The 115,343-nt window shown below is 64.7% G+C and carries 96 protein-coding genes, 3 tRNA genes and 1 pseudogene (1 of these 100 running past the window's edge); 56 read left to right on the plus strand and 44 right to left on the minus strand.

Annotated elements, in window-relative coordinates; all coding sequences use genetic code 11:
* Positions 1 to 129: 129 nt before the first annotated feature.
* The 12 genes from NCR37_RS06285 to NCR37_RS06340 form a co-directional block, all read right to left on the minus strand.
* Positions 130 to 936 (minus strand): SDR family oxidoreductase, encoded by an 807-nt coding sequence (locus NCR37_RS06285; RefSeq protein ID WP_250472246.1) that lies wholly within the window; start codon positions 934 to 936, stop codon positions 130 to 132.
* 116 nt (positions 937 to 1,052) lie between these two features.
* Positions 1,053 to 2,573: a C40 family peptidase gene (locus tag NCR37_RS06290; protein ID WP_250472247.1), complete on the minus strand. Its 1,521-nt coding sequence runs from the start codon at positions 2,571 to 2,573 to the stop codon at positions 1,053 to 1,055.
* A gap of 192 nt (positions 2,574 to 2,765) precedes the next feature.
* Positions 2,766 to 4,655 carry a PhoH family protein gene (locus NCR37_RS06295; RefSeq protein ID WP_250472248.1) on the minus strand — a complete coding sequence of 630 codons (1,890 nt, stop codon included), beginning with the start codon at positions 4,653 to 4,655 and terminating at the stop codon, positions 2,766 to 2,768.
* A gap of 382 nt (positions 4,656 to 5,037) precedes the next feature.
* On the minus strand, positions 5,038 to 5,499 hold the full coding sequence (locus NCR37_RS06300; RefSeq protein ID WP_250472249.1) for a peroxiredoxin: 462 nt from the start codon (positions 5,497 to 5,499) through the stop codon (positions 5,038 to 5,040).
* A 62-nt stretch (positions 5,500 to 5,561) separates the two neighbouring features.
* The gene (locus NCR37_RS06305; RefSeq protein WP_250472250.1) at positions 5,562 to 6,458 is read right to left on the minus strand and encodes a polysaccharide deacetylase family protein; all 897 of its coding nucleotides are present in this window, start codon (positions 6,456 to 6,458) and stop codon (positions 5,562 to 5,564) included.
* Between the two features lie 9 nt (positions 6,459 to 6,467).
* Positions 6,468 to 7,514, minus strand: a complete 1,047-nt coding sequence (locus tag NCR37_RS06310; protein ID WP_250472251.1) for a bifunctional UDP-4-keto-pentose/UDP-xylose synthase — start codon at positions 7,512 to 7,514, stop codon at positions 6,468 to 6,470.
* Entirely contained in the window at positions 7,511 to 8,497 is a 987-nt protein-coding gene (locus tag NCR37_RS06315) for a formyltransferase (protein ID WP_250472252.1), read from the minus strand. Before NCR37_RS06315 ends, NCR37_RS06310 begins: the two co-directional genes overlap by 4 nt.
* Positions 8,494 to 9,537 carry a glycosyltransferase gene (locus tag NCR37_RS06320; RefSeq protein WP_250472253.1) on the minus strand — a complete coding sequence of 348 codons (1,044 nt, stop codon included), beginning with the start codon at positions 9,535 to 9,537 and terminating at the stop codon, positions 8,494 to 8,496. The genes NCR37_RS06315 and NCR37_RS06320 overlap by 4 nt, the downstream gene beginning before the upstream one ends.
* 16 nt (positions 9,538 to 9,553) lie before the next feature.
* A complete protein-coding gene (locus NCR37_RS06325; protein WP_250472254.1) occupies positions 9,554 to 10,711 on the minus strand; it encodes a DegT/DnrJ/EryC1/StrS family aminotransferase in 1,158 nt (385 codons plus the stop codon).
* 37 nt (positions 10,712 to 10,748) lie between these two features.
* Positions 10,749 to 11,120 (minus strand): DMT family transporter, encoded by a 372-nt coding sequence (locus NCR37_RS06330; protein ID WP_250472255.1) that lies wholly within the window; start codon positions 11,118 to 11,120, stop codon positions 10,749 to 10,751.
* 85 nt (positions 11,121 to 11,205) lie between these two features.
* Positions 11,206 to 12,879, minus strand: coding sequence for a glycosyltransferase family 39 protein (locus NCR37_RS06335; protein WP_250472256.1), 1,674 nt, complete (start codon positions 12,877 to 12,879; stop codon positions 11,206 to 11,208).
* Positions 12,880 to 13,190: 311 nt separating this feature from the next.
* A complete protein-coding gene (locus NCR37_RS06340; RefSeq protein WP_250472257.1) occupies positions 13,191 to 13,565 on the minus strand; it encodes an Mth938-like domain-containing protein in 375 nt (124 codons plus the stop codon).
* A 495-nt stretch (positions 13,566 to 14,060) separates the two neighbouring features.
* Here NCR37_RS06340 and NCR37_RS06345 point away from each other — a divergent pair, with 495 nt between their 5' ends.
* The 4 genes from NCR37_RS06345 (at position 14,061) to NCR37_RS06360 (ending at position 19,916) form a co-directional block, all read left to right on the plus strand.
* Positions 14,061 to 15,299 (plus strand): pyridoxal phosphate-dependent aminotransferase, encoded by a 1,239-nt coding sequence (locus NCR37_RS06345; RefSeq protein ID WP_250472258.1) that lies wholly within the window; start codon positions 14,061 to 14,063, stop codon positions 15,297 to 15,299.
* A 26-nt stretch (positions 15,300 to 15,325) separates the two neighbouring features.
* Positions 15,326 to 16,642: a homoserine dehydrogenase gene (locus tag NCR37_RS06350; RefSeq protein WP_250472259.1), complete on the plus strand. Its 1,317-nt coding sequence runs from the start codon at positions 15,326 to 15,328 to the stop codon at positions 16,640 to 16,642.
* A 15-nt stretch (positions 16,643 to 16,657) separates the two neighbouring features.
* Positions 16,658 to 18,103 (plus strand): threonine synthase, encoded by a 1,446-nt coding sequence (gene thrC, locus NCR37_RS06355; RefSeq protein ID WP_250472260.1) that lies wholly within the window; start codon positions 16,658 to 16,660, stop codon positions 18,101 to 18,103.
* 220 nt (positions 18,104 to 18,323) lie between these two features.
* Positions 18,324 to 19,916 carry an ABC-F family ATPase gene (locus NCR37_RS06360; protein WP_250472261.1) on the plus strand — a complete coding sequence of 531 codons (1,593 nt, stop codon included), beginning with the start codon at positions 18,324 to 18,326 and terminating at the stop codon, positions 19,914 to 19,916.
* A 213-nt stretch (positions 19,917 to 20,129) separates the two neighbouring features.
* Here NCR37_RS06360 and NCR37_RS06365 read toward each other — a convergent pair whose 3' ends face one another.
* From NCR37_RS06365 to NCR37_RS06375, 3 genes are all read right to left on the minus strand, one after another.
* Positions 20,130 to 20,333 (minus strand): DUF1289 domain-containing protein, encoded by a 204-nt coding sequence (locus NCR37_RS06365; protein ID WP_250472262.1) that lies wholly within the window; start codon positions 20,331 to 20,333, stop codon positions 20,130 to 20,132.
* 22 nt (positions 20,334 to 20,355) lie between these two features.
* Positions 20,356 to 21,636 carry a phospholipase A gene (locus tag NCR37_RS06370; protein ID WP_250472263.1) on the minus strand — a complete coding sequence of 427 codons (1,281 nt, stop codon included), beginning with the start codon at positions 21,634 to 21,636 and terminating at the stop codon, positions 20,356 to 20,358.
* Between the two features lie 165 nt (positions 21,637 to 21,801).
* The gene (locus tag NCR37_RS06375) at positions 21,802 to 23,133 is read right to left on the minus strand and encodes an Nramp family divalent metal transporter (protein WP_250472264.1); all 1,332 of its coding nucleotides are present in this window, start codon (positions 23,131 to 23,133) and stop codon (positions 21,802 to 21,804) included.
* A gap of 562 nt (positions 23,134 to 23,695) precedes the next feature.
* Between NCR37_RS06375 and NCR37_RS06380 the strand changes: the two genes are divergently transcribed.
* The 4 genes from NCR37_RS06380 to NCR37_RS06395 all read left to right on the plus strand — a co-directional run bounded on the left by NCR37_RS06380 (position 23,696) and on the right by NCR37_RS06395 (position 27,768).
* Positions 23,696 to 24,751, plus strand: coding sequence for a polyamine ABC transporter substrate-binding protein (locus tag NCR37_RS06380; RefSeq protein WP_250472350.1), 1,056 nt, complete (start codon positions 23,696 to 23,698; stop codon positions 24,749 to 24,751).
* A gap of 121 nt (positions 24,752 to 24,872) precedes the next feature.
* Positions 24,873 to 26,045 carry an ABC transporter ATP-binding protein gene (locus NCR37_RS06385; RefSeq protein ID WP_250472265.1) on the plus strand — a complete coding sequence of 391 codons (1,173 nt, stop codon included), beginning with the start codon at positions 24,873 to 24,875 and terminating at the stop codon, positions 26,043 to 26,045.
* Positions 26,042 to 26,950: an ABC transporter permease subunit gene (locus NCR37_RS06390; RefSeq protein WP_250472266.1), complete on the plus strand. Its 909-nt coding sequence runs from the start codon at positions 26,042 to 26,044 to the stop codon at positions 26,948 to 26,950. The genes NCR37_RS06385 and NCR37_RS06390 overlap by 4 nt, the downstream gene beginning before the upstream one ends.
* Positions 26,950 to 27,768: an ABC transporter permease subunit gene (locus tag NCR37_RS06395; protein WP_175940647.1), complete on the plus strand. Its 819-nt coding sequence runs from the start codon at positions 26,950 to 26,952 to the stop codon at positions 27,766 to 27,768. Before NCR37_RS06390 ends, NCR37_RS06395 begins: the two co-directional genes overlap by 1 nt.
* Positions 27,769 to 27,820: 52 nt before the next feature.
* Here the strand turns inward: NCR37_RS06395 and NCR37_RS06400 are convergent, their stop codons facing one another.
* The 3 genes from NCR37_RS06400 to mfd all read right to left on the minus strand — a co-directional run bounded on the left by NCR37_RS06400 (position 27,821) and on the right by mfd (position 33,820).
* Positions 27,821 to 28,825 (minus strand): threonine ammonia-lyase, encoded by a 1,005-nt coding sequence (locus NCR37_RS06400; RefSeq protein WP_250472267.1) that lies wholly within the window; start codon positions 28,823 to 28,825, stop codon positions 27,821 to 27,823.
* A gap of 31 nt (positions 28,826 to 28,856) precedes the next feature.
* Complete coding sequence (argE, locus tag NCR37_RS06405; protein WP_250472268.1) at positions 28,857 to 30,089, minus strand: acetylornithine deacetylase; 1,233 nt, start codon at positions 30,087 to 30,089, stop codon at positions 28,857 to 28,859.
* A 248-nt stretch (positions 30,090 to 30,337) separates the two neighbouring features.
* Entirely contained in the window at positions 30,338 to 33,820 is a 3,483-nt protein-coding gene (gene mfd / locus NCR37_RS06410; RefSeq protein WP_250472269.1) for a transcription-repair coupling factor, read from the minus strand.
* A 201-nt stretch (positions 33,821 to 34,021) separates the two neighbouring features.
* On the opposite strand from mfd, the gene ispD reads away from it, so the two are divergent.
* Complete coding sequence (gene ispD, locus NCR37_RS06415) at positions 34,022 to 34,681, plus strand: 2-C-methyl-D-erythritol 4-phosphate cytidylyltransferase (protein ID WP_250472270.1); 660 nt, start codon at positions 34,022 to 34,024, stop codon at positions 34,679 to 34,681.
* 34 nt (positions 34,682 to 34,715) lie between these two features.
* A complete protein-coding gene (ispF, locus tag NCR37_RS06420) occupies positions 34,716 to 35,207 on the plus strand; it encodes a 2-C-methyl-D-erythritol 2,4-cyclodiphosphate synthase (protein ID WP_250472271.1) in 492 nt (163 codons plus the stop codon).
* A gap of 43 nt (positions 35,208 to 35,250) precedes the next feature.
* Here ispF and NCR37_RS06425 read toward each other — a convergent pair whose 3' ends face one another.
* From NCR37_RS06425 to ompR, 4 genes are all read right to left on the minus strand, one after another.
* Positions 35,251 to 35,775, minus strand: a complete 525-nt coding sequence (locus NCR37_RS06425) for a carboxymuconolactone decarboxylase family protein (RefSeq protein ID WP_175940268.1) — start codon at positions 35,773 to 35,775, stop codon at positions 35,251 to 35,253.
* A 98-nt stretch (positions 35,776 to 35,873) separates the two neighbouring features.
* On the minus strand, positions 35,874 to 36,422 hold the full coding sequence (locus tag NCR37_RS06430; protein ID WP_250472272.1) for a peroxiredoxin: 549 nt from the start codon (positions 36,420 to 36,422) through the stop codon (positions 35,874 to 35,876).
* Between the two features lie 208 nt (positions 36,423 to 36,630).
* Positions 36,631 to 38,001 carry an ATP-binding protein gene (locus tag NCR37_RS06435; protein WP_250472273.1) on the minus strand — a complete coding sequence of 457 codons (1,371 nt, stop codon included), beginning with the start codon at positions 37,999 to 38,001 and terminating at the stop codon, positions 36,631 to 36,633.
* Between the two features lie 84 nt (positions 38,002 to 38,085).
* The gene (gene ompR, locus NCR37_RS06440) at positions 38,086 to 38,811 is read right to left on the minus strand and encodes an osmolarity response regulator transcription factor OmpR (RefSeq protein WP_008349770.1); all 726 of its coding nucleotides are present in this window, start codon (positions 38,809 to 38,811) and stop codon (positions 38,086 to 38,088) included.
* A 218-nt stretch (positions 38,812 to 39,029) separates the two neighbouring features.
* Between ompR and NCR37_RS06445 the strand changes: the two genes are divergently transcribed.
* A complete protein-coding gene (locus NCR37_RS06445) occupies positions 39,030 to 39,458 on the plus strand; it encodes a hypothetical protein (protein ID WP_250472274.1) in 429 nt (142 codons plus the stop codon).
* Between the two features lie 20 nt (positions 39,459 to 39,478).
* The gene (locus NCR37_RS06450; protein WP_250472275.1) at positions 39,479 to 40,429 is read left to right on the plus strand and encodes a DUF1501 domain-containing protein; all 951 of its coding nucleotides are present in this window, start codon (positions 39,479 to 39,481) and stop codon (positions 40,427 to 40,429) included.
* Positions 40,430 to 40,856: 427 nt separating this feature from the next.
* On the opposite strand, the gene NCR37_RS06455 is transcribed toward NCR37_RS06450, so the two are convergent.
* A complete protein-coding gene (locus tag NCR37_RS06455; RefSeq protein ID WP_250472276.1) occupies positions 40,857 to 41,687 on the minus strand; it encodes a squalene/phytoene synthase family protein in 831 nt (276 codons plus the stop codon).
* A gap of 219 nt (positions 41,688 to 41,906) precedes the next feature.
* Here NCR37_RS06455 and NCR37_RS06460 point away from each other — a divergent pair, with 219 nt between their 5' ends.
* Positions 41,907 to 42,293, plus strand: a complete 387-nt coding sequence (locus tag NCR37_RS06460; RefSeq protein ID WP_250472277.1) for a hypothetical protein — start codon at positions 41,907 to 41,909, stop codon at positions 42,291 to 42,293.
* A gap of 26 nt (positions 42,294 to 42,319) precedes the next feature.
* Here the strand turns inward: NCR37_RS06460 and NCR37_RS06465 are convergent.
* Positions 42,320 to 42,406, minus strand: a tRNA-Leu gene (locus NCR37_RS06465).
* Positions 42,407 to 42,659: 253 nt separating this feature from the next.
* Between NCR37_RS06465 and NCR37_RS06470 the strand changes: the two genes are divergently transcribed.
* The 3 genes from NCR37_RS06470 to NCR37_RS06480 all read left to right on the plus strand — a co-directional run bounded on the left by NCR37_RS06470 (position 42,660) and on the right by NCR37_RS06480 (position 46,994).
* Positions 42,660 to 43,085, plus strand: a complete 426-nt coding sequence (locus tag NCR37_RS06470; protein WP_250472278.1) for a DUF2946 domain-containing protein — start codon at positions 42,660 to 42,662, stop codon at positions 43,083 to 43,085.
* Positions 43,086 to 43,254: 169 nt separating this feature from the next.
* Positions 43,255 to 45,537: a TonB-dependent receptor gene (locus tag NCR37_RS06475; RefSeq protein WP_250472279.1), complete on the plus strand. Its 2,283-nt coding sequence runs from the start codon at positions 43,255 to 43,257 to the stop codon at positions 45,535 to 45,537.
* A 41-nt stretch (positions 45,538 to 45,578) separates the two neighbouring features.
* Entirely contained in the window at positions 45,579 to 46,994 is a 1,416-nt protein-coding gene (locus NCR37_RS06480) for a PepSY-associated TM helix domain-containing protein (RefSeq protein WP_250472280.1), read from the plus strand.
* A 594-nt stretch (positions 46,995 to 47,588) separates the two neighbouring features.
* Here the strand turns inward: NCR37_RS06480 and NCR37_RS06485 are convergent.
* Positions 47,589 to 48,731 carry a glycerate kinase gene (locus tag NCR37_RS06485; RefSeq protein ID WP_250472281.1) on the minus strand — a complete coding sequence of 381 codons (1,143 nt, stop codon included), beginning with the start codon at positions 48,729 to 48,731 and terminating at the stop codon, positions 47,589 to 47,591.
* 441 nt (positions 48,732 to 49,172) lie between these two features.
* Here NCR37_RS06485 and tig point away from each other — a divergent pair, with 441 nt between their 5' ends.
* The 8 genes from tig to NCR37_RS06525 all read left to right on the plus strand — a co-directional run bounded on the left by tig (position 49,173) and on the right by NCR37_RS06525 (position 58,280).
* Positions 49,173 to 50,519 carry a trigger factor gene (gene tig / locus NCR37_RS06490; protein ID WP_250472282.1) on the plus strand — a complete coding sequence of 449 codons (1,347 nt, stop codon included), beginning with the start codon at positions 49,173 to 49,175 and terminating at the stop codon, positions 50,517 to 50,519.
* A gap of 137 nt (positions 50,520 to 50,656) precedes the next feature.
* The gene (gene clpP, locus NCR37_RS06495) at positions 50,657 to 51,310 is read left to right on the plus strand and encodes an ATP-dependent Clp endopeptidase proteolytic subunit ClpP (RefSeq protein ID WP_014191278.1); all 654 of its coding nucleotides are present in this window, start codon (positions 50,657 to 50,659) and stop codon (positions 51,308 to 51,310) included.
* A gap of 170 nt (positions 51,311 to 51,480) precedes the next feature.
* On the plus strand, positions 51,481 to 52,752 hold the full coding sequence (clpX, locus tag NCR37_RS06500) for an ATP-dependent Clp protease ATP-binding subunit ClpX (RefSeq protein ID WP_106855990.1): 1,272 nt from the start codon (positions 51,481 to 51,483) through the stop codon (positions 52,750 to 52,752).
* A gap of 187 nt (positions 52,753 to 52,939) precedes the next feature.
* The gene (gene lon / locus NCR37_RS06505) at positions 52,940 to 55,363 is read left to right on the plus strand and encodes an endopeptidase La (RefSeq protein ID WP_175940279.1); all 2,424 of its coding nucleotides are present in this window, start codon (positions 52,940 to 52,942) and stop codon (positions 55,361 to 55,363) included.
* Positions 55,360 to 55,857 carry an HU family DNA-binding protein gene (locus NCR37_RS28365; RefSeq protein ID WP_284506808.1) on the plus strand — a complete coding sequence of 166 codons (498 nt, stop codon included), beginning with the start codon at positions 55,360 to 55,362 and terminating at the stop codon, positions 55,855 to 55,857. The genes lon and NCR37_RS28365 overlap by 4 nt, the downstream gene beginning before the upstream one ends.
* Before the next feature lie 59 nt (positions 55,858 to 55,916).
* A tRNA-Val gene (locus tag NCR37_RS06515) sits at positions 55,917 to 55,992 on the plus strand.
* Positions 55,993 to 56,034: 42 nt separating this feature from the next.
* A tRNA-Asp gene (locus tag NCR37_RS06520) sits at positions 56,035 to 56,111 on the plus strand.
* 243 nt (positions 56,112 to 56,354) lie between these two features.
* A complete protein-coding gene (locus NCR37_RS06525) occupies positions 56,355 to 58,280 on the plus strand; it encodes a SurA N-terminal domain-containing protein (protein ID WP_250472351.1) in 1,926 nt (641 codons plus the stop codon).
* A 123-nt stretch (positions 58,281 to 58,403) separates the two neighbouring features.
* Here the strand turns inward: NCR37_RS06525 and NCR37_RS06530 are convergent, their stop codons facing one another.
* Positions 58,404 to 58,745 (minus strand): hypothetical protein, encoded by a 342-nt coding sequence (locus tag NCR37_RS06530; protein ID WP_250472284.1) that lies wholly within the window; start codon positions 58,743 to 58,745, stop codon positions 58,404 to 58,406.
* 117 nt (positions 58,746 to 58,862) lie between these two features.
* Positions 58,863 to 59,540: an arylesterase gene (locus NCR37_RS06535; protein WP_502800488.1), complete on the minus strand. Its 678-nt coding sequence runs from the start codon at positions 59,538 to 59,540 to the stop codon at positions 58,863 to 58,865.
* Here NCR37_RS06535 and NCR37_RS06540 point away from each other — a divergent pair.
* Complete coding sequence (locus NCR37_RS06540) at positions 59,539 to 60,240, plus strand: ABC transporter ATP-binding protein (protein ID WP_250472285.1); 702 nt, start codon at positions 59,539 to 59,541, stop codon at positions 60,238 to 60,240. The genes NCR37_RS06535 and NCR37_RS06540 overlap by 2 nt on opposite strands.
* A 65-nt stretch (positions 60,241 to 60,305) precedes the next feature.
* Here the strand turns inward: NCR37_RS06540 and pgi are convergent, their stop codons facing one another.
* The 3 genes from pgi to NCR37_RS06555 form a co-directional block, all read right to left on the minus strand.
* Positions 60,306 to 61,928 carry a glucose-6-phosphate isomerase gene (gene pgi / locus NCR37_RS06545; RefSeq protein ID WP_250472286.1) on the minus strand — a complete coding sequence of 541 codons (1,623 nt, stop codon included), beginning with the start codon at positions 61,926 to 61,928 and terminating at the stop codon, positions 60,306 to 60,308.
* A gap of 196 nt (positions 61,929 to 62,124) precedes the next feature.
* Complete coding sequence (locus NCR37_RS06550) at positions 62,125 to 63,678, minus strand: NAD(P)H-hydrate dehydratase (protein ID WP_250472287.1); 1,554 nt, start codon at positions 63,676 to 63,678, stop codon at positions 62,125 to 62,127.
* Between the two features lie 134 nt (positions 63,679 to 63,812).
* A complete protein-coding gene (locus tag NCR37_RS06555) occupies positions 63,813 to 65,105 on the minus strand; it encodes an FAD-dependent oxidoreductase (RefSeq protein ID WP_250472288.1) in 1,293 nt (430 codons plus the stop codon).
* A gap of 390 nt (positions 65,106 to 65,495) precedes the next feature.
* Here NCR37_RS06555 and purL point away from each other — a divergent pair, with 390 nt between their 5' ends.
* Positions 65,496 to 69,533, plus strand: coding sequence for a phosphoribosylformylglycinamidine synthase (purL, locus tag NCR37_RS06560; RefSeq protein ID WP_250472289.1), 4,038 nt, complete (start codon positions 65,496 to 65,498; stop codon positions 69,531 to 69,533).
* A 142-nt stretch (positions 69,534 to 69,675) separates the two neighbouring features.
* Here the strand turns inward: purL and NCR37_RS06565 are convergent, their stop codons facing one another.
* The 5 genes from NCR37_RS06565 to NCR37_RS06585 all read right to left on the minus strand — a co-directional run bounded on the left by NCR37_RS06565 (position 69,676) and on the right by NCR37_RS06585 (position 73,586).
* On the minus strand, positions 69,676 to 70,458 hold the full coding sequence (locus NCR37_RS06565; RefSeq protein WP_250472290.1) for a peptidylprolyl isomerase: 783 nt from the start codon (positions 70,456 to 70,458) through the stop codon (positions 69,676 to 69,678).
* A gap of 69 nt (positions 70,459 to 70,527) precedes the next feature.
* The gene (locus tag NCR37_RS06570; RefSeq protein WP_250472291.1) at positions 70,528 to 70,842 is read right to left on the minus strand and encodes a BolA family protein; all 315 of its coding nucleotides are present in this window, start codon (positions 70,840 to 70,842) and stop codon (positions 70,528 to 70,530) included.
* On the minus strand, positions 70,839 to 71,375 hold the full coding sequence (locus NCR37_RS06575; protein ID WP_175940289.1) for a septation protein A: 537 nt from the start codon (positions 71,373 to 71,375) through the stop codon (positions 70,839 to 70,841). The genes NCR37_RS06570 and NCR37_RS06575 overlap by 4 nt, the downstream gene beginning before the upstream one ends.
* A 146-nt stretch (positions 71,376 to 71,521) precedes the next feature.
* Positions 71,522 to 71,944: a peptide-methionine (R)-S-oxide reductase MsrB gene (gene msrB / locus NCR37_RS06580; RefSeq protein ID WP_250472292.1), complete on the minus strand. Its 423-nt coding sequence runs from the start codon at positions 71,942 to 71,944 to the stop codon at positions 71,522 to 71,524.
* 43 nt (positions 71,945 to 71,987) lie between these two features.
* Positions 71,988 to 73,586 (minus strand): protein adenylyltransferase SelO, encoded by a 1,599-nt coding sequence (locus NCR37_RS06585; RefSeq protein ID WP_502800489.1) that lies wholly within the window; start codon positions 73,584 to 73,586, stop codon positions 71,988 to 71,990.
* 116 nt (positions 73,587 to 73,702) lie between these two features.
* On the opposite strand from NCR37_RS06585, the gene NCR37_RS06590 reads away from it, so the two are divergent.
* The 9 genes and pseudogenes from NCR37_RS06590 to NCR37_RS28690 all read left to right on the plus strand — a co-directional run.
* The gene (locus NCR37_RS06590; RefSeq protein WP_250472293.1) at positions 73,703 to 75,361 is read left to right on the plus strand and encodes a 3-(methylthio)propionyl-CoA ligase; all 1,659 of its coding nucleotides are present in this window, start codon (positions 73,703 to 73,705) and stop codon (positions 75,359 to 75,361) included.
* Between the two features lie 161 nt (positions 75,362 to 75,522).
* Positions 75,523 to 77,607 carry a 3-hydroxyacyl-CoA dehydrogenase NAD-binding domain-containing protein gene (locus NCR37_RS06595; RefSeq protein ID WP_250472294.1) on the plus strand — a complete coding sequence of 695 codons (2,085 nt, stop codon included), beginning with the start codon at positions 75,523 to 75,525 and terminating at the stop codon, positions 77,605 to 77,607.
* A gap of 7 nt (positions 77,608 to 77,614) precedes the next feature.
* On the plus strand, positions 77,615 to 78,241 hold the full coding sequence (gene pncA / locus NCR37_RS06600) for a bifunctional nicotinamidase/pyrazinamidase (protein ID WP_250472295.1): 627 nt from the start codon (positions 77,615 to 77,617) through the stop codon (positions 78,239 to 78,241).
* Between the two features lie 63 nt (positions 78,242 to 78,304).
* Complete coding sequence (locus NCR37_RS06605) at positions 78,305 to 78,607, plus strand: Dabb family protein (protein ID WP_175940295.1); 303 nt, start codon at positions 78,305 to 78,307, stop codon at positions 78,605 to 78,607.
* A 5-nt stretch (positions 78,608 to 78,612) separates the two neighbouring features.
* Positions 78,613 to 79,098: a PaaI family thioesterase gene (locus NCR37_RS06610; protein ID WP_250472296.1), complete on the plus strand. Its 486-nt coding sequence runs from the start codon at positions 78,613 to 78,615 to the stop codon at positions 79,096 to 79,098.
* Positions 79,099 to 79,112: 14 nt separating this feature from the next.
* Entirely contained in the window at positions 79,113 to 80,117 is a 1,005-nt protein-coding gene (locus NCR37_RS06615; protein ID WP_250472297.1) for an NADP-dependent oxidoreductase, read from the plus strand.
* A gap of 19 nt (positions 80,118 to 80,136) precedes the next feature.
* A complete protein-coding gene (locus tag NCR37_RS06620; protein WP_250472298.1) occupies positions 80,137 to 81,006 on the plus strand; it encodes an SDR family oxidoreductase in 870 nt (289 codons plus the stop codon).
* 2 nt (positions 81,007 to 81,008) lie between these two features.
* Positions 81,009 to 81,965 carry an alpha/beta hydrolase gene (locus tag NCR37_RS06625; RefSeq protein WP_250472299.1) on the plus strand — a complete coding sequence of 319 codons (957 nt, stop codon included), beginning with the start codon at positions 81,009 to 81,011 and terminating at the stop codon, positions 81,963 to 81,965.
* A gap of 357 nt (positions 81,966 to 82,322) precedes the next feature.
* Positions 82,323 to 82,432: pseudogene (locus NCR37_RS28690) on the plus strand (alpha/beta hydrolase); the annotation flags it as partial.
* A gap of 272 nt (positions 82,433 to 82,704) precedes the next feature.
* Here the strand turns inward: NCR37_RS28690 and NCR37_RS06630 are convergent.
* The 3 genes from NCR37_RS06630 to NCR37_RS06640 all read right to left on the minus strand — a co-directional run bounded on the left by NCR37_RS06630 (position 82,705) and on the right by NCR37_RS06640 (position 85,421).
* Positions 82,705 to 83,535 carry an NRDE family protein gene (locus NCR37_RS06630; RefSeq protein WP_250472300.1) on the minus strand — a complete coding sequence of 277 codons (831 nt, stop codon included), beginning with the start codon at positions 83,533 to 83,535 and terminating at the stop codon, positions 82,705 to 82,707.
* Positions 83,536 to 83,541: 6 nt separating this feature from the next.
* Complete coding sequence (ygfZ, locus tag NCR37_RS06635; protein ID WP_250472301.1) at positions 83,542 to 84,528, minus strand: CAF17-like 4Fe-4S cluster assembly/insertion protein YgfZ; 987 nt, start codon at positions 84,526 to 84,528, stop codon at positions 83,542 to 83,544.
* A 569-nt stretch (positions 84,529 to 85,097) separates the two neighbouring features.
* Positions 85,098 to 85,421 (minus strand): hypothetical protein, encoded by a 324-nt coding sequence (locus NCR37_RS06640; RefSeq protein ID WP_250472302.1) that lies wholly within the window; start codon positions 85,419 to 85,421, stop codon positions 85,098 to 85,100.
* Positions 85,422 to 85,673: 252 nt separating this feature from the next.
* Between NCR37_RS06640 and mltG the strand changes: the two genes are divergently transcribed.
* The 9 genes from mltG (at position 85,674) to NCR37_RS06685 (ending at position 93,810) form a co-directional block, all read left to right on the plus strand.
* Complete coding sequence (mltG, locus tag NCR37_RS06645; protein WP_206468128.1) at positions 85,674 to 86,684, plus strand: endolytic transglycosylase MltG; 1,011 nt, start codon at positions 85,674 to 85,676, stop codon at positions 86,682 to 86,684.
* Positions 86,684 to 87,304: a dTMP kinase gene (gene tmk / locus NCR37_RS06650; protein ID WP_250472303.1), complete on the plus strand. Its 621-nt coding sequence runs from the start codon at positions 86,684 to 86,686 to the stop codon at positions 87,302 to 87,304. Before mltG ends, tmk begins: the two co-directional genes overlap by 1 nt.
* A gap of 17 nt (positions 87,305 to 87,321) precedes the next feature.
* On the plus strand, positions 87,322 to 88,359 hold the full coding sequence (locus tag NCR37_RS06655; protein WP_250472304.1) for a DNA polymerase III subunit delta': 1,038 nt from the start codon (positions 87,322 to 87,324) through the stop codon (positions 88,357 to 88,359).
* Between the two features lie 29 nt (positions 88,360 to 88,388).
* Positions 88,389 to 88,910 carry a GNAT family N-acetyltransferase gene (locus tag NCR37_RS06660; protein ID WP_250472305.1) on the plus strand — a complete coding sequence of 174 codons (522 nt, stop codon included), beginning with the start codon at positions 88,389 to 88,391 and terminating at the stop codon, positions 88,908 to 88,910.
* A gap of 27 nt (positions 88,911 to 88,937) precedes the next feature.
* Positions 88,938 to 89,726 carry a TatD family hydrolase gene (locus NCR37_RS06665; RefSeq protein ID WP_250472306.1) on the plus strand — a complete coding sequence of 263 codons (789 nt, stop codon included), beginning with the start codon at positions 88,938 to 88,940 and terminating at the stop codon, positions 89,724 to 89,726.
* A 69-nt stretch (positions 89,727 to 89,795) separates the two neighbouring features.
* Positions 89,796 to 90,542, plus strand: a complete 747-nt coding sequence (locus tag NCR37_RS06670) for an ankyrin repeat domain-containing protein (protein WP_250472307.1) — start codon at positions 89,796 to 89,798, stop codon at positions 90,540 to 90,542.
* 85 nt (positions 90,543 to 90,627) lie between these two features.
* Positions 90,628 to 90,984, plus strand: a complete 357-nt coding sequence (locus NCR37_RS06675) for a Rap1a/Tai family immunity protein (protein WP_175940309.1) — start codon at positions 90,628 to 90,630, stop codon at positions 90,982 to 90,984.
* Positions 90,985 to 91,114: 130 nt separating this feature from the next.
* Complete coding sequence (gene otsA / locus NCR37_RS06680; protein WP_250472308.1) at positions 91,115 to 92,500, plus strand: alpha,alpha-trehalose-phosphate synthase (UDP-forming); 1,386 nt, start codon at positions 91,115 to 91,117, stop codon at positions 92,498 to 92,500.
* 242 nt (positions 92,501 to 92,742) lie between these two features.
* Positions 92,743 to 93,810: a glycosyltransferase family 4 protein gene (locus NCR37_RS06685; RefSeq protein WP_250472309.1), complete on the plus strand. Its 1,068-nt coding sequence runs from the start codon at positions 92,743 to 92,745 to the stop codon at positions 93,808 to 93,810.
* 112 nt (positions 93,811 to 93,922) lie between these two features.
* Here NCR37_RS06685 and NCR37_RS06690 read toward each other — a convergent pair whose 3' ends face one another.
* The 3 genes from NCR37_RS06690 to NCR37_RS06700 form a co-directional block, all read right to left on the minus strand.
* Positions 93,923 to 94,513: a BPSL1445 family SYLF domain-containing lipoprotein gene (locus NCR37_RS06690; RefSeq protein ID WP_248322294.1), complete on the minus strand. Its 591-nt coding sequence runs from the start codon at positions 94,511 to 94,513 to the stop codon at positions 93,923 to 93,925.
* A gap of 295 nt (positions 94,514 to 94,808) precedes the next feature.
* Complete coding sequence (locus NCR37_RS06695) at positions 94,809 to 95,279, minus strand: hypothetical protein (protein WP_250472310.1); 471 nt, start codon at positions 95,277 to 95,279, stop codon at positions 94,809 to 94,811.
* Between the two features lie 223 nt (positions 95,280 to 95,502).
* Complete coding sequence (locus NCR37_RS06700) at positions 95,503 to 95,808, minus strand: PsiF family protein (RefSeq protein WP_250472311.1); 306 nt, start codon at positions 95,806 to 95,808, stop codon at positions 95,503 to 95,505.
* A gap of 227 nt (positions 95,809 to 96,035) precedes the next feature.
* On the opposite strand from NCR37_RS06700, the gene NCR37_RS06705 reads away from it, so the two are divergent.
* The 11 genes from NCR37_RS06705 to NCR37_RS06755 all read left to right on the plus strand — a co-directional run bounded on the left by NCR37_RS06705 (position 96,036) and on the right by NCR37_RS06755 (position 110,674).
* Complete coding sequence (locus tag NCR37_RS06705) at positions 96,036 to 96,317, plus strand: hypothetical protein (protein ID WP_175940314.1); 282 nt, start codon at positions 96,036 to 96,038, stop codon at positions 96,315 to 96,317.
* Positions 96,318 to 96,514: 197 nt separating this feature from the next.
* Positions 96,515 to 97,477 carry a sugar ABC transporter substrate-binding protein gene (locus NCR37_RS06710; protein ID WP_250472312.1) on the plus strand — a complete coding sequence of 321 codons (963 nt, stop codon included), beginning with the start codon at positions 96,515 to 96,517 and terminating at the stop codon, positions 97,475 to 97,477.
* Between the two features lie 170 nt (positions 97,478 to 97,647).
* Positions 97,648 to 99,255 carry a sugar ABC transporter ATP-binding protein gene (locus NCR37_RS06715; RefSeq protein ID WP_502800490.1) on the plus strand — a complete coding sequence of 536 codons (1,608 nt, stop codon included), beginning with the start codon at positions 97,648 to 97,650 and terminating at the stop codon, positions 99,253 to 99,255.
* Positions 99,256 to 100,263 carry an ABC transporter permease gene (locus NCR37_RS06720; protein WP_175940316.1) on the plus strand — a complete coding sequence of 336 codons (1,008 nt, stop codon included), beginning with the start codon at positions 99,256 to 99,258 and terminating at the stop codon, positions 100,261 to 100,263.
* 217 nt (positions 100,264 to 100,480) lie between these two features.
* On the plus strand, positions 100,481 to 101,530 hold the full coding sequence (locus tag NCR37_RS06725) for a LacI family DNA-binding transcriptional regulator (RefSeq protein ID WP_250472313.1): 1,050 nt from the start codon (positions 100,481 to 100,483) through the stop codon (positions 101,528 to 101,530).
* Positions 101,531 to 101,584: 54 nt separating this feature from the next.
* Positions 101,585 to 102,529, plus strand: coding sequence for a ribokinase (gene rbsK / locus NCR37_RS06730; RefSeq protein ID WP_250472314.1), 945 nt, complete (start codon positions 101,585 to 101,587; stop codon positions 102,527 to 102,529).
* 190 nt (positions 102,530 to 102,719) lie between these two features.
* Positions 102,720 to 104,429 (plus strand): methyl-accepting chemotaxis protein, encoded by a 1,710-nt coding sequence (locus NCR37_RS06735; RefSeq protein ID WP_250472315.1) that lies wholly within the window; start codon positions 102,720 to 102,722, stop codon positions 104,427 to 104,429.
* Positions 104,430 to 104,579: 150 nt separating this feature from the next.
* On the plus strand, positions 104,580 to 105,341 hold the full coding sequence (locus NCR37_RS06740; protein WP_250472316.1) for a 2-keto-4-pentenoate hydratase: 762 nt from the start codon (positions 104,580 to 104,582) through the stop codon (positions 105,339 to 105,341).
* Positions 105,342 to 105,667: 326 nt separating this feature from the next.
* Positions 105,668 to 107,590, plus strand: coding sequence for a PrkA family serine protein kinase (locus NCR37_RS06745; protein WP_159836168.1), 1,923 nt, complete (start codon positions 105,668 to 105,670; stop codon positions 107,588 to 107,590).
* Between the two features lie 169 nt (positions 107,591 to 107,759).
* Positions 107,760 to 109,025 (plus strand): YeaH/YhbH family protein, encoded by a 1,266-nt coding sequence (locus tag NCR37_RS06750; protein ID WP_175940321.1) that lies wholly within the window; start codon positions 107,760 to 107,762, stop codon positions 109,023 to 109,025.
* Entirely contained in the window at positions 109,022 to 110,674 is a 1,653-nt protein-coding gene (locus NCR37_RS06755; RefSeq protein WP_250472317.1) for a SpoVR family protein, read from the plus strand. The genes NCR37_RS06750 and NCR37_RS06755 overlap by 4 nt, the downstream gene beginning before the upstream one ends.
* Positions 110,675 to 110,728: 54 nt before the next feature.
* Here NCR37_RS06755 and NCR37_RS06760 read toward each other — a convergent pair whose 3' ends face one another.
* Complete coding sequence (locus NCR37_RS06760) at positions 110,729 to 111,784, minus strand: AI-2E family transporter (RefSeq protein ID WP_250472318.1); 1,056 nt, start codon at positions 111,782 to 111,784, stop codon at positions 110,729 to 110,731.
* 216 nt (positions 111,785 to 112,000) lie between these two features.
* Here NCR37_RS06760 and rarD point away from each other — a divergent pair, with 216 nt between their 5' ends.
* Positions 112,001 to 112,879, plus strand: coding sequence for an EamA family transporter RarD (rarD, locus tag NCR37_RS06765; RefSeq protein ID WP_250472319.1), 879 nt, complete (start codon positions 112,001 to 112,003; stop codon positions 112,877 to 112,879).
* Between the two features lie 25 nt (positions 112,880 to 112,904).
* Here rarD and NCR37_RS06770 read toward each other — a convergent pair whose 3' ends face one another.
* Complete coding sequence (locus NCR37_RS06770) at positions 112,905 to 113,900, minus strand: aldo/keto reductase (protein WP_250472320.1); 996 nt, start codon at positions 113,898 to 113,900, stop codon at positions 112,905 to 112,907.
* Positions 113,901 to 113,981: 81 nt separating this feature from the next.
* Positions 113,982 to 115,343, minus strand: partial view of a DHA2 family efflux MFS transporter permease subunit gene (locus NCR37_RS06775; RefSeq protein ID WP_250472321.1) — the 3' portion only. The gene runs 24 nt beyond the window's last position; the window shows 1,362 of its 1,386 coding nt (coding positions 25–1,386); the start codon falls outside the window, past its right edge — the gene reads right to left on this strand; its stop codon occupies positions 113,982 to 113,984.

Consider the following 115,343-nt stretch of genomic DNA (forward strand, 5'->3'; position numbering starts at 1 on the left):
GGTGGGGGGTTTTTTTTTAACTTTCGCGGGTACGGCGGCGCGCCCCGGGGGGGGGTGGGGTATGGAACACGGGTACGTTTTCAAGACACGTGGCCCCGCGGCCCGGGTGAGAAAGCGGGCCGCGGCGCATCAGATGATCGGCGACGACACTCCGTCCATCGGAATGATCGCGCCCGACACATAGCTCGCGCGGCGGCTCGCCAGAAAGACGGCGACGTCGGCGATTTCTTCCGGTTTCGCGTAACGCCCGAGCGGCACCTTGGCCTGGCTTTCGGCGAGCACCTGATCGCGCGTGACGCCTTGTCGTTGCGCCTCCAGTTGCAGCGCTTCCTCGACGCGCTCGGTGAGCGTCGCGCCCGGATTGATCGCGTTGATGCGAATGCCGAGCTTCGCGTAGTGATGCGCGAGTCCGACCGTGTTGAGCATGAGCGCCGCGTTGGCCGCGCCGCCCGCGATATGAATGTCCGTCGCAATCTTGCCGCCCATGCCCACGATGTTGACGATCGCGCCCGGCTCCGCGCCGGGGTCGTTGCGCAGGCGCTCGGCCATGCGCTTGAGCACGACTTGCTGCGGGTAGACATACGAGAAGTATTTCGCGTCCATCGCGGCTTTGTAGGCGGCGGCGTCGAGCGTATCGGGGTCGTAGCGGCGGGCGGCGCCTGCGCTGTTGATCAGGATATCGATGGGACCGAGCGCCGCGCTCGCTTCTTCGACCACGTCTTCCGCGCTGTGCGCCTCGTGCAGATCGGCGCGCGCGAGGTGGACGTGATGGCCGTCGGCCGCCAGCTGCTCGCGCGCACGGGCGAGATTCGCGGCATCGCGCGAGACGATTGCGACTTTCGCGCCTTCGCTCGCGAACGCCTTCGCGCACGCAAAGCCGATTCCCTTGCTGCCGCCCGTGATCAACACGACCTTGCCGGCCAGTCCCAGATCCATGATCTTGCGCTCCTATCGGTTCTTTGATGCCGCTGTCGAGGAAGTATCGGACACGATAGCAGAGCAGGGCGCGGGGTGCGCGAACCGTGCGGCGGTCGGGTGCTTTCTGCTGGGCGTCAATCGGCGCCTGTTGCAAACCGGGCGATAGGATCGTCGTTCGATGCGGCGCGCGGCGGAGTGAGCGAGCCCGTCGACGCCCGCATCGCGCGCACGGGCGGTTCGGCAGCCTGCGACGCCATGGCCGCTTGCGCTTGCTGCCGGGCGGCGCGTGACAGCGGCGGCGGAGGCTCGTAGGCATCGGCGGCGGCCTGGATGGGATCCGGTGCCTGGCTCGCGGACGCGGTTGTTCTCGCGCTGGCATGCTGCGACTGACGCTGCGCCGCGCTCAACGATGCGGGCGGCGGTTCGAAAGCATCCGCGCTGGCTGATGCCGCAGGCGTTTGACGCGCGTAAGCCGAAGCCGCAGCAGACGACTGCCGCTGCGCCGCGCTCAACGATGCGGGCGGCGGTTCGAACGCGTCGGCGCTGGCTGATGCCGCAGGCGTTTGACGCGCGTAGGCCGAAGCGGCAGCAGACGATTGCCGCTGCGCCGCGCTCGACGATGCGAGCGGCGGTTCGAAGGCATCGGCGCTGCCGGCTGCCGCAGGCGTTTGACGCGCGTAGGCCGAAGCGGCAGCAGACGATTGCCGCTGCGCCGCGCTCAACGAAGCGGGCGGCGGTTCGAAAGGATCCGCGCTGGCTGATGCCGCAGGCGTTCGACGCGCGTAAGCCGAAGCCGCAGCAGACGACTGCCGCTGCGCGGCGTTCATCGACGCTGCCGGCGGCTCGAAAGGGTCCGCGCCAGTGGTGGCGGCCGGCTTTTGGCGGCCGTAGGCCGAGGCGACGGAAGCCCCGGTCGTCGTCGCCGAGACGGGCGTCCGGCCCGCATAAGCCGAAGCCGCAGACGTTTGTAGCTGCGCCGCGCCGATTGACGTCGACGGTCGCTCGACTGCAATCGCGCTGGCAGTTGCCGGCACCGGCTGACGCGGAGACGCGGCCTCCTCAGACCCAACTCCACGCCCCGCCACATACGTCGGCCCATCGAACGGCGTCGGCGCCGTCTTTGGCGGCGCGACGCGGCGAATGCCGTCGAACCGCTTCGCCCAGTAGGGGTTCGTCAGGTAATCGAGCCGCACGGTGCCGCCCGTCGACGGCGCATTCACGAAACGCAGCTTGCCGACATAAATGCCGACGTGCGAATGCGGTCGCCCGGTCGTGTTGAAGAAGATCAGATCGCCGGGCGCGACTTCGTCCGGCTCGATGGACTCTCCGCGCCCGCTCATCTCGGCGGTCGTGCGCGGCAGGTTCACGGACGCGGCGCGATCGACCACATAGCGCACGAGCCCGCTGCAATCGAAACCTGCCTCGGGCGTATTGCCGCCCCAGCGGTACGGCACGCCGACGAGCGACATCGCCTGAATGGAGATCTCCTCGCGCCCGACGCTGTGATCGACGAAGTTCGGGAAGCCTGACGGCGGCTTATACGCGCGCGGCGTCGTGCTGGCCGAGACCGCGGGCTTGTGCGCCGCTTGTTGCGGCGCGCTTCCGCACGCGGCAAGCACGACGGACACGAAAAGCGGTAGCCAGATTCGACGCATTGAAGCCGAGCAAGCGCGCTCGCCGAAGAGAAGACAGTCCGCCGATACTAGCCCGCCGCACGGCCGTGCGGCAAGACATCGTGAGGTTCCACTTTAACTTTGTGCGATAAGTGTTGCGGGAGCGGAACGCGCGGACAAAGAAAAAGCCCGGCGGATCGCTCCGCCGGGCCGTGTCATCCAACTGCACGTGCTTTACAGGATGTCCGACGCGTAGTCCGCGAGCCGCGAACGCTCGCCGCGCGCCAACGTCACATGGCCGCTGTGCGTCCAGCCCTTGAAGCGGTCAACGACATACGTCAGCCCCGAACTGCCCTCGGTCAGATACGGCGTGTCGATCTGCGCGATGTTGCCGAGGCACACGATCTTCGTACCCGGACCGGCGCGCGTGACGAGCGTTTTCATCTGCTTGGGCGTCAGGTTCTGCGCTTCGTCGATGATCACGTATTTATCGACGAACGTCCGCCCGCGCATGAAGTTCATGCTCTTCACCTTCAAGCGCGAGCGGATCAGTTCCTGCGTGGCTGCGCGGCCCCATTCGCCGGCGGCATCGTCGGTTTTCTGGAGGACTTCGAGGTTGTCGTCGAACGCGCCCATCCACGGCTGCATCTTCTCTTCCTCCGTGCCCGGCAAAAAGCCGATGTCCTCGCCGACCGGCACCGTCGCGCGCGTCACGATGATCTCGTTGTAGCGCTTGTCGTCGAGCACTTGCGCGAGGCCGGCTGCGAGCGCCATCAGCGTCTTGCCGGTGCCCGCCTGACCGAGCAGCGTGACGAAATCGACTTCCGGATTCATCAAGAGATTCAGCGCGAAGTTCTGCTCGCGATTGCGCGCCGTGATGCCCCACACATTGTTCTTGTGATGCCCGTAGTCGCGCAGCGTCTGAAGGAGCGCCGTCTTGCCGTTGAGTTCGCGCACGACCGCGTGGAACGACGGCTCGCCGTTCTGCGGCTCCAGATAGACGAACTCGTTCACGAGCATGGACGGGCAGAGCGGCCCGGTCACGCGGTAATACGTGGTGCCGGTCTTGGTGTCCTGCCAGCTTTCCATGCCCTTCGCGTGCTTCGTCCAGAAATCCTGGGGAAGCGCGCGCACGCCGGAATAGAGCAGGTCCTTGTCTTCCAGCACCTGATCGTTGAAGTAATCCTCGGCGGGCAGGCCGAGCGCGTGCGCCTTGATGCGCATGTTGATGTCTTTCGACACCAGCACGACCTGCCGATCCGGCCGCTCCTTCTGAAGCGCGCGCACAACGCCGAGAATCTGGTTGTCCGCCTTGCCGACGGGCAAGCCTTCGACAGGCTCGATATCGGTCAGCGTCGTCTGGAAGTACAGGCGGCCGAGCGCGTCGCGGTTGCCCTGCGCGGCAAGCGGAATGCCCTCCGACATCTGGCCCGCGTGCGCGACGAGCGCGTCGAGCGTGCGGCTCACCTGACGCGCATTGCGCGCCACTTCCGACATGCCCTTCTTGTGATTGTCGAGCTCTTCCAACGTCATCATCGGCAGATAGACGTCGTGTTCCTCGAAGCGGAAGAGCGAACTCGGGTCGTGCATCAGCACGTTGGTGTCGAGCACGAAGAGCTTGCGCAGTTCCTCCTCGACCGCGCCGCGCTGGCGGCGCTTGTTCTGCGTGCGCGCATCTTTGGCGGGCGCGGCGCTCGGAGCCGGCGTCGCGGCGGGCGCGTCCGCGCGCGCCTCGCGCCTCGCGGGACGGGCTTCGTCGCTCGTTTCTTCGTCTTTCTGGCGCGCAGCGGGCACCGGTTGCAAGAGAGCGGCAGTCTGCTTCGTGCGACGGCCGCGCGCAACGGGCGCAACCGGCGCAACCGGCGCGGCAGCGGATGTCTCGGCCGAGGCGTCTTGCGGCGCCTGCGCGAGCACGTCACTGGCGATGGAGCGCAGCGTGTTCGCGGCGTTTGCGGAATTGGCGGCTGCGGGACGCTCCGCGGCGACGGTCTCGACCGAGCCGATGGCGTCGTCGTCGCTCGCCGCAGCCGGTTTTTTGGGCTGCTTCGAAGGCCGGGCTTTGGCCTTGTACTCTTCGGCCGGAAGGAGATGGCCGAGCTTGGCCGGGGCGGTAGGCAAAGGCATGGTGTTCCCTCGAAAGGAATCGGGTCGTGTATCGTGCGCCGCCTGTCGCATCCTGCTCGTCCGCCCGTAAGCTACGTGTGCCGCAGTTTGCGCCCGGTGGCGCGCTTCGTTGTCGAAAACGCCGGTTCGCCTAGGTTTCGATCTGCTCCTTGAGGTTGCGTCGCGCCCTCGACAAAAAGCGAGGAAGCGCGCGACACCAATAAAAAAGCCGCCGTTCCGGCTACCGGAACCAGCGGCTGACTTCTCTTTCAGAGCGCCTGCGCCGTGCCCGTTCCACATAGCCCGGGTCCATGCCGACCGCGCCAGACGGCATGCGGCGGCTCGCGCAAAGGCTTGAGGAATGGGGTGGACAGGCGCTCATTGCGAATCAATATAACGTGCCTCAAATGGCTTGTACAGCCTCGACGATGGCCTCCACGTGCCCCGGCACCTTGATGCCGCGAAACTCGCGCCGCAGCACGCCCTGGGCGTCGAGCAGAAACGTCGAACGCTCGATGCCGCGCACTTCCTTGCCGTACATCTTCTTCATCTTGATGACGTCGAACAGCGAGCAAATGGCTTCGTCGGCGTCGGAGACGAGCGTGTAGGGCAGTTCCAGCTTGGCCTTGAAGTTTTCGTGCGACTTCACGCTGTCACGCGAGATGCCGACGATTTCCGCGCCGGCCGCCTTGAACTGGTCATAGTGGTCGCGAAATTGCAGACTCTCCGTGGTGCAGCCCGGCGTGTTGTCCTTCGGATAGAAGAAGAGCACGACTTTCTGGCCGCGCAGGCTGGACAGCGTGAACTCGCCGCCGGTGGCGGGCGCGGTGAAGTCGGGAACGGGCTGGTCGACTGCGACTGGCACGAAGGTTTCTCCTGTTGTTGGCTCTTGTGTTGTCCATGAATCGCCGATGCGCAAACGGCGTCTCAGCCCGGCTGCACGATCAGCTCGCCCGCGCGTCCCGGGATCTCGCCCCACGTCACGGGATAGGACGGCAAGCTCGCGCGGTCGAGCGTCGCATGATAGTCGCCCATCGTGGCGAAGCTGTGTCCCTGCGCGCGCCAGCCCGCGAGCAGCTGCTCGAATACCGGCGCGAGCTTTTGGCCTTCCAGTTCGGCGTGCAGCGTGAACACCTGATCGTGCGGATTATTCGCGGTATGACGCAAGACGTGCGCCGCGACGCTGCTCTCGTCGATGCCGTCCACGCCGAGCACTTCGTCGAGCGTGGGCAGCGTGGTCGGCATCTGGATGTGCGCGAGCGTGCGCCCATCGAGCACCGGAATGTACGGCGTGTGTCCGCGGCCGTCGGAGGCATAGCGCATGCCCCAGGCGTCGATCTGCTCGAACGCATGGCCGTTCATCTGCCAGCCGGCCGCGCCGTGCGTGACGGGCGGCGCGCCGAAAATCTCGACGAAGCGCGCGTGACTTTGCTCCATCTGCGCGACGGTCCACGCGCGGTCGCGCGAGCGCACGTTGTCCTGCCAGTAGACGTGATCCCACGTATGGATGCCGCACTCGAAGCCGGCTTCGTGAATCGCGCGCATCTCCGACACCGCGCGCCGGCCGATGTCCGGCCCCGGCAGCAGGACGCCGTACATGAGCGTCCTGATGCCGTAGTGTTCGACCACCGACGTGCGCGACACCTTTTGCAGAAAGCCGGGCCGAAACACGCGGCGCAGCGCCCAGCCGGTGTGATCCGGGCCGAGGCTGAAAAGGAACGTCGCGCGGGCGTTGTACTTGTCGAGCAGACGCCCGAGGTTCGGCACGCCTTCGCGCGTGCCGCGCAGCGTATCGACGTCGATCTTGAGGACGATGCGGGCCACGCTACTGTCTTACGCCTGTTCGACGAGCTTGCGGGCTTCGCCCACGTGTCCGCGATACGCCTCGAAAATCTTGCGCAGCGCGTCGTCCATGGTGGCTTGCGGCGCCCAGCCGAGTTCCTGCATCGTGTTGTCGATCTTCGGCACGCGGTTCTGCACGTCCTGATAGCCCGTGCCGTAGTACGCGCCCGACGACGTCTCGACCAATTGCACTTGCTTGGCCGTGTCCGCGTATTCGGGGAACTCGCCGGCGAGCGCGAGCATCTTGTGCGCCAGTTCGCGCACCGAGAAGTTGTTCTTCGGATTGCCGATGTTATAGATCTTGCCTGTCGCGACGCCGCCTTTGTTCTCGATGATCTTCATCAGCGCGCCGATGCCGTCGTCGATATCCGTGAACGCGCGCTTCTGCGCGCCGCCATCCACGAGACTGATGTTCTCGCCGCGCACGATATGGCCGAGGAACTGCGTCACCACGCGCGACGAACCTTCCTTCGGCGTGTAGATGGAGTCGAGACCCGGGCCGATCCAGTTGAACGGGCGGAAGAGGGTGAAATTGAGCCCTTCCATGCCGTAGCCCCAGATCACGCGGTCCATCAACTGCTTCGAGCACGCGTAGATCCAGCGCGGCTTGTTGATGGGGCCGTAGGAGAGCACGGATTCTTCCGGGTCGAACTGTTCGTCGGTGCACATGCCGTAGACCTCGGAGGTCGACGGAAACACCAGATGCTTGCCGTACTTCACGGCCGAACGCACGATCGGCAGGTTCGCCTCGAAGTCCAGTTCGAACACGCGCAACGGCTGCTTCACGTACGTCGCGGGCGTGGCGATGGCAACCAGCGGCAGGATCACGTCGCACTTCTTCACGTGATACTCGACCCACTCCTTGTTAATCGTGATGTCGCCTTCGAAGAAGTGCATCCGCTCGTGATTCGCGAGGTCGCCCAGACGATCGGTTTGCATGTCCATCCCGAAGACTTCCCAGTCGGTGGTTTCGAGGATGCGCTTGGACAGGTGATGGCCGATGAAGCCGTTGACGCCCAGGATGAGAACTTTTTTCATGAATGACGAGAGGATTGAATGAGTCGGCCGAATTCGGCGGAATCGACGGCGCGTTCTTCGCCCAAAGGTTGCGACGCGCTATCGAGCAGCCGGTGACGCAGCTCGTACACGGCGATCACGCGGCCATCGCCGCAGACGCCAAACAGCGCATTATCCGTCACCGTCAGGCCCGGCGGCAAACTGGCCATTGCCGCGAGGCGCGCGGGCGGCATGCCGGGCGCGCCGGTCGGGGGCACGAGCCGCGCGCGCGCGACGACGAAGCGATGCTCGCCGATATCGGTGAAGGCGCCCGGATAAGGCGGCGCGACCGCGCGAATCAGGTTGTAGACGCGCTCTCCCGGCTGCGTCCAGTCGATGCGGCCGTCTTCCGGCTTGCGCCCGCCGTAGTAGCTGCCGGCGGCGAGATCGTTCGGCAGATGCGGCGCTTCGCCCGCGAGCAGGGCGGGCAGCACGCGCCAAAGCGTCTGCTCGGCCGCGACCACCGTCTTGTCGAAGACCTGCGCGGCGGTGTCGTCCGGCAAGATCGGCACGGGCGTTTGGGCGAGAATCGCGCCGGCGTCGGGCTTTTCGGCCATTTCGTGCAGCGTCGCGCCGGTTTCGGTCTCGCCGTTGAGCACCGCCCAGTTGGTCGGCACGCGGCCGCGATACTTCGGCAAGAGCGAGCCGTGCATGTTGTACGCGCCGCGCTTCGCGAGCGCGAGCAGCGCGACGGGCAGCATGTGCCGGTAATAGAACGAGAAGATGAAATCGGGCGCGGCTTTCTGCACGGCTTCATGCACTTCAGGCGCTTTCGGATCGGCCGGCGTTATGACGTCGATGCCGCGCTCCGCCGCGACCTGCGCGACGCTGCCGAACCAGATGTTCTCGCTCGCGCTGTCCTCGTGCGTGACGACGAGCGCGACGTCCACGCCGCGCGCGAGCAGCACTTGCAGGCAGCGAACGCCGACATTGTGATACGCAAAGACGACGGCGCGCGGCTTCATCGACCCGGTTCCTCGCGGCCGATCACGGCAGCGGCGACCGGCTGCACCGGTTCCTGCATCGGCTTGCTCGCGATGGAAAGCCCGTCGCGTTGTTCGAGAATGGTCTGCACGAGATAACGCGGACGCGCGCGCACCTGCTGATAAATGCGGCCGATGTATTCGCCGAGCAGCCCGAGCGCGAAGATGATCACGCCGAGCATGAAGAACGTGATGGCGAAGAGCGTGAACACGCCCTGAACTTCCGCGCCGAACATGAAGCGGCGAATCAGCAGCAGCACGAAGAGGCCCGCGGAGCCGACCGACAGAATCACGCCGATGAACGACAGCCATTGCAGCGGCACCACCGAAAAGCCGGTGACGAGGTCGAAATTCAGGCGGATCAGGCTATAGAGCGAATACTTCGATTCGCCCGCGAAGCGTTCCTCGTGCGCGACGTCCACTTCGATTGGATTCTGCGCGAACGTGTACGCGAGCGCCGGAATGAACGTGTTGATCTCGCCGCAACGGTTGATCGTGTCGATGATGTGCCGGCTGTACGCGCGCAGCATGCAGCCCTGGTCGGTCATGCGAATCTTGGTGATGCGCTCGCGCAGGCGGTTCATCGCGCGCGACGCCTTCTTGCGCCACAGGCTGTCCTGCCGCTGCTGGCGGATGGTGCCGACGTAGTCGTAGCCCTCGCGCATCTTCGCCACGAGCTTGCCGATTTCCTCGGGCGGATTCTGCAGATCGGCGTCGAGCGTCACGACGATCTCGCCGCGCGACTGCTCGAAGCCCGCGAGAATCGCCATGTGCTGGCCGTAATTGCCGTTGAGCAGAATGACGCGCGTGGTGTCGGGGCGCGCGTGGAACTGCTGCGCGAGGAGCGCGGCCGATTTGTCGCGGCTGCCGTCGTTGATGAAGATGACTTCATACGACGCGCCGAGCGCATCCAGTGCCGGGTACAGGCGCTCGAAGAGGGCGGCGAGACCGTCCGCCTCGTTGTACACCGGAATGATGACCGAGACCTCGGGCGAACTCGCCGGAAAATCGGTATGACTCATGTGGCTGTGCGTTTCCTTAACGATTGTGTCCATACTGCTCGCAGATTTCGTCGACGGACTTCACGACATGCGCGACATCGTCCGCGCTCATGCCGGGAAAGAGCGGCAAGGTCACGGTGCTCGCGCCGAAGCGCTCCGCGTGCGGGAACATGCCTTCCTTGAACCCGCGCCCACGATATAGCGTGAACAGATGCAGCGCCGGATAGTGCACGCCGCTGCCGACGTTGCGCTCCTTCAGTTGTGCCATGAACTCCGCTCGCGTGAGGCTCAGGTTGTCGAGCGGCAGCGCGATCTGGAACATGTGCCAGTTGCTGTCGGCGAAGTTCTTCACCGGCAGGCCGACGCCGAGCCGCACCGCCGCGCCGCCTTCGAACGCGTCGAAGTAGAGACGCGCCAGTTCGCGGCGGCGATCGGTGATCGACTCGATCCGGCGCAGCGAACCGAGCCCGACGCGCGCCGCGACATCCGTGAGATTGTATTTGCCGCCCAGCACGTCGCAGTCCATGCCGTCGAAGCCCGTGCGCGTGATGCCTTGCAGCCGGTACTTGCGCGCGAGTTCGGCTTCGTCCTCGTTGTTCATCACGAGCGCGCCGCCTTCGATCGACGTCACGTTCTTGTTCGCGTGAAAGCTGATCGAAACCAGATCGCCGAACGACCCGATGCGCTTGCCGCGCCAGCTTGCGCCGACCGCCTGCGCGGCGTCCTCGATCACGCGCAGCTTGTGGGCGCGCGCAATCTCGTAAAGCCGATCCATGTCCACGGGCAAGCCCGCGAGATACACCGGCATCAGCGCCTTCGTGCGCGGCGTGATCGCGCGTTCCAGCAAGTTCAGGTCCATGTTGCGCGTGACCGGGTCGATATCGACGAAAACCGGCGTGGCGCCCACTTCCAGAATCACGTTCGCGGTCGAGACCCAGGTCATCGGCGTCGTGATGACTTCGTCGCCCGCGCCGACGCCCGCGATCCGCAACGCGATTTCCATCGTGCAGGTGCCGGAGTTGAACGCGCGCACCGGACGGCCGCCGAAATACTCGGACAGCTCCGCTTCGAATTGCTGATTCTGCGGGCCGGTGGTGATCCAGCCGGAGCGCAGCACGTCGACGACGCCCTGGATGGTCTCTTCGTCGATCTCGGGCTTGACAAAGGGCAGGAACGGCCGCGAGGTCTGAGTCATGGAGTGTGTGCTTAAAGAGAGTGGAGAGAATCCGGGGTCAGCCGCGCGCGAGCACGGCCACGCCGACGAGAATGATGCCGATGCCGACGAGCCGCTGCACCGACAGCACTTCGCCGAACAAATACCATGCCGCGAACGCGTTGACGACGTAGCCGAGCGAGAGCATCGGATAGGCGACCGATACGTCCACGCGCGACAGCCCGACGATCCACACGACGACGCTCACGACGTAGCACGCGAGGCCGCCGATGATAGGCCACTGCGTCGCGATCCTGAAACCGACCGGCAGAATGTTCGCCGGCGTCATGTCGAAATGGCCGACGGCATTCACGCCCGCCTTGAGCAGCAACTGGGCGCAAGCATTCAACAATACGCCGATGACGATGCAAGTGAAGGAAATCGGGTTCATCGATGAAAAGTAAGGATACTCGGTTCGCCGCCGGATGCCGGACGCTCGTGCGCCGGCGACACTTCGGCGGGGCGGGGCCGCGCCATCAGGGCTGCGGCTTCTCGACGATCACGCGGCGCGCGTCCCGGGCGATGACCTGCATCGGCACATGTCGCGCGAGCATTTCGTCATAGCGCGACGGCGGCAGCAGCGCAAGCGCGTAGCGGTGGGCGTCCCATTGTTTCACCCAGTCGTCGAGCGTCGGCAGCCACTTCTGCGGCTCGGCATGCACGCCGAAATTCAGCTCGTCGGCTTCCTTGACCATGATCATCGTATGGCCGAGGTAGAAGGGCATGGTGTGGTCGAGCTTCGCGACCGAATAGAACGGCGTGTCGGGTGGCAGCTTCGCCATCGCGGCCTTCACGGCGGGCACGAGCTTCACGCCCGAGCTGTCCGTGCCGAAGACGTCGTGGCCTGTGCCCGCGATAGTCCCAAGCAGCAGCCACGCCGCGCCGAGTCCCGCCGCGCCCGCAAGCACGCTGCGGCGGTTGAGCCACAACGCGACGATCGTCACGACGAACGCCACCGCGAGTCCCGCATAGACCCACACCTGGAACTCGCGATACAGCGCATTCGGCGTATTCGCGCTGCCCGCCCGGCCGATGAAAATCGCGCCGAACGCCGCGGCGATCAGAAACACCGCATAGCCAATCAGATGCCGGCGGTACTGCGTGCGCGTGAGCGACGGCAGATAGAGCGCGAGCACGAGCGCGATGGCCGGCGCGATGGGCAGCACGTACGAAATCAGCTTGGAGTGCGACGCGCTGAAGAACAGGAAAATGAACGCGGACCAGACGAGCAGCATCGTCACCGGCGCGAAGCCGTTTGGCTGGCGCGGCGTCTTGATGCCGTGGCGCACGCTCTGGAACGCGATGGACAGCCACGGCAGGAACCCGACGATCAGCACTGGCACGAAGTAATAGAACGCGCCGGGGCGGTTCTGCTCGGGCGTCAGATAGCGCTTGAACTGCTGGACGATGAAGAAGAAATCGAAGAATTCGGGATTCTTCATCTGCACGAGCACGAACCACGGCGCGGCGACGACAAGGAACACGATCAGCCCGCTGCCGATATAGAGCCGCTTCCACAGCGCCCAGTCGCGCGAAACCAGCGAATAGAGCACGAGCACCGCGCCCGGCAGAATCAGCCCGATTAGACCCTTCGAGAGCACGGCGGCGGCCATCGCGGCCCAGCAAACCCACATCCACAGGCGCACTTGCCGCGTGGGCAGGCCGGGGCGCTGCGCGAGCAGCAGCGCGCAGAGCGTCACCTCCATCCAGAACGACAGGCCCATGTCCAGCGTATTGAAGTGGCCCATCAGGTTCCAGTACGGGCACGTCGCGAGGATCACGGCCGCGGCGAAACCGGTCATCGCGTTGAACACGCGCGTGCCGGTGTAGCCGACGAGCAGCACGCCCGCGAAGCCGGCGAGCGCGGTATAGAGCCGCGCCTGCCATTCGCCGATGCCGAACCACGCGAACGTCAGCGCGTTCGCCCAGGTTTGCAGCGGCGGTTTCTCGAAATACTTGTAGCCGTTGTAGCGCGGCGTGATCCAGTCGCCGGTCACGAACATCTCGCGCGCCATTTCGGCGTAGCGGCCTTCGTCGCTCGGCACCAGATGACGCAGGCCGAGCGGCGCGAACCAGACGATCGCGAGCGCGAGTACGAGAAGAATGAGCGAAAGACGTGTGAGCGGTAGCCGCGAAGGCGTATCGTTCATGAAGTCGACCTGTCCGATGCCGCAATTGCGGCGCTAGTGATTCGAAATGGCTTGGCGAGGCGCGATGCCGGCGCTTCCATGCTCCCGGTGTTTTCGGTGCGCCCGGCATCCTGAGGCACGCATGCGCCGCGGAAGTTCGCACGCAGCGGCCATGACGTGCGGACGCGGTGGCGTGCGCGCCGGGCGGGAGTGTATCGCACGGGCGGCCGCGATTCGTCAATTTGGCGCACGCAAACCCCGCGCGGAGGCCGTGGGAGCCGCGAGTGTGCCCGACGCCGGCTTATCGGACGCTTATCCGCGCCCCGGCGACATCACCCTTCGATCAGGAGCGCAGCGGCCACGCGCCGCCCCTCGGACATCAGAATGTTGTAGGTGCGGCAGGCCGCGCCGAAATCCATTGTCTCGACGCCGATGTGATGCTTCGCCAGATTCGCGACGAGGCGCGGATGGGGAAAGCGCAGCTTCGAGCCGCTGCCGAAGATCACCACTTCGGGCGCGGCTTGTATGAGCGCGTCGAAGTCGGCGGGGGTGAGGGCGTCGAACGCGGTGACGGGCCAGTGCTGCACGGGCGCATCCGGCACGATGATGACGCTGCCTTCGTGGCGCTGAAGATTGACGGCCACGAAGCCTTCGCCGTAGCTCGTGATGGTGTTGAGCGCGCCGCTGGATTCCTGATGAAGTTTCAAAACGATGATCCGGCAAGGAAAGAGGGGGCGGGCCCGGTTCCGGCAGACGCGCGGCGCCCGATCCGGCGCGGCGCGGCGCTGCAACGGGGCGGAACACTCCCGCCGATGATGCACGATGGTGCATTGCGGAACTGAGCCATAATCAGTAAATTATAACTTTCCGGCCGCCGGGTTCGCTTGCGGCGCCCGTTGCGCTCGCGTGCCGCCACAAGCCGCCTTCGACACGCAATCCGGCCGGCAGCGCCCTTGCCCTATCTGGCCCGGCGTCAATCGCGGCGCCGGCCACGCGCATAGTCGAACGGCTGGGTCGGCCGCACAACTCCGTAACATCCCGCTTTGCCTGTCCGGCGCTGTTTCGTCGATACTCGTCGACACTTCGGCGATACTTCGAGCGGCGCCGCGCGTCCGGACGGCGCAGCGGCCGCCGAAATCGCCGCTTCAGCAGCCGCACAACAAGCGAACCCGACAGCCCGTTCAACAAAAGAGCCGCTAGCCGTGAAACCGATCCTTAAATCCAATAAGCTGCAAAACGTCTGCTACGACATCCGCGGACCCGTGCTCGAACACGCGAAGCGCCTCGAAGAGGAAGGGCATCGCATTATCAAGCTGAACATCGGGAATCTGGCGCCGTTCGGCTTCGAGGCGCCGGACGAGATCATTCAGGACATGATCCGCAATCTGCCCGGCTCGTCGGGCTATTCGGACTCGAAGGGCGTGTTCGCGGCGCGCAAGGCGATCATGCACTACACGCAGCAAAAGGGCGTGGCGGGCGTCGAACTGGACGACATCTTCATCGGCAATGGCGCGTCCGAGCTGATCGTGATGGCCATGCAGGCGCTCCTGAACGACGGCGACGAAGTGCTGCTGCCCGCGCCCGACTATCCGCTGTGGACCGCCGCCGTGAGCCTGTCGGCGGGCACGCCGCGCCATTACATGTGCGAGGAAGGCAACGGCTGGATGCCCGATCTCGACGATATCCGCGCGAAGATCACGCCGAATACGAAGGCGCTGGTCGTCATCAATCCGAACAACCCGACGGGCGCGCTGTATTCGGACGAACTGCTGCTGGAACTGATCGGCATTGCGCGCGAGCACGGTCTCATCATTTTTGCGGACGAGGTCTACGACAAGATCGTCTACGACGGCAAGACGCACACGTCGATGGCCGCGCTCTCAGAGGACGTCATCACGGTCACGTTCAATAGCCTCTCGAAGAGCTATCGCTCGTGCGGCTACCGCGCGGGCTGGATGGCGATTTCGGGGCTCATCGAAGAGAACCGTCGCCGCGCGAAAGACTATCTGGAAGGGCTCGGCATTCTCGCGTCGATGCGCCTGTGCCCGAACGTTCCGGGCCAGTACGCCATTCAGACGGCGCTCGGCGGCTATCAGAGCATCAACGACCTGATCGTGCCGGGCGGACGGCTTTTCAAGCAGCGCGATCTCGCCTACGACATGCTCACGGCCATTCCCGGCGTGAGCTGCGTGAAGCCGCAGGCCGCGCTCTACATGTTCCCGAAGCTCGATCCGAAGATGTACCCGATTGCCGACGACCAGCAGTTCATCACCGATCTGCTGCTCGAAGAACGGGTGCTGCTCGTGCAAGGCAGCGGCTTCAACTGGCCGACGCCGGACCATTTCCGCGTGGTCTTCCTGCCGAACATCGACGATCTGGCCGATTCGATCAACCGCATCGCGCGCTTTCTCGACGGCTATCGCAAACGGCACTCCGCTTAAATCTCCCTTTATAAGACTCGCGCAGTATGGAACCGATCAAAGTAGGACTCTTGGGCTTCGGCACGGTGGGCAGCGGCACCTTCACGGTGCTGCGGCGCAATCAGGAAGAAATCAAACGACGCGCGGGCCGCGGCATCGAGATCGCGCGCGTCGCGGTGCGCACGCCGGCCAAGGCGAAGGCTGCGGAGGGCGTCGCGGTAACCGACGACTTCCACGCGGTCGTCGATGATCCTGCCATCGATATCGTGTGCGAAATGATCGGCGGAACGGGCTTCGCGCGGGAGCTGGTGCTGCGCGCGATCGCCAACGGCAAGCATGTCGTGACCGCGAACAAGGCGCTGCTCGCGGTTCACGGCACCGAGATTTTCGAAGCGGCGCGCGCGAAGGGCGTGATGGTCGCGTTCGAGGCGGCCGTCGCGGGCGGCATTCCGATCATCAAGGCGCTGCGCGAGGGGCTGACCGCGAACCGCATCGAGGCCATCGCGGGCATCATCAACGGCACCACGAACTACATTCTTTCGGAGATGCGCGACCGCGGCATCGACTTCGCGACCGCGCTGTCGGCCGCGCAGGAGCTGGGCTACGCGGAAGCCGACCCGACCTTCGACATAGAAGGCGTCGACGCCGCGCACAAGATCACGATCATGAGCGCGATTGCGTTCGGCGTGCCGGTGCAGTTCGACCGCGCGTACGTGGAAGGCATCAGCAAGCTCGCGGCCATCGACATTCGCTACGCCGAAGATCTCGGCTATCGCATCAAGCTGCTGGGCATCGCGCGGCGCACGGAGAAGGGCATCGAGTTGCGCACGCATCCGACGCTCGTGCCGGAAAAGCGCCTGCTGGCGAACGTGGAAGGCGCGATGAACGCGGTCGTCGTGCACGGCGACGCGGTGGGCATGACGCTCTACTACGGCAAGGGCGCGGGCGCGGAGCCGACGGCCTCGGCCGTGGTCGCCGATCTTGTGGATGTGACGCGGCTGCATACCGCCGATCCGGAGCATCGCGTGCCGCATCTGGCTTTCCAGCCCGATAGTCTTTCGAACACGCCGATCCTGCCCATCGACGAGATCACGAGCGGCTACTACCTGCGGCTGCGCGTGGCGGACGTCACCGGCGTGCTTGCCGACATCACGCGCATTCTGGCGGACAAGGGCATTTCCATCGACGCGCTGTTGCAAAAGGAATCGCAGCAGGTCGACGGCGGCCACAAGGGCGAAACGGACATCATCCTCATCACGCACGAGACCGTGGAAAAGAACGCGAACGCGGCGATTGCCGAGATCGAAGCGCTCGCGACGGTGGTCTCGAAGGTGACGAAGCTGCGCATCGCAGCCCTCAATTAAGCGCAGGAAAGCGACATGAACTACATTTCGACGCGCGGCGCCGGCACCGGCGAGCGCCACACGTTTTCCGACATCCTGCTCGGCGGTCTCGCGAAGGACGGCGGCTTGTACCTGCCGGCGGAATATCCGCGCGTATCGGCCGATGAACTCGCGCGCTGGCGCGCGCTGTCGTACGCGGATCTCGCATTCGAAGTGCTCTCCAAGTTCTGCGACGACATTCCTGCCGACGACCTGCGCTCGCTCACGCGCAAGACGTACACGGCGCAGGTTTACAGCAACGTGCGCCACGAGGAGAGCGCGTCCCAGATTACGCCGCTCAAGACGCTCGGCGTGGAAAACGGCGCGCCGCTTTCGCTGCTGGAACTGTCGAACGGTCCGACGCTCGCGTTCAAGGACATGGCCATGCAACTGCTCGGCAATCTCTTCGAGTACGCATTGGCCAAGCACGGCGAGGAACTGAACATCCTCGGCGCGACGTCGGGCGATACGGGCAGCGCGGCCGAATACGCGATGCGCGGCAAGACGGGCGTGCGCGTCTTCATGCTGTCGCCGCACAGGAAGATGAGCGCGTTCCAGACCGCGCAGATGTTCTCGCTTCAGGACCCGAACATTTTCAATCTGGCCGTGGAAGGCAACTTCGACCACTGCCAGGACATCGTGAAAGCCGTGTCGAACGATCACGCGTTCAAGGCGAAGCACAAGATCGGCACGGTCAATTCGATCAACTGGGCGCGCGTGGTGGCGCAGGTCGTCTACTACTTCAAGGGCTATTTCGCCGCGACGAAGAGCAATGACGAGCGTGTGTCCTTCACCGTGCCGTCCGGCAACTTCGGCAACGTCTGCGCGGGACATATCGCGCGCATGATGGGCCTGCCGATCGACCAGCTCGTCGTCGCGACGAACGAAAACGACGTGCTAGACGAGTTCTTCAGAACAGGCGTGTATCGCGTGCGCGGCGCCGCGGAGACGTATCACACGACCTCGCCAAGCATGGACATTTCGAAGGCGTCGAACTTCGAGCGTTTCGTGTACGACCTGCTAGGCCGCGATCCGGCGCGCGTCGTGCAGCTTTTCCGCGATGTCGAGGAGAAGGGCGGGTTCGATCTCGCGGCGAGCGGCGACTACGCCCGCGTGAAGCAGTTCGGCTTCGTGTCGGGCAAGAGCGGCCACGACGACCGCGTGCAGACCATCCGCGATGTCTTCGAACGCTACGACACGATGATCGACACCCACACGGCGGACGGCGTGAAGGTGGCGCGCGAAAACCTGAAGCCCGGCGTGCCGATGATCGTCCTCGAAACGGCGCAGCCGATCAAATTCGGCGAAACCATCCGCGAGGCGCTCGATCGCGAGCCCGAGCGGCCGGCTGCGTTCGTGGGACTTGAAAAACTGCCACAAAGGTTCGATATCGTTCCTGCCGATGCGGCTGTCGTGAAGGCATACATCGCCGAGCGGACCTGAGTTTCGCGAGCCACACGACGCGCGGGGGCGCGGCCTGACGAGGGTCGCGCCCCCGCGGTGCTTTCAGCGCGCGCACCGCGCCCATCACGCAGATCGCGGGCATTTTTGCCGGACGCCGTGCCGGACAACCGCCCGCAGAACAGCCGCAGACGGCGAAAAAGCCGTCAAAAGCTGCTAAAATCTCAGGTTTTTCGCCGTACTCCATTCGAAAGGACGCGCCGTGCTGTCTACCGCCAATATCACCATGCAATTCGGGCCCAAGCCCCTCTTCGAGAACATCTCGGTCAAGTTCGGCGAAGGCAATCGCTATGGCCTGATCGGAGCGAACGGCTGCGGCAAGTCGACGTTCATGAAGATTCTGGGCGGCGATCTCGAACCGTCCTCCGGCAACGTCATGCTGGAACCGAACGTGCGTCTCGGCAAGTTGCGTCAGGACCAGTTCGCGTACGAAGACATGCGCGTGCTCGACGTCGTCATGATGGGCCACACCGAAATGTGGGCCGCGATGACCGAGCGCGACGCGATCTACGCGAACCCGGACGCCACCGACGACGACTACATGCGCGCCGCCGAACTGGAAGCGAAGTTCGCGGAATACGACGGCTACACCGCCGAAGCGCGCGCAGGCGAACTGCTGCTCGGCATCGGCATCAACATTGCCGATCACACCGGTCCGATGAGCAACATCGCGCCGGGCTGGAAACTGCGCGTGCTGCTCGCGCAGGCGCTGTTCTCGAAGCCCGACGTGCTGCTCCTGGACGAGCCGACCAACAACCTCGACATCAACTCGATCCGTTGGCTGGAAGACGTGCTCAACCAGTACAACTCGACGATGATCATCATCTCGCACGATCGGCACTTCCTGAACCAGGTCTGCACGCACATGGCGGACATGGACTACGGCACGCTGAAAATCTGGCCGGGCAACTACGACGACTACATGCTCGCGAGCACGCAGGCGCGCGAGCGTCAGCAGGCCGCGAACGCCAAGGCGAAGGAACGCGTGGCCGACCTGCAGGACTTCGTGCGCCGCTTCTCGGCGAACAAGTCGAAGGCGCGCCAGGCTACCAGCCGCCTGAAGATGATCGACAAGATCAAGATCGAGGAATTCAAGCCGTCGTCGCGGCAGAACCCGTTCATCCGCTTCGACTTCGAGAAGAAGCTGCATAACATTGCGGTGGTGGCCGAAAGCATTACGAAGAAGTACGACCGCACCATCTTCCAGAACTTCAGCGTAAGCGTGCAGCCGGGCGAACGCATCGCGATCATCGGCGAGAACGGCGCGGGCAAGACCACGCTGCTCAAGGCGCTGAAGGGCGCGCTGGAACTGGACGGCGGCACGGTCAAGTGGGCGGAAAACGCGAACGTAGGCTACATGCCGCAGGACACGTACGAAGAGTTTCCGAAGGACGAGACGCTGACCGAATGGGTCGACCAGTACCGTCAGGAAGGCGACGACGACCAGATGGTGCGCGGCACGCTCGGCCGTCTGCTGTTCAACGCCGACGACATCAAGAAGAACGTGAAGGTGCTGTCGGGCGGCGAGAAGGGCCGCATGATCTGGGGCAAGCTGATGCTCGGCCGCCACAACGTGCTCCTGATGGACGAGCCGACCAACCACATGGACATGGAGTCGATCGAGTCGCTGCAGATCGCGCTGGACAAGTACGAAGGCACGCTCATCTTCGTGTCGCACGACCGCGAATTCGTGAGCGGGCTGGCGAACCGGATCATCGAGGTGAAGACGGACGGCACGCTGCGGGACTTTGGCGGAAATTACGAGGATTTCCTGGCAAGCCAGGGAATTCAGTAAGTCGGCGAGTTCGGCCGCAGAAGAGAAAAAAGCCGCGTTCGCGGCTTTTTTCGTTTGCAGACGCCGGTTTTGTCGTGTCGGGCAACCGGCAACCCCGCATCGGCAGCCCATCCCAGGTTTCGCCATGGCGGAGGCGGATGCCGCTTTCTGGGTCCGCCAATCGCATGTTAAGCAGGGCCGGCCGCACGATCAACCAGTCCGACCGGCCAATTTTCACAGCTTGTCGTTGCGAAACCGCATCGCGGTTCCCTCGCGCGTGATCCGCTCCCAGATCACGCGCTTTTCCTTGTCGCTCAGGAACACCCAGTTCGAGACTTCGCCCGCCGTGCGGCCGCAGCCTTTGCAGACTTCGTCGAAAAGCGTGGAGCACACGCCGATGCAAGGGCTGTCGGGAAGGTCGTGGAGAATCGAAGACATGAGCGGGATCGTCGGAAATGAATCAGCGGGCAATACTGTAGCCTATACGCGCGATCCAGTGATGCCGCTGGTTGTAGTCCAGAATGTCCTCGCCGTAGCCGTTGAAATAGCTCACGAAGACATAGCCGCCCCACGCGCTGCCGATCAGCTTCGCGAGCGGATAGGTCAGTTGCGAATCGACGCTGCCGTACCAGTGCTTCGTGCCCTTGCGCAGCGTGGTCGCGAGCTGCCAGCTATCCGGGCTGCCGTATTTGACGAGGAAATCGACGTACCCGCGATAATCCGCGATATCTTCGTTGCCGCTCTTCGACAGGTAGTAGTAGAACTTCGGCGATAGCGTCAGGTGATTGCTGTTGATGTCGCCGAAGTCCCAGGTCGGTCGCACGAACGCGATGTTGATCGCGCGCGACTCGGGGCCGCTTCGCCCGTTCGACTCATGCCCGATACCCGCCGCCACGCCCATGCGCGTGAAAAGCGGGCTCTTCCAGCCGGTGTCCTGCACGTAGTAGAAAAGCTGCGGCTGATAGCTCGTGTCGCGAAAGGGCGCGGACGGCGCCGACAGGTTCCAGATCGACGTCTGCGTGTACGCGAAATACAGGTTGTCGAGAAAGCCGCGCGAGCGCGGATCGTCGGGCAGATGCAGCCGGTATTTGAAGCTGAACTGGAACTTGGCGAGATTGTCGCCGTTGCGGCCGTCGGCGAAATAGATCGGCTCGAAGGTCGAGAAGCGGCCTGAGAGCATGGTGTCGGTCGTCGTGGTCGGCACGTCGGACGTGTTTGCAACGGCGGCCGCGCTGGCGAGTTGCGTCGGCGTCGCCGCTTGCGTCTCGCGCTTCTCCGCGGCGACCACCTGCGTCTGATCCTCGCCTCGATTCAGCGTGACGAGCATCGGCGAGGCATCGAAGCCGACCGGATCGATCTTGATCGTGCCGCGCGCCGAGTCCGGCCAAGGCGCGGAATAACGCACGCGTCGATACTGTCCCGGCGCGAGCCGCAGGCGGTCGGGTGTCTTCGGATCGCGCGCGAGGGCGAGCGGGGCGGGCGGCAAATCGCCGTTGGTCAGGCGCACGGTGAGTTGCTTCGGCACGTCCACGGTGAGCGGCTTCTCGTCGTCGTCGGTATAAAGCAGCGTCAGTTCGAGCGGTTGCGCGGCCGCCGCTTCGCGCGCCGGCTGCAGCACGGCGACGGTCGCGTGGGCGCCGGCTCCGACGGAGAGACCCGACACAAGGAAAATGCACCGCAGCGCGCGGCGGGTTCGAAGGTTGATGAACGGAATCGCAAGCAAACGGGGGCCTGAGGCCATGTAGTCGGCATCCTGTTGGCAAAAGGGGGATCGTCGGATGGCGGTCGGACTGCGGCCGCACTGTGGTCTCACGGCGTCCGACGAAGAGCACGAACTTTCGATCCTAACCGGATGACGCCGACCTTGCCCGGACGCCCGCTCGCTCTCGTGAGCGACGAGGGGCGTTCAATGCCCCGTCGCCGCCTGCCAGAGCATCGCGGCATTGAGTGCGACGATCACGCTCGCGCATCCCCACGACAGCAGGAGCGGCACCCGCGCGATGCGCCAGCGGCCCATGAGGCCGGCGTCCGAAGCGAAGCGCACGAGCGGGATCACCGCGAGCGGCAGCTGCACGCTCAGGACGACCTGCGTGGCGACGAGCAGCGCGTTCGAGCCGTGCTGGCCGAAGCTCGCCACCGCCGCCAGCGCGGGGCCGATCGCGAGCCCGCGCGTGAGCAGCGCCCGCGCCCAGCGCGCCACTTTCAGATTCAGAAAGCCTTCCATCACGGCCTGGCCGGCAAGCGTGCCGGTCACCGTCGCGTTGAGTCCGCACGCAAGGAGCGCCGCCGCGAACGTAATGCCCGCCCAGTGACTGCCGACGAGCGGCGCGATGAGCCGATGCGCGTCCGCCAGATCGTCGACTTCGGCGTGGCCGCCCGCGTGGAAGACGGCGGCCGCCACGATCAGCAGCGACGCATTGACGATGAACGCAATCGCGAGCGACGCGAACGTGTCGATGTTCACGCCCTTGAGCGCGTCGCCGATCGCTTCGTCGTCGCGGTCCGCCGCATGGTCGCGCACGAGCGACGAGTGCAGATAGAGGTTGTGCGGCATCACGGTTGCGCCGAGCACGCCGGCCGCGAGCCAGAGCATGCCGGCGTCGCGGATCAGGGCGCGCGGCGGCGCGAAGCCTGCCAGCGCCTCATGCCACGCCGGATGCGCGAGCGCAAGCTGGATCACGAAGCAGAAGCTCACGAAGAGGATCAGCGCGGTCACGGCGCGCTGCAACGGCCGCTTGCCGCGGCTTTGCAGCGCGAGCATCGCGAACGTGCCGACCGCCGACATCAGCACGCCCACCGTGAGCGAGACGCCGAGCAGCATCTGCAAGGCGACCGCGCTGCCGACCACTTCCGCGACGTCGCACGCGATGATCGCGACTTCGCACGCGAGCCACAGCACGATGGTGGTGCGGCGGCTGTAGCGTTCGCGGCAAAGCTGCGCGAGATCGCGCCCGGTGACGACTCCCACGCGCGAGGCCACCCACTGGAGCAGCATGCCCATCAGGCTCGCAAGCAGCACGACGAAAAGGAGTTGATAGCCGTAACGCGCGCCGCTGGAAAGCGCCGTCGCCCAATTGCCGGGGTCCATGTAGCCGACGGCGATGAGCGCGCCGGCTCCGGCGAACGAGTACCAGCGGCCGCGCGGCCGCCGGGGCGGGACATCGCGCGTGCCGGGGCGGGACGGTGCGCCGGACTTCGAGGCGGAAAGTTGAGCAAGCGCGGACGGGTTGGTGTTCATGCAGACGGTGGCCTCGAGGTGCGGTGCGACGGCGCGCTCGGGCGGTTCCCGAGGCCGCCGTGGCAGCGTGCGTGACGGATAAGCGTGACGGATGCCACGACGGCGACGCTTTCCCGCGACGCACGCCGGTTGGTTAAGCAACGACTGTTCCGCTGATCGTTTCCAAGGCCCAGAAGCGCCGCGTGCCCTTTTCGCGGCGGGACGAAAAGGGCACGCGACGGGCGGCCGGATGACCACCACGAATATTGACATTACTGCCGGCTTTCGGCGCGGCGCGCGGTTTTATCCGGTGTCGCGCGGGGCGATTAGGGGCTAAAATGCGCGCACTTTTGCGGGCAACGGGCGTTGGCGCCGTCGCCCGTGTGCTTTGCGCGACAAGCGGCGCATTATTTTTTGTCGCACTTCGGTTTAGTGGTAGTTTTCGGGGTTTTACAGGCTGTCGCGGGCCGCTCGACCAGACCAGGCGGACCGCGTGCGCGATGCCATCGAGAAGTCGGAACAAGGGAGAATCGAGATGAACAACAAACTGGCGAAGCTCGCGGGCGCGCTCGGCTGCGCGGCGATGCTGCTTCCGCTCGGGGCATCGGCGAAAGATACGCAACTCAACGTGTACAACTGGTCGGACTACATCGCCAAGGACACGATCCCTAACTTCACCAAGCAGACGGGCGTCAAGGTGAAGTACGACAATTACGACAGCGACGACACCCTGCAGGCCAAGCTGCTCACGGGCAATTCGGGCTACGACATTGTCGTGCCGACAAGCAATTACGCCGGCAAGCAGATTGCCGCGAACATCTTCTCGCCGCTCGACAAGTCGAAGCTGCCGAACCTGAAGTATCTCGATCCCACGTTGATGCAACTCGTCGCGGGCGCGGACCCCGGCAACCAATACGCGGTGCCCTGGGCGTACGGCACGACCGGCCTCGGCTATAACGTCGACAAGGCGAAGCAGATTCTCGGTGCGAACGCCGAACTGAACAACTGGGACATCCTCTTCAAGCCCGAAAATATTTCGAAGCTGAAGGCGTGCGGCGTGTCCGTGCTGGATGCGCCCGACCAGATGTTCGCCGCCGCGCTGCATTACATCGGCAAAGACCCGATGAGCACGAACCCGGCGGACTATCGCGAAGCACTCGCAATGCTGAAGAAGATTCGCCCCTACATCACGCAGTTCAATTCGTCGGGCTATATCAACGACATGGTCGGCGGCGACGTCTGCTTCACGTACGGCTGGTCGGGCGACGTGGTGATTGCCAAGCACCGCGCCATCGAGGCGAAGAAGCCGTTCAAGATCGATTACTACATTCCGAAGGGCGGCGCGCCGATCTGGTTCGACGTGATGGCGATTCCGAAGGACGCGAAGAACAAGGAAGCCGCGCACGAGTGGATCAACTACATCGAGACGCCGCAGGTGCACGCAGCGATCACGAACGCGGTGTACTACCCGAGCGCGAATCTGGAAGCGCGCAAGTATGTGAGCAAGGACGTGGCGGACGACCCGGCGGTGTATCCGTCGCAGGACGTGCTCAAGACCCTGTTCCTGCTAAAGCCGCTGCCGCCCGAGATCCAGCGTCTGCAGACGCGGCTCTGGACGGAATTCAAGTCCGGCCGCTAAGTCGACGGAACCGGTTATTCATTGAAATGACGAAGCCCTCGGACCTCCGGGGGCTTTGTTCGTGATTCGTCGGCGCAGGTGAAAGCGGCGAACCACAGACGCAGGAGTCGAACACGCAATCATGAGTGAGCAGTCGAGCGCGTTGAAGGCAGCGCCACAATCGGGCCGGCCGCAGCCGGGCAGTGCGGCATCCGGTCCGGGCACGGACGACAACTTCGTGCAGGTCGTGAACGTCGTCAAGAAATTCGGCGAGACGGTGGCCGTTCGGGGCGTCGATCTGTCGGTGAAGAAGGGCGAGCTATTCGCGCTGCTCGGCAGTTCCGGATGCGGAAAGTCGACGCTGCTGCGCATGCTGGCGGGCCTCGAATCCGTGACGGAAGGGCAGATCCTGATCGACGGCGAAGACCTCGCGAAGATGCCGCCGTACCGCCGGCCGGTCAACATGATGTTCCAGTCGTACGCGCTCTTTCCGCACATGAGCGTGGAGTCGAACGTCGCGTTCGGGCTGAAGCAGGAAGGCGTGAAGGGCGGCGAGCTGAAAGACCGCGTGGAGAACGCGCTGCAACTCGTGCAGATGGCGCAGTACGCGAAGCGCAAGCCGCATCAACTTTCCGGCGGGCAGCAGCAGCGCGTGGCGCTCGCGCGCAGTCTCGTCAAGCGTCCGAAGCTGCTTTTGCTCGACGAGCCGATGTCCGCGCTCGACAAGCAGATTCGCCAGCGCACGCAGATGGAGCTCGTGAACATTCTCGACAAGGTCGGCGTCACCTGCATCATGGTCACGCACGACCAGGAAGAAGCGATGACCATGGCGAACCGCCTCGCCGTGATGAGCGAAGGGCGAATCGTGCAGCTCGGCACGCCGCATGAAGTCTACGAATATCCAAATACGCGCTTCTCGGCGCAGTTCATCGGCTCGACGAATCTCTTTGACGGCAATGTCGTCGAAGACGAGCCGGACCACATCTTCGTCGAGTCTTCCGAGCTGCCGGTGCGCCTGTACGTGAGTCACGGCATTACCGGGCCGCTCGGCATGCCGGTGACCATTTCCGTGCGTCCCGAACGCATCGCGCTCACGCGCAAGCCGCCGGAAGGCGCGTTCAACTGGGGCCGCGGCAAGATCACCAACATCGCGTACATGGGCGGCTACACGCTCTATCACGTGACGCTCGACAGCGGCAAAACCGTGGTCGCGAATCTGTCGAGCCTCGCGATCGGCGAGATCGAATCGCCGACGTTCGACGACGAAGTCTACGTGCGCTGGAGCGCGTCGGCGGGCGTGGTGCTGACGTCATGATGATGAACGTGCTCAAGCGCATTGGCGTGAGCGGGCGCACCGCGGTCATCGCCGGGCCGTATCTGTGGCTGTTGCTGCTGTTCTTCGTGCCGTTCCTGCTGGTCGTGAAGATCAGCTTCGCGGACAGCGAACTCGGCATTCCGCCGTACACGCAACTCGTGGCGATGAAAGACGGCGTGATGAACATCGCGCTGGATTTCTCGCACTACGCGTTCCTGTTGACGGACAGCCTGTACTTCGCGACCTACATGAATTCGCTGCTGGTCGCGGCGGTTTCGACGGTGCTGTGCCTCCTGATCGGCTATCCGATGGCGTATTACATCGCGCGTTCCAATCCGGCTACGCGCAATGTGCTGATGATGGCCGTGATGCTGCCGTTCTGGACGTCCTTCCTGATTCGCGTGTACGCGTGGATCGGCATTCTGAAGAACAACGGACTCCTGAATAATTTCCTGATGTCGATCGGCCTGATTCATACGCCGATCGAGCTGTATCACACGAATATCGCCGTCTATATCGGCATGGTGTATTCGTATCTGCCGTTCCTCGTGATGCCGCTCTACGCGCATCTCGTGAAGATGGACCTGACCTTGCTCGAAGCCGCTTACGACCTCGGCGCGAAGCCGTGGAAGGCGTTCGTGCACATCACGCTCCCGCTGTCGAAGAACGGCATTATCGCGGGATGCCTGCTCGTGTTCATTCCGGCGGTGGGCGAGTACGTGATTCCGGAACTGCTCGGCGGCGCGGATACCTTGATGATCGGCCGCGTCATGTGGAACGAGTTCTTCGATAACGCCGACTGGCCGATGGCTTCGGCCGTCACCTGCGCGATGGTCCTGCTGCTGCTCGTGCCGATGGCGCTTTTCCAGCACTTCCAGGCGAAGCAACTGGAGGAAAATCGATGATCAAGCCGAGCCGTTCGCTGCAAATCACCGCGTTGGGAATCGGGTTCGCCTTTCTGTATATCCCGATCATCAGCCTCGTCGTGTACTCGTTCAACGACTCGCCGCTCGTCACCGTGTGGACCGAGTTCTCGCTGAAGTGGTATCGCGCGCTGTGGTCCGACGACGAACTCATCAACGCCGCGTGGCTGTCGCTGCGCATCGCGTTTCTGACGGCGTGCGCGTCGGTCGTCATCGGGACATGGGCCGGCTTCGTGCTCGCGCGCATGGGGCGCTTTCGCGGCTTCACGCTGTACACCGGCATGATCAACGCGCCGCTCGTGATTCCCGAAGTCATTCAGGGCATCTCGCTGCTGCTGCTTTTCGTCGAAATGGCGAAGCTGATCGGCTGGCCGGCGGGGCGCGGAATCTTCACCATCTGGATCGGGCATGTGATGCTGTGCATCTCGTATGTCGCGATCATCGTGGAATCGCGCGTGCGGGAACTGAATCCGTCGCTCGAGGAAGCCGCGCTCGATCTCGGCGCGACGCCGCTGCGCGTGTTCTTCTCGATCACGCTGCCGCTCATCTCGCAGGCGCTCGTCGCGGGCTGGCTGCTGTCGTTCACGCTGTCCATCGACGACCTCGTGTTGTCCGCGTTCCTGTCCGGGCCAGGATCGACGACACTGCCGCTCGTCGTGTTTTCGCGCGTGCGTCTCGGCCTGAATCCGGAGATGAATGCGTTAGCGACGCTCTTTATCGCGCTGGTGACGGTGGGAGTGATCGCGGCGAACGTCTTCATGCAGCGCAGCGAGCGGCGGCGGCTCGCGGCGGTGAGTTGACGCGTTCACGCTCGCAAGCGAGAAAACGGCCCCGGAAGGGGCCGTTCGCACATCAGGGCGTGGCGATATGCTTCGCGAACGTGTCGGCGTCGGTGTTGGTCCCGCAGAGCAGCAGGCCGACGCGCTTGCCTTGCAAAGTCTCGCGCAACGGGCCGAGGAGGGCGGCGGTGGACGCCGCGCACGCCGGCTCGACCGCCAGCTTCAGTTCGCTGAACAACTGCCGCATGCCGTTGCGCAACTCGCTGTCCGACACAGTCACGACGGCGTCGATATGACGGCGGCACAGTTCGTAGCTGTACTGCTCGGTGTGCGGGGCCATCAGCGAATCGGCGATGCTGTGCATCGCGCCCATCTTCACCGTATGGTTGGCCGCGAAGCTGCGGCTCATTGCATCGGACCCTTCCGGCTCCACGCCGTACACGTGCAGCGCGGGATTCGCGAGACGCATCGCGGTCGAGACGCCCGCCGCGAGCCCGCCGCCGCCGATCGGCACGATGACCGCATCCAGATCGGGCGCTTGCGATGTCCACTCGTAGCCGAGCGTCGCGGTGCCGAGCACCGTGCGGTAGCCGTTGAACGGATGGATGAACACGCGTCCTTCTTCCGCTTCGACGCGCCGCACGACATCGAATGCTTCGGCGACGTTCTCCGCGAACACGATGTCCGCGCCGAAGCGCCGGCACAACTCGACGCGCGCCGGGTTCGCCGTCTTGATGATGACGACCTTTGCACCGACGCCCATGCGCTGCGCCGCGTACGCAACCGCGACCGCGTGATTGCCCGCCGACACGCAGGTGACGCCTGCGGCACGCTCGCTCTCGGTCAGCGCAAGGATGTTTGAGAACGCGCCGCGCGCCTTGAACGTGCCGCTCGCCTGCAACAGCTCGAACTTGAAGGTGACGGGCGTGCCCTCCAGCTTCGGAAAGTCGTGCCGCTCGAAAACCGGCGTGCGCGCGACCCACGGGGTCAGCGCCATATGCTGTTCGGCGATCTCGTCGAGCGTCGGGATCGGCGTGCCGTCGATCGTGTTGTCGGTAGGCTGTATCGCGCTGGACATGGCGTGCAATGCGGTTTCCGATGGACGCAGGTCAGCGCGATTGCGCGTCGACCGACATGCTGTGAATGAACTTGCCGAGGAACGCTTCGCAGGCGGCCAGCTGTTCGAGCGACACGTACTCGTTCGCCTTGTGCGCCTGCTCGATGTTGCCCGGCCCGCACACGATGCTCGGCACGCCCGCGAGCGCGAAGAGTCCCGCCTCGGTGCCGTACGCGACCTTGCGCTTCTCCTGGTTGCCGGTGAGCGCGCGCACGAGTTGCGTGATGGCGGCCTGCTCGGTGGCATCGAGCCCCGGCGCCGACGCGATCTTCGAGAACTCGATGGCGCCGTTCGCGTGTTCTTTCTGCATCTTCGGCACGAGCGTCTCGCGCGTGAACGACTCGATGCGCGCGAAGATGGCTTCGGGATCCATCGTCGGGAGATTGCGGAATTCGAAGTCGAACGTGCATTCGGCGGGCACGGTGTTGAGCGCGTTGCCGCCTTTGATGGTGCTCGTCTGCGCGGTCGTGAAGGGCACGTCGTACAGTTCGTCGAACGGGCCTTTCGCGCGGAATTCGTCGGCGACATCGCGGATAAAGCAGATGAGGCGAGCCGCATATTCGATAGCGTTCAGGCCCTTCGGCGTCAGCGACGAATGCGCCGCCGCGCCGCGCACGCAGCAGCGAAACGCGTTGATGCCCTTGTGCGCGATGATTGGGCGCATGGACGTCGGTTCGCCGACGATGCAGCCGTAGGGGCGCACGCCGCGCTTCTTGAGGTCTTCGATCATCAGCGGCGCGCCTGCGCAGCCGATTTCTTCGTCATACGAAAACGCGAAGTGGATGGGCTTGGCGAGCCTGGTCGACTGCATGACGGGCAGCATCGCGAGCGCCGCGCCGATGAAGCCTTTCATGTCGCACGCGCCGCGGCCGTAGAGCAGGCCGTCGCGCACTTCCGGCCTGAACGGATCGCTTGTCCAGTCCTGTCCGTCGACCGGCACGACATCCGTATGACCCGACAGCACGATGCCGCCGTTGGTCTCGCCGTCGTGCGCGGGCACGGTCGCGAAGAGATTCGCCCATTGGCCGCGCGGGTCGGTCGTGATGACGGCTTCGACGCCCGATTTGCGTAGTTCGTCGCGGACGGTTTCGATTAGCCCGAGGTTGGGATTGCGGCTTACCGTATCGAAGGAAATGAGCCGTTCGATCCACGGCAGGGATTTCGGAGTGCTCGAGCTTGTTGCGGCTTCTTGCTGCCGATGCGCCGGGTCAGCGACCTGTGACATTTTTTCTCTCCTGCGGGTAGGGTTCGATCATAGCTGAAAAGAATTAGTCGGGTCTTTGGGGGTTTTCTAGCTGCCGGTGCTCGTGTCGGGCGAGTTGTTTTCGCGGCGGTTGTTGGCGTTGTTCGTCCCCGGGGCGCGCCGCACTAATAGACCGCGACGAAAGCAAGTTTCACCAAACAAGCAGCAGAAGAAGCGTTACTGCTAGTTGTGGAAACTCACCTCCGGCAAGAAGCAAGAGAACCCTCTCATTACCGCTCGCCGGCAGCCGCAACCGTCTTCCGCACCGGCCCCCCCAACGCCCGCAACGTCTCCTTCACAGTAGCAATCCGCACCGCAAGATCCGGACTACGCGTCTCGATCCGCAACTTATCCTGCCCCGCGAGCTTGATGTGCTTGTTCTTCTGCACCATCTCGATGATCCTCATCGCATCCACAGGCGGATTCGGCACGAACTGCAGCGCGATGGAAAGCTCCGCCGCGTCGATCTTGGAAATCCCGAGCGGCTTCGCGGCCAATCGCAGCCGATGCGTCTCCACGAGCGCATGGGCCTGCGGCGGCAGCTTGCCGAAGCGATCGACCAACTCTTCGAGTATGCCGTCGATCGCATCGCTCGATTCGCAATTCGCAAGCCGCTTGTACAGCGACAGACGCTCCTGCACGTCGCCGCAGTAATCGGCGGGCAGAATGGCGGGCGCGTGCAGGTTGATTTCGGTCGTCGCGGCGAGCGGCGCGTTGAGGTCCGGCTCTCGACCGTCCTTCAGCGCGCGCACCGCGTCGTTGAGCATGTCGGTGTAAAGCTGGAAGCCGATCTCGTGAATCTCGCCCGATTGCTTGTCGCCGAGCACTTCGCCGGTACCGCGAATTTCGAGGTCGTGCATCGCGAGATAGAAGCCGGAGCCGAGTTCCTCCATCTGCTGAATGGCTTCAAGCCGGCGCTGCGCCTGCTTTGTCAGCGACTGCGGATCATGCACGAGCAGATACGCGTACGCCTGATGATGCGAGCGCCCGACGCGCCCGCGCAGCTGATGCAACTGCGCAAGCCCGAACTTGTCCGCGCGATGCATGATGATCGTGTTCGCGCTCGGCACGTCGATGCCCGTCTCGATGATCGTCGTGCACAGCAACACGTTCGCGCGCTGGCCGACGAAGTCGCGCATCACGCGTTCGAGCTCGCGCTCGTGCATCTGCCCGTGCGCAACCGCGATCCGCGCTTCAGGCACGAGCGCCTCCAGCATCGCGCGGCGGTTGTCGATCGTCTCCACTTCGTTGTGCAGGAAGTACACCTGGCCGCCGCGCTTGAGTTCGCGCAACATCGCTTCGCGGATCACGCCGTCTTCCTCGCGGCGCACGAAGGTCTTGATGGCGAGACGCTTCTGCGGCGCGGTCGCGATCACCGAGAAGTCGCGCAGTCCTTCGAGCGCCATGCCGAGCGTGCGCGGAATCGGCGTCGCAGTGAGCGTGAGGACGTCGACTTCGGCGCGCAGCGCCTTGAGCGCCTCTTTCTGCCGCACGCCGAAGCGGTGCTCCTCGTCGATGATGACGAGCCCGAGCCGCTTGAACTTCACATCGCTCGACAAGAGCTTGTGCGTGCCGATCACGATATCGACCGAGCCTTCGTTGATCTGCTGCACCGACTGCGACACTTCCTTCGTGCTCTTGAAGCGCGACAACTCCGCGATGCGCACCGGCCAGTCCGCGAAGCGGTCCGTGAAGGTCTGCGTGTGCTGTTCGGCGAGCAGCGTCGTGGGCGAGAGAATCGCCACCTGCTTGCCCGCCATCACTGCGATGAACGCGGCCCGCAGCGCGACTTCCGTCTTGCCGAAGCCGACATCGCCGCACACGAGGCGGTCCATCGGCTTGCCGCTCGTCATGTCCGCGATGACCGATGCGATCGCCGCCGCCTGATCCGGCGTCTCCTCGAAGCCGAAGCTCTCCGCGAACTTCGTGTAATTGCGCGGATCGAGCTTGAACGCAAAACCTTCGCGCGCGGCGCGGCGGGCGTAAAGGTTCAGCAACTCGGCGGCGGTATCGCGAATCTGCTGCGCGGCCTTGCGCTTGGCCTTCTCCCACTGGCCGGAGCCAAGCGTGTGCAGCGGCGCGCTTTCCGGGTCCGCGCCGCTGTAGCGCGAGATCACATGCAGCTGCGCGACCGGCACGTATAGCTTCGATTCGTTCTGGTATTCGAGGTGCAGAAACTCGGTCTCGCCTTCGCCGAGGTCCATCGACACCAGCCCCATGTATCGGCCGATGCCATGCTGGGCGTGCACGACCGGGTCGCCGACCTTCAGTTCGGCGAGGTCGCGCACCATCGAATCGACGTTGCTCGCCTGTTCCTGACGCCGCCGCCCGGCGCGACGCGCGAGCGGCCCGTACAGTTCGGTCTCCGTGATGATCGAAAGCTGCTCGGCGGGCAGCGCGAAGCCGTTGGCAAGCGGCGCGATGCCGAGCGTGAACTTCGCGTCGCTCGCGAGCCATTCCTGGAACGTGTCGTGAAGTTCCCCGCGCAAGCCGTTGTCCGCGAGCAATTGCTGAATGGTCTCACGCCGTCCCGCCGATTCCGCGACGAGCATCACGCGGTTCTGCGTCTGCTCCAGATAGTGACGCAGCGCGAGCAGCGGCTCGTCCGCGTGACGATCGATGGCGAGACCCGGCAGCGGCACGGCCCAGCCGCCTTCGGGCGTCGGCGGAAACTTCAGTTGCGCGAACGGTTTGGCGAACGTGAAGAAGTCGTCGTCGGTCAGGAATAGGCGGCGCGGCTCCAGCAGCGGACGCTCGCGGTCGTGCGAGAGAAATTCGTAACGCTGCTTCGTGTCGTGCGTGAAACGCTTGATCGCGGCGTCGAGATCGCCGATGAACGCGAGTTGCGAGCCTTGCGGCAAGTAGTGAAAGAGCGTCGCCGTTTCTTCGAAGAAGAGCGGCAGATAGTATTCGATACCCGCCGACGGCACGCCATTGCCGATGTCCTTGTATATCTGCGAGCGGCTCGGATCGCCCTCGAACACTTCGCGCCAGCGGCTGCGAAACGCGGTGCGCGCGGCCTCGTCGAACGGAAACTCGCGGCCCGGCAGCAGACGCACGTCGCGCACGGGATAGAGACTGCGCTGCGTGTCGGGATCGAACGCGCGGATCGAATCCACCTGATCGTCGAAGAGGTCGATGCGGTACGGCAGCGGCGAGCCCATCGGATACAGGTCGATCAGCGAACCGCGCACGCAGTATTCGCCCGGCCGCACGACCTGGCTCACGTGCTCGTAGCCCGCGAGCGTCAATTGCGCCTTGAGCTTGGCCTCGTCGAGACGCTCGCCTTGGGTGAAGGAGAACGTGTACGCCGCGAGAAACGACGCGGGCGGCATGCGATACAGCGCCGTTGTCGCCGGCACGATGAGAATGTCGCAGCGTCCTTCGCCGAGATCGTGCAGCGTCGCGAGCCGCTCGGAGACGAGATCCTGATGCGGCGAAAACGTGTCGTAGGGCAGCGTTTCCCAGTCGGGCAAGAGACGGACGCGGGCGTCCGGCGCGAAGTAGGGCAGTTCTGCCGCGAGGCGCTGCGCGTCGACGGCGCTCGCGCAAACCACCGTCAGAAGCGGCACCGCCTCGCGATGCGCCGTGAGATAACGCGCGATGGCGAGCGCATCGGCGGAGCCAGACGCGCCGTCGAAGACGAAACGCTGACCTGCCTTGACGAGCGCGATGGGAGAAGTGGACTGCGCGGTGACGGCTTTCGAAGACATAAGGTGTGCATTGAACCGCCCGCGCTGCGACTGAATAGCCGCGCGCTGGACGTGGTCGCGAAAGACCTATTATAAAATCCGGGCTTCACTTTGACTTGGCCACATGATTTTCTCGTGACTTCGCCCGCCGCCCCGTCTACCACTGCGCGTCTTTTCGCGCTCATTCCCTGCGCCGGAACCGGCAGCCGCTCCGGCGCGCCGATGCCCAAGCAATACCAGACAGTCGCGGGACGGCCGATGCTCGGCTATACGCTCGCCGCATTCGACGCGTGCCCTGAATTCTCGCAGACACTCGTCGTACTCGCACCGGACGATCATCACTTCGACGCGCGCCGCTTCGCCGGCCTGCGCTTCGTGGTGCAGCGCCGGGGCGGGGCGTCGCGGCAGGCGTCGGTGTATAACGGCCTCGTCGCGCTGGCGGAATTCGGCGCGCGCGACGACGACTGGGTGCTCGTGCACGACGCCGCGCGTCCCGGCATCACGCCCGAGTTGATTCGCAAGCTCGTCGCCGAAGTGCGCGACGATCCCGTCGGCGGCATTCTCGCGCTGCCGGTCGCGGATACGTTAAAGCGCGTCGCACCGACCATGCCCGATGCGCCGGCAGGCGGCGCGCGCATCGCGCGGACCGAATCGCGCGACGGCTTGTGGCAGGCGCAGACGCCGCAGATGTTCCGGCTCGGCATGTTGCGCGAAGCGATCGATCGTGCGCGCCGCGACGGCCACGATCTCACGGACGAAGCCAGCGCCATCGAATGGCTCGGCCACTCGCCGAAGCTCGTGCAGGGCAGCCTGCGCAACTTCAAGGTGACTTATCCGGAAGACTTCGGTCTCGCCAGCGCGATCCTCTCGGCGCGCGCCTGACGGACCGCTCACTCTCTACTGCTAGGTGGCATCGATGGATTTCAGAATCGGACAGGGGTACGACGTGCATCAGCTCGTCGAAGGGCGCGAGCTCATCATCGGCGGCGTGACGATTCCGTACGAACGCGGGCTGCTCGGCCATTCGGATGCCGACGTACTGCTGCACGCGATCACCGACGCGTTGTTCGGCGCGGCGGCGCTCGGCGATATCGGCCGGCATTTTCCGGATACGGCCACCGAGTTCGCCGGCGCGAACAGCCGCGTGCTGCTGCGCGAGGCGGTCAAGCGCGTGTCGGAAGCGGGCTTCGCGATTGCGAACGTCGATAGCACCGTGATCGCCCAGGCGCCGAAGCTGAGTCCGCATATCGAGGCGATGCGCAGGAACATTGCCGCCGATCTCGACTTGCCGGTCGATCGCGTCAACGTGAAGGCGAAGACCAACGAGAAGCTCGGCTATCTCGGCCGTAAGGAAGGCATCGAGGCGCAGGCGGCCGTGCTGTTGCGGCGCACGTCGATCGACCACTGAGCGAGCGACGCCACGTTCGAACGACGTGGCGTCTAAAAGCGCGTTACTTCCCTTCGGCTTCGATCGCGAGCGCCACCGCGCCGATCACCGCGGCGATGCGGCCGACATCGCGCAATTGAGTCGTCGACATGCCCTCGGTCACGAGATTCTCGTAGTGCGACTTCACGCAGAAGTGGCACTTGCCGATGATCGACGCGGCGAGCGCGTACATCTCGAAGCGCCGCTTGTCCACGCCGCCATGCGAAGCGTACGCGTTCATGCGCAGCCCGGCGGGCTGCGTTTTCAGGTCGGCGTTGTCGGCCATCTCCAGGTACGGATACCAGACGTTGTTCATGCCCATCAGCGCGGCGGCGGTAAGGGCCGCGTTCGTCTCTTCGGGCGAGAGCACGCCGGCATTGCGGATGATCGACACGAGCTTCGTCGCCTTGGCCGCGTAGGCCGCTGCAAGCGCGACGCCCACCGCGTCATTGCCTTCCAGCGACGAACGGGCGATCGTGCCGTCGACGTTCAGGCGAATGTCTTTCGCGTAATCGGGAACCAGCTCCTTGATCGACGACAGGAATTCCATTGATTTCTCCTATTCGATGGCGTTGAAAAAGCCCGCCGGCTCCCGAGCTTGCACTCGAAAGAAGGCGGGCTCACGCATGCGCTCGAGCGCCAGGCAGTTCAGAGCGTCGCGCCGCCGACCGCGCGGTTGCACGGGCACAGCTCGTCGGTTTGCAGGCCGTCCAGAATACGTAGCACTTCTTCCGGATTGCGGCCCACGTTCAGGTTGTTCACCGACACGTGCTGAATGACGTTGTCCGGATCGACGATGAACGTGGCGCGCAACGCGACGCCCGCTTCCTTGTCGCGCACACCGAGCTGGTCGATGAGTTCGCCCTTCACGTCGCCGAACGAATAGTGGTTCAGCTTGTTCAGATCCTTGTGCTCGCGGCGCCATGCGAGCTTGACGAATTCGTTGTCGACGCTGCCGCCCATCAGAACGGCGTCGCGGTCTTCGAAGTCCGTCGCGAGTTTGCCGAACTCGACGATTTCGGTCGGGCACACGAACGTGAAGTCCTTCGGATAGAAGTAGATGATCTTCCACTTGCCCGGAAACGACTGCTCGGTGATTTCCTCGAAGGCGGACTGGCCGTTTTCCTCGTGGTTGTTGAAGCCGGGTTTTGCAGCGGTGACGGTGAATGCTTCGACTTTATCGCCTACGGTCTTCATGCAACGCTCCTGTGTTCGTTGAAAGGACAACTCAAGCCAAACTACCGGAAAGCGGTAACGCGCGCATGACAGCATGGCCGTGAATGCCGCGCGTCGAACCGGATCATCATAACCCCACGGCAGAACCGCTTCAAAAGGTTTGCCCAATGACGCGGATAGCTTTTTTCGAACGTGCGGGCGAGTCGCGCATTGAACGCGAATACGCGGGCTAGTCGCGCGGGCCCTCGAAGCGCGCGCCCTTCATCTGTGGAAAGTCGATGGTCACTTCGAAGCCGGGCAGCGGCGTGCGATTGCGCAGCCTGAGCACGCCACGCTGCCGCGTGACGAGCCGTTGCACGATCGCCATGCCGAGGCCCGTGCCGTTGGCCTGCGTGCGCGCCGCATCCACGCGATAGAAAGGCCGCGTGATGAGCGCAACCTGATCGTCGGGGATGCCGAGGCCTTCGTCCATCACGGAGAGTTCGACGCGCCCGTGCGCCACGCGCGTTTGCAGCGTGATGCGGGCGATATCGTCGCGCTCGCTGCGGCCATACTTACGGGCGTTTTCGAGCAGATTGCCGACGACGCGGCGCGCATCCGTCGGATCGCCCTCGATGACCGCGCCCGGCGCGAGGTCCGTTCGCATCACGACGCCTTCGTCCGCCTGGAAGCGCGCGGCGAGTTCGCTTGCGATCATGGAGAGATCGACGGCTTCGGGCATGCGCTGCATCGGCCGCGCGTAGTCCAGAAAGCGGCCGATGATCATGTCCATCTGCTCGATGTCGTCGATCATCGCGAGCTTGGTCGCTTCGTCCGACGGACTCATTTCCGTTTCGAGCCGCAGGCGGGCGAGCGGCGTGCGCAGGTCGTGCGAGATGCCGGCGAGCATCAGCGCGCGGTCCGCTTCGAGCTGTTCCAGGTCCTGCACCATCTGGTTGAAGCTGCGGTTGGTTTCGGCCGCGACGCCCATGCCGCGTTCGGGCAACGGTTCCGGCGACTGTCCGGAGCCGACCTTGCGCGCCGCCAGCGCGAGACGCGCGAACGGCCGGTTGACGAGACTCGTAATGAACGCCGCGCCGAAGAGCGACAGCGCGAGCGCGAACACGCCCCAGCCGGCCCATTGCAGGCCCGTCACGGTGTCGAGTTGATCGCGGTCGAGCGCGACCCAGTAGTCGTCATCGTCGATCTTGAAGCTGATCCAGACGCCCGGAATGTCGTTGACCGACTGCGCGATGATCGTGTCGTTGCCGAGCCGCCCGCGCACGTCGCGCTCGATTAGCCGGTTGAGCGATTCGTCCGGCTGGAGCTTGTACTTGTCCGTGGTCTCGCGCGGATACACGCGCACGCCTTCGTTGCTTTCCAGATCCTGCAGCAGCGCGCGGCGCAGATCGGGATCGGAATAGAGAAGGGCAGTGCGCGTGAGCTTCACGACAGCGACGAGCTGAAGCGCCACGCGCTGCGCGCGCGGCTCGCGTTCGATCACGCGAAAGCTCTGAAACCAGGCGGTGAGGCTGACCGCGATGAGCAGCGCGATCAGCGCGAAAGTTCGCCAGAACAGGCCGCCGAACGCAAGCGCCAGTAGCCGCCTGTCGATGCGCATGGGTCTATCGGGTTCCGCTCGGTGAAGGGGATAAAGCGTATCGGACTCGCTTGAAGTGCGTGGGACGAGGCGGCGGGACGTGCTTTAAGCTGCGCCGTCGGGAATGAAGACGTAGCCGAGGCCCCACACCGTCTGAATGAAGCGCGGGCTGCTCGGATCCGGCTCGATCAGCTTGCGCAGACGGGAAATCTGCACGTCGAGGCTGCGATCGAACACTTCGTATTCACGGCCGCGTGCGAGTTCCATCAGCTTTTCGCGCGACAGCGGCTGGCGCGGGTGACGCGCGAACACTTTGAGCACCGAGAATTCGCCGGTGGTCAGCGGAATCTCCTGGCCGTTCTTGGTCAGCGTGCGCGTGGCGAGATTCAGCGCGAACTCGCCGAACTCGAATACTTCCGTGGTTTCGGACGGCGCGCCGGGCAGTTCCGACGGCGTCTGACGCCGCAGCACCGCATGAATGCGCGCGACGAGTTCGCGCGGATTGAAGGGCTTCGGCAGATAGTCGTCCGCGCCCATTTCCAGACCGACGATGCGGTCCACGTCTTCGCCCTTCGCCGTGAGCATGATGATGGGCGTGCGGTCGTTGCTGCCGCGCAGACGCCGGCAGATGGAAAGGCCGTCTTCGCCGGGAAGCATGAGATCCAGCACGAGCAGGTCGAAACGCTCGCGTACCCAAAGCTTGTTCATCGACGGGGCGTTTTCCGCGACATACACGTTGAAGCCCTGCTCGCCGAGATAACGCCGAAGCAGATCGCGCAGGCGCGGATCGTCATCGACTACCAGAATTTTCGAAGGATTTTTGGTTTCCATGGCGGCATCTTAGCGCGTTTGTTCGAACGCCGAGTTTGTAACAAAAGCGAGTGTAACAGTTAGTTACAAAATTTACGGAGCCTGTGGCACGGGCCCTGACTTCTCTGCGTACACTGCTTTACCTAAGCCCGCCATTCGGTAGATACTCCATTACACCAGCGGCCCCATGCGGCGCGACCAGGCCGCGTGAGGCGCATGAAAAGAATGAGGCTGTCCGGTTGTCGAGCAACGAAGGGAACAACATGAAGGGAGCGCGGCGGCGCGGACCTGTGCGCACCGAGCGCATTTTCGGAAAGACGTTAGTGGCAAGTGCGCTGTACGCTGTACTGAGCGCACAGCATGCCTATGCGCAATCTTCCCGCCTCGCTGCGTTTCCGTCCTCGTCTGCGCCATCTAACGAGTTCGACCGCTCCGTCCACATGCCCGCCGGTCGCTACGACGGCCGCATGATCCGCGCGCAGGATCGCACCGGCAAAGGCTCGAACAAGCGCGAGCGCGACAGCAGGCCCGCCGCGCTGCAACCCGTGCAGCAAGTCGATGACACCCCGCCCGCGCGCCCGCCGCGCCACACCGTCATGACGGCCGACGAGCGGCGCCTCTTGCGTCAGCACATCGAAGAGGCCGTGCGGGATCTCTACAAACGCTGATCCACACAGGGACGAACGCGATGAACAGACGTGAGTTCCTGTCGATCGCAAGCGTCGTCGCAGTACAACCGGTCGCGCTCTGCCGCGCATCCGAAGCGCGTCGCCCGTTGACGAGGGCGCTCGTTCTTGTCGACTTCAACGGCGGCAACGACGGACTCAATACTGTCATTCCTATTGCCGATCCCCGCTACTGCGCGCTGCGGCCGACGCTCGCCATCTCGCGGAATCACGCGTTGCGCATCGACGAGCGCACCGGCCTGCATCCGTCGCTGCGTGCCCTGATGCCCGCGTGGCATGCGGGCGAATGCGCCATCGTGCAAGGCGTCGGTTATGCGCGGCCGAACCGCTCGCATTATCGCGCGCAGCAGATCTGGCACACGGCATCCGAGGCGGACGAATATCGCCGCGATGCGTGGCTCGCGCGCGTGCAGGCGCCGCAAAGCGCGATGGTTCATCCGGCAAGCACGCCGTTCGATACGCGATCGTTCATCGCATCCTGCGAGGCGGCTGCGCGCGTCATCGCGGCACATCGCGCGCAGAGCGGCGTCACGCTGATCCGACTCACGCTCGATGGCTTCGACACGCACCAGCATCAGGCGGCGCGGCATGCGGCGCTGCTCGCGCAGTTCGCGGACGGCATCGCTTCGCTGCGGGCCGCGTTGCTCGCGACAGGCGACTGGCGCGGCACGCTCGTGATGACTCGTTCGGAGTTCGGACGATCGGCGCGCGAGAACGAGACACGCGGCACCGATCATGGCGCGGCCGCGCCGCAGTTCGTCTTGGGCGGCGCCGTGCGCGGCGGTCTTTTCGGCGAAGCGCCGCGACTCGATGCGCTGGACGCGGAAGGCGGGCTGACGGCCGCCGTCGACTTCAGGCGGCTTTGCGCCACGGCGCTCGATGCATGCTGGAACGCGAACGCCGCCGATGTCCTCGGGCGGCCGTTCGCGCCGCTGCCGGTCATGCGCGCGTGAGCATCGCGCTTAGCGCGTGCGCGACCTTTGAGCGGGAGTTCGCGCCGCTGCCGATTATCCGCGCGTTAGATCCAAGCTCACCGCGCGCGTCACGGTTCTCGGGCGGCCGTTCACGCCGCTGCCGGTCATGCGCGCGTGAGCATCGCGCTTGGCGCGTACGCGACCTTTTGAGCAGCCGCTCGCGCCGCTGCCGATTATCCGCGCGTTAGATCCAAGCTCACCGCGTGCGTCACGGTTCTCGGCCGGCCGTTCGCGCCACTGCCGGTCAGGCGCGCGTGAGCATCGCGCGTAGCGCATGCGCGACCTTCGAGCGGCAGTTCGCGCCGCTGCCGATGATTCCCGCGTTAGATCGAGGTTCACCGCGTGCGCCTCGTTTCGCAGGCGGCCGTTCCGGCCACTGCCGGTCATGCGCGCGTGAGCATCGCGCCTAGCGCGTGCGCCACGTAATCCACAGCTTGCGGATCGGCGTGAGCGTAATGCGCTGGTGCAACACCTTGAAGCCTTCGCGCTCGATTTCATCGAAGCGGGCCAGCGACAGCGCCGCCTGTGCCCGCAGCACGCGCTGCGAGGCGCGCTCGGCGGGCGGGATGGCGGCAAGCGCTTCGTCGAGCGCGCGGCGCGCGCGCTCCGTCTGAAAGCGCATGAGTTCGGTGAAAGCGTCGCTGTACTTGCGGTTGATGATATCCGCCGCCGTGACATTGAACCGCTGTAACTCGTCGATGGGCACATAGACTCGGCCGTTGCGCGCGTCGTCGCCGATTTCCTGCACGCGTTCTGCGAGCAGCAGCGCGCAGCCGAGCGGCGCGGCCCACGACGACACGTCGCCACGCGCGGTGGCACGCGCGACGGCGGTCGCGAACGCGCCGCCCGTCTGGTCCAGATAGCGCCGCAGGCCGGGCCAGTCAAGATAGCGCGCCTGGTCGAGGTCCATCGAGAAACCGTCGACGAACATCGCCAGCGACGCGCGGCCTTCTTCGTCGAGCACGCCGCTTCCGTCGGCGTGAGCTTGCAGCGCCTTCGTGACCGGATGCGTCGGCTCGCCGAGATAGAGCCGCTCGAGTTCGCTCCGCCACCACACGTGCTTGGTGCGGCCGATGGTCGGATCGCTCGTCTCCTTCACCGTTTCCTCCAGTTCGCGATAGAGCGCATAGAGGGCGGTGAGAAGCGGCTGACGCGCGGCCGGGGCCCGGCGCAGCGCGTAGTACGTGCCTGAGCCTTCGGGAGCGGCCTTCTGCTGGCAATAGTCGTCGAAATTCACGGACGGGGGGCTTGTGGTGGGGAAGGCGAATAGGTTGTTCTGTGCTCGCGGTTTCGCAAGGCGTCGAGCGAGGCGGGCGCTCATTTTATCCCGGCGCGGCATTCGCAGCCGCCTGCGCCGCGCTGCCTTCGCGTGTGCGCCGACCCACCGACGCGGCGAACGGCCCGCGCAACACTGCGCGAAACACGCACAAGCGCGAGACCAACGGAGACAGCAGCCATGCCGCTCAGCAAAACGGAAAACAAACAGTTCGGCGACAGGTGCCTGCCGCTCATCGTGAGGAGCGTGGCAACGGGCCTCGGCTTCGATTTTCGCGTATGCCCGCGTCAGATGAGCGTCTCGCCGACGCCCGGGCTGCATATCACGGCGGCGCGTCGCGCGGACGCGAAAGCGTCGTATCCGCTCAACGTGTTCGTGTACTTGCCGCCGTCGAGCGTGCGCCAGTTTCTATCGAACCTGGACCGGCCGATTGCCGCGGCGCGTGCCAGCGAGCGCGTGCCGGAAGAAATCAGGAAGCTGATGAATCAGACGGGCGTGGACTTCGCGGGACGATCGCAGGAGAAGGGCGAAGTGATGATGGTCGAACTGAGCGACATCGCGCTGTAGCCGCTCCGAACGAGCGGTTGGGGAAGTGGTGCGAGGAGGGGGACTCGAACCCCCACACCCTTGCGGGCGTCAGGACCTAAACCTGGTGCGTCTACCAATTTCGCCATCCTCGCAGCACGGGGCTTTGCGAGCCAGCGGATTCAATCCTGCCGCACTTGACACACCCCGTGTCCGGCACCGGTCCACTGTGCCAAGCCGGGCATTCTAACGCATTCGTCAGGCGATGTCTGAGAATTTGCGTGACGATCGCATGGCTCGCGGCGACATGCAGCGCGCGATGCTGGCGATATGGGCTTCAGCATTGCGGCGAGGCAGACGTCTGCCTAGAATCTCGCTCAATCCTTCCGTTTCGCTTTCTCGCTCTCAATGACCCGCAACGCGCGCAATCGCTTCGTCGCATGGCTCGGCATCGCCGCCATGTGGCTCGCCATTGTCGCGCCGGTCATCAGCCAGAGCATCGCCGCGCGCAACGCGGCACTCGATCCCGAGGCGCCGCTTTGTACCGTCAGTACGCTCGCGAGCTTCTTCGCGCAAGGCGGCGAGCACGCTGATCACCATCCAGCGCATGCAGACGCCGACGAGCACGCGGGCCATCACGACGCCGCAGGACACTTCGACGCCTGCGCATATTGCGGGCTGCTCGCGCATCATCTGCCGGTCGCGTCGGCGGCGGCGCATGCGGTCACGCCTGTCGAGCGCGTCACGCGCGCGGCGCCCGTCGCGGCGGTCGACGCCCCCTGCTCGAAGTCGTTCAACGCCGCGGCTGCGCGCGCGCCGCCCGTCCTTTCCTGAAGCCGTTCTCCGTCCGATCGCACCGATTCTCGCCCGGCGCCTGAGCGCCCGGCGACGCGCGCGTTTCGCTCGTCAGCTCATTCAGGAACTCACCATGTTTACGCTCCTCACGCGAGCGCGCCGACACGCGCGCCGTCGTGCCGTCGCGTCCTTGCACGCCGCATTGCCGATGTCCTTGTTCGCCCACGCCGCGTGGTGCGCCACGCCGATCGACGCTGCCGCTGCGCCGGCTTCCGACGCCGAAACCACGCTCGCGCCGGTGATCGTGTCCGCGCAGTCATCGTCCACGCGCTCGCCGCTCGATCCGAACCTGCCCGCGAGCGTCGCGACCGTGACCGCGGACCAGTCGCAGTACTGGAACGTCGTCACGCCCGAAGACGTGCTCAAGTACGCGCCGAACATGGCGGTGCGCAAGCGCTTCATCGGCGACGTGAACGCGCCGATTGCCGTGCGCGGCACGAGCAACGCGCAGACGGCGCGCGGCCTCGTGTATGCCGACGGCCTTCTCCTTAGCAATTTTCTCGGCAACACGTTCACGTTCACGTTCGCGCCGCGCTGGTCGATGGTCTTCGCCGACGACATCTCGCGCACCGACGTCATCTACGGTCCTTACTCGGCGCTCTATCCGGGCAACTCGATCGGCGCGACCGTCGCGATCACGACGCGCATGCCGACGCAGTTCGAATCCGACGCGAAAGTGCAGGCCTTCACGCAGCACTTCGATCTCTTCGGCATCAACCGCAGCTTCAACGGCACGAATACGACCGCGACCGTCGGCGACCGCATCGGCAAGCTGTCGTTTCTGATCGGCGTCGATCATCTGGAAAACACGGGGCAGCCGCTGCAATTCGCGACGCTCGCGCAATCGAGGACACCCGCCACCGCCGCCGACCGGCCCGTGACCGGCGCGACGTTCTACAACGATCAGAACGGCGCGCGCACGGCGGTGCTCGGCACGGCGTCCGAGGGCATCGAGCGCACGTTTCAGGACCAGTTGCGCGTGAAGCTCGCCTACGACATCACGAACGCCTTGCAAGCCGGCTTCACGCTCGGCTACTGGCATCAGAAATACAACAGCGATACGACGACCTTCCTGCGCGACGCGGCCGGCAACCCGGTGTATAGCGGGCGCGTGAACATCGGCGGGTTCGAATACACGATCCCCGCCGCGACGTTCGCGCCGAGCATGGGATCGAGCGAGAACTTCCTCTACGGCCTCACGCTGCGCACGCACCACGACACCGGCTGGAACGCGGAAGCCGTCGCGTCGTACTTCGACATCACGCAGAGCATCGCGCGCACCGCGAATTCCGGCGTGCCGGGCGACGGCCCCGGCACGCTCACGGACGGCTCCGGATCGGGATGGAAGTCGCTCGATTTGCGCACGAGCTGGACGCCGACCGCCCGCTCGGGACTCGCCGCGCATGCGCTGTCGTTCGGCTACCACTACGACAATTACTTTCTCAACAACGTCACCTCGAACACGGCCGCGTGGCGCGATGGCGCGGGCGCCTCGTTCGCCAACGCGTTCGGCGGGCGCACGCGCACGCAAGCGGTCTATGCGCAGGACGCGTGGCGCTTCTTGCCACGCTGGGCGTTCACTTACGGCCTGCGTTACGAGAACTGGAATGCCTATGACGGCACGCGGGCCGTCGGCGCGACATCGCTCGATTACGGCGCTGCGAGCCAGAGCCACTGGTCGCCCAAGGCGGCGCTTTCGTTCGACGCCACGAACGACTTGACGTTGCGCGCATCCATCGGGCGGGCGTATCGCTTCCCGACTGTCGGCGAGCTGTTCCAGGGGCAGATTAACGGCGTGTCGATCGTCAACAGCAATCCGAACCTCCAGCCGGAAGACGATCTTTCTAAAGAACTGACCGCGGAATGGACGCACGGCAACGGCTTCTACCGCTTCACGCTCTTTCAGGACGACGTAAAGAACACCATCCTGAGTCAGACGAACACGACTGTCATTCCGAACGTCACCAACTTTCAGAACATCGACAAGGTGCGTTCGCGCGGCGCCGAAGCGAGCTACGAAGGGCAGGACGTGTGGTTACGCGGGCTCGATCTCGCGGCCAACGTCGCGTACACGCAGTCGAAGATTCTTGCCAACAGCGGCAATCCGGCGTCCGTGGGCAAGTATTTCTATCGCATTCCGCTGTGGCGGGCGAACGCGGTGGCGACGTATCGTGCGAACGCAAAAACCGCCGCGACGCTCGCGGTGCGTTATTCGGGACGCCAGTACAACACGCTCACCAACACGGACGTCAATCCGGACACGTATGGCGGGACGAGCACCTATGCCGTCGTCGATGCCAAGTTCTCCTACAAGCCGACGAAGCGCGCGGAGCTGGGCATCGGCGTCGACAACCTGTTCGATCGCCGCTACTACGTCTTCCACCCGTATGCGGGACGCACGTTCTATGTCGAAGGACGCATCGGCATCTGATCTCCGTTCATTCGCATTCATTCGATTCCAAAGGACACGTCATGCACGCACCTTCCTTCACGCCCGCTTCGACTCAGGGCGACGCCGTCGCCGAGCGCCGCACGCTGTGGCGCTGGCACTTTTACGCCGGCCTCTTCGTGATGCCGCTTCTCCTTGTGCTCGCCATCACGGGAACGCTGTACTGCTTTCAGCCGCAGATCGAGCCGATGCTGTATCGCGACCGCATGGTTGTCGCCGACACGCACGGCCCGCGCCTTTCCACCGATGCGCTGCTCGCCAAAGCCATCGCCAGCGAGCCGCGCGGCGCCGTGCCGACGCTCGCCCAGATCGACACGCGTCGCACGCGCAGCGCCGAATTCGTGTTTCGCCTGCCTTCCGGCGAGAGCGAGAGCGTGTACGTGAACCCGTACGACGGCGCGGTGCTCGGCACGCTTTCAGTCGAGCATCGGCTGATGAAGCAGATTCGCAATCTGCATCGCGGGCTCATGCTCGGCAAGACCGGCGAACTGGCGATGGAACTGGCGGGATGCTGGACGCTCGTGATGATCGGCACGGGCGTCGCGCTATGGTGGCCGTGGGGCGGCGCGGGCCGTCGCGCGGGCGGCGTGTGGCTGCCGCGTCTCGCGCTCGAAGGCCGCGGGTGGTGGCGCGATCTGCACGCGGTGGGCGGCGTGTGGCTCGCTATCGGCGCGCTTTTTTTCGTGCTGAGCGGACTGCCGTGGTCCGGATCGTGGGGCAAGCAGTTCAAGGCGCTGGCGACTTCGGCATCGCTCGGCTATCCGAAAGGGGCGTGGGGCGAGGCGCATGTTCATTCGAGCGTGCCGGCCGATCACGCGATGCACGCCATGCCGATGAAAATGGACGATCTCCCGCTGCATCAGACGCCGTGGGCCGTCGGCGCGACGGACGTGCCGCAGACCGCGAAGGCGTCGGTAGCGGCGAGCCTCTCGCTCGACGATGTGATCGCGCTCGCCGCGAAACACGGCGTGACGAGCGACTACGGCATCGCGTTGCCGACGTCACCGACGGGCGTCTACACCGTGTCGTATTTTCCCGCCGATCCGCGCTCGGAACGCACGCTGCACATCGACCAGTACAACGGCCGCGTGGTGTCCGACATCTCGTACGGCACCTATGGCACGGTCGCGCGCTTCATCTCGTATGGCACGTCCTTGCACATGGGGCGCTACTTCGGCCTCGCGAATCAACTCGTGTGTTCGGCGATCTCGCTCGGGCTGGCCGCGCTGTCCGTCACAGGCTTTGTGATGTGGTACAAGCGCCGTCCGTCGCGCACGCTCGGCGCGCCGTCGCGGCCCGCAAAACGTCCGCCGATGCGCGCGTGGCGCACCGGCCTCGCGATCGTCGGCGCGGTTTTCCCGCTGATGGGCCTGACGATGCTCGCTGTCTGGTGTCTCGACCGCCTCGCGTTCGGCGCGCGGGCACGAGCGCAAGGCTGACGCTCTTACGCGACGCCGAAGTTTAAGCGCGTCAGTTGCTCCGCTTCGTTCGCGAGCAGGCGCGCGGCGTCGCGGATGGCGACATCGAGCGTGATGGGGCCGGGCGAGAATCGGGGCGCGTCAGAGGCGCAAATCTAGCGCCTCCTCCTTCTCACGCGACGCTGAACTCGAAACGCGTCCGTTGCTCCGCTTCGTTTGCGGGCAGACGCGGCGTCGCGGATGGCAACATCGAGCGTGATGGGGCCGGGCGAGAATCGGGGCGCGGTCACGGGCGCAAATAAAGGCCCGCCTCCTTCTCGCGCGACGCCGAACTTCAAGCGCGTCCGTTGCTCCGCTTCGTTGGCGAGCAGACGCGCGGCGTCGCGGATGGCAACATCGAGCGTGATGGGGCCGGGCGCGGGCGAGAATCGGGGCGCGTCAGAGGCGCAAATCTAGCGCCGCCTCCTTCTCACGCGACGCCGAACTCGAAACGCGTCCGTTGCTTTCCGCCATTCGAAGCGGGTGCGTGGCGCCGCGGATGGCGACACCGCGCGTGATTGATCGGGGCGAGAATCGGGGCGCGGTCACAGGCGCAAACTTAGCCCCGCCTCCTTCTCATGCGACGCCGAACTTCAAGCGCGTCAGTTGCTCCGCTTCGTTCGCGAGCAGGCGCGCGGCGTCGCGGATGGCGACATCGAGCGTGATCGGGCCGGGCGCGGGCGAGAAGCATCCGCTGAAATATTCCGAGAGGCGCGGCAACGCGGCCGAATCGACCGCGCCGGAGAGCAGCGTCGCCGGCACGCCCGACGCCCGCGCATGCTTGCACGCGATGAAGGGCGCCTTGCCGTGCAGCGTCTGCACGTCGGAGCGGCCTTCGCCCGTGATGAGCCAGTTCGCGCCTTCCAACGCGGCGTCGAGACCGATTTCCCGGGCGACGACTTCCGCGCCGGTTTCGAAGCGCGCGCCCAGCATGTGCAGCGCGAAGCCTAGGCCGCCCGCCGCGCCCGCGCCCGGTTCGTTCCGTTTCGCGAGACCCATCGCCGGTTCGAGCCGGTCCGCGAAATGGGCGAGGGCGGCGTCGATGGTGGCGATCTGCTCGGGCGTCACGCCTTTCTGCGGCCCGAAGACGGCGGTCGCGCCGTGCTCGCCGGTGAGCGGATTGTCCACGTCCGACATGCCGACGAACTCCGCTTCCTTCACGCGCGGATCGAGCCCCGATGCGTCGACCCGCGCGATCCTCGCCAGCGACGACGGCACCGGCGCCAGCTCGTTGCCGTCGGCATCGAAGAGCTTCACGCCGAGGCCGACGAGCAGCCCGGCGCCGCCGTCGTTCGTGCTGCTGCCGCCGAGCGCGACGAAGAACCGGCGCGCGCCGGAGTCGAAGAGCGCGCGGATCGCTTCGCCCATGCCGAGCGTGCTGCGTTCGGTGACGGGCACGGCCATGCCGTCCGGGTCCGTGATGCCGACGACTTCCGCCGTCTCGATCATCGCGCTGCCGTCGGCGAGCAAGCCCGTCGCGGCGTCGCGGCGTGCCGCCGCCGCGCCGCGCACGTTGAGCATGCGGCGCTCGCCGCCGGCCGCGAGCATCGCGTCGAGCGTGCCTTCGCCGCCATCGGCCATCGGGCGAATGCGGATTTCCGCGTCGGGCCGCGCCCGCCTGATGCCTTCCGCGATCGCGTTCGCGACGCCTTCCGCGGAGAGCGATCCCTTGAACGAATCGGGCGCGATGACGACAACGGGAGCGGGCGTGATAGGCATGGTGTCTCGAGTGTCTTGTGTGAGTAGGGCGTCGGGCAAGCGCGCGCCGATAAGGTCGACGACGCGCGGCAAGCTTAGCAGCGCGCCGTGTCCGGCAAAATAGCGCGGATGCGATAGCGGGAATTGTGCGCGGCCGCGACCGTCCGGAAAACGGGGATTTACGCCGTATCCGCGCCCTAAATCCGCCAAAAACGCTCGAGAAACGCCCCATGACCGTTCGCGCAAGCAGGGCGGCCTGATTTGTTTGCTAAAATGCTGGGCTCTGTTGGCTGACTCGCTCGGCGACGGTCCGGGCGTCTTCGAAGCGCGCATGCATGCGCTTTCGCGAATCGGGCGTCGAAGCGTGGCGAGCGCCGGCAAGCTCAACGGACCCGCGCCTTAAGAACCGCGGAAGAACCGACCACCGAACGAACACCGAATTACTCTAGGACGATTGAAGCCATGGCTAACGTAGTTGAAAACCTGGGCAAGCTCGAACGCCGCCTGACCATTTCCCTGCCGAAAGACTCGGTGCAGAAGGAAGTGGATTCGCGCATCCGTCAGTTGGCCAAGAACGTGCGCATGCCGGGCTTCCGCCCGGGCAAGGTGCCGCTCAAGATGGTGACGCAGCAGTACGGCGGCCAGGTCGAGGCCGAAGTGCTGAGCGACAAGGTCGGCAAGGAGTTCTTCGATGTCACGCGCGCGGAAAACCTGCGCGTCGCGGGCCAGCCGAGCTTCGCGCCGAAGGCCGAGCCGGCCGCCGACGCGTACGCGTTCGACGCGACATTCGAGGTCTATCCGGAAGTGAAGCTGGGCGATGTCGCCAACGCTGAAATCGAGCGCACCGTCACCACCATTTCGGAAGCTGAAGTCGACCGCACGCTCGAAATCCTGCGCAAGCAGCGCGTGCACTTCCATGCGCGCGGCGAAGGCGGCGAGCACGGCGACGGCGGCGCGGACACGGCGGCGCAGAACGGCGACCGCGTGACGCTCGACTTCGTCGGCAAGCTGGACGGCGTGGAATTCGAAGGCGGCAGCGCGCAGGACTTCGCGTTCGTGCTCGGCGAGGGCCGCATGCTGCCCGAGTTTGAACAGGCGGCGACCGGCCTGAAGGTCGGCGAAACCCGCGAATTCGACCTGAAGTTCCCCGAGGACTACCACGGCAAGGAAGTGGCGGGCAAGACGGCGCAATTCACGATCACTGTGAAAAAGGTCGAATGGCCCCATATGCCGGCAGTGGACGCGGAATTCGCGAAGTCGCTCGGCATCGAAGACGGCGATCTCACGAAGATGCGCGCCGAGATCAAGGACAACCTGGAACGCGAAGCCAAGCGCCGCACGCAGCAGATCGTGAAAAACCAGGTCATGGACGCGCTTCTGAAGATTTCGGAGCTGGACGTGCCGAAGGCGCTGATCGAGCAGGATCAGCAGCGTCTGGTGGAAATGGCCCGTCAGGACCTGCAGCAGCGCGGCGTGCCGAACGCAGCGGACGCGCCGATTCCGGCGGAAATGTTCGCCGAGCAGGCCGAGCGCCGCGTCAAGCTGGGCCTCGTGCTGGCCGAGCTGGTGAAGGCGAACGAGCTTCAGGCGAAGCCCGAGCAGATCCGCGCTGAAGTGGACGAATTCGCGAAAAGCTACGAAGACCCGAAGGAAGTCGTCCGCTGGTATTATTCGAACCAGCAGCGCCTCGCCGAAATGGAAGCGTACGTCGTGGAAAGCAACGTCGTCGAATTCGTGCTCGGCAAGGCCAAGGTGACCGACAAGGAAGTCAGCTTCGAGGAACTGGCCAGCGCAACGGCGCAAGCCTGACGCGGAAAGCCAAGGGGCGTGCGGGGTCGTCGGAGGGCGGCCCGCACGCCTTTTTTGCATTAAAGTTGTGCATGCACGTGCCGTTCTTTGGATGTTCCTTCGTCGATCAGTATCCCTATTCCGAACAAGGAAATTGCATGACCTTTCGCGCTGAATTGCTCGATACGTTGGCGTCCCACGCTCCGCGGGACTTCGAAGCCCAGGCGCTCGGCCTCGTCCCGATGGTCGTGGAAACGAGCGGCCGTGGCGAACGTGCCTATGACATCTATTCCCGGCTCCTGAAGGAGCGCGTGGTGTTCCTCGTCGGCGAGGTCAACGACCAGTCGGCGAATCTCGTCGTCGCCCAGTTGCTGTTTCTGGAAAGCGAGAATCCCGACAAGGACATCAGCCTGTACATCAACAGCCCGGGCGGCTCGGTGTCGGCCGGCATGGCGATCTACGACACCATGCAGTTCGTGAAGCCGGACGTCTCCACGCTGTGCATGGGGCTTGCTGCCAGCATGGGCGCGTTCCTGCTGGCGTCGGGCGCGAAGGGCAAGCGCGTCGCGCTGCCCAACGCACGCGTGATGATTCACCAGCCGCTCGGCGGCGCGCGCGGCCAGGCGTCGGACATCGAAATTCAGGCGCGGGAAATCCTGTACCTGAAGGAGCGTCTGAACCAGTTGCTGTCGCATCACACGGGTCAGCCGGTCGAGCGCATCGCGCGCGACACGGATCGCGACAATTTCATGTCGGGCGACGACGCGCAAGCCTACGGCATCGTCGACCAGGTGCTGCACAAGCGTCCCTGAAGGCGTCCGGAGCGGCGCCGCGCCGGCTTTGGAAACAGGGCCGGGCAATGCGGATGGCGCATGCGGCGCAACGCCAAAACGCCCTTCGTGGCAGGCACGCGGAGTCGAATCTGCGTGGCCGGATCGAAGGGCGTATCATGTAACAAGAGTGTCCGGAGGCTTACACTTTTATGGCGGACAAAAAAGGTTCCAGCAGCGAGAAGCTGCTGTACTGCTCGTTCTGCGGAAAGAGCCAGCATGAGGTAAAGAAGCTCATTGCCGGCCCGTCGGTGTTCATCTGCGATGAATGTATCGACCTGTGCAACGAAATCATTCGCGACGAGGCGGCCGGCGCGGCAGAAGAGGCCGGGCTTACCAAGTCCGACCTGCCGAGCCCGCAGGAAATCAGCGACATCCTGAATCAGTACGTCATCGGCCAGGAACGCGCGAAGAAGATTCTCGCGGTGGCCGTGTACAACCATTACAAGCGGCTCAAGCACCTCGACAAGAAGGACGACATCGAGCTGTCGAAGAGCAACATCCTGCTGATCGGGCCGACCGGCTCGGGCAAGACGCTGCTCGCGCAGACGCTCGCGCGCATGCTGAATGTGCCGTTCGTGATCGCGGACGCCACCACGCTCACCGAAGCGGGTTACGTCGGCGAAGACGTCGAAAACATCATTCAGAAGCTGCTGCAGAACTGCAACTACGAAGTCGACAAGGCGCAGCGCGGCATCGTCTATATCGATGAAATCGACAAGATCAGCCGCAAATCGGACAACCCGTCGATTACGCGCGACGTGTCGGGCGAGGGCGTGCAGCAGGCGCTGCTGAAGCTCGTGGAAGGCACCATGGCATCGGTGCCGCCGCAGGGCGGGCGCAAGCATCCGAATCAGGACTTCATTCAGGTCGATACGACGAACATTCTGTTCATCTGCGGCGGCGCGTTCGACGGTCTGGAGAAGGTCATCACGGACCGCACGGAAAAGACCGGCATCGGTTTCGGCGCGAGCGTGAAGAGCAAGCAGGATCGCGACGCGGGCGAAGTGCTGCGCGAGGTCGAGCCGGAAGATCTGATCAAGTTCGGCCTGATTCCGGAGCTGATCGGCCGTCTGCCCGTCGTGGCGACGCTCGGCAAGCTGGACGAAGCCGCGCTCGTGAAGATTCTGATCGAGCCGAAGAACGCGCTGGTGAAGCAGTATCACAAGCTCTTCGCTATGGAACGCGTGGAGCTGGAGATTCGTCCGGCGGCGCTGCAGGCCATCGCGCAGAAGGCGATTCGCCGCAAGACCGGCGCGCGCGGGCTGCGCTCCATTCTGGAACAGGCGTTGCTCGACGTGATGTACGAACTGCCGACGATGAAGGGCGTTTCGAAGGTGATCGTCGATGACAACACTATCGACGGCGACGGCAAACCGTTGCTCATCTACGAAGACGCGCCGAAAGTAGCAGGGTCGAACTAAATCGGGCTGTGTGTCGGCGAGAGGCCGTTCATGGCGACGTGAACGGCCTTTGTTTTTATTTTTCGGTTTATCTTGTGGACGTTACTGACGAACTTGGACTACCGACTTTTCCCTTCCGATAAAGGCTTGCAATAGCTCTTAACGGCCTTACTTACGAACGAACCGATTCCATTAATGGGGAAATGAAATGTCAGGAACCCAACTCCTCCCGCAGGAACGCATCACGTTGCCGCTGCTCCCGCTGCGCGACGTAGTCGTGTTCCCGCACATGGTGATTCCGCTCTTCGTTGGGCGGCCCAAGTCGATCAAGGCACTCGAAGCCGCGATGGAAGGCGGCAAGCACATCATGCTCGTCGCCCAGAAAACGGCGGCGAAAGATGAGCCGACCGAAAAAGACATGTACGAAGTGGGATGTGTCGCCAACATCCTGCAAATGCTGAAGCTGCCGGACGGCACCGTGAAAGTGCTCGTCGAAGGCTTGCAGCGCGCTAAAACGCTCTCGATCGAAGAGCAGGAAACGCAGTTCTCCTGTGACGTGATGCCGCTCGAACCGGACCACGCCGACAGCGCCGAGACTGAAGCCCTGCGCCGCGCGATCGTTTCGCAGTTCGATCAGTACGTGAAGCTCAACAAGAAGATTCCGCCGGAGATCCTGACCTCGCTGTCGGGTATCGACGAGGCGGGTCGTCTGGCTGACACCATCGCCGCGCATCTGCCGCTCAAGCTCGACCAGAAGCAGCACATCCTCGAGATGTTCCCGGTCATCGAGCGGCTGGAGCACCTCCTTGCGCAGCTCGAAGCGGAAATTGACATCCTGCAGGTTGAAAAGCGCATCCGTGGACGCGTCAAGCGCCAGATGGAGAAGAGCCAGCGCGAGTACTACCTGAACGAACAAGTCAAGGCCATCCAGAAGGAACTGGGCGAAGGCGAAGAGGGCGCGGATCTCGAAGAACTCGAGAAGCGCATCGCCGCCGCGCGCATGCCGAAGGAAGCCAAGAAGAAGGCCGACGCCGAACTCAAGAAGTTGAAGCTGATGTCGCCGATGTCCGCGGAAGCGACCGTCGTGCGCAACTACATCGACACGCTGATCGGCTTGCCGTGGCGCAAGAAGAGCAAGGTCAACAACGACCTCTCGAACGCCGAACGCGTGCTGGATGAAGACCACTTCGGCCTCGAAAAGGTCAAGGAACGCATTCTGGAATATCTCGCGGTTCAGCAACGCGTCGAGAAGGTGAAAGCGCCGATTCTCTGCCTCGTCGGGCCTCCGGGCGTCGGCAAGACCTCGCTCGGGCAGTCCATCGCCCGCGCGACGAACCGTAAGTTCGTGCGCATGGCGCTGGGCGGCGTGCATGACGAGTCAGAGATTCGCGGCCACCGTCGCACGTATATCGGCTCGATGCCGGGCAAGATTTTGCAAAGCCTGGCGAAGGTCGGCGTGCGCAATCCGCTCTTCCTGCTCGACGAAGTCGACAAGATGGGCATGGATTTCCGTGGCGATCCGGCTTCTGCGCTGCTCGAAGTGCTCGACCCGGAACAGAACCATACGTTCGCGGACCACTACATCGAAGTGGACTTCGACCTGTCGGACGTGATGTTCGTCGCTACGTCGAACTCGCTGAACATTCCGCCGCCGCTGCTCGACCGGATGGAAGTGATTCGCCTCTCGGGCTACACCGAGGACGAGAAGGTCAGCATCGCGCAGCGTTATCTGCTGCCGAAGCAGAAGCGCAACAACGGCCTGAAGGAAGGCGAGATCGAGGTGGCGGAGCAGGCTATCCGCGACATCATTCGCTACTACACGCGTGAAGCGGGCGTGCGTTCGCTCGAGCGGGAAGTGTCGAAGATCTGCCGCAAGGTCGTGAAGATGCTGCTCTTGAAGAAGGCGGAAGGCGCGGTGAAGGTGGACGGTTCGAACCTCGACACGTTCCTCGGCGTGCGCAAGTACGACTTCGGTCTCGCCGCGAAGGAAAACCAGATTGGTCAGGTGACGGGTCTCGCGTGGACGGAAGTGGGCGGCGATCTGCTCACGATCGAAGCGGCGGTCATGCCGGGCAAGGGCGGCGTGATCCGCACGGGTTCGCTCGGCGACGTGATGAAGGAGTCGGTGGAGGCGGCGCGCTCGGTCGTGCGCTCGCGCTCGCGGCGCCTGGGCATCACGGATGAGTCGTTCGAGAAGAAGGACATCCACATCCACGTGCCCGAAGGCGCGACGCCGAAGGACGGTCCGTCCGCCGGTATCGCGATGACGACGGCTTTGGTGTCCGTGTTGACCGGCATTCCGGTGCGCGCGGACGTGGCGATGACCGGCGAAATCACGCTGCGCGGCGAAGTGCTGCCGATCGGCGGGTTGAAGGAGAAGCTGCTGGCGGCGCATCGCGGCGGCATCAAACTCGTGCTGATCCCGGAAGAGAACACGAAGGATCTGGCCGACATTCCTGACAACGTGAAGAACGCCATCGAGATCGTGCCGGTTCGCTGGATCGACCGCGTGCTGGAACTGGCGCTGGAACGTCTGCCCGAACCGCTGCCGGAAGAGGAAGCGAAAGCGACCCCGGTGGCAGCGGAAGCGCAGAAAGACCAGCCCGCTACGGGCGACGTCGTGAAGCACTGAGCGTCCCAAGGCATCAAACGAAACCCGCGGCTTCGTCCGCGGGTTTTTTTTCGGCAGCCGGTTCTGAATCGCGCGAAGAGGCATTCCAATCGGGCGCAACCCTCGTTGACACGGCAGTTTCGGCTGCGTCTAATGGCCGCGCATCGGCTCAGGCGCGATGCGGTTCGCTCACGACGGCGAATCAAAACGATTACAACGTGCCATTAGAGATTGGGGAAACAATGAACAAGACGGAACTGATCGACCATATCGCGCAGCAAGCCGATATTTCTAAGGCAGCTGCCGGGCGGGCGCTCGAAGCGGTCATCGACGGCGTGCGCGCGACACTGGAGAAGGGTGATTCGGTGACGCTCGTCGGATTCGGCACCTTCGCGGTAGGCGAGCGCGTCGCCCGCACGGGCCGCGATCCGCGCACGGGCGCGGCGATCACCATCGAAGCGGCAAAAATTCCCAAGTTCCGCGCTGGAAAAGCGCTGAAGGATGCGCTAAACTAGCTGACTCGCTGGGAACGGTGCAATTCACCGGTTCTTCTGTTCCAGCCGAACAGAAATCCGGGTGCTTAGCTCAGTTGGTAGAGCGGCGCCCTTACAAGGCGTAGGTCGGGAGTTCGAGCCTCTCAGCACCCACCACTTCCAGCGGCACGCAGTACATTGATGCAGTAGCAGCACCCAGGAGCGGTAGTTCAGTCGGTTAGAATACCGGCCTGTCACGCCGGGGGTCGCGGGTTCGAGTCCCGTCCGCTCCGCCAAGAACGACTGGAAATCCCGCAAGCTTCGCGGCTTGCGGGATTTTTATTTTCGACGCCTTTGTTTAAGCATCCTAATGATTCTGAAGTTGCAGTCCACGCAACGATTCAGGCGAGGATGAGACATCGCGCGTCGATCAAACGAAAGATCGCCGCATCAAAAAGCGCAAAACACCGCCGGCTTTCGCCTTTTCCCCTCCCGCTGTTGTAATATCGAGCGTTTTGTCTAACCTCGCAGCGCAACGCATGCTCGACTTCTTCCGCAACCACCAGCGCCTGATGATGGCCCTGCTGATTCTCATCATCGTGCCCGGACTGGGTATCGTCGGGATTCAGGGCTTCAGCAACTTCTTCGACGAAAGCGCCTACGTCGCCAGCGTGAACGGTCACAAGATCACGCGCGCCGAATATGAAAGCGCCTTCCGGCAGCAAGTCGACCGCGCCCGCGCCATGCTCGGCGCGCAGTTCGATCCCAAAATGTTCGACTCGCCCGAAACGCGCAGCGCGATGGTGAACAGCCTCGTGCAGCAACGCGTGATGGCCGACGAAACCCAGCGCCTGCACCTCACGGCTTCGGACGACGCCGTGCGCCGCGCGCTGCTGTCCGATCCGGGCATTGCGTCGCTGCGCAAGCCGGACGGCACCATCGACCTCGACCGTTACAAGCAGCTTCTCGCCCTGCAGGGCATGACGCCCGCGCAATACGACGAACGCATGCGCTACACGATTGCGAATGACCAGATTCCGTCGAGCATTCAGCAGAGCGCGTTCACGTCGAAGTCGCTCGCGCAGAACCTGACGGAACTGGCCGAGCAGCGCCGGTCGGTGCAGGGCCTGTCGCTGCGCAGCGCGGACTACACGGCGAAGGTCCAGCCGACCGACGCGCAACTGCATGCTTACTACGACGCGCATCGCAACGCATTCGCGACGCCCGAGACGGCGACGATCCAGTATCTCCTGCTGTCCCCGGCCACGCTCGCGGCGGCATCGAAGCCGAGCGACGCGGACCTCAAGAAGTTCTACGACGACAACATACAGCGTTACCGCACGCAGGGCGAAGCGCGCGCGAGCCACATTCTGATCAACGCGCCGAAGGATGCCAGCGCCGCCGACAAGGCCAAGGCGAAACAGAAGGCCGAAGCGCTGCTCGCGCAAGTGAAGGCGCATCCGGATCAGTTCGCGGATATCGCCAAGAAGAATTCGGATGACCAGGGCTCGGCCGACAAGGGCGGCGATCTCGGTTACTTCGCGCCCGGCCAGATCGCGGGCGGCAAGGCATTCGACGACGCCGCGTTCAGCCTGAAGAAGGGCGAGGTCAGCAACATCGTCGAATCGGACTTCGGCTATCACATCATTCAGGCGACGGATGTGAAGCCCGCCGCGACGAAGCCGTTCGAGGAAGTGAAGGGCGCCGTCGCGAAGGACTATGCCGCGCAGCAGGGCTCGAAGGGCTTCGCGGACAGCGCGCAGGGCTTCACGGACCTCGTCTACGAGAAAGAGAAGTCGCTGCAGCCCGCCGCCGACAAGTACAAGCTGACCATCCAGACCGCCACGGTCGGGCCGAAGCCGAATCCGCAGTTGCCGCCGGACAATCCGCTCAACAACGCGAAGTTCCTCGCGGCCGTGTTCGCGCCGGATTCGGTGAAGCAGCACTACAACACGCAGGCAATCGATGTGGGCAACAACACGCTGATCGCGGCTCGCGTGACCGACTACAAGGCGCCTACGGTGCCCGCGTTCGATGCCGTGAAGGATGCGGTGCGCACCAAGGTCGTCGCGGAACAAGCTGCGTCGCTCGCGCACAAGGAAGGCGAGGCGAAGCTCGCGGAACTGCAGAAGTCGAAGTCAGCGGACGGGTTCACGTCGGCCGTCACGGTCTCGCGCAACGACGCGCAAGGCTTGCCGCCGGCCGCGCTCGCGGCGATTTTCAAGGCGGACGCATCGAAACTGCCGGCGTATGTGGGCGTCGATCTGGGCGCGGACGGCTACGCCATTTATCGCGTGAACGGAATCGAGAAGGCCGCTCCGGTCGCAGCGGACCGCCTCGCGGGCGCGCAGCAGCAGATCGCGCAAGTCTACGGGCAGGCTGAAACGGAAGCCTATATCGACTCGCTGAAGGCCCGCTCGAAGGTCAAGCTGAGCGCGGCGCCTGCGCCGTCCGCGAACGAGTAAGCATCTAAAGCGTCGCTCACGAAAAAAGCCCCCGCGTCCGAAAGGAGCGGGGGCTTTGTCTTGGCGGTGATCCGCGAATCAGTTGCCTGCGGTGTCTCGGCACATCACAGACGGAGAGCCGAATTACAGGCAGCCTTGAATGTCGCCGGTCGCGTCGCTGCCGGCTGCGCCCGAGGCGCGGAAGCCGACCCACGTACCCGGACCGGACCACGACGGACGCACCACGGCCGCCGCGCCGTTAGGCGGCTGCTGGCCCGGAACGAACACGTCGACGGCCTGATCGTTCGCGAGCGTGTCTTGCGAAATCACCTGTTGCTGCGACTTCGTCGCCCACTGCTGAGAGATGCATTGCGCGACCACCTTCGGCGCCTTCTGGCTCGTGCCGACTTGCTGCACGCCGGCAGGCGGTTGCGCAGCACAGGCAGAGATCGCAACGGTCAATGCGAGCAAGGGGAAATATTTCACGTGACCTCCTTGTAGAGTCGCTCGATGTCGAGCGGGTTATAAGAGTGACGCGAGAGTCTGATGACTGAATCCTGGCCGCGTTCCGCGCTTTTCCAGGCACTACGGCGCTTGCGTCCGCTATTGCGACGCGCTTGCGCCCAGCAAGGGTTTCAACGTCGGCCAGACATTGTTCAATAGCAAGGCTTGCGCCTGAGCCGTCGGATGAATCTGGTCGGCCTGGAACATCGAGGGCTTGTCTTCGATGCCGGCGAGCAGGAACGGCACGAGCGCGACATGCTTGTCTTTCGCGATCCGCTCATACACCGCGTGGAACTTTTGCGAATAGTCCGGGCCGTAATTGGGCGGCACATACATGCCGATGAGCAGCACCTTCGCATGCGCCGCCTGCGACGCGTCGACGATGCCGCGAAGGTTCGCCTCCGTGGTTGCGAGCGGCACGCCGCGAAGCGCATCGTTGGCGCCGAGTTCGACGATGACGACCGACGGCTTGATGCGCGCGAGCACGGCGGTGAGCCGGGCGCGTCCGCCGCTCGTGGTGTCGCCGCTGATGCTCGAATTGGCGACGCTATAATCGAGGCGCTCTTTACTCAGCCGCTCGCGCAACAGCGCGACCCAGCCGGTATCGCGCGGCAGGCCGTATTCCGCCGACAGACTGTCGCCCAGCACGACGATGGCGGGCTTCGCCTGCGCATCGGCAACCTGAGCATGCGAGAAAGCGGCCGCCGACAACATCATGCTCGCGATCGCAGCCTTCACGAAGCCGCGCGCGCTCCAGTTCTTATTCAAGGTGTCCATGCAAAACAATATCGAGCCGGTCATCGAAGTTCGGGGATTGAGCAAACGGGTGAAGGACGCCACGGGCGAGCTGACGATTCTGGACAACATCGACCTGGCCATCGCGAAGGGTAGCAGCGTGGCGATCGTCGGCGCATCCGGATCGGGCAAGTCGACGTTGCTCGGCTTGCTCGCGGGATTGGACAGCGCGAGCGACGGCTCGGTTCGCCTGCTCGGCAAGGAGCTGTCGGCGCTGAACGAAGACGAGCGCGCCGCGCTCAGAAGCGGCGCGGTCGGTTTCGTGTTCCAGTCGTTCCAGTTGATGCCGCACCTGACCGCGCTCGAAAACGTCATGCTGCCGCTCGAACTGCGCGCAGAGATGCCGCATGGACAGATCGCGCAGCGCGCGCGCTCGCTGCTCGATCAGGTCGGGCTCTCGCAGCGAACCGGGCATTACCCGAAACTGCTTTCGGGCGGGGAACAACAGCGCGTTGCGCTCGCGCGCGCCTTCGTCACGCATCCCGCCATTCTTTTCGCCGATGAACCCACCGGCAGTCTCGACGCTGCGACCGGCTACGCGATCATCGACCTGATGTTCGAGATGAACGCGCGCAACGGCGCGACGCTCGTGCTCGTCACGCACGACACCGAACTCGCGCAACGCTGCGATGCCACCGTGACGATCGAAGCGGGGCGGCTCGTCAACGGTCTCGCGGTCTAGACGTGAAAACGCCCGCATCGGCGACGATGCGGGCGTCGGCAACAACCGCGAAAAGTCCCGACGCCTCAGCGCTTGAGCGCCTTTCGCGCGCGCTCGATCAACGCGGACGTCGACGAATCGTGCTTGGCCGGATCCACGCTTGCCGCCGTGATATCCGCCTCGACGACCTTGCCGAGAATCTTGCCCAATTCCACGCCCCACTGGTCGAACGAATTGATGTCCCACACCGTTCCCTGCACCAGCACCTTGTGCTCGTAAAGCGCGATCAGCGCGCCGAGCGACTGCGGCGTGAGCGCGTCGAGCAGGATGGTCGTCGTCGGCCGGTTGCCGGGGAAACTCAGGTGCGTCGCGAGTTCTTCCTTGCCGGGACCTGCCACCTTCTTCGCTTCTTCGAGCGTGCGGCCGAGCATCAGCGCCTCGCTCTGCGCGAAGCAGTTTGCGAGCAGTTTCGCGTGATGATCAACGAGCGGATGTTCCGGTGTCAGCAGCGCGATGAAGTCGATCGGGATGATGGTCGGCCCTTGGTGCAGCATCTGGAAGAACGCGTGCTGGCCGTTCGTGCCGGGCTCGCCCCAGATCACGGCGGCGGTCGGGTAATCGACCATGCCGCCGTCGAGCGTCGCGGACTTGCCGTTGCTTTCCATCTCCAGTTGCTGGAGATACGACGGCAGATACTCCAGCGCCTGTGAATACGGCGCGACGAGATCGCTTTGCGAGTCGAAGAAGTTGCGATACCAGATGCCGATCATGCCCATCAGCACCGGCAGATTCCGCGCGAGCGGCGCGGTGCGGAAATGCTGGTCCATCGCGTCGGCGCCTTGCAGAAGCGCCTCGAAGTTCTGAGGCCCGACCGACAGCATGATCGACAGCCCGACCGCCGACCACAGCGAATAGCGCCCGCCGACCCAGTCCCACATCTCGAAGACGTTCTCCTTCGCGATGCCGAACTTCACGACCTCGGCCGGGTTCGCCGACACGCCGACGAAGTGCTTCGACAATTGATCTTCCGGACAGCCCTGGCTCAGGAACCAGTCGCGCATGGAGTGCGCGTTGGTCATGGTTTCGAGCGTGGTGAAAGTCTTCGAGACGACGATGGCGAGCGTTTCTTCCGCGTCGATCTGTTGCAGCACGCTGTAAAGATCGGCGCCGTCGACGTTGGAGACGAAGTGCGTATCCAGTTCCTTCGACGCGAGATGATGCAGCGCGTGCACGACCATCTTCGGCCCGAGATCCGAGCCGCCAATGCCGATGTTCACCACATGGCGAATGCGCTTGCCGGTGTAGCCGGTCCACGAACCGTCGCGGACCTTGTCGGCGAACGCGGCCATCTTCGCTTTCTCTTTCTGCACTTGCTCGTGAAAGGGCGCGTCCGGCGACTGCGCGCGCAGCGCCGTGTGCAGCGCGGCGCGGCCTTCGGTGACGTTCACGGTTTCGCCGGCGAACATCGCGTCGCGGCGCTTGGTGACGCCGGCTTCTTCGGCGAGCTGGACGAGCAGTTCGAGCGTCGCGTCGCTGATGCGGTTCTTCGAGAAATCGATCGTGAGGCCGCCGCCTTCGAACGTCAGGCGCTCGGCGCGCGTCGGCGCCGTGTCGTTTTGCGGCGCGAACCAGTCGCGCAGGCGCTCGCCGGAGATGGCATCGTAGTGCGATTGAAGCGCCGACCAGGCAGGGTGCGATTTGAGCGTCATAGCGGTCTGATAGTCCAGAGTGACAGTGGGAAACGTCCGTGCGGATGCGGTTTGCCGAGGCTGCGTACTGCGACCATCGAAGGTTCGTGAACGCGGTGCGTGCCGCCGCGGATGCCCGAATCGAAGCAACGAATCAAAAGGAGTATAGCGACGATGCGTGAATGGATGCTTGCAAGCCGTCACAAGCCCGGCGGCGTTAGCCGTTCGGCGGATAAAACAGGCGGTTGATGAGACCGCGCACCTCGGGCGCGAGTTCGCCCGCCGTAAGCCCAGCCGGTCCGATGCCGCGACCGGTCAGCGTCTGCGCGGCGAGTCCGTGCAGATAGACGCCCGCGAGCGCCGCTTCGTACTGCGGCAGCTTTTGCGCGAGCAATGCGCCGATCAGACCGCCGAGCACGTCGCCGGTGCCGCCCGTCGCGAGTCCCGCGTTGCCGGTCGGGTTCACGGCGACGCGGCCATCCGGCGACGCGATCACCGTGCCCGATCCTTTCAACACGACGACAGCCGCGTAGCGCGCGCAAAGCTGGCGCGCCGCGGCGATGCGGTCCGCCTGCACGGCTTTCGCGTCGGATTGCAGAAGCCGCGCGGCCTCCAGCGGATGCGGCGTCAGCACGCACGGATCGCCCGCGCGGCCGCGCGCCGCGACTTCGCCGGCCAGCGCGTCGTCCGTCGCGACGAGATTGAGCGCGTCGGCATCGAGCAGCTTCGGCATGTCGAGCTTGAGCACATCGGCGAGCACGCGCTTCGCGCGATCCGTCTTCCCCATGCCGCAGCCGATGGCGAGCGCATCCGTCTTGTCGAGCGCGAAGCCGTCGACGTGATGCAGCATCAGTTCGGGATGCGGCGGGTCGTAGGGCGGGCCGCCTTCGCCCAGAAATGCGACGTGGACTTTGCCCGCGCCCGCATAGAGCGCCATGCGCGCCGCGAGGATGGGCGCGCCGCACATGCCCGTTTCGCCGCCGACGACGGCCAGCGTGCCGAACGTGCCCTTGTTGGTCGCGAAGTCGCGCGGCGGCAGGCTCGCCCGGAAGAGCGATGTCGCGTTGAGCATGATCGCAGGCGCGGCGGGCGGCTCCACGTCCAGCGTCGCGACGTGCAGCGTGCCGCACAGATCGCGGCCGAGCGCGGTGATGAGGCCCGGCTTTGCGCCGATGAAGGTGACCGTCGTGTTCGCGCGCAGCGCCTCGCCACCGCCGACGGGCGCGCCGGTATCGCTGTCGAGGCCGCTCGGCACATCGAGCGCGAGCACGCGGCCGGACTGCTGCGCGCGGCGCGACATGCGCGCGGCCAGCGTCGCAAAGACGCCATCGAGCGGGCGCGTGAGTCCGATGCCGAACATGCCGTCGACGAGCCAGCCGAAACCGTCGAACGAGGGGGGCGGGTCGCTCTCCATCGGCACGCCGGCCGCCTGCGCGGCATCGAGCGCCCAGCGCGCGTCGTCGGGTTTGACGGCTATCGGCATGCAGACCTGGACGGCCACGCCCGCGCGGTGCAGATGCTCGGCGACCACGAGGGCATCGCCGCCGTTATTGCCGGGGCCGGCCGCGATCCACACGGGCAGCGCGCAGGCGTCCGGATCACGGGAGAGCGCATCGAGCAGATACTGCGCGGCGGCCGCGCCCGCGCGCGCCATCAGCGTGTGCGGCGGCAGCGCGGCGGCGGCTCGCGCTTCGAGACTGCGCAGCTCCGCGAGCGTGTAGAGCGGGAGCGCGTCGTCGTCGGGCGTAAAGTAGGAAGCGGATGCGGTCATGGTGGCGCGAACGAAGGGTCGGCAAAGAAGGCAAAAGCGTTCCGGCTCGCACCCTTCATGCCACGCCGCGCCGGGCGGGCGACTCGCGCGTCAGAAGCGTGTCAGAAGCGCGTCAGAAGCGCGTCAGAAGCGCGTCAAAAGCGTTCGACGCCGATGGCCGCGAGCGTCTCGGCGGGAAGATCGGGCGCAACACCGGAGACGAGATCCGCGACCACTTTAGCAGACCCGCACGCGAGGCCCCAGCCCGCCGGACCGTGCGCCGCGTTGACGAACAGACGCGGATGCCGCGTCGCGCCGACGACCGGCAACCCGTCCGCCGAAAGCAGCCGCAAGCCGTCCCACGAACGCGCAGCCGATACGCGCGCGGCACCCGGAATCCAGTCGTGCGTGCCTTGGCCGAGCACGTCGAAGGCGCGGCGCGCGAGCCCGGCCCGCGCGGGCTTGTCGGCTTTCGCGAAACTCCGGAAAACGCCCGCGCCGCCGACGCGCAGCCGCTGATGCACCCGCGACATCGTGATGCGCTTCACCGAATCGACTACCGTGATATGCGGCGCGCGTTCCTCATAGGCGACGGGCGCGGTCAGCGTATGCACGCGCAGCGGATACAGCGAAGGCGTCGAGCGAAAGCCGCCGACGAGCGCGGGCGCATCCGCGCCCGCCGCGACGACGACCGCATCGGCGGATATCACCTCGGCGTCGGCGTGGCGCTTCTTGTCGTCCCTGGAGCGCGCAAGCTCCACCGCAGCGCGCCGGTCTTCGAGCCGCAGGGATGCCACTTCGCAATTCATGCGGAACTCGACGCCGGCTTCTTCCAGCAGTTGCTTCAGCTGCTTCGTGAAAAGCGGGCAATTGGCGGTGCGTTCTTCAGGGAGCAGCACGCCGCCTGCGAACGCGGGATCGTCCGGCACGGAGGGCTCCGCCCGCACGCATTCGTCCGGCGCAAGCTGCCGGTGCGGCACGCCGAAGCGCTTCAGAAGCTCGATGGCCGGCTGCGCGTCGTCGAGTTCGCGGGCGTGCCGGAAGACGTGCAGCATGCCGACGCGCTGCTCGTAGTCGAGCTCGAAGCGCCTTTCGATATCGGCGAGCGCGCGCCGCGACAATTCGACGAGCGGCTGCAGGCGCGCGTACTGCGCCGCGAACGCCTGCGGATCGCGCAACTCGCCGAGCCGCTTGAGAAAATCGCGCGCGGCGCCGTCGAAGCCGGTTTTCAGGATCATGCCGCTTTGCTTCGCGCGGCTCGACGCCATGAATGTCGGCCCGAACCAGACGTCGAGCGGCGAGGGCAGGAGCGCGCCGCCCTGGCCGTACGTCGCGCCTTGCGCGACGGTCGCGTGGCGCTCGATCACACAGACGCGATGCCCGGCCGCGTGCAACTGATAAGCGGTGGCGATGCCGGCGATTCCTCCGCCGATGACGATGACATCCATGACTTTTTGTGCCCGAGGGCGGGAGAACGCACGCGCGGCGCGGCGCATGGAGCGCACGGCGGGCCGCGTGTCCTGACGGTAAGACGGCAGGCGCGGCGGCATGCCGCGCCCGAAGAAAGCGCGCCATGATAGCGCCAAATGCGCCGTCCAGGGACGGCCATTCCGGAACCGCTCATGTGTCAAAAAGCGCGTCACTCCGCCGTGCGATCGAGCCGCGACATTTCAGGATGACAGGCGCGAGCGCGACGGCACGGCCGGGCCGGGCGCGGCCGATTTCGAGACACATCCGGGTTATAATCGCGGTCTTCACTCCGCCTCACGCCGCTTTCCCGCACTCGGCGCGCCGAGTGCCATCGAGCGGCTCACAGACGTCATCGACGCACCGTCACAATGGCCCACTTCTCGTGTTTCCCCGGCGCTTCGGCCCTCTCCGATTTCCGTCAGACTCGTCTCCTCGAAACGCTCACCCGCATCGACGCCAACATCGTCGGCGTGCGCGGACAATTCCTGCACTTCGTCAACGCGTCCGAGCCGCTCGGCGACGAGGACACGAACCGCATCCATGCGCTGATGCACTACGGCACGCCGTTCGCGGACCAGAAAGAGCGCGGCCATGTCGAGACGTTCCTCGTCGTGCCGCGCTTTGGCACCGTGTCGCCGTGGGCGAGCAAGGCCACCGACATCGCGCATCACTGCGGTCTGACGCAGGTGCGGCGCATCGAGCGCGGCGTCGAGTATTCGGTCGTCATGAAAAGCGGGCTGCTCGGCGGCAAGAAGGCGCTGTCGGACGAGGCGCGCGCGCAGGTCGCGGCCGCGCTGCACGATCGCATGACGGAAAGCGTCGCGGCATCGCGCGATCAGGCGCTGCATCTCTTCGATGAACTGCCCGCGAAGCCGCTGCAGACAGTCGATATCATCGGCACCGGGCGCTCCGCGCTGGAAGCGGCGAACGTCGAACTGGGTCTCGCGCTGGCGGACGACGAGATCGACTATCTGGTGAACGCGTTCCAAAGCCTCGGGCGCAATCCGACCGATGTCGAACTGATGATGTTCGCGCAGGCCAACAGCGAGCACTGCCGCCACAAGATCTTCAACGGCGAGTGGACCATCGACGGCGAGAAGCAGGACATGTCGCTGTTCCAGATGATCCGCAACACGGAGAAGCTGAATCACGAAGGGACGATCGTCGCGTATTCGGACAACTCGGCGATCATGCAGGGCGGCGTGGCGGAACGCTGGTTCCCGCGCGGCGAGAGCGAGCACTACGAGCGCCACGTCGAACTCACGCACACGCTGATGAAGGTCGAGACGCACAATCACCCGACCGCCATTTCCCCGTTCGCGGGCGCGGCCACGGGCTCGGGCGGCGAAATTCGCGACGAAGGCGCGACCGGCCGCGGCGCGCGTCCGAAAGCGGGTCTCGCGGGCTTTACCGTGTCGAACCTGGATCTGCCCGATGCGCGCCAGAAGTGGGAAAACGCCCGCGACAGCGCCACGCCGCCGTCCGCGCGCAATCCCGCCGACGCGCACGAGCCGTATGGCCGCCCGAATCGCATCGCTTCGCCGTTGCAGATCATGATCGACGGCCCGATCGGCGCGGCCGCCTTCAACAACGAATTCGGCCGGCCGAACCTCGGCGGCTATTTCCGCACCTACGAGCAGAACGTCGGGGGCCGCGTGCGCGGCTATCACAAGCCGATCATGATCGCGGGCGGCATCGGCAATATCTCGGACCAGCACACGCACAAGCACGACTTGCCGGCCGGCACGCTCCTGATTCAGATCGGCGGACCGGGCATGCGCATCGGCATGGGCGGCGGCGCGGCCTCGTCGATGGCCACTGGCGCGAACACCGCCGAGCTCGACTTCGATTCCGTGCAGCGCGGCAATCCCGAGATTCAGCGCCGCGCGCAGGAAGTCATCAACGCGTGCTGGCAAATGGGCGAGCGCAACCCGATTCTTTCGATTCACGACGTCGGCGCGGGCGGCATCTCGAACGCGTTCCCGGAACTCGTCGACGGCGCGGGCAAGGGCGCGCGCTTCGAACTGCGCAAGGTGCAACTCGAAGAAAGCGGCCTGTCGCCGCGTGAGATCTGGTCGAACGAGGCGCAAGAGCGCTACGTGCTGGCCATCGCGCCCGCCGATCTGTCCGCGTTCGAAGCGATTTGCGCGCGCGAGCGTTGCCCGGTCGCGGTCGTCGGCGTGGCGACAGAAGAGCGTCAACTGAAGCTGATAGACGACGAGAACGACGGCCAGGAGCCCGTCGACATGCCGATGGACGTGCTGCTCGGCAAGCCGCCGAAGATGCATCGCGACGTGAAAAGCGAGCGCGCGCAGTTCGAGCCAGTCGACGTGACCGGCCTCGCGCTGTCCGAAGTCGCGCTCGACGTGCTGAAGCATCCGACCGTCGCGAGCAAGTCGTTTCTCATCACCATCGGCGACCGCTCGGTGGGCGGCACGACCGCGCGCGACCAGTTCGTCGGTCCGTGGCAGGTGCCCGTCGCCGACTGCGCGATCACCACGATGGACTACGCGGGCTTTCGCGGCGAAGCGATGACGATGGCCGAGCGCACGCCGCTCGCCGTCATCGACGCGCCGGCTTCCGGCCGCATGGCCGTCGGCGAAGCGGTGACGAACATCGCGTCCGCGCCGATCGAATCGCTGAACAAGCTGAAGCTCTCCGCCAACTGGATGGCCGCGTGCGGCAGCCCGGGCGAAGACGCCGCGCTCTATGCGACCGTGAAGGCCATCGGCATGGAACTGTGCCCGGCGCTCGGCATCAGCATTCCGGTCGGCAAGGATTCGCTGTCGATGCGCACGAAATGGCAGGACGCGCGCGGCGCGCAGAAGGAAGTAGTGTCGCCGGTGTCGCTCATCATCTCGGCGTTCGCGCCGGTCGAAGACGTGCGCCGGCATCTCACGCCGCAACTCGTCGCCGATACGAACACCGTGCTGATCGCGATCGATCTCGGGCGCGGGCGCAATCGCCTCGGCGGCAGCATTCTCGCGCAAGTCACGCAGCAGGTCGGCGACGCCGTGCCCGACGTGGACGACGCGGAAGACCTGAAGCGCTTCTTCGCCGCCATTCAGTCGCTCAATGCAGACGGCAAGCTGCTCGCGTACCACGACCGCTCGGACGGCGGTCTGTGGGCGACGGTGTGCGAGATGGCGTTCGCGGGGCACGTGGGCGTGTCGCTGAACGTGGACATGCTGACGCTCGACGCCGAGCATGAATCCGATTACGGCGACGCCAAGGACTGGGCGAAGCAGACGAGCGGCCGCCGCGACGACCGCACCGTTCGCGCGCTCTTCGCCGAGGAACTGGGCGCGGTCGTGCAGGTGCGCGCGGCCGACCGCGACGCGGTGCTCGCCGCGCTGCGCGAACATGGTTTGTCGGCGTGCTCGCACGTGATCGGCAAGCCGAACGAGCGCGATGCCGTCGAGATCTATCGCGACGCGAAGAAGATCTTCGATGCGCCGCGCGTCGAACTGCATCGCGCGTGGAGCGAGGTGAGCTGGCGCATCGCGCGCCTGCGCGACAACCCGGCCTGCGCCGACGCGGAATACGACGCGCTGCTCGACGCGAGCGATCCCGGCCTCTCGCCCGTGCTCACGTTCGATCCGGCGGAAGACGTGGCCGCGCCTTTCATCGCGACGAACAAACGCCCGCGCGTGGCGATCCTGCGCGAGCAGGGCGTGAACTCGCATCTGGAGACGGCTTACGCGTTTGACCGCGCCGGCTTCGACGCGCACGACGTGCACATGAGCGATCTACTCGAAGGCCGCGCGACGCTCGCCGATTTCGAGGGCGCGGTGGCGTGCGGCGGCTTCTCGTACGGCGACGTGCTCGGCGCGGGCGAGGGCTGGGCGAAGACCATTCGCTTCAATCCGCGCCTTGCGGACATGTTCGCGGCGTTCTTCGCGCGCCAGGACACGTTCGCGCTCGGCATCTGCAACGGTTGCCAGATGATGTCGAACCTGGCGTCCATCATCCCGGGCGCGGAAAGCTGGCCGAAGTTCACGCGCAACAAGTCGGAGCAGTTCGAGGCGCGCTTCTCGCTGGTGGAAGTGCAGAGCTCGCCGTCGATCTTCTTCGCCGGCATGGAAGGCTCGCGCATTCCGGTGGCGGTCGCGCACGGCGAAGGCTTCGCGGACTTCTCGCAACAGGGCGATGCCGTGAGCGCGCTCGTCGCGATGCGTTTCGTCGATCATCGCGGCGCCGCGACGGAGCGGTATCCGTTCAACCCGAACGGGTCGGCGCAGGGCATCACGTCCGTCACGACGCCGGATGGCCGCTTCACGGTGCTGATGCCGCACATGGAGCGCGTGCATCGCAATGTGCAGATGAGCTGGACGCCCGCCGACTGGACCACCGACGCAAGCCCGTGGCTGCGCGCGTTCCAGAATGCGCGACGCTTCCTCGGCTGATCGCGCGTAAGCGGAGCGCCACGCCCCGGAGCCTCGGCTGCCGGGGCGTTTTTTTGGACTCCGCGGTTCCAGAAGCAACAAAGCCGCCCGAGGGCGGCTTCTTCTTACATCGCGCGAGTTCGCGGCAGGAGCAAGGAGGCGATTACTTGATGACCGCCTTCTTGCGCAGATCTTCTTCGAACGCCTGCAGCTTTTCCTGCTGCATTTGCTGCGCGATCTGCGCCTTGACCTGTTCGAACGGCGGCGGAGCGATGTCGCGGCTGTCGTCGAGGCGGATGATGTGCCAGCCGAACTGCGTCTTGACCGGCGCAGCCGTGACTTCGCCCTTCTTGAGCTTTTCGGCCGCTGCGCCGAATTCCGGCACGTACGCCGACGGCGACGACCAGTCGAGATCGCCGCCGTTCTTGCCCGATCCCGGATCCTTCGAATATTGCTTCGCGAGGTCTTCGAAGCTCGCGCCGCCCTTGATCTTCCCGATCAGGTCTTTGGCCTGCGCCTCGTTATCCACGAGGATGTGATGCAGATGCAGTTCCTTGCCGCCGCCTTGCTGCTTCACGAGCTGGTCGTAACGCGCCTTGATTTCAGCGTCGCTCGGCTTGTTCTTCGCGAGGTAGTCTTCGATCATCGCGCGCAGCACGACGGTCTGCTGCGCGACGGCCAGTTGCGCCTTCACGTCCGGGCGGTTGGCCACGCCTTCGCGGGCGGCTTCCTGCATCAGGATTTCACGGTTGATCAGTTCTTCGCGCACGGCCTGTTGCAGTTGCGGCGAATCCTGCTGACCCTGCTGGACGAGTTGCTTCACGAGCGCATCGGCACGCGCCGTGGGAATCGGCGTGCCGTTCACGACGGCGATGTTCTGCGCAAACGCGGGAGCCGCCGCGAACGCAGCCAGCAACACCCAGACACGGGTTTTTTTCAAAGTCATCGGAGGTTCCTAACTGAACAAACAGACGCCTTCAAAGGCGGGTTTAGCGAGATCGGGCCGAACCGCGATTTAATCGAATTGTTCTGCGAACTCTTGCGGCGTATAAGCCCGGATGGCGAGCGCGTGCACGCCGCGCCGCATTTCTTCGGCCAGCGCATCATACACCAGCCGATGCCGTGCCACGCGCGCCTTGCCGGCAAAGCGTTCCGCGACGATGGTCACCGTGTAGTGGCTGCCTGACGCGGCGCCGGCGTGGCCCGCGTGCGCGGCGCTGTCGTCCTCGATATGGACGGACTGCGGATCGAGCGCGGCGTTCAGCCGCGCTTCGAGATGCGCGATTTTCTCCTGCGCGCTTGCGGCCATGAAATCGAATGGATCGGTCATTGGTTGTCCTCCTTCATGTACTTCGCGAGCCAGAAACTCTGCGCGACGATGAAGAGCACAAGACAGCCTGTCGCGCCGAAGAGCTTGAAGTTGACCCACTGGTCGGTCGTGAAGTGATAGGCGACGAAGAGGTTCACGATGCCGAGCAGCGCGAAGAACACCGCCCACGCGATATTCAACTGTCCCCATACGCGATGCGGCAGAACGATCTGCTTGCCCATCATCGCTTCGATCAGGTTCTTCCTGAAGCCGACTTGCGCGACGATTAGCGCGAATGCGAAGAGCCAGTAGAGGGCAGTGGGCTTCCACTTGATGAACGTGTCGTTATGCAGCACGAGCGTCGCGCCGCCGAACACCACGACGACGCCCAGGCTCACCCACAGCATCGGATCGACCTTGCGGTGCCGGAACGCGACCCACGCGATCTGCACGAGCGTCGCCGCGATCGCCACGGCCGTCGCCGTATAGATGCCCCATATCTTGAAAGCGACGAAAAAGAGGATGATCGGAAACAGATCGAACAGGAATTTCATTGGCGTTTCGGAGGTGAGGCGAGTCGTGTGGCGCGGGGCGCGACGAGAGCAAGCGAACGCCCGCTCAAAAGAGCGGGCGGGGTCGAATACGGGACACGGCTCATGCGCGAGCGTGCCGGCGCGTGTCCGTTCAAGGCCGAACCCGGTTACTTGGGTTCGAATTGTAGCGCAGCCGAATTGATGCAATACCGCAGGCCGGTGGGCGCGGGGCCGTCCTCGAATACATGGCCGAGATGCGCGCCGCAGTTCTTGCACTGCACTTCGATGCGAAGCATGCCGTGCGAGCGGTCGGTCTTTTCCTGAATCACTTCGCCGTTGATCGGCTTGAAGTAGCTCGGCCAGCCGCAGCCGGCGTCGAACTTGGTGTCGGATTCGAAGAGGGGCGTGCCGCAACACACGCAGTCATACACGCCGCGCTCGAAGTGATCCCAGTACTCGCCGGTGAACGGCCGTTCGGTCGCCGCATGGCGCGTGACCTGATATTGCATGTCGTTGAGTTCGCGGCGATAGACCGCATCGTCCTTTTGCAGCGGATGCTCGGTGGCGCCGGGGGTGTCGTCTCGGTTCATGGTCTTCCTTTCGTTGCTCTGGACTATGTAGTTGGGGGCGGGCTCAGGAAGAACAACTGACTTCCAGATCGCTCGCCCAGTCCGGCGGCAAGCCGGCGTAAGCCTCGTTTTCGGGCTGCTCGTCGAACGGGCGGCGCAGCACGTCGAGCAGGCGCGCGACTTCCGAGAAATCCTTCTCGTTCGCCTGCCGGATGGCCTGCTCGGCCAGATGATTGCGCAGGACGAATTTCGGATTCACGCGATTCATCGCCGCGGCGCGGGCGGCATCGTCGCGCGATTCATGCGCGAGGCGCTCGTGATACTGCACGGCCCAGGCGTCGAAGGCCGCACGGTCGAGGAAAAGATCGCGCACGGGCGCATCGCCCGATGCATCCGCTTTCGCGAGCTTCGACAGATTGCGGAACGTCAGCGTGAAGTCCGCGCGATTCGCATGCATGATCTCCAGCAGACCGTTGGCGAGCTTGTCGTCGCCTTCGCGCGCGGTCGCGAGACCGAGCTTTGCGCGCATCTTGTCTTCCAGCGCGGGCGCGAAATACGTCTTGTAGCGTTCGAGCACCTTCTGCGCTTCCTCGACCACGCGTTCCGCGCGGCCTTCTTCCGCCAGCCTGGCGCCGAAGAGCGGCACGAGCGCCTGCGCGAGACAGAACAAGTTCCAGTACCCGACCTGCGGCTGCCGGCTATACGAATAACGGCCTTGCGTGTCCGAGTGATTGCAGATGTGATGCGCGTTGAAGCCGTCCATGAAACCGAACGGACCGTAGTCGATGGTGAGGCCAAGAATCGACATGTTGTCCGTATTCATCACGCCGTGGCAGAAGCCCACGCCTTGCCATTGCGCCATGAGCTCCGCCGTGCGTCGCACGACTTCATCGAGCAGCGTGAGATACGGATCGTCGGCGTCACGGCACTGCGGATAGAAACGCTCGATGACGTGATCGGCCAGCGTCTTGAGCTCGTCCACGCGCTCGTTCGCATAGAAGTGCTCGAAGTTGCCGAAGCGCAAGAAGCTCGGCGCGATGCGCGTGGCGATCGCCGCCGTCTCGATGGTCTCGCGGCGCACCGGCAAGTCGGAGCCGATGACGCCGAGCGCGCGCGTCGTCGGAATGCCGAGATGATGCATCGCCTCCGAGCACAGGAACTCGCGGATGGACGAGCGCAGCACCGCGCGGCCATCGCCCATGCGCGAATACGGCGTGCGGCCCGCGCCCTTCAGCTGCACTTCGAGTCGCGCGCCGGCGCGGTCGACTTCGCCGAGCGTGAGCGCGCGGCCATCGCCCAATTGCCCGGCCCATACGCCGAACTGATGCCCCGAATAGACCGCGGCATAGGGCAGCGCCTCGGGCGGCCATTCGCGCGTGGGATTGCCCGCGAAGTAAGCGGCGAACGCGGCTGGTTCGTCTTCTGCGATGCGCGCGTCGAAGCCGAGCAGTTCGGCCGCCTCGCGCGACACGGCGATGACGTAAGGATCGGGAACAGGCGTGGCGGGAAGGCGGGTGAGAAACGCGGGACCGAGCGAGGCGAACGAGCCGGGACGGTTGCTTTGAATCGACTCGGCGACTTCTTGCATCGACTGAGCGGAAAAATCGCGTTCATCGGCTGCGCCGGTCGTTGCGCGCACGGCATTGCTTGGGGAAAACGACATGTTGAGCGCCTCTGAGTTAAACGATATTGTAATTCCGCGCCCGCGGGCCTGCAGGGCGGCACTCGGGCAGCTGTCGGACCATCGTTCGGACCATCCACTCGTCGAGGACTTCACACATGGCGTCGCCGCTTTACGGTCAGATGATGGACATTCCGCTGCTCGCGTCGTCATTGCTCTCGCATGCGGCGCGCCACTTCGGCGATACGGAGATCGTGTCGAAGCGCATCGAGGGCGACATTCATCGCTACACGTATCGCGATTGCGAAAAGCGCGCGAAGCAACTCGCGCAGGCGCTCGCGGCCCTCGGCGTCGGGCAGGGCGAGCGCATCGGCACGCTCGCGTGGAACGGTTATCGGCATCTGGAGTGCTATTACGGCGTGAGCGGCATGGGCGCCGTGTGCCACACCATCAATCCGCGGCTCTTTCCGGATCAGATCGCGTTCATCATCGACCACGCCGACGATTCATACGTCTTCTTCGACATGACGTTCGGGCCGCTCGTCGAACGCATCGCGCCGCACTGTCCGAATGTGAGGGGCTGGATCGCGCTCGGCGATGCGTCGTGCATCGCGGAACATCTCGGCGACATGAGCGTGCCCGTGATGAGCTACGAAAGCCTCATCGCGCCACAGGACGGCGTGTTCGAGTGGCCGGTGCTGGACGAGCGGCAAGCCTCGTTTCTCTGCTACACGTCGGGCACGACCGGCAATCCGAAAGGCGCGCTGTATTCGCATCGCTCGACCGTGCTGCATGCGTACGCCGCCGCGCTGCCCGATGCGATGGGCGCTTCGTCGAGCGATGCCATTCTTCCCGTCGTGCCGATGTTCCACGTCAATGCGTGGGGCATTCCGCATGCCGGGCCGCTCGTCGGCGCGAAGCTCGTGTTTCCGGGCAAGGACCTCGACGGCAAGTCGCTCTACGAACTCATGGAGGCGGAAGGCGTCACGTATTCGGCGGGCGTGCCGACGGTCTGGCTCGGACTCCTGAATTACATGAAGCAGGCGGACAAGCGCTTCACGACGCTCAAGCGCACCGTCATAGGCGGCTCCGCGTGTCCGCCCGCGATGCTGCGCACGTTTGAAGAAGAATACGGCGTCGAAGTGATTCACGCGTGGGGCATGACGGAGATGTCGCCGCTCGGCACGCTCGCGCGCCTGTCGTTCCGCCAGAAGCAGCGCACGCCGGAGGAGCAGCGCGCATCGCGCGAAAAGCAGGGGCATGCGCTTTTCGGCGTGGACATGAAGGTGGTCGGCGACGACGGCCGCGAGCTGCCGTGGGACGGCCAGTCGTTCGGCGATCTATACGTGCGCGGGCCGTGGGTCATCGACCGCTATTACCGCCGCGACGAATCCCCGCTCGTCGACGGCTGGTTCCCGACCGGCGACGTCGCGACCATCGACGCGGACGGCTTCATGCACATCACGGACCGCAGCAAGGACGTGATCAAGTCGGGCGGCGAATGGATCAGCTCGATCGATCTGGAGAACATCGCGATGTCGCATCCGCAAGTGGCGGAGGCCGCGTGCATCGCGTGTTCGCATCCGAAGTGGACCGAGCGGCCGATGATCGTCGCCGTGCTGCGGCCGGGTGCGACGCTCACGCGCGACGAATTGCTCGCGTTCTACGAAGGCAAGGTCGCGAAGTGGTGGATTCCGGATGACGTCGTGTTCGCCGACGAGTTGCCGCATACCGCCACGGGCAAGCTTCAAAAGGTGCGGCTGCGCGAGCAGTACCGCGATCATGTTCTCCCTGTCGCGGAAGAGAAAGCCGTCTGAGCGTTCTTGATATTCGCTCGCACGCCCCGCGCCGCGCCGCGGGGCGTTCTTTTATCGAGCGATCGCAGCGCATGAGGGCATAGCCGAATTGCACGGTCGTTCGTCTTTGTATATTTTTGCCCGATCGCCCACAATGAGCCATCACGCGAGAGGGAACACCCATGGCAGTCGACTATACGATCCGCGAAGGCGTTGCCGTCATCACGCTCGACAATCCGCCGGTCAACGGGCTCGGACATTCGACGCGGCTTGGCATCGTCGAGGGCATCGAGCGGGCACGAAGCGATGCGTCGGTGCATGCAATCGTGCTGATCGGCGCGGGCAAGGCGTTCTCGGGCGGCGCGGACATCACCGAATTCAATACGCCGAAAGCCACGCAGGAACCGACGCTCGCCACCGTCATCAAGGCCGTGGAAGGCAGCGAGAAGCCGGTCGTCGCGGCCATCCACGCGGTCGCGATGGGCGGCGGGCTGGAACTCGCGCTCGGAGCGCACTACCGCATCGCGTTGCCGGGCGCGCAGATCGCGCTGCCGGAAGTGAAGCTCGGCTTGCTGCCGGGCGCGGGCGGCACGCAGCGTCTGCCGCGCGTCGTCGGACTGGAGCGGGCGCTCGACATGATCGTGTCCGGCATGCCGGTGCGATCGGAAAAGCTCGCCGACACGGCGCTCTTCGACGAAATGGCGCAAGGCGATTTGCTCGATGCCGCCATCGGCTTCGCGCGACGCATGGCCGAACGAGGCGGTCCGCATCCGAAAGTGCGCGATCGCCCGATTACGCATCCCGACGCCGCGCGTTGCTTCGAAGCCGCGCGTCATGCGATTGCTGAGAAAGCCAGGCACTTTCCCGCGCCTCACAAGTGCATCGATGCGATCGAAATGGGCGCGAAGGAAGGCTTCGATCGCGGTCTCGCCTTCGAGCGCGAGTGCTTTCTCTTTCTCGTGCAGACGCCGGAAAGCCGCGCGCTGCGCCATGCTTTCTTCGCCGAGCGCGCGGCTAGCAAGATCGCCGATGTGCCTTCGAATACGCCGGTTCGAAAAATCGACCGCATCGGCGTGATCGGCGCGGGAACGATGGGCGGCGGCATTGCGATGAACTTCATCAACGCGGGCTTGCCGGTCGTGCTGCTGGAAACGAAACAGGACGCGCTCGATCGCGGCCTCGCCACCGTGCGGCGCAACTACGAAGCGCAGGTGAAGAAGGGCAAGCTCACGCAAGGACAGGTCGAAGCCCGCATGCAACTCGTGCATCCGACGCTCGACTACGCCGATCTCGCGCAAGCCGATCTGATCGTGGAAGCCGTGTTCGAGGACCTCGACGTGAAGGCGCAAGTCTTCCGTCAACTGGACGCGACCGCGAAGCAGGGCGCGATCCTCGCGTCGAATACGTCGACACTCGATCTCGACCAAATCGCGGCATTCACGCAGCGTCCCGGCGATGTGATCGGCATGCACTTCTTCAGTCCTGCCAGCGTCATGAAGCTGCTCGAAGTGGTGCGCGGCGAGAAGACGGACAAGGACGTGCTCGCGACCGTCATGCAGCTCGCCAGAAAGATCGGCAAGACGGCGGTGGTGGCGCGCGTGTGCGACGGCTTTATCGGCAACCGCATGATCGAGCAATATCTGCGGCAGGCGCTTTTCATGCTCGAAGAAGGCGCGCTGCCGGCGCAGATCGACCGCGCCATCGAGACGTTCGGCTTTGCTATGGGTCCGTTCCGCATGAGCGATTTGGCGGGCAACGATATCGGCTGGGCGATTCGCAAACGGCGCTATCGGGAGCAGCCGGACATGCGCTATTCGGGCGTCGCGGACCGGCTGTGCGAATTGGGTCGCTTCGGGCAAAAGACCGGCGCGGGCTGGTACGACTATGAGACGGGCTCGCGCGAGGCGAAGCCGTCGCGGGCAGTGGACGACATGATCGTCGCGTATTCCAAGGAACAAGGCATCGCGCGGCGGGAGATCGGTGACGCCGAGATTGTCGAGCGGCTCGTGCTGTCGCTCGTCAACGAGGGCGCGAAGATTCTGGAAGAAGGCATCGCGGCGAAGGCATCGGATATCGACATCGTGTATCTGACGGGCTACGGCTTTCCGCTTTGGCGCGGCGGGCCGATGTTTCATGCCGACACGCTCGGCCTGCCGAACGTCGAGCGCGCCATGCGCAAGTACGCCGCGCAACGCAACGGCGAAGCGTGGCAGCCGGCTGCGCGCATCATCGAACTGGCGGCCCGCAACGGCCGCTTCAATGCATGAGTGCCGAATGAAATCAGCGGAAGAAGTGCTCCTTGTCGTCGACGTGCAATACGACTTCATGCCCGGCGGCGCGCTCGCGGTCGCGCGGGGCGATGAAGTGGTGCCGGTCATCAACCGGCTGGCGAAGGCGTTCTCGCATGTCGTGCTGACGCAGGACTGGCATCCGGCGTCGCATGTGTCGTTCGCGGCGAATCACGCGGGACGCGCGCCGTTCGAAACCATCGCGATGCCTTATGGCGAACAGGTGCTCTGGCCGCCGCATTGCGTGCAGGGCACTCAGGGCGCGGCGCTGCATCGCGATCTCGACGTGCCGCATGCGCGGCTCATCGTGCGCAAGGGGCATCACGCGCGCGTCGACAGTTATTCGGCTTTCGTCGAGGCGGATCGCGCGACGCCGACCGGACTCGCCGGCTATCTGCGCGAAGTGGGCGCGAAGCGCGTGTGGCTCGCGGGACTCGCCACCGACTATTGCGTCGCGTGGTCCGCGATCGACGCGCGCGCCGCGGGCTTCGAAGCGAGCGTGATCGAAGACGCGTGCCGCGCGATCGACCTGAACGGCTCGCTCGAACGCGCGTGGTCCGACATGCGCGCGGCGGGCGTCGCGCGGGGGCGGTCGGACGATGTAACCGGCTAAGGCTGATCGCGATTTTTGCTACGCTTGGCGCTTCGTTCGTTCATTCGCATAACAGGAGCCGCCGTGCTACGTCACATCGTCATGTGGAAGCTGAAAGAGTTCGCCGAGGGCGCGAATCGCGCGGAGAACGCGCAAAAGCTGAAGACCAAGCTCGAAACCTGCCGCAGCCTCGTGAAAGGGCAGGGACACTTCGAGGTCGGCATCGCGCAGCCGGGCTTCGACTGCACCTACGACGTCGTGCTCGTCTCGGACTTCGACGACACCGCTTCGCTGCACGCGTATCAGGTTCATCCGAAGCATCTCGCGGTGAAGGACTTCGTGGCGGCGGTCCGCGAAGCGCGTCAATGCCTCGACTACGAAGTGTGATCGCGATGACCGATACGCAGAAACAGCCCACGAACCAGGCCATCGCAATCGAAAGCCCGTTCATCGACGCGCTCGGCGTGCAGCTCGTGAAAGCCGTCGATGGCGAAGGCGAAGTGCGCCTGCCGCTTAGCGAAACGCATCTGAACACGTGGGGCATCGCGCATGGCGGCGTCACGATGACCTTGCTTGACGCGGCGCTCGCCATTGCGGCGCGCAGTGTCGCGGGCGACGGCATCGGCGTCGTCACCGTCGAGATGAAGGTGAACTTCATGCAGCCGGGGCGCGGCGAGTTGCGCGGCTACGGCCGCGTGCTGCACCGCTCGACGACGATGGCCTACTGCGAAGGCGAAATCCGCGACAGCGAAGGGCACTTCGTCGCGAAGGCGCTCGGCACGTTCAAGTACATGAAGCGGCTCGCGGTGGGCCGCGACGTCGTGCGTCAGAAACTGCGTTCGGACCCGTTGGCCACGCCCGGACCGAGCGACGCCTGATCAGGAGACTCCCTATGGCAAACGCCAACATCAATCGTCAGATACTGCTCGTTTCGCGCCCGCAGGGCGAAGCGTCGGCGGACAACTTCAGGCTCGTGGAGACGCCGCTCGCGCCGCTTGGCGAGGGCCAGGTGCGCGTGCGCAATCACTTTCTCTCGCTCGATCCGTACATGCGCGGACGGATGAACGACACGAAGTCGTACGCGCCGCCGCAACCGCTTAACGAGGTCATGATTGGCGGGACCGTCGGCGAAGTGATCGAGTCGCGCAACGCGGCGTTCAAGGCGGGCGACAAGGTCGTCGGCATGTTCGGCTGGCAGGAATACGGCACGTCCGATGGCAAAGGCATGCAGATAGTCGATACGACTCACGTGCCGCTTTCCGCGTATCTCGGGCCGGTCGGCATGCCGGGCGTGACCGCGTGGTACGGGCTCAACCGCATCATCGAGCCTAAAGCGGGCGAGACGGTCGTCGTATCGGCGGCGAGCGGGGCGGTCGGCAGCGTGGTCGGGCAACTCGCGAAAGCGGCGGGCTGCCGCGCGGTCGGCATCGCGGGCGGCGAGGAGAAGTGCCGCTATGTGGTGGAGACGCTCGGCTTCGATGCCTGCGTCGACTACAAGGCGGGCAATCTGCGCGACGATTTGAAGTCAGCCACGCCGAACGGCGTCGATGGCTACTTCGAGAACGTCGGCGGCGAAGTGCTCGATGCGGTGCTCGCGCGCATGAACGCGTTCGGACGGATCGCGCTATGCGGCATGATCTCCGGTTACGACGGCAAGCCCTTGCCGATGAAGGCGCCCGCGCTTCTGCTCACGCAGCGGCTGAAGCTGCAAGGGTTCATCGTCAGCGAGCACATGGACGTGTGGCCGCAGGCGTTGAAGGAACTGGGCATTGCGGTCGCGACCGGAAAGCTCAAGTATCGCGAGACGATTGCGGAAGGCATCGAAAGCGCGCCCGAGGCGTTCCTCGGCCTGTTGCGCGGCAAGAACTTCGGCAAGCAACTCGTGAAGCTGATCTAACGACAGCAGAGGATTCCGCGTGGATCGTTTCGAAGGCAAGGTCGCCGTCATCACCGGCGCGGGCAGCGGATTCGGCCGCCAGTTCGCGCATAAGGCCGCGTCGCTCGGCATGAAGCTCGTGCTCGCCGATATCGACGACGCCGCGCTCGCCGCCACCGTCGACGCCGTGCGCGCGCAAGGCGGCGATGCGCTCGGCGTGCGCACAGACGTCTCGGATGCGGCGCAGGTCGACGCGCTCGCCCAGTCCGCGCTCGATGCATACGGCGGCGTGCATCTGCTCTTCAACAACGCAGGCGTGGGCGCTGGCGGCTTCATCTGGGAGAACAGCGCGAAAGACTGGCAGTGGGTCTTCGGCGTGAACGTGATGGGCGTGGCGAACGGCGTGCGCGCGTTCACGCCGATCATGCTGAAGCAGGCGGAACCGGCGCATATCGTGAACACGGCGTCGGTGGCGGGGCTGCTCGCCGCGCCCGCGATGGGCGTCTACAACGCATCGAAGCACGCGGTCGTCGCGCTCACCGAGACGCTGTATCACGATCTGCGGCTCGCGGGCGCGTCCATCGGCGTGTCGCTCTTGTGTCCGGCGTTCGTGCCGACCGGCATTGCGGATGCGGAGCGCTCTCGCCCTGACGCGCTAGCCAACGACGCGCCGCTCACCGCATCGCAAAAAATGGCCGCGCGGCAATTGACGCGCGCAGTCGAAAGCGGGCGGCTCTCGGCGCGCGACATCGCCGAGATGACGTTCGACGCGGTCCGCGAAGGCCGTTTCTACGTGATCACGCATCCGGGCATCATGGCGTCGATTCGACTGCGGCTCGACGATATCGCACAACTGCGCAATCCGAGCGATCCGATGTCGATCAAAGGCGAAACCAAGCGGGACGTGTGACGATGCCGCTCAATCCCAAGATCGCGCAGATCCTCGACATGGTCGCGCGCGCGAACCGTCCGCCGTATCACATGCTCACGCCCGGCCAGGCGCGCGCCGCATATGCGATGAGCGCGCCCATTCTCGATATCGCGCCCTCGCCGCTTCATAGCGTCGAAGACATGGAGATCGCCACGCGCGATGGCGCCGAGATCGGCGTGCGCGTCTATCATCCCGCCGCGCCGAGTTGGGCCGAGCCCGCACCGGCGTTGCTGTATCTGCATGGCGGCGGCTTCACGGTCGGCAGCATCGCGACGCACGACGCGCTTTGCCGCAAGTTCGCGCACGACGCGCGCTGCGCGGTGGTATCGGTCGATTACCGGCTCGCGCCCGAGCACAAGTTTCCGGTCGCCGTGAACGACGCGTTCGACGCGCTGCAATGGCTCGCGCGCGAAGCGCCGATGCTCGGCATCGACCCGGCGCGGCTCGCCATCGGCGGCGACAGCGCGGGCGGCACGCTCGCCACCGTCTGCGCGGTGCTTGCGCGCGACGCGGGCATTGCGTTGCGGTTACAACTGCTGATCTATCCGGGCACGAGCGCGCGGCAGCAAAGCGAATCGCATGCGCGGCTGGCCGAGGGCTATCTGCTTTCGGGCGAGACGATTCAGTGGTTTTTCGCCCAATATCTGCGCGACGACCGCGACCGCGACGACTGGCGCTTCGCGCCGCTCGATGCGGCGGGCGGCCAGCCGGATTTCGCGGGCGTGGCACCCGCGTGGATCGCGGCGGCGGACCATGATCCGCTCTACGACGAAGACATCGCGTACGCGGCGAAGCTTGCGGCCGCGGGCGTGCCCGTTACGCTCGCGCGCTACGAAGGCATGATCCATGAGTTCTTCAAGATGGGCGGCTTCGTGCCGGAAGTGGCGCAGGCGCATGGGGATGCGGTAGCGGCGGTGAAGGGCGCGTTTGAGAGCTGAGGCGCGGCATGGTCGAACGTTTCACAACTCGATGATGAAAGCCGTCCGTTATCGCCGCGCGTGATGCACGCGTTTTGAAGATGGGCGGCTTTGTGCCGGAAGTGGCGCATGCCGATGCAGTGGCGGCGGTAAAGGGCGCGTTCGAGAGCTGAGGCGCGGCATGGTCGAACGTTTCCAACTCCGACGATGCGAGCCGTCCGTTATCGCCGCGCGTGATCCGCGCGTTCTTCAAAATGGCGGCTTCGCGCCGGAGTGGCGCATGCGGATGCGGTCGCGGCGCTGAAAGGCGCGTTTGAGAACTGAGGCGCGGCATGGTCGAACGGTTCACAGCTCGATGATGTGAGCCATTCGTTATCGCCGCGCGTGATCCACGCGTTCTTCAAAATGGCGGCTTCGTGCCGGAAGTGGCGCCGGCGCATGCGGATGCGGATGCGGTAGCGGCGTTGCAGGGCGCGTTTGAGAGCTGAGGCGCGGCATGGTCGAACGGTTCACAACTCGATGATGCGAGCCATTCGTTATCGCCGCGCGTGATCCACGCGTTTTTGAAGATGGGCGGCTTCGTGCCGGAAGTGGCGCTTGCGGATGCGGTCGCGCCGCTGAAAGGCGCGTTTGAGAGCTGAGGCGCGGCACTTCCGAACGTCCCCCAACTCGACGATGCGAGCCGTCCCTTATCGCCGCGATGGGCGTTTGGTGTCCGAAGCGGCGAACGCTGACACGGTGCGGACGCCGAAAGCCACGCTCATGCAATATCGAACGAAAACGCGCGCCCCACATTCCCCGGCCTGACGACCCGATGCGAGCCGTCGTCATCGCTGCGCTCCTTGATCGCCAGCGAGAAGCCGCGTGCAGTCTGCAGCACGCGCAGCGCGGTCGTGCTGCGCGTGCCGTAATCGGGCGTCTCGATGAACGCCGCCGACAACACGCGCTCTCGCTCGATCGAAATGCCGGTGGACGGCAGATGCTCGTCATCGGCGATACGCGGATCGCGCAGCGTGTCGATCAGCACGTCGAGCGACGGATGCTCGCCATCATGAATCAGATCGGCGAGCGCCTGCCGCTGCGCAACGAGCTTCGGCCAGGGCGTGTTCAGAAGGCTGTTCGCGAGACCGTGCACGCCGGCTTCGAGCAGCGCGGGCGGCGCGTCGGCGCGATTGCCGTACCAGCCGAGCTCGCGTCGCGTGAAATCGCCGCACAGCAGGTTGAAGCCGTTATAGCGGTGCCCTTGCTCCGCCACGCGCCGCAGATAGTGCAGCGGAGTTGCGCGTTCGCCCGCGAGAAACGCGCTCACGAGCGTGCCGCGCGTGGGCGCATCCGGGCGCATTTCGCTCGGCGCGCGATAGTTCGTCAGCGCGGCGAAGCGGCCGTCGCGGCTCACGCCGAGCCACGTGCCGCCGCCCGTCAGATCGCGGCCCGCCAGCACGCCGGGCGCATCGGTCCACCAGTGCATCGGCTCGGCATCGCGGCGGAAGAACTCGTCGCGGTTCGCGGCGAGCGTCAGCAGCGCGCAGGCGTCGTCGGAACGCGCGTCCGGGCGGGCGTCGGGCTGCCAGTCGAAGACGATCAGGCACATGAGCGATCAGACGTCGGACGGAAACGCATACGGCAGCGGCAGGAAGTCGAGGCGCGGACCGTCGACGGCACCGATGTGCACCGAGCCGTTATCGAGCGCCGCGAGCTTGATTTCGACCAGACAATCGACGCCGCCGCCTTCCGCCGGCGCCGCATTGACGACCATGCCGCACGGCTGGCCGGGGTCGTCGGAATGAAAGAGCGCCGCGCCGGGCGCGGCCGTTTCGCCGTGCGCGAGCGCCGTGCGCCGCTTGATGGTCCCGCGATACTGACTGCGCGCCACCACTTCCTGACCCGGATAACAGCCTTTCTTGAAGTTGACGCCGCCCAGCACGTCGAAGTTGACCATCTGCGGGACGAATTGCTCGACGGTCGGCTGCGTGATGCGCGGCTCGCCCGCGTGAATGTCGAGCCAGTCCCACAGTTCGGCGGGCCCGCGCCGCAGCTTTTCGTCGAGCTTCGGCAACTGCGCCTCGATATCGGCTTTCGGGCCGACCCACAGAAAGCGCGGACGGCCCGCGGCATCCGGCACGCGGACCAGCGCGCCGTGCGGACCTTCCACCTTGACGTGGATGCCATCGGGCAGCGCGTCGAAGATGCCGGAGAGCGCCGCGCGCACATCGCCCGCGAAACCGACGGCCGCAACCTCGGGCGTCGCGTCGGAGAGCTTGGCTTTCGCGCGCAGCACGAACATGGAGAGGCGTTTTTGCACGGGCGCCTGAATGTCCTGCGAGATCAGGAGACGCACGGCGTCGGCTGTGCGCCACATAAGGAATGAGCCGAGCAGGCGGCCCTTGGCCGAGCAATAGCCCGCGAGGCGCGCGGTGGAGGCGTCGAGATGCTGGACGTCGTTGGTGACTTGGTTATGCAGGAACGCGACGGCGTCATCGCCTTTCACGTCGATCACGCCGAACTGCGTGAGCGGCATGTGGACGCCCGCGGTCCTGACGGCTTCGAAATCGGCGGCGGCGAGGGAACTGGTCTGGGAATTCATAGGGACGATGTGTCGATGCGAAAGGCGCGGCCGGTCGATCCGGCCCCGCGCAGGTGGCAAGTCATTATATGGGGGTTGGGCGGGGCGTGTTTTAGACGGACGCGGAGCGGCGGCGGGGCAGGGATTGGCGGGTTATGGCCTGTTTGGATACGCATCACGGCGCACGGTTAGCGCGTAAGCGTCGACCAGCGCCTGTCGTGCGAAAGGCTCACCGGATTGGTTGAATCCGCGACTAGACCGGCTTGGTGGCGTTAGCCGCTGCATGCAAGGAGAACTGCGTGTGGCGTTAGACGGCGCGCTCGATCGGCCCGCCAGCGTAGTCGTCGCGGATTGCGCCGCCAGCTACTTACAGTCGACTACGCCCGCGCCGCGCGACGGCGAATTGTCCGTCGGTGCGTGCTTATCGTGTGCGTTCAGGGGCTCGAAACAGATGCCGCGGCGGCCGTTTCACTCGCCCCTGTCGTCGAAACTGGGAGAGGCGGTTTGGGCGGCCTTCCGTAGCACGGCTTGCCCACATGTGGCGCGATGATCCGCGCCACACTGCCGTCTTCGTCAGGCCCGATCAGCCGTTACTGCCCAGCCGGCGACCTCACGCTAGGCGTCGCGAGCGTGTTATTGCTCGTGGCAGGAGCGGTAGTCGCCGTGCCGTTCGTGCTGCTCGGCAGGCCCGAGTTCGGCGCGCCGCCGGACATGCCGCTGGCGGAGCCCGTCACGCCCGGCGAGCCGTAGCCGCCCGTCGCGCCGTTAACCTGATTCGCGGGGCTCGCCGTGCTGCCCGTCGAACCGCCGTTGGAACCGCCCGCCGAGCCGCCGCCGCCCGCCTGCGCGAACGCGCCGCCCGACAGCGTCAGCGCGGCGACCGCCGCGATCAATGTGCTCATTGCCTTGCTCATGATCTCTTCCTCCTTGATCGTTCTCCAGGAATTGAGGCAGACGCTCACCGCCTGCTTAATTGAATGAGTCGCAAACGCCGTGCCGCGTTCGGCCGGTCGTTCGCGTTCCGCGCCCGGTCCGCTCTGACCGAAGCGTGGCCGCATCTATACAATACGGGTCGAAATCGGTCGAACGGCCGCAAGAGGGGAGTCGCACGCTGCCCTACCGGCGCGCACCTCTCCGTCATCACTCCATAACTGCCTCTATTCGTCGTGTCTTTCCTGAAGAAATGCGTCGTGGCCGCGCTGCTCGTCGCGATACTCGCAGCGGCCGTCGCGGGCGGCGTCTATTACTGGGCCAATCGGCCGATGACGCTTTCGCCCGCCGAACTCGATGTCACCATCAAGCCGCACAGCAGTCTGCGCAGCGTGAGCGCGCAGCTGAATCGCGGCGGCGTGCCGGTCGAGCCCGAACTATTCGTGCTGATGACGCGCGTGCTCGGCCTGTCCGCGCAGCTTAAATCCGGCAACTACGCGTTCAAGAGCGGCATCACGCCTTATGAGGTGCTGCAGAAAATCGCGCGCGGCGACGTGAACGAATACGTCGCGACCGTCATCGAAGGATGGACGCTCCAGAAAATGCGCAGCGAACTGGACGGCAATCCCGCGCTCACGCACGACACGGCCGGGATGAGCGACATCGACTTGCTGAAAGCCATCGGCGCGACGGAAGTGGACAAAGCATCCGCCGAGGGCCTGTTCTTCCCGGACACCTATCTCTTCGACAAGGGGACGAGCGATCTCGCCGTCTACAAGCGGGCGTATCGCACGATGCAAAAGCGCCTCGCCGAAGCCTGGGCGACGCGCGCGCCGAACCTGCCGTACAAGACGCCGTACGAGGCGCTCATCATGGCGTCGATCGTCGAGAAGGAGACGGGGCGGGCCTCCGACCGTCCGCTCGTGGCGGCGGTGTTCGCGAACCGGCTGCGCATCGGCATGCCGCTCCAGACGGACCCGAGCGTGATCTACGGACTTGGCTCGACCTACGAAGGCCATCTGAAGAAAAAGGACCTGCAGACGGACACTCCGTACAATACCTACACGCGCATGGGCCTGCCACCGACGCCGATTGCGCTGCCGGGCGTGGCCGCGCTCAGCGCCACGCTGAACCCCGCCCCGAGCAGCGCGCTGTATTTCGTGGCGCGCGGCGACGGCAGCAGCATCTTTTCCGACAATCTGGGCGACCACAACAGGGCCGTCGACAAGTACATCCGGGGTCAATGATGGCGCGCGGCACTTTCATCACGTTCGAAGGCATCGACGGCGCGGGCAAGACCACGCATCTCGACTGGTTTCGCCAGCAGCTCGAAGAGAAAATCGCGCCGGGCGGCCACCATGTCGTCATGACGCGGGAACCCGGCGGCACCGCGCTCGGCGAAACGCTGCGCGGCATTCTGCTGAATCAGCCGATGGACCTCGAAACCGAGGCGCTCCTGATGTTCGCCGCGCGCCGCGAGCATCTCGCGCAGGTGATCGAGCCGGCGCTCGCGCGTGGCGACTGGGTGCTGTCCGACCGCTTTTCGGACGCGACTTTCGCGTATCAGGGCGGCGGCCGCGGCCTGCCGCGCGACAAGCTGGAGGCGCTGGAGCGGTGGGTGCAGGGCGGGTTCCATCCGGATCTGACGGTGCTTTTCGACGTGCCGACCGAGACCGCGAGCGACCGCCGCTCGGCCGCGCGAGCGCCGGACAAGTTCGAAAGCGAGTCGGACGCGTTCTTCGAGCGCACGCGCGCCGAATATCTGCGTCGCGCGGCGGAGTCGCCTGAGCGTTTCGTCATCGTCGATTCGACCCGGCCGATCGACGCGATCCGCGAGCGTCTGAAAGACGTGATCGCGGGCCTCTGACCTTCACGACATAGAAGATGATCTACCCCTGGCAAACCGACGACTGGCAACACCTCCAGCAACTGCGCGCGCACTGGCCGCACGCGCTCTTGCTGCACGGAGAGGCGGGCATCGGCAAGCTCGCGTTCGCGCAGCATCTCGCGCAGGGGCTCTTGTGCGAGACGCCGGCCGGCAACGGCGAGCCGTGCGGCACGTGCCCCGCGTGCCTGTGGTTCTCGCAAGGCAATCACCCGGATTACCGCGCCGTGCTGCCCGAGGCGCTCGCCGCGCTGGCCGGACCGGCGGGCGCGGATGACGCATCAGCCGACAAAGCCGACGACGGCGAAGGCAAGAAAGCACGCGCGCCCAGCAAGGAAATCAAGATCGAGCAGGTGCGCGCGCTGCTGGACTTCTGCAGCCTCGGCTCGCATCGCGGAGGCTTGCGCGTGGTGCTGCTGTATCCGGCCGAGGCGCTCAATGTGGCCGCGTCGAATGCGCTTCTGAAAACGCTCGAAGAGCCGCCATCGGGCGTCGTGTTTCTGCTCGTGTCGGCGAGAATCGACCGGCTGTTGCCGACGATCATCAGCCGCTGCCGTCAATGGCCGATGAGCCTGCCCGACGCCGATGCGGCGCGCGCGTGGCTCGCCTCGCAAGGCGTGGACGACGCCGCGAGCCTGCTCGCCGAAGCGGGCGGGGCGCCGCTCGCCGCGCTGGCGCTCTCGCACGACGAAAACCGCGTGCTACGCGATTTCGCGCTCGCCCAACTCGCCGCAGGCCCGAACTGCGATGCCTTCGCGTGCGGCGAAAACCTGCAGAAGCTGCCCGTGCCGATGGTCCTCGGCTGGCTGCAACGCTGGCTCTACGATGTGCTCGCGCAACGCACCGCCGGCCGGCCGCGTTATTTCCCCGGCGCGGGCAAGGCGCTCGCGCGCTGCGCGCAAGCCGCCGATCCTGCCGCGCTCGCCCGCTGCATCAAGGCCGTCACGCGGCAGCGCGCAGTGGAGAATCATCCGCTGAACGCGCGGCTCGTCTTCGAAGAACTGTTTCTCGCGTATCGCGGGATTTTCACCGCCTGATTTTCGCTTCGTTCCCAACGCCATTGCCCATGAGTCTCACGTATCGCGACGCCACCCTCGACGACCTGCCCGCCATCGTCGCCATCTACAATTCGACGATCGCCTCGCGCCAGGTGACCGCGGACCTCGATCCGGTCAGCGTCGAAAGCCGTCTCGCGTGGTTTCATTCGCACGGCCCGAACGCGCGGCCGCTGTGGGTGGTCGAAGAGGGCGGCGCCGTCATCGCGTGGCTGAGCTTTTCGGATTTCTACGGCCGGCCGGCATATGCGCGCACCGTCGAAGTCAGCATCTATCTGGACGAGCGCGCGCGCGGCAAGGGGCTCGGCAAGCAACTGCTGCGCGAAGCACTGGAAAAGGCGCCGTCGCTGCAGGTCGATACGGTGCTCGGCTTCGTCTTCGGCCACAACGAGCCGAGCATGAGGCTTTTCGCGAGCTTCGGCTTCGAAGCCTGGGGCACGCTGCCGCGCGTCGCGGTGCTCGACGGCGTGGAACGCGATCTCGTCATTCTCGGGCTGCGTCTGGAAGACGCGCGCAAGGGAAAGACGGCCTGAGTCAGAATCAGTAGCAAGGAGCACGGGATGTTCGTCGATTCGCACTGTCACATCAATTTCGAAGGGTTGGCCGACCGGCTGCCGGACGTGCTCGACAACATGCGCGCGCACGCGGTGACGCATGCGCTGTGCGTGTCGGTGGACCTGGAGACGTTACCCTCGGTGCTCGATATCGCCGAGCGATGCGATAACGTCTATGCGTCGGTCGGCGTCCATCCGGACCACGAGGACGCGAAAGAGCCGAGCGTCGCGGAACTGGTCGAACTGGCGGCGCATCCGAAAGTCTGCGCGATCGGCGAGACCGGACTCGACTACTATCGGCTGGAAGGCCGCAGCATCGCCGACATGGAATGGCAACGCGAGCGGTTTCGCACGCACATCCGCGCCGCGCACGCGACGGGCAAGCCGCTCATCATCCATACGCGGTCGTCGTCGGAAGACACGCTGCGCATCATGAAAGAGGAGCGCGCGAGCGTGCCGGGCGGCGTCATGCACTGCTTCACCGAGCCGTGGCACGTAGCGGAAGCGGCGCTCGCGCAGAACTTCCATATCTCGCTCTCCGGCATCGTCACGTTTAAAAAAGCGACGGACGTGCAGGACGTCGCGCGGCGCGTGCCGCTCGACCGGCTGCTGATCGAAACCGACTCGCCGTATCTCGCGCCGGTGCCGTATCGCGGCAAGCCGAATGAACCTGCGTACGTGAGTTATGTCGGACGTTTCATCGCGCAGTTGCGCGAGCAGACGGACGAAGCGGTGGCGCAAGCGACCACCGACAACTTCTTCCGGCTTTTCAAGATCGCGCGCGCGGCTGCCTGAGCACTGTGGGGCGAGCGTCGCGATTCATCGTTTCATGCAATTCGAAGGTCCACTATGAACAATTCCCCGATGGTTTCCACTCAATCCGCCACGAATGCACGCACGCAGCCCGCCGCGCGCGGCGGCAGGCGCGCGGCGGTGCGCGGGCTTTTCGCGGGCGCGCTGGTCGCGGCGTGCGCGTTCGCGCAGCCGGTCTGGGCCGCTTCCGTGGACTCGCTCATCAAGGCAGTCAAGTTCGACGACGTGTCCGAGGTCAAAAAACAGCTCGCGCAGGGCGCCGACCCGAATACGGTCGATAACACCGGCGCGCCGCTGCTCGTCATCGCCGCGCGCGAGAAGTCGGACAAGGTCGGCCAGTTGCTCGCCGACAACCCGAACACGGACCTCGAAAAGACGGACTCCGCCGGCGAGAACGCGATGATGCTCGCCGCGCTCAACGGCGACGCCACGTTCGTGAATCTGCTGATCGCGAAGGACGCCGAAGTGAACAAGAAGGGCTGGACGCCGCTGCATTACGCGGCGACCAACGGCCACGACGACATCGTGAAGATCCTGCTCGACCATTCCGCCTACATCGACGCCGGATCGCCCAACGGCACGACGCCGCTCATGATGGCGGCCCGCGGCGGCCATCTGTCGACGTGCAAGCTGCTGCTCGATCAGGGCGCCGACTTGCGCGTGAAGAACCAGATCGGCATGACGGCGGTGGATTTCGCCCGTAAATACAACGAGAAGGATGTCGCGGAAGGTTTGCAGGCGCGCCTCGACGCCATGCAAGGCGGCGCTGCTCAAAGCGGCGCAAATGGGTCAAAATAACACCGCTACGCTCGAAACCGGGCGAGCGCGGTCAGGCGCGGCCGCCTCGCCCCAATACGCCGCCGCTCAACAGACAAGGAAGACCATGCTGCGGGAATTCGCCATCGCCTGTGTTCTTGCGACGCCCGTGTGCGCGTTCGCATTCACCGGCAACGATCTCAACAAGCTCTGCATCAAGACCGACCCGAACTCGCGTACCGCGTGTGCCGCGTATATCGAAGGCGCGGCCGACGGCGTGTACAACACGATCGAAGCCATCGGCGGCACCACGGGGCCGCAAGTCGGCCAGTACTTCTGCCTGCCGGCCGACGTGAAGCCGCAGCAACTGACGGACGCGGTGCGCAAGTACATCGCGGACAACCCCGACAAGGCGAATTTCAACGCCACGACGATGGTTTCGCTCGGTCTCGGCAAGGCGTTTCCCTGCAAGGCGGAACGCTGAACGAACGCCGACGCGCCTCCTAGAGCGGCTCGGGTGATCGGACGCGGCGCGGAAACCCGCACGCCGTTTGCTAGTCGAACGTCGGACAGCGATTCGCCCACATCACACAAAAAACGCAAGAGGAAAGCCTATGAGCCGTCTCGTCGTCGTATCCAACCGGGTCGCCACGCCGACCGAAACCAAGGGCTCCGCCGGCGGACTCGCCGTCGGCGTGTTCGGCGCGCTGAAGGACAGCGGCGGCGTCTGGTTCGGCTGGAGCGGGGACGTGGTGAGCGAGAGCGTCGCGAATCAGGGGCCCACGCTCGTGCAGGACGGCGCCGTGACGTTCGCCACCGTCGGCCTGCCGAAGAAGGACTACGACCAGTACTACCGCGGCTTTTCGAACGCGATGCTGTGGCCCGTTTTCCACTATCGCAACGATCTGGCCGTCTACGACCGCGACGAATACGCCGGCTATCGCCGCGTGAATTCGTGGCTCGCGCACAAGCTCATCAAGCTGCTGGAGCCCGACGACGTCATCTGGGTCCACGACTACCACCTGATTCCGTTCGCCGAGGCGCTGCGTACCGCGGGCATCACGAACCGGATCGGCTTCTTCCTGCATATCCCGTTTCCGTCGCCGCAGATTCTGCTCAACATTCCGCCGCATGAGGAACTGGTGCGGTCTTTGTGCTGCTATGACGTCGTCGGGTTTCAGACCGAAGGCGATCAGACCGCGTTTCACGACTACATCGTGCGGCACGCGCGCGGCACGGCGACCGAGGACGGCCACGTCGAGGCGTTCGGGCGCAAGCTGAAAACGGGCGTGTACCGCATCGGCGTATTCCCCGATGAAATCGCGGAACAGGCGCAGCGCGGCGAGGCGCGGCAGGACGTGATGGACCTGAAGCAGAGTCTCGAAGGCCGCAAGCTCATCATGAGCGTGGACCGGCTGGATTATTCGAAAGGGCTCGTCGAACGGTTTCGCGCGTTCGAGCATTTTCTGGAGAAATCGCCCGAATGGCGCGGCAACGTCACGCTCGTGCAGATCGCGCCGCCCACGCGCTCGGACGTCGAAACGTATCAGCAGATCCGCCAGAACCTCGAATACGAAGCAGGGCGCATCAACGGGCGCTATTCCGGCCTCGATTACACGCCGATCCGCTACCTGAACCAGCGCTATGACCGCTGGAAGCTGATGTCGCTGTTCCGGGAATCGCAGATCGGGCTTGTGACGCCGCTGCGCGACGGCATGAATCTCGTCGCGAAGGAATACGTCGCCGCGCAGAATCCGGACGATCCCGGCGTGCTCGTGCTCTCGCAGTTCGCGGGCGCAGCGGGTGAAATGACGGGCGCGGTGATGGTGAATCCACACGATGTCGTCGGCATGAGCGACGCGCTCGCCCGTTCGCTCGCCATGCCGCTCGCCGAGCGCCAGCAGCGTTACCAGACCAACATGGCGGCGCTGCGCAAACACAATCTCGGCGTCTGGCGCGACGATTTCCTGGCCGACCTTCGCGGCGTGCGACGCAAGTAACAGGCGCGCGAAACGGTTGTTTCCGGCCTGTAACAGAGCGATGAAAGTGCAAGAGAACGCCGGTTCGCGCCGCGTCGCCGTCGATAATGAATCGTCGCGCGGCGGGCCGGCTTGGCGCATCCAACGATCGAGGGAAACCCTCGTTAGCCAGCTGACAGTCTGCTGTCATACTCAGTCTCGCGCGACGCATTAAGAACACGAGCACACGCTCGCACGTCGAAGTTCGCATGGAGACGAGAACGATGAGAATTGCCCAAATTGCCCCGTTGACCGAGTCGGTCCCGCCCAAGCTGTACGGCGGCACGGAGCGCGTCGTGTCGTATCTCACGGAGGCGCTCGTCGAGCTCGGCCACGATGTGACGCTGTTCGCAACCGGCGATTCACAAACCAGCGCGAAGCTGGAGGCCGTCTGGCCACGCGCGCTGCGCCTCGACCCGGCGATTCGCGACCGCATCGCGCCGCACATGCTGCTCATGGAACTGGTGCGCCGCCGCGCCGAGGAGTTCGACGTCCTGCATTTTCACATGGACTATTACTCCTTCTCGCTCTTCAACCGGCAGGACACGCCGTTCGTCACGACGCTGCACGGGCGGCTCGATTTGCCCGAGCAGCAGCCGGTGTTCGATACGTTCAACACCGCGCCCGTGATCTCGATCTCGGATTCGCAGCGCCATCCGTTGCCGCAGGCGAAGTGGGTCTCGACGGTCTACCACGGCCTGCCGGAGACGCGTTATGTGCCGCAGCCGGTCGAGCAGAAGTACCTGGCGTTCCTAGGGCGCATCTCGCCGGAAAAGCGCGTCGATACGGCCATTCGCATCGCGGGGCGCTGCGGCTTGCCGATCAGGATCGCCGCCAAGGTCGATGCAGCCGATCACGAATACTTCGAGCGCGAGATCGCGCCGCTGCTGGAGTTGCCCTACGTCGAATTCATCGGCGAGATCAACGACGCGCAGAAAGCGGACTTCTTGTCGGGCGCGCACGCGCTGGTTTTCCCGGTCGACTGGCCCGAGCCGTTCGGACTCGCCATGATCGAGGCGATGGCGTGCGGCACGCCTGTTATCGCGTTCAATCGCGGCGCGGTGCCGGAAGTAGTGGACGAGGGCGTGTCGGGTTTTATCGTGGAAGACGAGATCGGCGCAGTCGCGGCGGTGAACCGGCTGCATACGCTCTCACGCGCGGGCGTGCGCAGGCGCTTCGAGGAGCGCTTCACGTCGCACCGCATGGCGCGGCAATATCTCGAGGCGTATCAGGCCGTGGTACGCGCGCAGAAGCGCTCGCGCTTCAAGCTGATCGATCGCGCGGCGACCTGAGTCCTCGAACCACGAGAGCAAGAACGAAAAAAACCGCCGTGCGACGCGACCGTCAGTCGCACCGCACGGCGGTCATGCTTTCCGCCGAGACCGTGAGACGGCGTGCGCCGCCTTACATCTTCAGGCGCGTCACCTTGGTGCCCTGGAGCGACACGTCGGCCATCAGGCCGGCGTTCGTCAGCACGAACGCTTCGACCGGGTTGGTGGCGGTGGTCGTGTCGACCGCGCCGTTCGCGCCCATCTTGACGAGCGCCACGGATGCGTCGGCGCCTGCCGACCAGCCGTCCGAATTGCGGAATTTGTCGAGCGCGTCCTGCGTCATGAAGAGGAAGATGATCGACTTCGACTGCGCGCCCGCCTGCAGGCCGAAGGAGCCGGAGGTCGTGCTGTAGTAGCCGACCGTACCGCCACCCACGCGCAGCGCGCCCTTGCCGTACTGCGCGCCGACGATAAAGCCTGCCTGAATCACGGACGGGAACACGAGCACGCCGCGCGACTTCGCGACCAGTTCGCGCGAGCCAGGAACCGTCGCATAGAGCCGCTGGATGGTGCTGTCGACGTCCGCGTCGATGCTGCGGCGATCGTCGGCGCTGCCGGCGGCCTTTTCAGCGCCGGTATTCGAATTCGTCGTGCAACCGGCAAGCGCGAGGCCTCCCAGCGCCAACACGGCCGTCGTCTTGAGCATGAAGTTTCGTCTTTGCATCATTGTTCTCCATCGTGGAATTAGGAAACCCCATAGTGCGGGAGGGTGAGGCACGCCAAGTTATAGCACAGCGACGCGACAACGCGACGCTCGCACCGGACACAGATACAGCGTTCCGCGCGTGCCGCGCAAGCCCTGCGTCGCATCCGCGCGTCGTCGACTTGACGACGGCGAATTGCCGGCTATTTCGCCCGCCCCGCTGCCTGAAGCCCTGCATTAATTTCACCGCACCGGTCACGGTGACGGCGGCAACGCCGCGTAGCAAGTAGCAACGACCGTACCCGGCCCGCCCGCGTCAGTGGCTCGTCGTTTTTACTTTGGTCGGAGGAACCGGGTCCGGCGCGCGCGACGGACGCCGCAATGCGCGCTTGATGCCGCCGATTACGATGCCGACAGCAAGGAGAAACGCCGCCGGCACGACCCAATAGCCGACGAAGGCATGCCACAGATAGTCGGCGAGCGTCGCCTTGCGGTGCGCGTATTCGTCGAGCGCTTCCTGGTGACGCAGGGCGTTGGCCCGGAGAACGTCGGCGGGGCAGCCGGCTGCGCGCGCTTCGTCCGGCGCGCCGTGGCAACGGGCGGCGGCACCGGCGGACCGCTGTGCATCGGTGAGTTCCCAGGTCGAGAGCGCCTTCTGAAGATCGACCGTGTTGTAGGCCATTTCCTCGCGCACCTCGTTGACCGCGACGATCATCACGGGCACGGCCCAGAAGGTGATCGTCACGAGCCACCGGCGGAACCAGCGGTTCTTGTATCTCCATGCCATCCGATGCCTCCATGCGAGGCTTGTCGCCACGCTAGACGAGCGGCGGCCGATGGCGTGTTTCTTGTATTCGTGAGGGGCCGCCTTCGCGCCATCTTATGAGAAAAAGACGGCGGTGCGAAACACTTGCTTGGGTGCAGTGCAATATCTACGGACGGCAGGAGAGACAGCCGGCGCCGCATGCGAGCCACGCGGCGCGAATCAGACGATGCGGCCCGAGCCGCGATCAGCCCTTGCTGCTGAGACAACTCTTCATGAACGCCTTGCGGTCGTCGCCCTTCTTGCCGGACGCCTGGCTGTTGCACGCAGTCATGCGCTGCTGCTGGGTCATCGGCGCGGAGGCGGCGGAGGCTGCGGCGGGCGCGGCGGACAGGCAGCTCTTCATGAACGCCTTGCGGTCGTCGCCCTTTTTGTCGCCTGCCTGCTTGTTGCAGTCGCTCATCTTCGACTGCTGGCTATTGGCCGCGAACGCCGTATGCGCGCCTAGCGTAAGACTTAAAACAGCGATTAGGGCAGTAGCTCGGATGGTCATGTGACGCTCCCTGAGTAATTGACGATTCTTCTTGAATGAGCGAGTTTCGACGTCTCGCCCGCGCATTATGGCAAAGCAGGTTTCAACTGAGTGTGCGATAAGGTTAAATCTCGAGGTTGAACCTCGGGGCGCTGCGCCGCGGCCTTGCAACGCGCTTTCGCCAGCGAGCGGACGCAGTGATCGTTCACCCAACGACGCCTTCTCGCAATCACGACAGGAGCCGCTTCATGTCCACACCGCTCGCCGATCATTACAAGGGCTTCGCCATCCATGTGCAGGCCATGCGACGCGCGAAAGAGCGCGACGAGCCGGACGACGGCCCGCGCCACTTCGACATCTTCGTGACCATTTCACGCGACGCGGCCGGGGAGAGCGGCCGCTCCGCCATGTTCGGCGTGCCCGAGCAGGAGCCGTTCGAGAGCCCGATCGATGCGACGCGCGCCGGGATCGACTATGGCCGCAAGATCATCGACAACGAGATCGAGGGTCAGTCCGTCGCCGATCTCTGAGCGCCTGCGGCTGGCGCCCCAACGCGCGCAAGACCACATTGCGCGTGCGTCCGAAGCGCCCAGTGCACGTTAGCCCGATTGACCGCGCGGCTGGCACGAACGAGAATCGACGGCGGCAAACGTTGAACCGCCCATGTTTCGCGTGACATGCAAAACCCACTGCAAACAAATCAATCAAAACACTGGAGGAGAACCGCATGAAGTCAGCCATTCGCCGTCGCGTCCTGTCAGCCGCCGTCGCGCTCGTTGCCTGTAGCGCGCTGCCTTTCGCCGCATCGCCCGCGTTAGCGCAGAATGCCGGCAAGCCGAAGGTCGCGCTCGTGATGAAGTCGCTCGCCAACGAGTTCTTCCTCACGATGGAAAACGGCGCGAAAGACTATCAGCAGCACAACGCCGACAAGTTCGAGCTCATCACCAACGGCATCAAGGACGAAACCGATACCGCCGCGCAGATCCGCATCGTGGAGCAGATGATCGTCTCGAAGGTCGATGCGCTCGTCATCGCGCCGGCGGATTCGAAGGCGCTCGTGCCGGTCATCAAGAAGGCGGCGGACGCGGGCATCATCGTGGTGAATATCGACAACCGGCTCGATCAGGACGTGCTCAAGTCGAAGGACCTCAACGTGCCGTTCGTCGGCCCGGACAACCGCAAGGGCGCGCGCCAGGTCGGCGACTATCTTGCCAAGCACCTGAAGAAGGGCGACGAAGTCGGCATCATCGAAGGCGTTTCCACGACGACCAACGCGCAGCAGCGCACCGCCGGCTTCAAGGACGCGATGGACGCGGCCGGCATGAAGGTGGTCGCGCTCCAGTCGGGCGACTGGGAAATCGACAAGGGCAACGCCGTCGCGTCGCAGATTCTCAACGCGAATCCGAACGTCAAGGCGCTGCTCTGCGGCAACGACAACATGGCCATCGGCGCGGTTTCCGCCGTGCGCGCGGCGGGCAAGGCGGGCAAGGTGCAGGTGGTCGGCTACGACAACATCGGCGCGATCAAGCCGATGCTGAAGGACGGCCGCGTGCTCGCCACCGCCGATCAATACGCGGCGAAGCAGGCCGTGTTCGGCATCGACGTGGCGCTGAAGGCCATTGCCGGGCACAAGAAGCAGTCCGAGCTCTCGACCGTGGTGGAAACGCCCGTCGATCTTGTGACGAAGTAAAGCGCAGCGAGCGTTGCGCCGCGAACCGTTCGTCCTCAAGTTCGCGGCCATCATGCCGTTAAGATGCACGAGCGCGGTTGAGGGACGGCGGTGCGCGCCGGCCGCCGTCCCGCCGCAACGCATGCAGAACTTGCCGAGGATGCACCGACCGCCTTGAGCGACCTTACGCCATGATGAAAGACGCGCACGACGCGAGCGTGCTGACCGTCACGGGAATCGGCAAGACCTATGTCGAGCCGGTGCTGGCCGACGTATCGCTCGGACTCTCGCCGGGCGAAGTGCTCGCGTTGACCGGCGAGAACGGCGCGGGCAAGAGCACGCTGTCGAAGATCATCGGCGGGCTGACGAATCCGAGCACGGGCACGATGACGCTCGCGGGCCAGCCGTACGCGCCGCAAAGCCGCACGGAAGCGGAATCGCTCGGCGTGCGCATGGTGATGCAGGAGCTGAACCTGCTGCCGACGCTCTCGGTCGCGGAAAACCTGTTCCTCAACCGCCTGCCGCAGAAAGGGCGACTCAGAATCGGCTGGATCGACCGCAAGCGGCTCGCCGAGGACGCGCGGCACGCGATGGCGCAAGTCGGGCTCGATGCGATCGACCCGGACACGCTCGTGGGCGATCTCGGCATCGGGCATCAGCAGATGGTCGAAATCGCGCGCAATCTGATCGGCGATTGCCGCGTGCTGATTCTCGACGAACCGACCGCGATGCTCACCGCACGCGAAGTCGATCTCCTCTTCGAGCAGATCGCGCGGCTCAAGGCGCGCGGCGTGGCGCTCGTCTATATCTCGCATCGGCTGGAAGAACTCAGACGCATCGCGGAGCGCGCGGCCGTGCTGCGCGACGGTCGCCTCGTGCATGTCGGGCCAATGAGCGCGCTGACCAGCGACCAGCTCGTCACGCTGATGGTGGGCCGTGAACTGGGCGAACGCATCGATCTCGGCGAGCGCAAGCTGGGCGGCGTCGCGCTGAAAGTGGACGGCATGACGCGCGCCCCGGCCGTGCGCGATGTGTCCTTCGAAGTGCGGGCGGGCGAGATTTTCGGCATCAGCGGGCTGATCGGCGCGGGGCGCACGGAACTCATGCGCCTCATCTACGGCGCGGATCGCGCGGACGGCGGCACGGTGTCCGTTCCGCGCGGCGGCGAAGCACTGCGCCCGGTGAACATCCAGTCGCCGTCGGATGCCGTGAAAAACGGCATCGCGCTCATCACGGAGGACCGCAAGGGCGAGGGCCTGCTGCTCGGCCTGCCCATCGCCGCGAACGTTTCACTCGGCAACGTGGGCGCGGTGGCGCGTCACGGCGTGATCGACACGCGCCGCGAAGCCGCGCTCGCCGAGCGCCAGATCGACGCCATGCGCATCCGCACGTCGGGGCCGGCGCAGGCGGTGTCCGAGCTATCGGGCGGCAATCAGCAGAAAGTGGTGATCGGCCGCTGGCTCGCCCGCGACTGCACCGTGCTGCTTTTCGACGAACCGACGCGCGGCATCGACGTCGGCGCGAAGTTCGATATTTACGGGCTCATGGGCGCGCTCGCCCGCGGAGGCCGCGCGCTCGTGGTCGTTTCGAGTGATCTGCGTGAACTGATGCTGATCTGCGACCGGATCGGCGTGATGTCGGCCGGGCGCATGACCGGCGTGTTCGAGCGCGCGAACTGGACGCAGGATGCGCTGCTCGCGGCGGCTTTCGCCGGCTATGCGAAGCGCGAGGCGATTCTGCACGAGCCGCTCGCGCCCGACGCGAAGCCGCCCGAACAAGACAATTTGCTGGAGCATTGAATGACCGGACAGACCGAAGCGAATCTGCCAGCCGATGCGCCGAAAAGCGGCAAGAACGCGAAGGGCGCGGGCACGCGCCTGGGCTTCTCGAATTATCTGGGACTGGCCGGCGCGCTCGCCGCGATGATCGCGCTTTTCTCCGTGCTGAGTTCTCATTTCCTGACGTACGACACGTTCAGCACGATCGCGAACCAGATTCCCGATCTCGTCGTGATGTCGGTCGGCATGACGTTCGTGCTGATCATCGCGGGCATCGATTTGTCGGTGGGCTCGGTCCTTGCGCTCGGTGCGTCGGTGGTGAGCGTGGCCGCGCTGAAGTGGCACTGGCCGGCGCTTCCGGCGGCGCTCATCGGGCTGGCCGCCGCCGCGCTGACGGGCACGGTCACGGGACTCGTCACGGTGGCATGGCGCATTCCGTCGTTCATCGTGTCGCTCGGCGTGCTGGAAGCGGCGCGCGGACTCGCGTATCAGATGACGAACTCGCGCACCGCGTATATCGGCGATGCGTTCGATTTTCTGTCGAATCCAATCGCGTTCGGCATTTCGCCGGCGTTCCTGATTGCGGTCGCGGTGATGATTCTTGCGCATTGGGTCTTGACCCGGACGATTTTCGGCCGTTATCTGGTAGGCATCGGCACGAACGAGGAAGCGGTGCGGCTCGCGGGTGTCGATCCGCGGCCGTACAAGGTCATCGTGTTCGCGCTGATGGGCGCGCTTTCGGGACTGGCCGCGCTGTTCCAGATTTCCCGTCTCGAAGCCGCGGATCCGAACGCGGGCGCGGGCGTGGAGCTTCAGGTGATCGCGGCGGTGGTGATCGGCGGAACGAGTCTGATGGGCGGGCGCGGCTCGGTCATCAGCACGTTCTTCGGCGTTCTCATCATCTCGGTGCTGGCGGCGGGGCTCGCGCAGATCGGCGCGAACGAGCCGACCAAGCGCATCATCACGGGCGCGGTGATCGTGGTCGCGGTGGTGCTGGATACGTACCGGAGCCGGCGCAGGCGCGGTTGAGCTCGATATAGCACGGCAGCAGGCAGCACGTCGGCGCCTCGCAACGGGGTGGGCGGCGACGTTAAACACAAGTGCAGTCAAAAAGAGATGACCGGGCAGTCCGTTCGCCGTCGAGGGCGGCGAGCGGAAGGAACGCGACCGGGCGCGGGAGGGCCGCGCGAGAGGACGTTTCCGGTCAATAAAAGAAGTTGGACCAAAGCAAAGCGAAGGACGATGTATGGCGACGATCAAGGACGTGGCAGCCATTGCTGGGGTGTCGTTTACGACGGTGTCCCACGTAGTGAACAATTCAAGGCCGGTGTCGGCCGACGTGCGGGCGAAGGTCGAGCGCGCGATCCGCGAGCTGGACTACGTGCCGTCGGCAGTGGCGCGCTCGCTCAAGGCGAAGTCCACGGCGACCATCGGGCTGCTCGTGCCGAACGCGACGAATCCGTACTTCGCGGAACTGGCGCGCGGGGTCGAGGACGGCTGCGCGAAAAACGGCTACTGCGTCTTCTTCTGCAACTCGGACGACGATCCGGCCAAGCAGCGCAACTATTTGCGCGTCTTGCAGGAAAAGCGCATCGACGGCCTCGTGATCGCATCGGCGGGCGAGGACGCGGTGCTCGCGCAGTGCCTCGCGGGCGCGCGTGAGCCGCTTCTCATCGTGGACCGGAACATCGAGGGCGTCTCGGCGGACCTCGTGCAGATCGACCACGAGAAAGGCGCGTATATCGCGACGAAGCATCTGCTGCAAACGGGGCATTCGGAGATCGGCTGCATCACCGGGCCGGTCGCGACGGCGGTGAGCGCCATGCGCCTGCACGGTTTTATCCGCGCGATGGCCGAGCGCGGCGTCGAGATCGAGCCGAACGCGATCGTCCAGAGCGACTTCTCCGCGACGGGCGGCTATGCGGCGGCCTCGCAGCTTTTCGACGCGATGAAGCCGACCGCGATCTTCGCGTGTAACGACATGATGGGCATCGGCGCGCTGCGGGCGGCGGCCGAGCGCAAGATTCGGGTGCCGGACGATTGCTCGATCATCGGCTTCGACGATGTCGAGTTGTCGCGCTACACGTATCCTGCGCTCTCGACGGTCGGCCATTCGGTGCGCGCGCTCGGCGAGATGGCCGCGCAGACGCTCATCGAGCGCATCGTCGGCAAGCTCGGCGGCACGACGCGTCGCCGCGTGGTCCCGCCGCGTCTCGTGCTGCGCGAATCGACGGCGGTCGTGCCCGAGTCGCATGGCGCCGAGGGCGGCGCCGCGGCAGACGCGAAAGCGGAGTGAACTGGATCAACGCGGAATATCACGGACCAACAACCGGAGCAGGATTTCATCGCGATGAGCGACAACGCAACGAGTGAAACGGGCGCGCGCGGGCGCGTGGTAGTGGTCGGCAGTCTCAACATGGACCTCGTCGCGCGCGCCCCGCGCCTGCCCAAGCCCGGCGAAACGCTCGCCGGCTCCGCTTTCGCGCAGGCGCCGGGCGGCAAGGGCGCAAACCAGGCGGTGGCGGCCGCGCGTCTCGGCGCGCAGGTGGCGATGATCGGCTGCGTCGGTAGCGACGCGAACGGCGCGACGCTGCGCGCGGGCCTCGAAGCGGAAGGCATCGACTGCGCGGCGCTCGCAACGAGCGCGCAGGCGCCGACGGGCGTCGCGCTCATCATCGTCGACGACGCGAGCCAGAATGCGATCGTCATCGTCGCGGGCAGCAACGCGCAGGTCACGCCTGCGGTCATCGACGAACAGGAGGCGCTGCTCGCACGCGCCGATGTCATCGTCTGCCAGCTCGAAACGCCGCCGGAGACCGTGCGCGCGGCGCTGGCCGCGGGCCGCCGGCTCGCCCGCACGACGATTCTCAATCCTGCGCCTGCGGCGAGCACGCTGCCCGCCGACTGGTTCGCGCTCATCGACTATCTGATTCCGAACGAACTGGAAGCGGCAACGCTTTCGGGTATCGCCATCGCGACGCCCGACGATGCGCGCCGCGCCGCCCGCGTGCTGAAGGAGAAAGGCGCGCGCAATGTGATCATCACGCTCGGCGCGCAGGGCGTGTTCGCGCTCTTAGGAGACGACACCGACGGCCAGCATCTGCCGTCGCCGAAGGTCGAGGCCATCGACACGACCGCCGCGGGCGATACGTTCATCGGCGGATTCGCGGCGGAACTGGCGCGCGGCAGCGCGATCGCCGACGCGATCGCTTTCGGTCAGCGCGCCGCCGCGCTCGCCGTCACGCGCGAGGGCGCGCAGCCGTCCATTCCGCGCCGCAGCGAAATCGCAGCGTAAGTTTTCAACATGTGCTGAATAACGGCGCGTGCAACGCGTCGTTTTCCCTAACAGGGAAAGAACCTTCTCAAGTCCCGTAGCTTGCATGCCGTTTACATCGATAGCGGCTGCGCAGGCGCGCCTCCGCCCGATCGCGGTTTAACGCGTCACGACGCCCGCGCACATTCGAACCGGCATCAGGGACACATCCATGAAAAAGGCTTTGACGATCAAGGCACGCATCGGCATTTCGATGGCGTTTCTCGGCGCGCTGCTCATCGGCATCGGCGCACTGGGACTCGCGGGCATGGGCCGCACGAACGAGGCTTTCCTCGACACGTACTCGGTGCAGATGCCGGGCGCCATCGCGGTCGGCAACAGCGAAATGTATGCGGCGCGCGAACGGCTCGTGTTCGACCGCGCCGCGCTGCTCGCCGGCACGTCAGAGGTCGCCGCGACCATCGAGCGTTCGCGCATGATGCGCGAGCGCTCCGACGCCTTCTGGAAGAACTACATGTCGCTGCCCCAGACGCCCGACGAGCGGCGTCTGGCCGATGCATCGCAGGACAAGCGGCTCGCGCTTCAACGCGCCGTCGACAAGGGACTGGCGACCGTCACGGCGGACGACCGCGCGGGCATGATCGAGGCGGCCAAGGCGATGCAGGCCGCCTACAACGAGCTCGCCAACGCGAACGACGCGCTGCGCGCGTTCCTCACCGACGCCTCGAAGAAGAGCTACGAAGACGCGCAGAGCCGCTATACGGGATTCCGCGCGCTGAGTCTCTCGGCCATCGCGCTCGGCCTCGCGGCGGCGGCGTTCGCGTGGTTCGCGTTGCGGCGCGCCATCGCGCGGCCGCTCGAAGCCGCGCTCACGCATTTCGAAGCCATCGCCGCCGGCGATCTGCGCCGCGAGGTGGTCGTGACCTCGCGCGACGAAATGGGCCTCCTCCTCGAAGGCCTCGCGAAGATGCGCGCGAGTCTCTTGACGACGGTTCGCACGGTGCGCTCGGGCAGCGAATCGATCGCGTCGGCCACGCAGCAGATCGCGGCGGGCAATACCGATCTTTCGTCGCGCACGGAGGAACAGGCGTCCGCGTTGCAGGAAACGGCATCGAGCATGGAGGAATTGACGAGCACGGTGCGCCAGAACGCGGATAACGCGCGTCAGGCCAGCACGCTTGCCGCCAACGCGTCGGAGATTGCGGGCAAGGGCAGCGCCGTCGTCACGCAAGTGGTCGATACGATGGGCGAGATCAGCCGCAGCTCGGCCAAGATCGCCGACATCATTACGATCATCGAAGGCATCGCGTTCCAGACCAACATCCTCGCGCTCAACGCGGCCGTCGAAGCGGCGCGCGCGGGCGAAGAAGGGCGCGGCTTCGCGGTCGTGGCAGGCGAAGTGCGCAATCTCGCGCAGCGTTCCTCGACGGCGGCCAAGGAAATCAAGGAGTTGATCGACAATTCGGTCGCGCGCGTGCAGTCGGGCACCACGCTCGTCGACGAAGCGGGCCGTACGATGAACGAGATCATCGGCGCGGTGCAACGCGTGACCGACATCATGGGCGAGATCGCGGCTGCGTCGGCGGAGCAGACGACCGGCATCGAGCAGGTGTCGCGCGCCGTCACGCAGATGGACGAAGTCACGCAGCAGAACGCGGCGCTCGTGGAAGAAGCGGCGGCGGCCGCGCAGTCCCTCGAAGATCAGGCCGCGCGCCTGCGTCAGGCGGTCGCAGTGTTTCAGGTGACCGAAGGCGCGGGGCTTGCTGCTTCTTCCTTGCAAGTGCCGGCGACGGTATCCGCGAAGCCGAAGCGCGTCGCGCCGCCCGCGCCGACTGCGCCGACTGCGCCGACTGTGAAGCCTGCGGCGAGCGCGAAGCCCGCCGCGCTGTCGACGGCGGGCGGCGACTGGGAGACGTTCTGACGTTTCGATGCCGTTGCCCGCATCGCGCGTACGCATGGGATCGCATGCGAGCGCATGAAATAGCATCGCGCGGGCAACGTAAAGCACCTCCGGTCCGGTAACCCGTACACTGACGACACTGCGCGTCACCATTCACACGAGGGGATCGACATGACCGGATCGACACTTGCCGCCAAGCTCGTCGCGGCCCGGCGTCAGCATCGACTGATCGAAACGCTGGAGCCGCGCGATCTCCCCGCCGACGCACCGACCGCTTACGCCATCCAGCACGAAGTCCTGCGCGACAGCCACGCGCGCATCGGCGCATGGAAGATCGGCGCGCGCGCGCCCGATGCGCTCGCGGCCGGCGCGCCCATCGATGCGGAATGTGTCTATGTTTCGCCCGCGCGCCTTCCTTTCGAAGGCTTCTTTCGCGTGCTCGTGGAACTGGAGATCGCGTTTCGCTTCGCGTATGCGTTGCCCCCTAAGAACGAGCCTTACACGCGCGCCGAAGTGCTCGCGGCGATCGGCGGCATTGCAGTCGCGCTCGAAGTGGTCGATAGCCGTTTCGCGCAGTGGCCCAATCTCGATCCGCTCGCGCAGCTTGCCGATGCGCAGAACAACGGCGCGCTCATCACGAGCGGCATGGAACCTTACGAGGTCGTCGCGCCGGGCTTCGATTTTCTTGCGCCGCGCCTGGAACTCACCTTCGATGGCGTGGGGATTGCTCCGGCTACCCTCGGCAATCCGGCGGGCGATCCTCGCGAATTGCTGCCCTGGCTCGTCAACCATTGTTCGCGCATGGGTTTGACGGTCGAGCCTTTCTGGACCATCACGACGGGCTCATACACAGGCGCGTATCGCGTGGAAGGACCGGCCATGGTGCATGGCTCGATTGATCGCATCGGAGAACTGGAGCTGGTACTGACGTGACGACCATGCGCTCGCAAGAATGCTTTGGCGGAAGGTCGCGGTGCAGCGATGAAGCGAGCGCGGCGCAGCGAACATGCCGAAGCGCACGCAGCGCGCACGCTGCATAGAATGCGAGCGCAGATACGAACGGCATCTTGGGACTGAGGATTGTAGGTGAACGAAAATAACCTACCAAGCTAGTGATTGTTCCGAGCAGCTTCTAAGCAAATCAACCAAGCAAGTGCGTGAAAAAAAATTCGAAAGGGTTTAGGATGAATTCAAGCGATGTCGTTTCGATAACGCGCGTTGAGACGACCAAGGCTTTCTGACTTCGGCGAGGAGGTAGCATGGATATCTACAGCAGTTTCGCGACCCGCTTCGAAAAAACGCGCGAGGAGGAATTCTCGCTCGAAGAGTATCTCGCGCTCTGCAAGGAAGATCCTGCCACATATGCAACAGCGGGCGAACGCATGCTGACGGCCATCGGGGAACCGGAAATGGTCGACACTCGCCTCGATCCGCGTTTATCGCGTGTGTTTGCAAACAAGGTCATCAAGGTGTATCCGGCGTTCCGCGAGTTCTACGGAATGGAGGAAGTGATCGAGAACGTCGTGTCGTATTTCAGGCACGCCGCGCAGGGTCTTGAAGAGAAAAAGCAGATCCTCTATCTGCTCGGTCCGGTGGGCGGCGGCAAGTCGTCCATTGCAGAGCGGCTCAAGCAACTCATGGAGCGCGTACCGTTCTATTCGCTCAAGGGTTCGCCCGTGAACGAATCGCCGCTCGGTCTTTTCGATTACGACGAAGACGGTCCCGTGCTCGAGGAACAGTACGGCATTCCGCGCCGTTATCTGAAGAGCATTCTTTCGCCGTGGGCCGTGAAGCGCCTGCACGAATACAACGGCGATATCCGCAAGTTCCGCGTGGTGCGCCGCTATCCGTCGATCCTTCGGCAAATCGGCATCGCGAAGACGGAGCCGGGCGATGAGAACAATCAGGACATCTCCTCGCTCGTCGGCAAGGTGGACATCCGCAAGCTAGAAACGTACTCGCAGGACGACGCCGATGCTTACAGCTATTCCGGTGGCCTGTGCCTCGCGAACCAGGGCTTGCTCGAATTCGTCGAAATGTTCAAGGCGCCGATCAAGGTGCTGCATCCGCTCCTGACGGCCACGCAGGAAGGCAACTTCAAGGGCACGGAAGGCTTCGGCGCGATTCCGTTCGACGGCGTGATCCTCGCGCACTCCAATGAATCGGAATGGAAGGCTTTTCGCAACAACAAGAACAACGAGGCGCTGCTCGATCGTATCTTCGTGGTCAAGGTGCCGTACTGCCTGCGTTATAGCGAAGAGGTGAAGATCTACGAGAAGCTGCTGCGCAATTCTTCGCTTGCGGAAGCGGTATGCGCGCCGGGCACGCTCAAGATGATGGCGCAGATGGCCGTGCTCACGCGTTTGCACGAGCCGGAGAATTCGAGCCTCTTCTCGAAGATGCAGGTCTACGACGGCGAGAACCTGAAGGACACCGATCCCAAAGCGAAGTCGTATCAGGAGTACCGCGATTTTGCGGGCGTCGACGAAGGCATGACGGGCGTGTCCACGCGTTTCGCGTTCAAGATTCTGTCGCGCGTGTTCAACTTCGATTCCACCGAGGTCGCGGCTAACCCGGTGCATCTCATGTACGTGCTCGAACAGCAGATCGAGCGCGAGCAGTTCCCGCCGGAAACGGAGCAGAAGTACCTGTCGTTCATCAAGGACGTATTGGCTTCGCGCTACGCCGAGTTCATCGGGAAGGAGATTCAGACGGCTTATCTGGAATCGTATTCGGAGTATGGACAAAACATCTTCGATCGTTACGTCACGTACGCGGACTTCTGGATTCAGGACCAGGAGTTCCGCGATCACGACACCGGCGAGAGCTTCGACCGCGCCGCGCTCAACGCGGAGCTGGAGAAGATCGAGAAGCCCGCGGGCATCAGCAACCCGAAGGATTTCCGCAACGAGATCGTGAATTTCGTGCTGCGTGCGCGCGCGAACAACGGCGGCAAGAATCCCGCGTGGATCAGCTATGAAAAGCTGCGCGTCGTGATCGAAAAGAAGATGTTCTCGAACACGGAGGAACTCTTGCCGGTTATCTCCTTCAATGCGAAGGGATCGGCCGAAGAGCAGCGCAAGCACGAGGACTTCGTGAATCGCATGGTCGCGAAGGGTTATACGCCGAAGCAGGTGCGTTTGTTGTGCGACTGGTATCTGCGCGTGCGCAAGTCGTCTTAAGCGGCGCGTTTCACGAAGGGAATTGCAGTAGAGCAGTGCAGGTCCGCGCCGTCCGGGTTCGATGCTTGCATCCGGATGGCCAAGCGGGCAGATTGCGAGCGAGAGGCGCCGGCTTGCGGCGCAAACCTGCGGCGCCTCGCACACTCGCCATTTTCGCGGGAGACTGGATGTGCTGCACCAAATCATCGACCGCAGGTTAGCCGGCAAGAACAAGAGCATCGCGAACCGCGAACGCTTCCTGCGACGCGTCAAGAACTACATTCGCCGCGCCGTTTCCGACGCGGTGCGCGATCGCAGCATCAAGGACATTCAAAGCACGCAGAGCATCACGATTCCGAAGAAGGACATCGCGGAGCCGTCGTTCCGGCATGGTCCGGGCGGCAAGCGTGAATACGTGCATCCGGGCAACGCCGACTACGTGCGCGGCGACAAGATTCCGCGTCCACAAGGCGGCTCGGGCGGCGGCGGCAAGAGCGCGAGCAACGAGGGCGAAGGCCAGGACGATTTCGTCTTCGAGCTATCGCGCGAAGAATTCATGCAGTACTTCTTCGACGATCTTGAACTGCCGCGCCTCGTCAAGACGCAGCTGCTCGCCGTGCCGACATGGAAGAACGTGCGCGCGGGCTGGGCGGCGGAAGGCACGCCGAACAATATCGACGTGGTGCGCTCGCTGCGCAGCGCGCTCGGCCGGCGCATCGCGCTCGGGTGGCCGCTTTCCGCGCAGTTGCGCGAAATGGAACGCCAGCTGGAGCAATTGAAGGAAGAGGACGGCAATCCGGACGACATCGCGCGGCTGGAAGCGGATATCGTCATCATGCAGGGACGGATCACGCGCATTCCGTTCATCGATCCGTTCGATCTGCGCTACATCAATCGCGTCAAACAGCCCACGCCTTCCAGCAAGGCGGTGATGTTCTGCCTGATGGACGTGTCCGGTTCCATGGACGAGCAGCGCAAGGATCTGTCGAAGCGTTTCTTCATCCTGCTGTATCTCTTCCTGCAGCGGAACTACGAGAAGATCGAAGTCGTGTTCATCCGTCACCATACGCGCGCCGAAGAAGTCGATGAAGACACGTTCTTCCATTCGACGGAAAGCGGCGGCACAGTGGTGTCGAGCGCGCTCGAACTCATGAAGAAGATCATGGACGAGCGCTACTCGCCGACTGAATGGAACATTTACGGCGCACAGGCATCGGACGGCGACAACTGGACCGACGATTCCCCGAAGTGCCGCAAGCTCCTGGCGGAGGACATCCTGCCGAAGGTGCGGTATTTTGCGTATATTCAAGTCGCGCCAGAAGAGCAGAACCTGTGGTTGGAGTATGCTCAACTTGCGGCCGGCGCGCCCGAACTCGCGATGAAGAAGGTCGATTCGGCCTCGGACATCTACCCCGTGTTCCGCGAACTCTTCGAAAAACAACAGGCGGCCGCATGACGACGAGGCACGTGAACAACGAAACGCGTGGATATCATCTCGACGGCACGGACGATCGTGCGCCGTCGAAACTCGGACCGGAAGCGGGGCAACGCAATGCGTCCGTCGGGACGCACGAGGTAAGCATGAACGTTGCAGAAAAACGGCGGCCGCTGCCATGCCCATCGGACTGGAGCGTCGAGCTGATCGAGGAGTACGACGCCGAAATCTCGCGCGTCGCGAATCGCTACGGGCTCGACGTGTATCCGATTCAGCTCGAAATTATCAGCGCCGAGCAGATGATGGATGCCTACGCATCCGTCGGCATGCCGGTGAACTATCGGCACTGGTCGTTCGGCAAGCACTTTCTCTCGACCGAGAAGAGCTATCGGCGCGGGCAGATGGGCCTCGCGTATGAAATCGTCATCAACTCGAACCCGTGCATCGCGTATCTGATGGAAGAGAACACGATGACGATGCAGGCGCTCGTCATCGCGCATGCCGCTTACGGGCATAACTCCTTCTTCAAGGGCAACTATCTGTTCCGGCTGTGGACGGACGCCCACGCGATCATCGACTATCTCGTCTACGCGAAGAATTACATCGCGGAATGCGAGGAGCGTCACGGGCTGGATCGCGTCGAGGAACTGCTCGACTCGTGCCACGCGCTGATGAACTACGGCGTGGACCGCTACAAGCGCCCGCAAAAGCTGTCGCTCGCGAAGGAAGCCGCGATGCGCCGCGAGCGCGAGGCGTATCTGCAATCGCAGGTCAATGAATTGTGGCGCACGCTGCCGAACAAGAAGGCGCCGTCCGCCGAGGAAACCGAAAGCCGCTATCCGCCGGAGCCGCAGGAAAATCTGCTGTACTTCGCCGAGAAAAACGCGCCGCTTCTCGAGCCGTGGGAGCGCGAAGTCATTCGTATCGTGCGCAAGGTCGGACAGTATTTCTATCCGCAGCGGCAGACGCAGGTCATGAACGAAGGCTGGGCCACGTTCTGGCACTACACGCTGCTCAACACGCTCTACAACGAAGGCCGGCTAGAAGACGGCTTCATGATGGAGTTCCTGCATTCGCATTCGAATGTGGTCTATCAGCCGCCGGTGACGAAGCCCTATTACAGCGGCATCAACCCGTATGCGCTGGGCTTCTCGATGATGAGCGACATTCGCCGCATCTGCGAAAACCCGACGGACGAAGACCGCGAGTGGTTCCCCGATCTCGCGGGCAGCGACTGGCTGGAATCGCTGCACTATGCGATGCGCAATTTCAAGGACGAGAGCTTCATCGCGCAGTATCTGTCGCCGCATTTGATCCGCGAGATGCGCCTTTTCTCGATTCTCGACGACGACATGCGCGACGCGCTCGAAGTCTCGGCCATTCACGACGGAAGCGGCTATCGCTACGTGCGGCAGGCACTGTCGCGGCAGTACGACATTCATCATCGCGAGCCGAACATTCAGGTGTATTCGGTGAACACGCGCGGCGACCGCAGTCTCACGCTGCGTCACTTCATGACCGACAATCGCCACCTGTCGAACGACAGCGACGAAGTGCTCAAGCACATGGCGCGCTTGTGGCAATTCGACGTGTATCTGGAAAGCGTCGATGAAAACGGCACGGTGAGGAAGCGCTTCGACTGCCGGTACACCGCGCCGAATTCGCGCTGATCGAGGTTGATGCGCGACGAAAAAATGGCTCCTTCGTGGAGCCATTTTTCTTTGCTATTGTCCGTCCTCATCCTGCGAAAAAATATCCCAGCTCGCCATGAACAGCGCGGCCACGAGCGGCCCGATCACGAATCCGTTGATACCGAACAGCGCCATGCCGCCGAGCGTCGAGATGAGCACGACCCAGTCGGGCATCTTCGTGTCCTTGCCGACGAGAATCGGACGCAGCACGTTGTCCACGAGCCCGATCACGACGACGCAGAACGCCACCAGCACAAGCCCGCGCCAGATCTCGCCGGTCATGAAGAAGTAAAGCGCGGCCGGCGCCCAGACGAGCGCCGCGCCCACCGCCGGCAAGAGGGACAGAAACGCCATCAGCACGCCCCAGAGCAACGAGCCGTTGATGCCGAGAATCCAGAAGATCATCCCGCCGAGAAAACCCTGCACGGCGGCCACCGCGATATTGCCCTTGACCGTCGCGCGCACGACAGTCGTGAACTTCGCAATCAGATGCTGCTTCGGCGCGGGGTCGAGTGGAAGCGCGCGGCGGATGCGCCGCCCGATCTCGCCGCCATCGCGCAGCAGGAAGAACACGAGATAGAGCATCACGCCGAAGCTTACGATGAACTGGAACGTGTTCTGGCCGATGAGCAGCGCCTGCGCCGCCGCAAACTGGCTGATGCGCGAAGCGCCTTCCATCAGCTTGCTCTGCACGCCGGGAATGTCATCGAGGCCGTAGCGCCCGAGCAGTTGCTGCACGGACGCCGGCAGCGCATGAAGCACATGCTGAAAGTACATGCCGAAGTTCAGATCGCCGCTTTTGATGCGCGTATAGACGAGCGCGACTTCCTGCACGAGCGTCACCGCGACCACCGACACCGGAATGATGACGATGAGAATGGCGGCAGCGAGCGTCGTGAGCGCGGCAAGGTTGCGTCGCTTGCCGAAGCGCACCGTGAGCCAGCGCTGCATCGGCTGAAAAAGCAGCGCGAGTATCGCGCCCCAGAAGATCGCGCCGAAGAACGGCAGCAGCACCCAGCCGAGCGCAATGGTCACGACGAACAGCAGGATATGAAAGAAGCTCTGGTGAACGGACTGGTGGTTGTTCATTAGCGGCGACGGGAAAGGAGCAGGGCGATGGTGAGCGGGCCATGCTAGCACGCGCTGTCGGCGCGCTTACACGCACGCTATACGAGCACGAAGCTCGCCTGCGGTTCGCGAGATGCGCGGCTCGGTCGTCCGCATCGACTAAAATCCGGCTTCCATTCCTTGCAGACGGCTTCCGGCCACGTCTGGATGGCTTACATCTGCGCCACGCACCGAACCATGAATCCAGGCGTCGTCTACGCATTCGCGGCTTTTGCCATCTGGGGTCTTTTCCCGATCTACTTCAAGGCGCTGCATTCGATCGGCGCGATCGAAATGCTTGCGCACCGCATGGCGTGGTCGATGCTCTTCCTGCTGATCGTGCTGACCGCGCGCCGTCAATGGCAATGGCTCGTGCCCGTTCTGCGCGACAAGCGGCTCCTCGCGCGTTTCGCGGCGAGCGCGGTGCTGCTCTCCGCGAACTGGGGCATCTATATCTGGGCGGTGAACGCGGGGCGCATCGTCGAGTCGAGTCTCGGCTACTTCATCAATCCGCTCGTCAACGTGCTCTTCGGCATGGCGTTCCTGCACGAACGGCTGCGGCCGGTGCAGTGGATCGCGGTGATCGTGGCCGCGCTGGGCGTCGCGTGGCTTACATGGGCGAACGGCGCGCCGCCCTGGATCAGCTTCGCGCTTGCGCTCACGTTCGGCGGCTATGGCCTGCTGCGCAAGACCGCTTCGCTCGGCGCGCTCGAAGGCTTGACGCTCGAAACCATGCTGCTGTGTCCGGTGGCGCTGCTCTATCTCTTCGTGCTCGGTTCGCACGGCGGAAGCGGCTTCGCGCACGCGACGATCGGCGTGAAGCTGCTGCTCGCGGCGGCCGGACCGGTGACGGCCGTGCCGCTCCTGCTTTTTGCCGCCGGCGCGCGGCGCATTCCGCTGTCCATGCTCGGGCTCATTCAATACATCACGCCGTCGCTGCAACTGCTGATCGGCGTGGCGATCTATCAGGAGGCGTTCGGGCACGATCAGCTGATCGGCTACGGCGCCATCTGGGCCGCGCTCGCGCTGTATTCGCTTGAAGGCGTCTGTTCGGCGCGGCGGGCGCGGGCAGCTTGAGCCGACCGATGCCGGTCAGCGCCGTTCAGCGCGATGCATCGCCCCAGCGGTATTCGACGGTCGCATCGTCGAGCTTCGCCTTGATGTCCGGATCGAGCGGCTGATCGACGGCAGCGAGCGTATCGTCGAGTTGCTCCGGGCGGCTCGCGCCGATGATCGCCGATGTCACCGCGGGATTTTCCAACACCCACGCGAGCGACGTGCTCGCAAGAGAACGCCCGGTGGGCGCGACGATTTCCTTCAGCTCCTCGATGGTCTGAAACTCGCGCTCGTGCCAGTAACGCTCCTGATACATCTCGCCCGCCTTGCCGACAGTGGCGGTGAAGCGGCCCTCGGAAGGCGCCGCGCCGTGCTTGTGCTTGCCCGTCAGCAGGCCGCCCGCGAGCGGGTTATAGGGAATCACGGCGAGCCCTTCTTCGGACGCGAGCGGCAGCAACTCGCGCTCGATCTGCCGGAACAGCAGGTTGTAGCGCGGCTGCATCGAGACGAACCGCGCGGTGCGCAGCACGTCGGCGCGGCCCAGCGCCCGCGCGAGCCGGTACGCCAGGAAATTCGACACGCCGATATAACGCGCCTTGCCGTGCCGCACAATTACGTCGAGCGCCTCCAGCGTTTCGTCGAGCGGCGTGTCGCGGTCGTCCATATGCAACTGGTACAGGTCGACGTAATCGGTGTTCAGACGCCTGAGCGACGCGTCGATCGCGTCGAGCAGATGCTTGCGCGACGCGCCCTTGTTCCAGTCGAGCGGCCCCATCACGCCGACGGCCTTCGTCGCGAGGATGAACTGGTCGCGCTTGCCCGAAAGCCATCGCCCGACGATCTCCTCCGTGCGGCCGGCGATATCGTGCGTGCCGCCGAGCGGATAAACATCGGCGGTATCGATGACATTGACGCCTGCCTCGCTCGCGCGGTCCATGATGCTGCGCGACACGCCCTCGTCGGTCTGCAGACCGAAAGTCATCGTGCCCAAGGTGAGACGCGATACGGTGAGTCCGGTGCTGCCGAATTTGCGGTATTGCACGGTTGCGCTCCAGGAGAAGGGAAGAAGACGTGCGGCAACGGGCAGCATAGCCCTTGCCGTGCGAGCGTGCTCATCGGCTCACTAGCGCGCAGCGGGCGTCGGCGCGGACGTGCGCGGCGCGGAATCGAGCCGGCGGAACACAGCGGCCGACAGCAGCGTGACCACGCCCATGCACGCGAAGCTCAGTTTGAAGCCGAGCGACGCCGACCCGAAGTGTCCTTCGAAGACCTGCACGAGCGACCCGCCGATCGAGACGCCGAGGCCGATGGCGAGCATCTGCACCATCGAGAAGAGGCTGTTGCCGCTGCCCGCGTCCTGCTTCGACAAGCCCTTGAGCGTGACGCTGTTCATCGCGGCGAACTGCATCGAGTTGCATGCGCCGAAGATCGCGAGAATCGCGATTTCGGCGGCGAGCGGCAACGACGGCGAGAAAGCCGCGAACGCGACGATCGACGCGCCGACGAGCGCCGTGTTCACCAAGAGGAACGTATCGTAGCCGTACCGCTTGACGAGCCGCGCGATCCAGCGCTTCGAGACCGTGCCCGCAATCGCGATGGGCAGCATCATGAGCCCGGAATGCAGCGGGCTATAGCCGAGTTCCAGCTGCATCATGAGCGGCAGCAGAAACGGCACCGCGCTCGAACCGATGCGGCACAGCAGATTGCCGATCAGGCCGACGCTGAAGTTCGGTTCACGAAAGAGCGCGAGCTTGAAGAGCGGGTTGCGCCGGTGACGCGCATACGGGAGGTAGGCGAAGGCGGACGCCGCCGCGACCGCGAAGAGCGCTGCCGACACCGCGCCGCGATGCGTTTGCGCCGGGCTATCGAGCGCGAGCGAAAACGCGACCATGCACAGCGAGAGCAACCCGCAGCCGATGAAGTCGAAGGGCGGCGCGTCGTGCAGCGTGTCGTGGGGCAGGAAGCGCTGCACCGCGTAAAGGCCGGCCGCGCCGATCGGCACGTTGATCAGGAAGATCCAGTGCCATGTGAACGACTGGACGAACCATCCGCCGAGCGTCGGGCCGAGAATCGGGCCGACTTGTCCGGCGACGGAAATCATCGCGAGCGCGGAGACATAGGCTTCGCCGCTGACGGCACGCAACACCGCAAGGCGGCCGATCGGCAGCAGCATCGAGCCGCCGATGCCTTGCAGCACGCGCGCGAAGACGAGTTGATTGAGCGAATGCGCGCCCGCGCACGCGAGCGATCCGACGACGAACAAGCTGATCGACACGAAGTACACGCGCCGCGTGCCGAAGCGGTCGGCGAGCCAGCCGGAGGCGGGCGTGAGCAGCGCCATCGTGAGCGTGTAGGCGACGACGATCGACTGCATCGCGAGCGGCGCGGCGTGCAGGTCCCGCGCGATGGAGGGCAGCGCCGTGTTGACGATCGTCGTGTCGAGCGCCTGCATGAAAAAGCCCACGGCGACGATCCACAAAAGCGC

The sequence above is a fragment of the Caballeronia sp. GAFFF1 genome, assembly GCF_023630705.1.
Taxonomy (GTDB): Bacteria; Pseudomonadota; Gammaproteobacteria; order Burkholderiales; family Burkholderiaceae; genus Caballeronia.

Coding starts and splice junctions, on each gene's coding strand:
- NCR37_RS06725 (WP_250472313.1), top strand. CDS start 100,481: ATGGCGACGATCAAGGACGTGGCAGCCATTGCTGGGGTGTCGTTTACG.
- NCR37_RS06675 (WP_175940309.1), top strand. CDS start 90,628: ATGCTGCGGGAATTCGCCATCGCCTGTGTTCTTGCGACGCCCGTGTGC.
- NCR37_RS06690 (WP_248322294.1), bottom strand. CDS start 94,513: ATGCAAAGACGAAACTTCATGCTCAAGACGACGGCCGTGTTGGCGCTG.
- NCR37_RS06710 (WP_250472312.1), top strand. CDS start 96,515: ATGAAGTCAGCCATTCGCCGTCGCGTCCTGTCAGCCGCCGTCGCGCTC.
- NCR37_RS06430 (WP_250472272.1), bottom strand. CDS start 36,422: ATGAAGACCGTAGGCGATAAAGTCGAAGCATTCACCGTCACCGCTGCA.
- NCR37_RS06565 (WP_250472290.1), bottom strand. CDS start 70,458: ATGACTTTGAAAAAAACCCGTGTCTGGGTGTTGCTGGCTGCGTTCGCG.
- NCR37_RS06640 (WP_250472302.1), bottom strand. CDS start 85,421: ATGAGCAAGGCAATGAGCACATTGATCGCGGCGGTCGCCGCGCTGACG.
- NCR37_RS06610 (WP_250472296.1), top strand. CDS start 78,613: ATGACCGATACGCAGAAACAGCCCACGAACCAGGCCATCGCAATCGAA.
- NCR37_RS06535 (WP_502800488.1), bottom strand. CDS start 59,540: ATGGACACCTTGAATAAGAACTGGAGCGCGCGCGGCTTCGTGAAGGCT.
- NCR37_RS06450 (WP_250472275.1), top strand. CDS start 39,479: ATGAACAGACGTGAGTTCCTGTCGATCGCAAGCGTCGTCGCAGTACAA.
- otsA (WP_250472308.1), top strand. CDS start 91,115: ATGAGCCGTCTCGTCGTCGTATCCAACCGGGTCGCCACGCCGACCGAA.
- NCR37_RS06475 (WP_250472279.1), top strand. CDS start 43,255: ATGTCCTTGTTCGCCCACGCCGCGTGGTGCGCCACGCCGATCGACGCT.
- NCR37_RS06435 (WP_250472273.1), bottom strand. CDS start 38,001: ATGCGCATCGACAGGCGGCTACTGGCGCTTGCGTTCGGCGGCCTGTTC.
- NCR37_RS06320 (WP_250472253.1), bottom strand. CDS start 9,537: ATGAGTCATACCGATTTTCCGGCGAGTTCGCCCGAGGTCTCGGTCATC.
- NCR37_RS06585 (WP_502800489.1), bottom strand. CDS start 73,586: ATGTCGTTTTCCCCAAGCAATGCCGTGCGCGCAACGACCGGCGCAGCC.
- NCR37_RS06625 (WP_250472299.1), top strand. CDS start 81,009: ATGCCGCTCAATCCCAAGATCGCGCAGATCCTCGACATGGTCGCGCGC.
- NCR37_RS06670 (WP_250472307.1), top strand. CDS start 89,796: ATGGTTTCCACTCAATCCGCCACGAATGCACGCACGCAGCCCGCCGCG.
- NCR37_RS06330 (WP_250472255.1), bottom strand. CDS start 11,120: ATGAACCCGATTTCCTTCACTTGCATCGTCATCGGCGTATTGTTGAAT.
- NCR37_RS06525 (WP_250472351.1), top strand. CDS start 56,355: ATGCTCGACTTCTTCCGCAACCACCAGCGCCTGATGATGGCCCTGCTG.
- tmk (WP_250472303.1), top strand. CDS start 86,684: ATGGCGCGCGGCACTTTCATCACGTTCGAAGGCATCGACGGCGCGGGC.
- NCR37_RS06485 (WP_250472281.1), bottom strand. CDS start 48,731: ATGCCTATCACGCCCGCTCCCGTTGTCGTCATCGCGCCCGATTCGTTC.
- NCR37_RS06595 (WP_250472294.1), top strand. CDS start 75,523: ATGGCAGTCGACTATACGATCCGCGAAGGCGTTGCCGTCATCACGCTC.
- clpX (WP_106855990.1), top strand. CDS start 51,481: ATGGCGGACAAAAAAGGTTCCAGCAGCGAGAAGCTGCTGTACTGCTCG.
- NCR37_RS06295 (WP_250472248.1), bottom strand. CDS start 4,655: ATGCCTTTGCCTACCGCCCCGGCCAAGCTCGGCCATCTCCTTCCGGCC.
- NCR37_RS06745 (WP_159836168.1), top strand. CDS start 105,668: ATGGATATCTACAGCAGTTTCGCGACCCGCTTCGAAAAAACGCGCGAG.
- NCR37_RS06290 (WP_250472247.1), bottom strand. CDS start 2,573: ATGCGTCGAATCTGGCTACCGCTTTTCGTGTCCGTCGTGCTTGCCGCG.
- NCR37_RS06655 (WP_250472304.1), top strand. CDS start 87,322: ATGATCTACCCCTGGCAAACCGACGACTGGCAACACCTCCAGCAACTG.
- NCR37_RS06660 (WP_250472305.1), top strand. CDS start 88,389: ATGAGTCTCACGTATCGCGACGCCACCCTCGACGACCTGCCCGCCATC.
- NCR37_RS06325 (WP_250472254.1), bottom strand. CDS start 10,711: ATGACTCAGACCTCGCGGCCGTTCCTGCCCTTTGTCAAGCCCGAGATC.
- NCR37_RS06285 (WP_250472246.1), bottom strand. CDS start 936: ATGGATCTGGGACTGGCCGGCAAGGTCGTGTTGATCACGGGCGGCAGC.
- ispF (WP_250472271.1), top strand. CDS start 34,716: ATGGATTTCAGAATCGGACAGGGGTACGACGTGCATCAGCTCGTCGAA.
- mfd (WP_250472269.1), bottom strand. CDS start 33,820: ATGTCTTCGAAAGCCGTCACCGCGCAGTCCACTTCTCCCATCGCGCTC.
- NCR37_RS06695 (WP_250472310.1), bottom strand. CDS start 95,279: ATGGCATGGAGATACAAGAACCGCTGGTTCCGCCGGTGGCTCGTGACG.
- NCR37_RS06335 (WP_250472256.1), bottom strand. CDS start 12,879: ATGAACGATACGCCTTCGCGGCTACCGCTCACACGTCTTTCGCTCATT.
- NCR37_RS06315 (WP_250472252.1), bottom strand. CDS start 8,497: ATGAAGCCGCGCGCCGTCGTCTTTGCGTATCACAATGTCGGCGTTCGC.
- NCR37_RS06385 (WP_250472265.1), top strand. CDS start 24,873: ATGAGTGAGCAGTCGAGCGCGTTGAAGGCAGCGCCACAATCGGGCCGG.
- thrC (WP_250472260.1), top strand. CDS start 16,658: ATGAACTACATTTCGACGCGCGGCGCCGGCACCGGCGAGCGCCACACG.
- NCR37_RS06715 (WP_502800490.1), top strand. CDS start 97,648: ATGATGAAAGACGCGCACGACGCGAGCGTGCTGACCGTCACGGGAATC.
- NCR37_RS06460 (WP_250472277.1), top strand. CDS start 41,907: ATGCCGCTCAGCAAAACGGAAAACAAACAGTTCGGCGACAGGTGCCTG.
- NCR37_RS06760 (WP_250472318.1), bottom strand. CDS start 111,784: ATGAACAACCACCAGTCCGTTCACCAGAGCTTCTTTCATATCCTGCTG.
- NCR37_RS06755 (WP_250472317.1), top strand. CDS start 109,022: ATGACGACGAGGCACGTGAACAACGAAACGCGTGGATATCATCTCGAC.
- NCR37_RS06575 (WP_175940289.1), bottom strand. CDS start 71,375: ATGAAATTCCTGTTCGATCTGTTTCCGATCATCCTCTTTTTCGTCGCT.
- NCR37_RS06380 (WP_250472350.1), top strand. CDS start 23,696: ATGCTGCTTCCGCTCGGGGCATCGGCGAAAGATACGCAACTCAACGTG.
- NCR37_RS06570 (WP_250472291.1), bottom strand. CDS start 70,842: ATGACCGATCCATTCGATTTCATGGCCGCAAGCGCGCAGGAGAAAATC.
- NCR37_RS06615 (WP_250472297.1), top strand. CDS start 79,113: ATGGCAAACGCCAACATCAATCGTCAGATACTGCTCGTTTCGCGCCCG.
- NCR37_RS06310 (WP_250472251.1), bottom strand. CDS start 7,514: ATGAAAAAAGTTCTCATCCTGGGCGTCAACGGCTTCATCGGCCATCAC.
- purL (WP_250472289.1), top strand. CDS start 65,496: ATGGCCCACTTCTCGTGTTTCCCCGGCGCTTCGGCCCTCTCCGATTTC.
- NCR37_RS06480 (WP_250472280.1), top strand. CDS start 45,579: ATGCACGCACCTTCCTTCACGCCCGCTTCGACTCAGGGCGACGCCGTC.
- NCR37_RS06700 (WP_250472311.1), bottom strand. CDS start 95,808: ATGACCATCCGAGCTACTGCCCTAATCGCTGTTTTAAGTCTTACGCTA.
- NCR37_RS06705 (WP_175940314.1), top strand. CDS start 96,036: ATGTCCACACCGCTCGCCGATCATTACAAGGGCTTCGCCATCCATGTG.
- lon (WP_175940279.1), top strand. CDS start 52,940: ATGTCAGGAACCCAACTCCTCCCGCAGGAACGCATCACGTTGCCGCTG.
- NCR37_RS06550 (WP_250472287.1), bottom strand. CDS start 63,678: ATGACCGCATCCGCTTCCTACTTTACGCCCGACGACGACGCGCTCCCG.
- NCR37_RS06540 (WP_250472285.1), top strand. CDS start 59,539: ATGCAAAACAATATCGAGCCGGTCATCGAAGTTCGGGGATTGAGCAAA.
- ispD (WP_250472270.1), top strand. CDS start 34,022: ATGCCCAAGCAATACCAGACAGTCGCGGGACGGCCGATGCTCGGCTAT.
- NCR37_RS06555 (WP_250472288.1), bottom strand. CDS start 65,105: ATGGATGTCATCGTCATCGGCGGAGGAATCGCCGGCATCGCCACCGCT.
- NCR37_RS06665 (WP_250472306.1), top strand. CDS start 88,938: ATGTTCGTCGATTCGCACTGTCACATCAATTTCGAAGGGTTGGCCGAC.
- NCR37_RS06740 (WP_250472316.1), top strand. CDS start 104,580: ATGACCGGATCGACACTTGCCGCCAAGCTCGTCGCGGCCCGGCGTCAG.
- NCR37_RS06365 (WP_250472262.1), bottom strand. CDS start 20,333: ATGTCTTCGATTCTCCACGACCTTCCCGACAGCCCTTGCATCGGCGTG.
- NCR37_RS06375 (WP_250472264.1), bottom strand. CDS start 23,133: ATGAACACCAACCCGTCCGCGCTTGCTCAACTTTCCGCCTCGAAGTCC.
- rarD (WP_250472319.1), top strand. CDS start 112,001: ATGAATCCAGGCGTCGTCTACGCATTCGCGGCTTTTGCCATCTGGGGT.
- NCR37_RS06390 (WP_250472266.1), top strand. CDS start 26,042: ATGATGATGAACGTGCTCAAGCGCATTGGCGTGAGCGGGCGCACCGCG.
- NCR37_RS06685 (WP_250472309.1), top strand. CDS start 92,743: ATGAGAATTGCCCAAATTGCCCCGTTGACCGAGTCGGTCCCGCCCAAG.
- argE (WP_250472268.1), bottom strand. CDS start 30,089: ATGTCACAGGTCGCTGACCCGGCGCATCGGCAGCAAGAAGCCGCAACA.
- clpP (WP_014191278.1), top strand. CDS start 50,657: ATGACCTTTCGCGCTGAATTGCTCGATACGTTGGCGTCCCACGCTCCG.
- NCR37_RS06370 (WP_250472263.1), bottom strand. CDS start 21,636: ATGGCCTCAGGCCCCCGTTTGCTTGCGATTCCGTTCATCAACCTTCGA.
- NCR37_RS06350 (WP_250472259.1), top strand. CDS start 15,326: ATGGAACCGATCAAAGTAGGACTCTTGGGCTTCGGCACGGTGGGCAGC.
- NCR37_RS06470 (WP_250472278.1), top strand. CDS start 42,660: ATGACCCGCAACGCGCGCAATCGCTTCGTCGCATGGCTCGGCATCGCC.
- rbsK (WP_250472314.1), top strand. CDS start 101,585: ATGAGCGACAACGCAACGAGTGAAACGGGCGCGCGCGGGCGCGTGGTA.
- NCR37_RS06590 (WP_250472293.1), top strand. CDS start 73,703: ATGGCGTCGCCGCTTTACGGTCAGATGATGGACATTCCGCTGCTCGCG.
- pncA (WP_250472295.1), top strand. CDS start 77,615: ATGAAATCAGCGGAAGAAGTGCTCCTTGTCGTCGACGTGCAATACGAC.
- NCR37_RS06630 (WP_250472300.1), bottom strand. CDS start 83,535: ATGTGCCTGATCGTCTTCGACTGGCAGCCCGACGCCCGCCCGGACGCG.
- NCR37_RS06720 (WP_175940316.1), top strand. CDS start 99,256: ATGACCGGACAGACCGAAGCGAATCTGCCAGCCGATGCGCCGAAAAGC.
- msrB (WP_250472292.1), bottom strand. CDS start 71,944: ATGAACCGAGACGACACCCCCGGCGCCACCGAGCATCCGCTGCAAAAG.
- pgi (WP_250472286.1), bottom strand. CDS start 61,928: ATGACGCTCAAATCGCACCCTGCCTGGTCGGCGCTTCAATCGCACTAC.
- NCR37_RS06400 (WP_250472267.1), bottom strand. CDS start 28,825: ATGTCCAGCGCGATACAGCCTACCGACAACACGATCGACGGCACGCCG.
- NCR37_RS06425 (WP_175940268.1), bottom strand. CDS start 35,775: ATGGAATTCCTGTCGTCGATCAAGGAGCTGGTTCCCGATTACGCGAAA.
- NCR37_RS06735 (WP_250472315.1), top strand. CDS start 102,720: ATGAAAAAGGCTTTGACGATCAAGGCACGCATCGGCATTTCGATGGCG.
- ompR (WP_008349770.1), bottom strand. CDS start 38,811: ATGGAAACCAAAAATCCTTCGAAAATTCTGGTAGTCGATGACGATCCG.
- tig (WP_250472282.1), top strand. CDS start 49,173: ATGGCTAACGTAGTTGAAAACCTGGGCAAGCTCGAACGCCGCCTGACC.
- ygfZ (WP_250472301.1), bottom strand. CDS start 84,528: ATGAATTCCCAGACCAGTTCCCTCGCCGCCGCCGATTTCGAAGCCGTC.